Origin of the sequence: Agrobacterium tumefaciens (assembly GCF_005221325.1) — a bacterium.
Lineage (GTDB): Bacteria > Pseudomonadota > Alphaproteobacteria > Rhizobiales > Rhizobiaceae > Agrobacterium.
In genome coordinates, this window is the sequence record NZ_CP039888.1 from 1,173,701 (window position 1) to 1,285,898 (window position 112,198).

The following is a 112,198-nucleotide window of genomic DNA, read 5'->3' on the forward strand; positions in this document are numbered from 1 at the left end:
CCTTCGGGCTGGATGCGCCCTTCCTGAAGGTCATGGGTTACGGCATGGCGCTTGTCATCGAGGTTGCGCAGGAGGTGGCGTCCTGGGGCGGCAGCGCTGCGACCGGGCGGCCGCATGACTGGTTCATAGGCATCGCCTCGGCCGGCTTTCTGTTGCTGACATTGCTGCGCAGCCGGCTGGCGCTTCTTGGAATTCCGCCTCTGCTCCTCGCCTTCGGCCTCTCTGGAGCCGTCGCCCAACGCAGTCTGCCTGATCTGCTTATCCATGAGGAAGGCAAGCTGGTGGCGCTTCTGGACGATGGCAAGGTCTACACCACCAAAACGCGGCCGCAGGGCTTCATTTATGAGCAATGGCAGAGGGCGCTGCTGTTGCCTGAGAAACCGCTTCCACCGGTCCTTCTCAAGACGGCGGCTCCTACAACCACAGTTGCTCTCAGCACAAAATCGAAGCTCGCGCCCGAGGATATGAAGGCCGTGGCGCGGGAGATGATAGCTGCGCTGAGGGATGCTGCGCCTGGAGTCTTCACCTGCAGGACAGGAATCTGGTGTGTGGCGCGGGCGAGAAGTGGCGAATTTATCATAGTGCTGGAAGACGGCCGGTTCGCAGGGAAAGCCTGTGATATTGCCGATATCGTCATCGTTTCCCGCAGAACCTCGTTTGCGCAATGCCGCTCGGGCGCGTTGCTGCTCAATCGCGACACATTAAGGCGCATCGGCTCGGTGGAGATAAATTTCGCCGGCAGCGATCAAGCGGGGGTCGTCGGACAGATGCGCGCGGCAACTGGCGGCACCGACAGGCCGTGGAGCGAACATCGCTATTTCGACTGGAAGAGTGGCCGTTTTGACCGTGAGGTGCCTGAAGCCGTCACCCGGTTGCTGACGGCATCGCAATGAGTGCCGCCAGCGTGGTTCGTCAGGCCTTTACCCGCAGGTCCGCGATCAATTCGCCAATACCGCCGATCTCCTCTTCGTGTGGCAGATCGCGCCAGATTTCCTTCACTCCGGCCTCGTACCATTCGCGCATGGCAGGCAGGGCAAGCAGCCGGTCGCAATAGGCCTTCGCCGCCTGCGAAAGATCGGCGCCATAGGTCTGGAAACGGAACGCCACCGGGCAGAAGAAAGCATCGACCGCCGTGAATTTCTGACCGGCGAGAAAAGGTCCGCCGAATTTTGTGAGGCCTTCGCTCCAAAGCGCATCGATGCGCTTTATGTCGGCCGTTAGCCCAACGTCGCCGCCCTTCGGCTTTACCCGGACGCCGACCGACATGGGGTAGAGATTGCGCAGCGAAAAGAAGCCCGCATGCATTTCACTCGCCGCCGAGCGTGACCAGGCCCGTGCCTGCTTGTCGCTTGCCCAGACGCCCTGATGTCTCTCAGCCAGATATTCGGCGATCGACAGCGTCTCCCAGACCGTCACGCCCTCATCGACAAGGCAGGGCACCTTGCCGGTCGGCGAAAAGCTGGAGAAGGAAACGCCTTGGCCGAAGGGAACGAGTTTTTCATCAAAGGCGATGCCGAGCGTGCGCATCAAAACCCAGGGCCGCAGCGACCATGAGGAATAGTTCTTGTTGGCAATATAAAGATCATACATGGCGTTTTCCCCCGATAGGACGCGCATTTCTATACCAGCGAAGGGGCGTTGGAATATCGCAAAGAATCCATGACTCCCATAACGCCAATTGATGGATGGGACGTCGTCAACGACGGTATTTCGCAGCGACTAGCGGGTTTGCCATTTCAAAAAGAAAAGGCGCATCAATTCAACAGAATGACACGCCCTTCATCTTGCAGGCCAGATATGCCGCTCTTCAACCGATTCGGTTTTATCCAAACCGTCGGCAGCATCAATGATATCTGCGGATCAGCCCCACCAGCTTGCCCTGTATCTTCACCCGATCCGGTCCGAAAATGCGGGTCTCATAGGCCGGGTTCGCCGCCTCCAGCGCTATGGAAGCGCCCTTCCGGCGGAAGCGCTTCAGCGTGGCTTCTTCATCATCCACCAGCGCCACGACGATATCGCCCGGATTGGCCGTGTTGCCGTTGCGGATAATGACGGTATCGCCGTCAAAAATGCCGGCCTCGATCATCGAATCGCCTTTGACCTCGAGCGCGTAATGCTCGCCTGAACCCAGCATATCCACCGGCACGGCCACATCATGGGTATTGTTCTGGATGGCGGAAATCGGCACACCGGCAGCGATACGACCCATGACGGGAACGGTGGCGGCTCCGGCGAAATCATTGGCGGGCGCCTTCGCGGCAGGGGCCTGTTCCGGCTCCTTCGGTTTTCCAAGGCTGCCTTCGATAACGCTCGGCGAAAAGCCGCGCTGTGGCCTTGCGCCCGGCGTGTAAGCCTCGGGTAGCTTGATGACTTCCAGCGCTCGCGCCCTGTTAGGTAGCCGGCGAATGAACCCGCGCTCTTCAAGCGCGGTGATCAGCCGGTGGATGCCGGATTTGGAAGCAAGATCGAGTGCGTCCTTCATTTCATCGAAGGAGGGCGGCACGCCGGACTCTTTCATTCTTTCATGAATGAAGAGAAGCAATTCCTGCTGTTTGCGCGTGAGCATGAGGAAAACACCCTTGAGAATCGTCGTTGAAGTCGCGAAACAAATACAGAACGAACACTATATGTTCCATATGTGTTCCGCAATCCCCTAAAATTTCGTGAAGGATGCATCTCAGATCGTGATTCAATCTTCGAAACCGGAAGGAGAACAGGCAGATGACACCAGCGGCGTCGTGAATAGACGCCGGTGGCGGATTCCCATCGATGAAATTGTCGACCGCAGAGCCGGAAACGGTGCGCGCCGCAGGTTCGGAGACTGCATTCGCTCACCGGCTCTCTGAACGAACAACTGGCTATTTCACGCCATTGGAGAGAAAGGCCTGCAGCTCGGGCGTTTGCGGTTGCTCGAACAGCTGTTTCGAAGCGCCCATTTCCCAGATCTTGCCCTGATGCATGAAGACGGTCACATTTGCGACACTGCGGGCAAAGCTCATTTCATGGGTCACCAGCAACATCGTCATGCCTTCCCGCGCCAGCTGTTCCATGACGAGAAGCACTTCTCCCGTCAGTTCGGGATCGAGAGCGGATGTCACCTCATCGAACAGCATGACTTTCGGCCGCATCGCCAGCGATCGGGCAATGGCCACGCGCTGCTGTTGCCCGCCTGACAACATGTCGGGATAGGCGTCGAATTTTTCCGCCAGCCCCACCTGTGCCAGCACCTTGCGCGCCAGGGCATCGGCATTCGCCTTTGCGACATCCTGCGTTATCTTCGGAGACAGCATGATGTTTTCGCCGACGGTCAGATGTGGGAAGAGATTATAGCTCTGGAAGACGATGCCGACGTCCTTGCGCAGCTGTCTGAGCTTGGTCTGGTCCTGCTCCACCCTGTGTCCCGCGGCGGTGATACTGCCGGACTGAAACTCTTCGAGACCATTGATGCAGCGCAGCATCGTGCTCTTGCCGGAGCCGCTGCGCCCGATGATGGCAACGACCTGTCCCGCCTCGACGGTCAGCGATACACCCTTCAGAACTTCAAGGGCGCCATAACGCTTGTGCACCTGATCAATTGTTACGACCGACATGAAGAACCCTTTCGAGATGGCGGCTGAGGCGCGATAGCGGGAAGCAGATCGCGAAATAAAGAAGGGCGACGATGAAGAACACCTGGAAGGGTCTGAACGTCGCATTGTTGACGAGCTGGCCTGCCCGTGAAAGTTCCACGAAGCCCACCACGGATACGATGGAGGTGTTCTTGACGAGTTGGACAAGGAAACCCACCGTCGGAGGCAGGGAAAGCCGCAGCGCCTGCGGCAGGATGACGTAGCGATACTGCTGGAAACGCGTGAGCGCCAGCGAGGCCGAGGCCTCCCATTGCTGCTGAGGCACCGCCTGAATGGAGCCGCGCCAGATTTCCGCCAGATAGGCCGAGACATAGACCGACAGGGACACCGATGCGGCCAGTAGTGGCGGTATCTCGAACCCGAACAGCGTCAGCCCGTAATAGGACATGAACAGGATCATCAGCACCGGTATCGACTGGATGATGGTGATGTAACCTGCCGCGACGCTGCGGACCGATCCGTATTGAGAAAGCCGCATGATGGCGAAGAAGCCGCCAGCCAGCGAGCCGATGCTGAAGGCGATGGCCGTCAGGACGATGGACCAGCCGGCCGCACGAAGCAGGAAAAGAAATTCAGGCCAACCGAATGTGGACATCAGGCAATTCCTTCCTTGACGGTCATCGCGGACAGGACCGTGACGCGGCGGCGGAATAGCCAGTGACCGAGCCATGCGAGGATGATTTTCAGCGCCAGCGCCAGAAGCAGGTAGATGACGGTCACGACGATGTAGGTCTCAAAGCTGCGAAACGTCCGTTGCTCGATGATCGAAGCCGCACCGGATAGCTCTGGCACCGAGATGAAGGAGCAGATGCTAGATGCGAGAAGCATCAGCACGAACTGGCTGGACAGCGCCGGCCATATTTTTGCAAAGGCCGGTTTCATCACCACGTAACGAAACACCTGAAGGCGGCTGAGCGAGAGCGACAGGCCCGCCTCGACCTGGGAGCGGTGTATGGACTCCACCCCGGCGCGAATGATCTCCGTCGCATAGGCCGAAAGGTTGAGCGTCATGGCAAAGAGCGCCGCCTGTGTTCCGGACATGCGAAAGCCCACGAGCGGCAGCCCGAAGAAGACCATGAACAGCTGGACGAGAAACGGTGTGTTCCTGAGCAATTCGACATAGGAATCGACGCCGAAGCGGATGGCTCCATTTCCGAGACTGCGCATGGCGACCAGCGCCACGGCGATCATTGTGCCGAGGACGATAGCGGTTGCCGACAGGCCTATCGTCAACATGATGCCGCGCCAGATCATATCCGATTCAGCAAACACGGCCTCGAAGTGAAGTGAAAAATTCATGCTGGCTCCTCCCGAATAAGCGGTTCCGGCGCGCCTGTGGAAGGGCGCGCCGGAGTTTTGCCGTCCGATCAGAACGTCGGGAGAACGGGCAGGGGCGTGCCGACCCATTTGCGGGCAATCGCGTCCAGCTCTCCATTCTGCTTGATGTAATAGATCGTATTGTTCAGCCACTGATGCAGGTCCGCGGCGTCCTTGCGAACGGTCATCGAGTTCGGCTGCATGGAGAAGAAGAATTTCACCTCCGTCGTCGTATCGCCGCGCAGCTTGATGGCCGCGTTGGCCTGCGCATCCGGGCCGGCGATCGCTTGCACCTGACCCGAGAAAAGAGCCTGCATGGTCGTCGCGTCATCATCAAAGCGCAGGATCGTCAGGCCCAGTTCCTTCTCGCGGTTGACGAATTCGCGCTCGACGCTCGATCCGCGATTGACCCCGACAGTCATGCCCTTCAGGTCTTCCCATTTTTCAATCTTGGTATCCTTGTGGGAATAGATCCCCACCTGGAAGGCGCTGTAGGGATTGGTGAACATCACCGCCTTGGCGCGCTCCGGCGTCGGCGCCAGCGTCGCGACGAGGAAGTCCACCTTACCGGATTCCAGGGCCGGAATGCGCGACGGTGGCGTCAACTGGACCATCGTGACCGGTACGCCGAGATATTTGCCGATAAGCGTTGCGACATCGGCATCATACCCGACCGGATTTCCCTGCGCATCCACCGAGCCGAAGGGCGGCGCACCGACCAGCACGCCGATCTTCACCGAGCCGCGCTTGACGATGTCATCGACGCTCTGTGCATTTGCCGAAAAACCGGCGAAGATACCGGCACAAACCCCGATCGCGGCAGCAACGGATTTAAAAGACTGAAAGATGCTCATCACTCTCTCCCTGGTTGATTGAGCTTTGGTTTACGGCCGGCTCCTCCCGGCCATGCGGTGATCTGCTATTCAGACGCTGTGCGGACGATGTTGATGCAGTCTTGCCCCTTCAGTCGCCGATTGACGTTTTCCGCGATCGTCTGCTGACGCCGCCGCACCGTTCCGCTGGTCCAGCCGGACATGTGCGGCGTCATGATGATGTTATCGAGTTCATTGAATGGCAGTGCGGACGGTTGTTTCGTCGGCGCGTCTGGCGACGGATAGGCGTACCAGGTATCGATGACCGCACCGCCGATCATTCCGCCCTTCAGCGCGTCGTAAAGCGCCTCTTCGTCTATGGTCGGGCCGCGCCCGACATTGATGATGACGGCATCGGATTTCATCGCTGCGAAAGCCTTCGCATCGACGATCCCGCGCGTCGTGTCCGTTAATGGCACGGACACGACGATGAAATCTGCGGTCAGCCAGAATTCGTTCAACTGATCCAGTGTGAAGGAGCGGTCAACCAGATCCGACGGTTCCACGCGGCTGCGATTGGCGACGCTGACCTGCATTCCGAACGCCTTCGCGCGAATGGCGATGGCTTTCCCGATATGGCCGAATCCGAGAAGGCCGATAGTCTTTCCGGAAATTTCATCATGCAGGCGCTCGGACGAACCCGACCAGTAGGCCCATTGGCCGGCGCGCAATTTGTCGTCGGCATCCCGCAGCGGAACATGGCGGTTGAGAATGGCTGAAAACACATATTCAGCGATCGCAGGATCATGGCCAAAGCAGTTGCATACGACAGCACTTTTCGGCAACAGAGCGAGATTGACGGCGTCATAACCGGCGCCCGGCACATGAAACAGCGTCAGTCTCTCAGGCGTTGGCAGCGATGCATCAAATTTGACGCCGACGATGATATCGGCGTTGCGGTAGGCGTCGCGGTCCTTGTCGGTGACGAGCAGATCCGGCAGCAGGGCGATTTCCGCGCCGCCATCGACCAAGCTTTTGAAGTCATCGCTGAAACAGGCGGCGTTTTCGCCGTGAAAAACGATCCGTTTTAACATGTCTATTCTCCCAACTGCGGATATTTCTGGAGATTGAAAAAAGGTTGCGCGAGTACGGATCCGCCACGATCACGATCGGATCCGCTCGCCGGTCACCGTCGAAAACAGGATTGCCTGACTGGGATCGATCGTCAGCGAAACCTCCTGCCGCAGTGAAAGCGTGCAATATCCGGGAACGGTCACCATCACCGCATCCATATCGCCATCCTCGTCATGCGCCGTGCGGCCGTCCAGGAGGCGAACGGCGATGATCGAATCTGCGCCGATATGTTCGACCATCACGACCTCACCTCGCAGCGAGGCCTCAGTCGGCTCCGTTGTCAGGGAGAGGGCGTTTGGCCGGACGCCCAGGAGCACGGTCGAAGCCGTCTCCGACTGTGGCGCATCCACCCGGATGGGGGTGGAGCCGACGAAGAGGCCATCCGGCTTTTTATCAGTGACGATCAGGTTCATCGGCGGCGTGCCGATGAAGCGGGCGACATAGGTATTGGCCGGATCGGTATAGATTTCGCGCGCCGTTCCGAATTGCTGGATGATGCCATCACGCATCAGGGCGATTTTCGTGCCCATGGTCATGGCTTCGACTTGGTCATGCGTGACGTAGACGAAGGTTCCGCCGATCTCCTGGTGCAGCCGCGAAATCTCCGAACGCATGGAGGTTCGAAGCTTGGCGTCCAGATTGGAGAGCGGTTCGTCCATCAGGAACACTTCCGGCTCCCGCACCATGGCCCGCCCGAGGGCGACGCGCTGGCGCTGTCCGCCGGAGAGCGTGCGCGGGAAACGGTCGAGCATCTCCGTCAGCCCGAGGATTTTTGCGATCCTGGCGACTTTTTCGACGACGGTCGATGATTTCTCGATCCGGCGTTTCGCCAGGCCGCCGATGATCGGAAGGTGGTGCCACCAGCGAAACTGCTGCATCAACAGCGGGAAGGACATGTTCCGGCGCACGGAAAGATGCGGGTAAAGTGCGTAGGATTGAAACACGAAGGCGATATCGCGCTCGCCGGGCGGCAATTGATCGACCCGCCTGCCGCCGATTTGGATTTCCCCGCCGGAAATGCTTTCAAGGCCCGCCAGCATGCGCAGAAGCGTGGATTTGCCGCAGCCGGAAGGACCGAGAAGGACGAGGAAATCTCCCTCTTCGATCGAGACATTGATGTCGCGAATGACTTCCTTCGCGCCGAATTTCTTCGAGATATTATTGAGTTCAATAGCGGGCATCTGGTTTTCCTGTCAGCCTTTGACACTGCCGGCGGTCATTCCGGCGACCACGTAGCGTTGGGCAAAGAGGTAAAAGACGATGGCGGGCAGGGTGTAGATCACCCCAACTGCCATGACGGAATGGATGGGCGTGGAGAGTTCGCCCACGAAACTGGCGAGCCCGACGGAAGCCGTCCTGAGGTTTTCACTGCTGATCAGGGTCTGCGCGAAGACATATTCGTTCCAGCCGTGGAAGAAAGAGATGACGGCAGCGGCAGCGAGCGTCGGCGCAATCAGCGGAATGATGATGCCGAGCACAATATCGAGACGCGAGCAGCCATCGACCCTTGCAGCCTCTTCGATCTCGATTGGAATGCCATCGATCGCACCCTTGATGATCCAGGTGATGACAGGCACCACGAAGGCGGTGTTTGCCAGCACCAGACCGGGGATCGTATTGAGCAGGTTGAGGTCGCCGAATATCGAATAGAGCGGCACGACCAGCATGGCTTCCGGCAGCATCTGCGTCGCAAACAATGCAAAGCCCAGTATCGCAAGTCCTGCAAACCGGAAGCGCGAGAGGGCGTAAGCCGGAAGGACGGCAAGCAGAATGCTGAGAACGGTGGTGCCTGTGGCGACCAGAAAGCTGTTCTTCAGCCATGTCGTCACAGGAATGGTATCGAAGACCTCGAGATAGATTCCAAGCTGCGACCAATCAGGCACGAGCCGCGGAAAGGGCGCGAAGAGTTCCGATGATGGCGTCATCGACGTGACGAACATCCAGTAGATCGGAAAAGCCGCAAAGCCGAGCATGAAGAGGACGGCGAGGATGCGAACAAAGTGGGCGTTGCCTGTGGTGTTCATCAACGCTTCCCCTGTGCCTGTTCAGTCATCCGGGTGACCTTGAAATAGATGACGGTGACAAGAAGCGCGATCGACAGGCCGATCATGCCGATGGAGGCCGCCGATCCGAGATCGCGATAGACGAAACCCTGGCGATAGAGCTCGATGACGAGCGTATTGGTCGCGCCGATCGGGCCTCCCTGCGTCATCAGCCAGATGAGGTCGAAGCGGCGCAGCGACCAGATGGTGACGAACAGCGTCAGCATCAGCACGGTCGGCTGGATGGTCGGCCATGTGGCGGTCTTGAAGATGTTGAGCCGGTCCGCGCCATCAATGACGGCAGCCTCCTTGAGCTCATGCGGCACGCCCTGCAGAGCCGCAAGAATCACGACGGAAGAGAAGGGAAATATCTGCCAGACGGTGGTGAGAAGGATAGCCGGTAGGGCAAGGTTTGGATCGTCCAGCCAGTTCTCGCCGCCGAAAGGAAGGCCGAGGCCGGTGAGAACCCGGTTGAAAATGCCGTATTGCGAATTGAATATCCAGGTGAACACCAGCGCGACGGCAACGGATGGTGCGGCCCATGGAACGGTGATGAGCGCCCGGGCAATACCCCGGCCGAAGAAGGGTGAATCGAGCAGCATTGCCGAACCGAGGCCGGTGCCGATCGCAAAGATCACGCAGGCGACGGTATAGATCGCCGTGATCCAAAGGACCTTCCACAGTTCGCCGTCTTCGATCAGGAACGAATAATTCTCAATACCGACGAACGGGTTGACGTTGGGCGTCAGCAGGTCGGTGGCGGTGAAGCTCATGAAGAATTGCTGGACCAGCGGATAGAACTGAAACAGCAGAAGATAGATGCCGACCGGTGCGGCGAAGAGATAAGGAGTCAACGGATGACCGTCGAGCCTTGCTCTTGCGAGCTGGGCACGTTTCATAACTGACCTCGATGGGAAAAAATAGCCGTGGTTGCGGAGGCTGTTCAGACAGCCTCCGCAACGATCTCAGCGAAGGACGCGTCGCTCCACCAGCGACTGGGCGCGATCCATGGCCTCCTTTGGATCGGCATTTTCGAGAAGCACCTTCAACACCTGCTCGAGCACGATCTGCTGGATTTCGGGCGTCTTGCCCTCATGTCCCATCACAAGCTGCGGAAGGGCATTCTGCATCTGGTTTTCGTATACCTTCAGCCATGGCCGCTTCGCCTGCTCTTCAGCAGACATGTCGATCTTGGTGCCGACACCCGTACCCATCGCGGCCTGAAGGCCTTTCTGGTTTTCGGGGGAATAGGCCCATTTGATGAAGGCGCCAGCCGCATCCTTGTGCTTCGTGTTGGCGTTGACCACCAGAGCGGTCATGATGAGGCCCTGTGCCTTGTCCGGGAAAGGCGAGGGTGCTGCGGCGAAATTGAGCTGCGGAGCGTTCTGGTTGAAGATTGCCGCCACGCCGCCATTATCGACGTTCATGGCGATCTTGCCTTCCCAGAACATGCGGCGATAGGTGGCCGCGTCCGCGCCGCGTGGCGTCACAGCCGCATCATAAACCTGCTTGTAGGCAGTGACGCCTTTGATGACATCGGGACTATTGAGTGTGAGCTTGCCGTCCTTGTCGCTCCAGCGACCGCCAAATCCGAAGACGTAGTTGCAGAGATCCTGCCAGAATCCGGCACGCTCCGCCATCGTGGCACGATAGGCATAACCATACACGCCGTCCTTGGTTTTCTCCTTTGCGGCCGACAGGAAGCTTTCGAAATCCTTCGGTGGTTCCGGCAGGATGTCCTTGTTGTACAGCAGTGCATAACCCGTCGTGTCGAACAGCAGACCGTAACGGACGTCCTTCACCTTCATGAAGCGGTCCGGCCCCAGGAATTCGTGATCCTTGTCGGTGATCAGATCGTCGAGCGGCAGCAGGCGCCCGGATGGAATGGCAGCAAAGAAATCGGTCTGGTCGAAGCGCACGAGGTCCGGTCCGCCACCGCCGCCCATCTGGGTGAAGACGGTGTTGGCGAGGCTGGAAAACGGGATTGCGATGGGTTCAACTTCGACCTTGTCCTGGCTTTCGTTGAACTTCTGGATCCAGGCCTTGACCCGGTCGCCACGTCCGGCTTCCGCAAAAACCGCGGCGGCGAAAGTGATCTTGTCCTTTGCCAGCGCAGGCGCTGCCCAGGACGCAAGCGCCGTCGCCATTGTGGCTGCAATTACGGATTTTACGATATTGCTCATCCATGCTCCTCCCTGAGCTTTTTAGTGACGCCTCCCGAGCGCCATAAGTCATTGTAAAATATGTATTTCAGAAATCTTTCTTCATGACGGCCGGATGCTGGGCACCCAATGCCACCGCTGTTTCAAATCTTGAAAATCGGTTCGATGCTGCAATCCAGCAGGCGAGGGTCTATCCCCGTCTCCATTTCATCGAACATGGAATCGACAAAGCCGACCAAGGCATCCGTTGCGGCAAGCGCCGTGTCCAGATGGCGGTTCGCGACGGCATTCAATACCGAAAGATGGCAATCGACCGTCTGCGTCAGGTCGGATTTTCCATGTGTCACCGTGTGGTGAATGAAGCCGATGCGACGGTAGATCGTATGCAGCGGCCGCAGAGTATGTTCGAGGAAAGGCTCGTTCGCCGCCGCCAGCAATATCTGGTCGATCCGACGGTCGAGCAGGTTGAATTCGCTGAGCGTGATCTGCTCCCGCCGTTCACGCAGGGCGCGTTCGATGTGCAGCATCTGATTGCGGTGGGAGAGGCTTGCCCGCTCCACCGCCAGCCGCATGACGAAGCGTTCCATGTCCCGGCGCAGCTGCAGCAAGAGGCGCTCACGCGCGAGATCGATTGGCGCGACCCTGAGGCCATGGCGGGGCAGCACGACCAGCAACGTATCCGCGGCCAGACGGCTGACGGCGTTATGAACCGGCGTGCGGCCGAACCCCGTCACGTCCTGCAACTCCTGCAATGTCAATTGCCGGCCGGGCTTGAGCTCGCAATTGATCAGCAGTTCCTCAATGCGCTCATAGGCTAGGTCGAAGAAGTTGACGCGGTTCGCGCGCTTCGGCTTTTCGCCATCTTTTACCAATTCTGGCTTTGTCTGCTTGCGCGCCATCTCCGGTCTCCTCCCGTCGCGGTCAACAAACTCAGTACATAAATCGCTATAAAACATGTTGTGAAATTTTACAAGCAACATTATTGTCCGGATCGAGACTGGCTGGGAGGCTGGTCAGTCAATCGGGAGATGCGACCGAGGTGGGCGCGCGGAGGAGCTAATGAAGATTACGTCTGTCGAAACTTTGCGGACCGAAGAGTTCTCAAATGTGCTTTGGGTGCGCATCCACACCGATACCGGGGTGATCGGGCTGGGTGAAACCTTCTATGGCGCAGGCGCGGTCGAGGCTCATATCCACGATGTTCTGGCCGGCCGCCTGCTTGGCCGCGACCCGATGCGGATCGAGGCGCATTCCCGCGAATTGGTAAATCTGCCGATGGCGCAGGCCTCGACCGGTGCCGAATATCGTGCGGCTTCGGCGATCGATCTGGCGCTGTGGGATATTTTCGGCAAGGTCTGCGATCAGCCGGTCCACCAGATGCTGGGTGGTCTCTGCCACGATCGTATTCCCGTCTACAATACCTGTGCCGGTTACGGTTACGTGCGGTCCAACAAGATCAAGCCGGTCGATACCTGGAATTTTCGCGACGATGCCGAAGGCCCCTATGAAGATCTCAGGGCTTTCATGACGGATGCCGGCGCGCTCGCCGAAAATCTGCTGGAGCAGGGCATTTCGGCCATGAAGATCTGGCCGTTCGATCCTGCGGCGATCGAAAACGACGGGCGTTACATCACGAGCGACCAGCTGCGCGCAGCCCTGCTGCCGTTCGAGCAGATACGCAAACGTGTGGGTGACCGCATGCAGATCATGGTGGAGTTTCACAGCCTCTGGAACCTGCCGACGATCAAGAGGATCGCCCGCGAACTCGAAGCCTTCGATCCGACATGGTACGAGGATCCGATACGGATGAATTCGGTATCCGCCCTTTCGGAACTGGCCGCCTCCACCAGCGTGCCGATCTGTGCCTCGGAAACCCTCGGTTCCCGTTTCCCCTACAAGGACATGCTGGAAGCCGGCGCGATCGGCATCGTCATGACTGACCTCGTCTGGACCGGCGGTCTGACCGAAGGCCGCAAGATCGCCGCACTGGCCGACACCTATCATCGCCCCTACGCGCCGCATGATTGCACCGGGCCTGTCGCCTATGCCGCAGCCGTTCATTCCTCTTTTTCACAGACCAACACCATGATCCAGGAGTCCGTGCGCGCTTTTTATACCGGCTGGTACAGCGAGCTTGTGACAAATCTGCCCGTCATCGAAAACGGCTTCGTCTTGCCGATGGAAGGCCCCGGCCTCGGGACCGAATTGCTGCCCAAGGTCTTCGACCGGCCGGACCTGACGGTCCGCGTCAGCACGCTGTGAGGAGGACGTCATGACCAATCAGACCATCTTCGATCTCTCCGGCCGCACGGCGCTTGTTACCGGCTCTTCACGCGGTCTCGGCCGCGCAATGGCGGAAGGGCTTGCCGTCGCGGGGGCGCGCATCCTCATTAACGGCACCGATCCGTCGCGTGTCGCGCAAACGGTTCAGGAGTTTCGCAGCGCCGGTCATGACGCTGAGGCGGTTGCCTTTGACGTCACCTCCGAAAGCGCAATCATTGAGGCTTTCGCCATGCTTGATGAGCAGGGGATAGAGGTCGACATCCTCGTCAACAATGCCGGCATCCAGTTCCGCAAGCCGATGGTCGAACTTGAGACGGCGGACTGGCAGCGGGTGATCGACACCAACCTCACAAGCGCCTTCATGATTGGCCGCGAGGCGGCAAAACGGATGATCCCGCGCAGATATGGCAAGATCGTCAATATCGGCTCGCTGACCAGTGAACTCGCCCGCGCGACGGTGGCGCCCTATACCGTGGCCAAAGGCGGTATCAAGATGCTGACCCGCGCCATGGCGGCGGAATGGGCGCAATATGGCATACAGGCCAACGCCATCGGCCCCGGCTACATGCTGACCGACATGAATCAGGCACTGATCGACAATCCGGAATTCGACGCCTGGGTGAAGGCACGCACGCCGGCGAAACGCTGGGGCAAACCGCAGGAACTCGTCGGAACCGCCGTGTTCCTCTCTGCCTCGGCCTCCGACTACGTCAATGGCCAGATAATCTATGTCGACGGTGGAATGCTGTCGGTTCTCTAGAACCGCCGCCATCCTTGATGCCAACAGAAATTGACGGGAGGAGACGCGCATGCGCGGAGTCGTCATTCATGCAGCAAAAGACCTGCGGGTAGAAGACGTTGCCGGCCAACCACTTGCCGCGGACGAGGTGCGGGTGGCTGTTGCCGTCGGCGGAATTTGCGGGTCGGATCTGCATTATTATAACCACGGCGGCTTCGGCACGGTGCGCGTGCGCGAGCCCATGGCGCTCGGTCATGAGTTTGCCGGTACGGTGGCTGAAGTGGGCAGTTCCGTCTCTCATCTCGTGCCCGGCATGCGCGTGGCGGTCAATCCGAGCCTGCCCTGCGGCACCTGCCGTTATTGCGCTCAGGGCATGCAGAACCAGTGCCTGGACATGCGCTTCATGGGCAGCGCCATGCGCTCCCCCCATGTTCAGGGCGGTTTCCGTGAAATCGTGACCGTTCATTCGACGCAACCCGTACCAATTGCCGAAGGGCTTTCGATGGGCGAAGCAGCCATGGCTGAGCCTTTGGCCGTGTGCCTCCATGCCGCGCGTCAGGCCGGATCGCTTCTCGGCAAGACGGTGCTGATAACCGGTGCCGGACCGATAGGCATGCTGAGCCTGCTCGTTGCCCGTCTTGCCGGCGCGGCGCATATCGTCGTTACCGATGTCGCCGACGCGCCGCTCGATCTGGCGCGACGCATCGGCGCGGATGAGGCCGTCAACATCATGCGCGATGCCGGCCTGCTTGAAAAATACCGGTTTGAAAAAGGCGCCTTCGACGTCTTGTTCGAAGCCTCCGGCAATCAGGCGGCACTTGTCCCGGCGCTGGATGTGCTCCGGCCGGGCGGCGTGATCGTCCAGCTCGGTCTTGGCGGTGAGTTCACCATCCCGATGAACCTCATCGTTGCCAAAGAGCTGCAACTGCGCGGAACGTTCCGCTTCCACGAGGAATTTGCCCAGGCGGTGAACATGATGGGACGCGGCCTGATCGACGTTAAGCCCTTGATCAGCGCCACATTGCCGTTCGATCAGGCCCGTGAGGCTTTCGATCTTGCCGGTGACCGCGCAAGAAGCATGAAAGTGCAGCTTGCCTTCAGCGGTGCAGCCTGATGAAGCCCGTTGTCGCCAGGCCGCTGACAGCGGAAGCCTTCGCGCCATTCGGCTCTGTCGCCGATATATCTTCACTCGATCAGTTGGTGTCGCTAACGCACGCTTATGAGGGAACCGGCGACGCAAAAGCGCCGGTGCTTCAACTCGTACAGGCAAAGGCAATGTCTGGCGCTCCGGTCATCTCGCAAATGGAAATACATCCATTCTCCAGCCAGACTTTCCTGCCGCTCGACCAGTCGCCATCTCTGGTCGTGGTCTGCGAGGCCGGTGGGGACGGGATGCCGGATGAATCCACCATCCGGGCCTTTCTGGCAGGCCCCATGCAGATCGTCACCTATCGTTACGGTGTGATGCACCATAGGCTGACACCGCTTGCGCCTTCCGGCAGGTTTGCCATGACGATGTGGCAGACGGGAAATGGTGGAGACACTGTCCTTTACCCGCTGCACACGCCTGTATCGGTGGATATGTCCAACATCGCTCCGTGAGCGTTAGCCCCGGAATGCGCGAAATATCCGCGATTGCCGATTTGCATTCCTGGCGTCGTTCGTGCTTTTGTCTGCCACAACAGCCCGGTCCAGCGCCGGATGCAGGCCGAAGGGGCGGAAATCATGGATGACAAGCAAAGCGTCGATCATCTCGTGCTGCCCGTGCGGGATATCGGTATCGCGGCTCGCCGACTTGAGGCTCTCGGCTTCACGGTCGCGCCGCCGGCTCTCCATCCATTCGGCACGCAAAACGCCTGCGTTTTCTTTCAGGATGGCACCTATATCGAGCCGCTGGCGATTGCTGACCCAGCTAAATATATTGCCTCGATAGAGAAGGGTGACGTCTTTACCGGCAGGGATCAGGCGTTCAGACAACATCACGGCCAGGAAGGTTTCTCGGCTCTCGTCGCCAAAACAGGCGACGCTATTGGCAATCACGAACGGTTCGTCGCAGCGGGCCTCTCCGTCGGTGATCTTTTTGAGTTTTCGCGACCGGTTCAGATGCCGGACGGCTCCCGCAGCGAAGCGGCATTTCGGCTGGCTTTTGCGGCAAGCGGGGCGGCGACGGATTTTTTCCTGTTCGCCTGCCAGCGGCTGAAGGCCTTGCCGGGCGACCGAACGGAGCTGGAGCGGCATGCCAATGCCGTCACGGGTCTCCGCGAAATCGTCCTGCTTCCCGGCGGAGATGCAAGAGCGGCTCACCTGATCGAAACGGTCTTCGACTGTGAGGCGATGATGTCTCCGAGTGGAGATATGATTTTCGCAACCGGCAATGCCCAAATCAGATTGACCGAAAAGCCGGTCTTCGCCGGCATCGACCTGAATGCTTCAAATCGGGGTGATGGAGGGCTGCGAGGTGCTGGCATCGTTTTCTCCGTCAACGATCTTGCCGTGACAGCGGCGGTGCTTGCTGCTAATGGCGTCTCCAGCATGGAAGCGGGCGGCCGTCTGGTGGTGCCCGCAGTACCCGGTCAGGGCGTTGCCTTCGCCTTCGAGGAAAAATGATGAGCGTTACGAACAATCTCAAAGTCACCGCCGGCGATGGCGCCAGCAAGGTTTCCTTCTCCAATACCGAGCGTTTTTCGCTGATTGCCGGCCCCTGCCAGATGGAAAGCCGCGAACATGCCTTCACGATCGCGGGTGTGCTCAAAGAACTGTGCGATAAGCTGGGCATCGGCCTTGTCTATAAGTCCTCCTTCGACAAGGCGAACCGCACCTCGCTTTCCGGCAAGCGCGGCATCGGCCTTGACAGCGCGATGGAGATTTTCGCCGATCTCAAGAAGGAATTCGGCTTTCCTGTTCTGACGGATATTCACACCGAGGAACAATGCGCCATCGTGTCCGAAGTGGTGGATGTGCTGCAGATCCCGGCCTTCCTCAGCCGACAGACCGATCTTCTTGTCGCCGCCGCAAAGACCGGCTGCGTCATCAATGTCAAGAAAGGCCAGTTCCTGGCTCCCTGGGACATGAAGAACGTGCTGGCCAAGCTGAATGAAAGCGGCAACCCGAATGTGCTGCTCTGCGAACGCGGCGCCTCCTTCGGTTACAATACGCTCGTCTCCGACATGCGTTCGCTGCCGATCATGGCTTCTCTCGGCGCGCCTGTCGTCTTCGATGCCACCCATTCGGTGCAGCAGCCGGGCGGGCAGGGCGGTTCCACCGGCGGCCAGCGTGAATTCGTCGAGACGCTTTCGCGTGCGGCGGTCGCGGTCGGTGTCGCCGGTCTCTTCATCGAGACCCATGAAGACCCGGACAATGCGCCCTCTGACGGTCCCAATATGGTGCATCTGAAGGACATGCCCAAGCTGCTGGAAAAGCTACTGGCCTTCGACGCCATCACCAAAGCCTGAGGGGCCGGCGCGGTTTGTGCCAATCGATTTTAAATGGCGGGCGGACCGTTTCTGCCGTCCGCCGTCATTGTAATTTCTTCGTCATCGTCTAAGACAGGCGACGGAAAATATCTGTTCCATTCCCAAGGGAGAGACCATGACTGCCATTACCGATATCATCGCGCGCGAAATCCTCGACAGCCGCGGCAACCCGACCGTTGAAGTCGATGTTTACCTCGAAGACGGCTCCATGGGCCGTGCGGCCGTTCCGTCCGGCGCCTCCACCGGCGCGCATGAAGCGGTTGAGCTGCGCGATGGCGGCAAGCGTTATCTCGGCAAGGGCGTGGAAAAGGCGGTTGAAGCCGTCAATACCGAAATCTTCGACGCCATCGGCGGTTTCGACGCTGAAAACCAGATTCAGATCGACCAGATGATGATCGCGCTTGACGGCACGCCGAACAAGTCGCGCATCGGCGCCAACGCCATCCTCGGCGTCTCGCTCGCCGTCGCCAAGGCTGCGGCCGAAGCCTCGGGCCTGCCGCTTTACCGTTATGTCGGTGGTCCGAACGCACATCTGTTGCCGGTTCCGATGATGAACATCATCAACGGCGGCGCCCATGCCGACAACCCTATCGACTTCCAGGAATTCATGATCCTGCCGGTTGGCGCAGAAAACATCCGCGAAGCCGTGCGCATGGGCTCGGAAGTCTTCCATACGCTGAAAAAAGAACTGTCCGCGCAGGGCCACAATACCAATGTCGGTGACGAGGGCGGTTTCGCACCAGGTCTCGAAAGCGCGCCTGCTGCTCTCGATTTCATCATGAAGTCGATCGAAAAAGCGGGTTACCGTCCGGGCGACGACATGTTCATCGGTCTCGACTGTGCCGCGACCGAATTCTTCAAGAACGGCAATTACGTTTATGAAGGCGAAGGCAAGACCCGTTCGCCGATCGAGCAGGCCGAATATCTGGCCGATCTCGTCGCGAAATATCCGATCATCTCGGTCGAAGACGGCATGGCTGAAGACGACTGGGATGGCTGGAAGGCGCTGACCGATCTCATCGGCAACAAGTGCCAGCTGGTCGGCGACGACCTCTTCGTCACCAACTCGGCGCGTCTTCGCGATGGCATCAAGATGGGTGTCGCCAACTCCATCCTCGTCAAGGTCAACCAGATCGGTTCGCTCTCCGAGACGCTGGATGCGGTCGAAACGGCGCATAAGGCCGGTTACACCGCCGTCATGTCGCACCGTTCGGGCGAGACGGAAGATTCCACCATCGCCGACCTCGCGGTTGCCACGAACTGCGGTCAGATCAAGACCGGTTCGCTTGCCCGTTCCGACCGGCTCGCAAAGTACAACCAGCTGATCCGTATCGAAGAAATGCTCGGCCCGCAGGCTGCTTACGCCGGCCGTTCGATCCTGCGCGGGTAATTCGCCCGGATTTTTTGCGGGGGCGCTTTGCTGTCCTAGATGGGATTGGTATCAGGCCTCGCAACGCATTCGACATCATCCTCGGCCTTGTGCCGAGGATCTGCAACGTCTCCTCAATTCGACACGTTGCAGATGCTCGGGACAGGCCCGAGCATGACGAACCGGAGCTTCGGCATCACCGCCATTCTCAGCCTGCCTCCGGCGGGCTTTTTCATGCCCATTCGCCATTCGCAATTTAAGGTCAACGGATAGTTAAACAATCCGGCTTAGTCTCAGAATCACGTTGTGCGTTTTAAGGCTTCTCTCCGGCATGTGGACCAGACATCATAAAAAGAGACGATTCGGCCGTTTGATCGTTCCGGCCATCACGATCGCTTTTCTTTCCTATTTCGGTTATCATTCCATCCATGGCGACTTCGGCCTTCAGGCGACGGAGCGGCTGGAGCGGCAGCGTATTACTCGCACGGCGGAGCTTCAAAAGCTCACGCAGGCGCGTGTGGCGCTGGAGCGGCAGGTGGAATTGTTGAGCGATGGCTCGTTGGAGCGGGACATGATCGATGAAATTTCCCGTTACCAGCTGAATATGTCCCGCACGGACGAAATCGTCATCATGAACACATATTTCTAATTAACCGAAATCAGGTTAATTTAACATTTGTGATTTATTCACAGCATCTTAGCGTGAATATGTGCCATGCGTTTAAAGCATTGCTGCATGGCATTTTCTTGCATATGGTGCGCGCCACTCTATCCATTCAAATGGCAACTCAGGGAGGGATGAATGGCGCCGCGAAAACCAGCGACCGTATCCGGCCGCAAGACCACGGCAAAGGCTGCAACCGAATTCACCGGCAAGAACAGTCCCGACTTCTCCAAGGAAGACGAACTTCACGCCTACCGTGAAATGCTGCTCATCCGCCGTTTCGAAGAAAAGGCCGGCCAGCTCTACGGCATGGGCTTCATCGGTGGTTTCTGTCACCTCTATATCGGTCAGGAAGCCGTTGTTGTCGGCATGCAGATGTCGCAGAAGGAAGGCGATCAGGTCATCACCGCTTACCGCGACCACGGCCACATGCTTGCACTCGGCATGAGCGCGCGTGGCGTAATGGCCGAGTTGACCGGCCGCAAGGGCGGCCTGTCGAAAGGCAAGGGCGGCTCCATGCACATGTTCTCCAAGGAGAAACATTTCTATGGCGGTCACGGCATCGTCGGCGCGCAGGTTTCGCTTGGAACCGGTCTCGCTTTCGCCAACCGCTATCGCGGCAACGACAATGTTTCCGTGACCTATTTCGGTGACGGCGCCGCCAACCAGGGCCAGGTCTACGAGAGCTTCAACATGGCCGCTCTCTGGAAACTGCCGATCATCTATATCGTCGAGAACAACCGTTACGCCATGGGCACCTCGACCGCCCGCGCCACCGCCCAGTCGAACTATTCGCTGCGCGGCCAGTCGTTCGGTATCCCCGGCGTTCAGGTGGATGGCATGGATGTGCGCGCCGTCAAGGCCGCCGCCGATCAGGCGCTGGAACATTGCCGTTCCGGCAAGGGTCCGATCATTCTGGAAATGCTGACCTACCGTTACCGAGGTCACTCCATGTCCGACCCGGCGAAATACCGTTCCAAGGATGAAGTGCAGAAGATGCGCTCCGAACATGACCCGATCGAGCAGGTCAAGGCACGGCTTCTGGAGCAGGGCTGGGCAAGCGAAGACGAACTCAAGGCCATCGACAAGGATGTCCGTGATATCGTCGCCGACAGCGCCGACTTCGCCCAGAACGACCCAGAGCCGGATGTATCCGAGCTTTACACCGACATTCTGCTCTGATCGGGAAAGGGAAACCAATGCCTGTAGAAATTCTTATGCCCGCCCTTTCCCCGACCATGGAGGAAGGCACGCTTTCCAAGTGGCTTAAAAAGGAAGGCGACAAGGTCACCTCCGGCGACGTGATTGCCGAAATCGAGACCGACAAGGCGACCATGGAAGTGGAAGCCGTGGATGAAGGCGTGATCGGCAAGCTCTTGATCGATGCCGGCACCGAAGGTGTGAAGGTCAACACGGCAATCGCCGTTCTCCTTCAGGATGGTGAAAGCGCCGACGACATCTCTTCCTCCGCCAAGAAGGAAGAGCCAAAGGCTGAAGCTGCAAATTCCGGTTCTGATGCCGCCGGCGGCAAGACCCGTGAAGCTGCCGAAGAGCCGAGCGCTGCCAAGGAAGCCGCCAAGGTTCCGGCAGCACCTAAGATCGACGTTGCGGCCGATCCGGATGTTCCTGCCGGTACGGAAATGGTGATGACGACAGTGCGTGAAGCGCTGCGCGACGCCATGGCCGAAGAAATGCGCGCCGACGAAAAAGTTTTCGTCATGGGTGAAGAAGTCGCCGAATATCAGGGCGCCTACAAGATCACCCAAGGGTTGTTGCAGGAATTCGGCGAGCGCCGTGTTATCGATACCCCGATCACCGAGCATGGTTTTGCCGGTATCGGCGTCGGCGCTGCGATGACGGGCCTCAAGCCCATCGTCGAATTCATGACCTTCAACTTCGCCATGCAGGCGATCGACCAGATTGTCAACTCGGCGGCTAAGACGCTTTACATGTCGGGCGGTCAGATGGGTGCACCGATGGTGTTCCGTGGTCCGTCCGGTGCTGCTGCCCGCGTTGGCGCACAGCATTCGCAATGTTACGCCGCATGGTACAGCCATATTCCGGGCCTCAAAGTTGTCATGCCCTACACGGCAGCCGACGCCAAGGGCCTGCTCAAGGCGGCTATCCGCGATCCGAACCCGGTCATCTTCCTTGAGAACGAAATTCTCTACGGCCAAAGCTTCGAAGTGCCGAAGCTCGATGATTTCGTTCTGCCGATCGGCAAGGCGCGCATTCACCGCAAGGGCAAGGATGCGACCATCGTTTCCTTCGGTATCGGCATGACCTATGCGATCAAGGCGGTTGCGGAACTCGAAAAGCTTGGCATCGATGTCGAACTGATCGACCTGCGCACCATCCGTCCGATGGATCTGCCCACCGTCATCGAATCGGTCAAGAAGACCGGTCGTCTGGTCACGGTCGAGGAAGGCTTCCCGCAGTCATCGGTCGGTGACTTCATTGCCAACCAGGTCATGCGCGCCGCTTTCGACTATCTCGATGCGCCGATCCTGACGATTGCCGGCAAGGACGTTCCGATGCCTTACGCGGCGAACCTCGAAAAGCTGGCTTTGCCCAACGTCGATGAAGTCGTCCAGGCCGTCAAAACCGTCTGCTACAAGTAAGGGGAGGCGTTTCGATGCCGATAAACATCACCATGCCTGCCCTTTCTCCAACGATGGAAGAGGGCAATCTGGCCAAGTGGCTGGTCAAGGAAGGCGACAAGGTCGCACCCGGTGACGTGATCGCCGAGATCGAGACCGACAAGGCGACCATGGAAGTGGAAGCCGTCGATGAAGGCACGGTTGCCAAGCTCGTCGTTGCCGCCGGCACCGAAGCGGTCAAGGTCAATGCCCTGATCGCCATCCTCGCTGCAGAAGGCGAAGATGTGGCCGAGGCGGCGAAGGGCGGCGATGCCGCACCGGCCAAGGCGGAAGCCCCGAAGCAGGAAGCTGCAAAGGCCGAAGCGACGAAGGAAGAAGCTGCGCCAGTCAAGGCTGAAAAGCCGGCGGCCGATCAGGCAGCGGCACCTTCCACGCCGGCCCCGGTTGCGAAGTCCGGCGAGCGCATTTTCGCATCGCCCCTTGCCCGCCGTCTGGCCAAGGAAGCCGGTCTCGACCTTTCGGCCGTCTCCGGTTCCGGCCCGCATGGCCGCATCATCAAGACCGACGTGGAAAAGGCTGCCGCTTCCGGCGGTGCGAAGGCTGCATCTGCTGCCGCAGCATCCGCAGGCGCACCGGCTCCGGCGCTCGCCAAGGGTCAGTCGGACGAAGCCGTTCTCAAGCTGTTCGAACCCGGCTCCTACGAGCTTGTGCCGCATGACGGCATGCGCAAGGTCATCGCCAAGCGCCTGGTCGAATCCAAGCAGACGGTTCCGCATTTCTACGTCTCCGTGGATTGCGAACTGGATACGCTTCTGGCGTTGCGCGCCCAGCTCAACGCCGCTGCTCCTGAAAAGGACGGCAAGCCGGCCTACAAGCTGTCGGTCAACGACATGGTCATCAAGGCGCTTGCTCTTGCGCTGCGTGATGTGCCTGACGCCAACGTCTCCTGGACGGAAAGCAACATGGTCAAGCACAAGCATTCGGATGTCGGCGTTGCCGTTTCCATTCCGGGTGGCCTGATCACGCCGATCATCCGCAAGGCGGAAGAAAAGTCGCTCTCCACCATCTCCAACGAGATGAAGGACTACGGCAAGCGCGCGAAAGAGCGCAAGCTGAAGCCCGAGGAATATCAGGGCGGCACGACGGCCGTGTCCAACATGGGCATGATGGGCGTCAAGAGCTTCTCCGCCGTTATCAACCCGCCGCATGCCACCATCCTGGCTGTCGGCGCGGGCGAACAGCGCGCTGTCGTTAAGAACGGCGAGATCAAGGTCGCCAATGTCATGACGGTCACGCTCTCCACCGACCACCGCTGCGTCGATGGCGCGCTCGGAGCCGAACTGATCGGCGCCTTCAAGCGCTACATCGAAAACCCGATGGGCATGCTGGTTTGATCGGAGAATAATATGGCGAAGTCGGTCCTCTGCTTTGGCGATTCCCTCACATGGGGATCAAATGCGGAAACGGGTGGCCGGCACAGCCATGACGATCTATGGCCGAGCGTCTTGCAAAAGGCGCTCGGGCCTGAGGCGCATGTGATCCACGAGGGGCTGGGTGGCCGCACCACCGCCTATGACGACCACACCGCCGATTGCGACCGTAATGGCGCGAGGTTGCTGCCGACGCTTCTGCACAGCCATGCGCCGCTTGATCTCGTCATCATCATGCTCGGCACCAACGACATGAAACCGGCGATCCACGGCTCGGCCATTGTCGCCATGAAGGGTGTCGAGCGATTGGTGAAACTGGTTCGCAACCACGTCTGGCAGGTGCCGGACTGGGAAGCGCCTGACGTTCTGATCGTCGCGCCGCCGCAATTATGCGAAACGGCCAATCCGTTCATGGGCGCGATCTTTCGTGATGCTATCGATGAATCGGCGATGCTGGCTTCCGTCTACAGGGACCTTGCCGACGAACTCGATTGCGGCTTTTTCGATGCCGGGTCGGTTGCCCGCACGACGCCGGTGGATGGCGTTCATCTCGATGCTGAAAACACACGAGCCATCGGCCGCGGGCTGGAGCCCGTCGTTCGCATGATGCTCGGACTTTGACAATTATTCTCGTTTCGGGACGGCATGCCGTCATCCGAACAAGACAAGGCAGGATTTCCAATGGCTCAATCTTATGACGTCATCATCATCGGTTCGGGACCGGGCGGTTATATTGCCGCAATCCGTGCCGCCCAGCTCGGCATGAAGGTCGCCGTTGTCGAGCGCGAGCACCTTGCCGGCATCTGCTCCAACTGGGGCTGCATTCCCACCAAGGCCCTGCTGCGCACCGCTGATGTCATGCACACCGCCACCCACGCCAAGGATTACGGCCTGACGCTGGAAGGCTCGATCAAGCCTGACGTGAAGGCAATCGTGGCCCGCTCGCGCGGCATTGCTGCGCGCATGAATAATGGCGTCGGTTTCCTGTTCAAGAAGAACAAGGTCGATATCATCTGGGGTGAAGCCAAGATCACTAAGCCGGGCGAAATCGTCGTTGGCAAATCCACGAAGCCGGTCGTTCAGCCGCAGGGTCCCGTGCCGAAGAACACGCTGGGCGAAGGCACTTACACTGCCAAGCACATCATCGTCGCCACCGGCGCCCGTCCGCGCGCGCTGCCCGGCATCGAGCCGGATGGCAAGCTGATCTGGACCTATTTCGAGGCAATGAAGCCGGAAGAGCTGCCGAAGTCGCTGCTCGTCATGGGTTCGGGCGCCATCGGCATCGAATTCGCCAGCTTCTACCGCACCATGGGCGTTGACGTCACCGTCGTCGAAATCATGAGCCAGGTCATGCCGGTCGAAGATGCGGAAATCTCCGCCTTCGCCAAGAAGCAGCTGGAAAAGCAGGGCATCAAGATTCATCTGGAAACCAAGGTTTCCAAGGTCGAGAAGGCTGCAAACTCCGTCACTGCGACGCTGGAGAAGAAGGACGGTTCTTCCGAGAAGATCACTGCCGACCGGATGATTTCCGCCGTCGGCGTCGTCGCCAATATCGAAGGCATCGGCCTTGAGGCTGTGGGCGTGAAGACCGATCGCGGCTTCATCGTCATCGACGGTTACGGCAAGACCAATGTGCCCGGCGTCTATGCTATCGGTGATGTTGCCGGCCCGCCGCTGCTCGCCCACAAGGCCGAGCATGAGGCCGTGATCTGCGTCGAAAAGATCGCCGGTCTGCCGAATGTCCACCCGATGGACAAGCTCAAAATCCCCGGCTGCACCTATTGCAACCCGCAGGTCGCCTCGGTCGGTCTCACCGAAGCCAAGGCGAAGGAGCAGGGCCGAGACATCCGCGTCGGCCGCTTCTCGTTTGCGGCGAACGGCAAGGCGGTTGCGCTCGGTGAAGACCAGGGCATGGTCAAGACCATCTTCGACAAGAAGACGGGTGAGCTGCTCGGCGCGCACATGGTCGGCGCGGAAGTGACAGAGCTTATTCAGGGCTTCGTCGTCGCCATGAATCTCGAGACGACCGAAGAAGATTTGATGCACACGATCTTCCCGCATCCGACCATTTCGGAATCGATGAAGGAAAGCGTGCTCGACGCCTACGGACGTGTTCTGAACGCATAAGTGCCGCGTGATGCCCGGCATTGTCTAACCTTGCCGGGTGTCCCATATGTCTCAACGCCGGTTCCTCAAGGGAACTGTTCTTTCAGGGAGCGTGGGAATGGAAAGTGTAGGCTGGATTGCAGCAATCATCATCGGCGGTCTCGCCGGCTGGCTTGCGGGCAAGCTCATGGACATGCGCTTCGGCATTTTCATGAACATCATTCTGGGCATTGTCGGTTCGGTTGTCGCCGTCGCCGTCCTTGGCACCCTTGATGTTTTCGTGCAGGATAGCAGGCTCGGTTACTTCGTGACGTCTTTCCTTGGCGCCAGCCTGTTGCTGTTTGTAGCAAAGCTGGTGCGGCGCTAACGGGCTGCATGACCGGAAAGGGCTTACGCTTTTTCTGGAATTGTTCTAAAGCATCCGGCCAACAGGTGTTTAGATCGCTACAGGCGATGGAAGCAGGTTTTTAATGGTCACTATTCTCGACAGGACGTCGTCCGACGAAAAGCGCATTCGCCACCCGGAAAAGGCGCATCGGCCCGATACCGAGGTCATGCGCAAGCCGGAATGGATCCGCGTCAAGGCGCCGACCTCCAAGGGCTATCACGAGACGCGCGAGCTGGTGCGCAGCCACAAGCTCGTCACGGTGTGCGAGGAAGCCGGCTGTCCGAATATCGGCGAGTGCTGGGACAAGAAACACGCGACCTTCATGATCATGGGTGAAATCTGCACCCGCGCCTGCGCTTTCTGCAACGTCGCGACCGGCAAGCCCAACGCGCTTGACATGAACGAGCCTGAAAACGTCGCCAAGGCTGTCAAACAGATGGGCCTTTCCCACGTCGTCATCACCTCGGTCGACCGCGACGATCTTGCCGATGGCGGTGCTGAACATTTCGAGAAGGTCATCTGGGCAATCCGTGCGGCATCTCCCAATACGACCATCGAAATCCTGACCCCCGACTTCCTGAAGAAGCCCGGCGCGCTGGAACGTGTCGTGGCCGCCAAGCCTGACGTTTTCAACCACAACATGGAAACCGTTCCGGGCAATTATCTCACGGTCCGCCCCGGCGCGCGTTATTTCCACTCCGTGCGCCTGTTGCAGCGGGTGAAGGAACTCGATCCTACCATGTTCACCAAATCCGGCATCATGGTCGGCCTTGGTGAAGAGCGTAATGAAGTGCTGCAGCTGATGGACGATCTGCGCAGCGCCGACGTGGATTTCCTGACTATCGGCCAATATCTGCAGCCAACCCGCAAGCACCACAAGGTCGAGGCTTACGTCACGCCGGAGGAATTCAAGTCCTACGAGACGGTTGCCTATACCAAGGGCTTCCTGATGGTCTCCTCCAGCCCGCTGACACGTTCTTCCCACCATGCCGGCGACGATTTTGAGCGCCTGCGTGCGGCCCGCGAAAAGAAGCTGTTGGCTGCTGCTGAGTAAGGGACAAAAGTTCCGCGACATAGGTTGCTGGATCGGGCGATATGAGCTCTCTCCACCGTCATGCTCGGGCTTGTCCCGAGCATCTGCGACCTATCGGTTGTACGATACGTGATGGGATCCTCGGGACAGGCCAGAGGATGACGTGAGTGGGAGGCGAGGCTTGTGAAATGGTTCAGCCGCCTGTTGCAGGCCTTCAACCCAATCACACCACGACCTTCGCCGGCCGATGCGCCCGCATGCACAAGATCACGCTCAGCACCACCGAACAGATCGCCATGATCTCGACAATGGTCGGCCCGCGACCTTCCCACAGAAACCCGTAAAGCAACGCAAACAGCGTTTCGAACAGGATCATCTGCCCGACCATTGTGAGCGGTAGCATGCGGCTCATTCTGTTCCAGAGGGCATTACCGAGAATGGAGGCGGTGAAACCGAGGCCGGCGGCAATGGTCGCGAAGTGAAGCCAGTCCCCTGAACTGTGGCTTTCCCCGCCGAAGGCAAAGGCCGGAATGGCCAGCACCAGCGCAAGCCCGCCTGTCACAACGCCCGTCATCATGTTCCAGTCATCGGCGCTGACGTCGTGAAGGCGGGACAGCCAGCGGGCATTGCCGACTGCGAAAGCTGTCCATGACGCGAGCGCTCCCAGCGCACAGGCAAGCCCTATGACGCGGGACATATCCAGTCCCGTATCGTTTTCCGTCAGCGACTGCCAGGAAATGCCGACAATGCCGATCGCCCCGAAAGCGAGCGACGGCCACAACTGCTTGAGCGACACCGCACCATGGTCGCGACTGCCGATGATGGTGACGGCAACCGGCAGGAAACCGATGATGATGGAGGTGAAGGCGACACCGCTCAGCTTCACCGCTGTCGAGATGAAGACGTAATAGGCGATGTTGCCAATCATGCTCAGCCAGCCGAGCGCGATCCATTCGCGCGCACCGAAATGGGCCGATACGCGTTTGAGGCGCGGTCCAATAATGATGAGGGAAATCAGCCCGTAGGTGAGATAACGCGCCGTCGAGAGTTGCAGCGCGGAAAAATCCGGCACGAGTTTCGGAGCGAGAAAGATGCCGCCCCAGAGCGCACCCGCCAGCATGCCGTAAAAAACACCGAGACCTGTCCTGTTCATGTCCGTCACATCCGCATTCATATGTGCCCGCGATGTGCCACAGGCCTTTGCGGCTGTCTTGACAAAAACTCCTGATGAATTGCCAGCGGTTCTAGTGGATGCCGCGGTTCCGGCGATAGGCGGCCGGTGTTTCGCCCACGATATTGCGCATGGCGCGCGTCAACGCCGTCTGGTCGGAAAAACCGGACCTGAGCGCGATTTCGGCGATCGGCAGGCTGGAATCGTCGAGCAGGGCGCAGACCTTGTCCATGCGAAGCCCCACCAGCCAGCGGTGAGGCGAGAGACCGAATTCCTCGACAAACAGCGCATGAAGGCGGCTTTCGCTGATCGACGCGCAGGCCGCCAGCATGTCGATGGTCCAGGGGAAGAAAGGTTCCGCCCTAACGACCGCGCCAAGCCAGCGAAGGCGCTCCCGGATATCGGCTCTTTCATCGGCAAGGCTGTCGACAAGAAGCGGCGCCCACAGGCCGGCGACATCGTCGCGGCGTCCATCCGTTCCGATGAGGCCGCGCATATAGGCGATCAATTGCCGTGTGTCCGGGGCAATATCGAGAAAGGGTGTGCGGGAAAATTTTTCGAGCGTTCGTTCCGAAACGGCACTTTCATCGAGATCGACCACCAGCGAGTGATTGACGCCAGTCGCTTCCTGCGTGTGCGGCGCATCGCGATGGATGAAGACGCCGCGCCCGGTGGAGAGCTCATCTTGCCGTCCGGCCACATCGATCCGCAGGCGGCCGGAGACGGGAAGAACGATCTGCACGAAGCTATGCCGCTCCTTCGGTCTTTCCTGCCTGTAGGTTCTGATATCGGCGGATGCGGACGTCATGACGCTGTCGTTTCCAGTGTGCAAAGAAATGGCCGCCTCGAAAAAGCGGCCGGTTTCATTGCATGATTATGGCATCGTCTTGAAGATTGGACCAGCCGGCTTTATCGCTCGGCTGCGGGAGACGGCAATTAACAGTCTTCCTTGACGGTCGATTCGCCGCGTTTGCGCTTTCGCAAAACCGGCTTGTTCTCTCTCGCCTCGCATTTCGCGACGTCGATGAGATAGGCAAGCATCGGCATTTCGTTCATCGATGCGAGTTGCTTGGCGGATTCGAGAAGGTTGATGATGTTGGAAAAATCGTCCATCGGCTCACTCAGTGGCTCAAAGCGGTTATGTATCGGGTGTGAACCCAAGGATGAATAAGCGCGGTGAAAATGGGAGGTTCCAGCGCCGTTGCATCCCATGGGTGTAATATTAGTCGCAAATAAATAGCAATCCCTGCGAGGGGGTTGCAATAGTTAAATTTCCGTAACGTCGGGCGCTCGCGTCCTGCCGTTGCAGAATATTGCCCGCTTTATTGGACAATGCACGGCGACGAGAATGAGGTTTATTCGATGCCGAACTATCTTGAAAACGTCAAGGACGCAGCTGACATCATCGCGTCGGCACGCCGCATCATGGTCGTCGGCTGCTCCGGCGGGGGGAAATCGACACTGTCGCAAAAGCTCGCGGCTGCCTTCCGGCTTCGCTATATCTCCATGGACCGCGATATTTTCTGGTTGCCCGGCTGGCAGTTGCGCCCGCGCGAAGAGCAGCGGCAGAGGATCGCGGCCATCGTCACCGAAGACCGATGGCTGATGGATGGCAGCAATCCGTCATCCTTCGACTTGCGTCTGCCAAGAACGGATATCGTGCTATGGGTCCGCATGCCGCGTTGGCTTTGCCTGTGGGGTGCGATCAGCCGGATCGTGAAGGGTTATGGCAAGGCCCGGCCCGAAATGGCGGTGGGTTGCCCGGAAAGAATAGACCTCGATTTCCTGCGCTATATCTGGAATTTCGAACGCCGCCATACTCCGGTCTTCGAGGAGAATTTTGCGCTTCATGGCCCCAACGTGCCGATATTCCAGCTGAAAAGCCGAAAACAGATCCGCCGCCTTCTTGATCTTCTTGTTATCGAGGATTAACTGCCGCTCATGCCACAGTTCGAAACGCATCGCCTTGTCAAACACTCGCCCGACCGCATGTACGACCTCGTCGCCGATGTGGAGAAATATCCGCAGTTTCTGCCGCTTTGCGAAGGGCTCACCGTTCGCTCGCGCAAGGAGCGGGATGGCAAGGTGCTGCTGGTGGCGGATATGACCGTGGGCTACAAGGCCATTCGCGAGACCTTCACCACGCAGGTGTTGTTGAACCCCGCAGAGCGCGCCATCGACGTGAAATATATCGACGGCCCGTTCAAATATCTCGACAATCGCTGGCGTTTCGAAGCGGCCGAAAATGGCGGCGCAGCTATTCATTTCTTCATCGATTATGAATTCAAGAACCGCCTGCTCGGCGCGGTCATGGGCTCGATGTTCGATCGGGCGTTCCGCATGTTCGCGGAAGCCTTCGAGACCCGCGCCGACAAGATTTACACCGATCCGGCCTGATTGAGCGCAATCAGCATCTCAAACGCGGTTCTGACAGTCGCAAGCCGGATTTCGGTTCGGCCGATATCTCCGTAACGCATCTCGTGATGCAGGAAGTGGCCGTTGCGCGCCTTGGCGGCCAGATGCACCAGCCCCACCGGTTTTTCGGCTGAGCCGCCGCCCGGACCGGCAATTCCTGTCACCGCCACGGCGAAATCCGCGCGCGAGCGGAAGAGGGCGCCATGCGCCATTTGCAGCGCGGTCTGCCGGGAGACCGCACCGAATGTTGCCAGCGTCTCTATGCCGACCCCCAGCATGTCTCGCTTGGCGTCATTGGTATAGGTGACGAAACCACGGTCGACGACGGCCGAGGAGCCGGCAATCTCGGTCAGCGCGCCGGCGATCAGCCCTCCGGTGCAGCTTTCCGCTGTCGAGACCATCAAGCCACGGGCGGTGAAATCAATGATGATCCGCCGCGCCAGTTCTTCGATGTCTCCGGGGAAAAGGCTCATAGCGGCCTGCCTTGGTAGACAACGGTGGCGGTGGCGATGGCGGCGATGCCTTCCCGGCGGCCGACGAAACCGATTGTCTCATTGGTCGTCGCCTTCACCGAGCAGCGCTCCAGCGCAATGCCGAGCATGTCCGAAAGCGCCTCCCGCATGGCCTGGCGATGCGGGCCGATGCGCGGCGCTTCGGCAATCAGCGAGACATCGGCATTCATGATCGTGCCGCCATTGTCGCGCACGACCTTCGCCGCATGTTCAAGGAAGATGCGCGAGGCCGCGCCCTTCCATTGCGGATCGGACGGCGGGAAATGATCGCCGATATCGCCCGCACCGCAGGTGGCCAGCAGCGCATCCGTCAGCGCATGCAGCGCCACATCGGCATCCGAATGGCCTTTCAGCCTCTGGTCATGTTCGATGAAGATGCCGCAGAGCGTCACGCCGTCGCCGGCCTCCAGCTGGTGCACGTCGTAACCATTGCCGGTTCGCACGTCGGGCAATGCGTGGGAGAGCTTTTCATCGGCCATGGCGATATCCCGCTTGAGAGTGAGTTTCACATTATCGACCGAACCTTCGGTCAGCGTCACCGTTAATCCCGCCCATTCGGCAATCGATGCATCATCGGTGAAATCCGTTTTGCCTGAAGCCCCAGCGGCACGATGCGCGGCGAGAATGTCGCTGTAGCTGAAACTCTGCGGTGTCTGCGCCGCGTAAAGCCCCTGCCGGGAAACCGTTTCCTCTACGCGATCGCCCGCACCGCGCTTCAGCGTATCGGTGACGGGCAGGGCAGGCAGAACGCCCGATGCGCCACCCAGATGCAGCGCGACGATGCGCTCCAGCATGTCCGCGGCGACGAAAGGCCGCACGGCATCATGGATCATCACATGGGTAAGGTCGTGCGAGGAGAACGCCTCCAACCCGGCCAGAACCGATTGCTGGCGCGTTGCGCCGCCCGTTACCGTGGTGATCCGCTCGCCAGCATCAAGCCGCCCAAGGATAGGCGACAGCAGTGCCGCATCGTCGGCATGGCTGACGACCACGATCGGGCAGGCATCGTTCCAGCCGAGGAAGGTCGTCAATGTATGCTCGATCACGGCCCTGCCGCCGATCGGGCGATATTGCTTTGGCCCTTCCTCGGGGGAGCCTGCCCTTTCGCCGCGTCCGGCGGCGACGATGACGATGCCGAATTTCATAGTACTTTCCTGCATTGGTCATATGCTTTGTGCGCAACCCTTAGCGGTTGACAGTCCTGCTCTAGCGTTTCAAAACCCGGATGGCCAGCCCGATAAGACGTGCATTTACCCCTGCATGTCGCAGGATCGATCGTCATCGCACCTTTAAACCTGCACAAATTGCTGCCGATAGCAAAACAGGCAGGCAGCCGCCCAGCAAATAAAAGATGCAGCCCGCTAAAAGTGCTTGGCAACCGCGCAAACACTGTCTAAAAATAATGCAAATAACCCTTCTGCATGAAAGATCATCATTTGTCCCTTCCGGAGTTGTCAGAACCGTTTAGCATCGGCTCAGTCACGATCCGTAATCGTGCGGTGCTGGCGCCCATGTCGGGCGTGACGGATTTGCCGTTCCGGCAGCTGGCCTGGCGTTTTGGCGCGGGTTTGGTCGTGACGGAAATGGTGGCAAGCCGCGAACTCGTCGCTAACAGGGGAGAATCCTGGGCCCGGCTGAAGAATGCTGGCATGGTCCCGCATATGGTGCAGCTTGCCGGGCGCGAGGCGCGTTTCATGGCCGAGGCGGCGAAGATTGCCGCCGATAACGGCGCTGGAATCATCGATATCAATATGGGTTGCCCGGCCAAGAAGGTGACGGGCGTTTACTCCGGCTCGGCGCTGATGCGCGATCCCGATCACGCCCTGTCGTTGATCGAGGCGACGGTTGGCGCTGTCGATGTACCGGTGACGCTGAAGATGCGGCTCGGCTGGGACGAAAACACCATCAATGCGCCGGAGATCGCCCGCCGCGCCGAAGCGGCAGGCGTGCAGCTCATCACCATTCACGGCCGCACCCGCATGCAGTTTTATGAGGGACGGGCGGATTGGGACGCCATCCGCGCCGTGCGCGAGGTGATTTCCCTGCCTCTGATCGCCAATGGCGATGTGGAAACCTCCGAGGATGCACGCGAAATCCTGCGCCGTTCCGGTGCGGATGCCGTCATGGTCGGTCGCGGCGCACAGGGGCAGCCCTGGCTGCCGGCTGTGCTCGCCGGATATCCAGCGCCGCACCGTGACGATATTCCCGCCATCGCCATCGAACATTACGAGATGATGCTGGAATTTTACGGAAGGGAACCCGGTCTGCGGCATGCCCGCAAACATCTGGGCTGGTATCTCGACCGTTCCGCTCCTGACATCGCCACGCCCGAAAAGGCTAAAATCATGACATCGCGTGACACGGGGGAGGTGGCGGATCTGCTGCGCTCCGCCCTTAGCGAAAATGCGGGCGAAGAAGCCGCAAGGAAGGCCGCATGAGCGCTGATAAACACAGCCCGGCAGATGCAAACCCGCTCGCCATGGCGGTTCTGAATGCGGTGCAGAACCCGGTTATTCTAGTGGATGGCGAGGGTTTCATCGCGTTCGCCAATTGGGAGGCGGAAGCCTTTTTCGGGGCGAGCGCTTCCCACCTTGCCCGCTACCGCGTTTCCACCTTCATTCCCTTCGGAAGCCCGCTTCTGGCGCTGATCGATCAGGTGCGGGAGCGCCGCGCGCCGGTCAACGAATATCGCGTCGATCTGAGTTCGCCCCGGCTCGGCCAGGACAAGCTCGTCGATCTTTATGTCGCGCCTGTCGTCAGCGAGCCGGGTTCGGTTGTCGTCGTCTTCCAGGAGCGGTCGATGGCCGACAAGATCGACCGGCAATTGACCCACCGCGCCGCCGCCCGCTCAGTCACAGGCCTTGCCTCAATGCTGGCGCATGAGATCAAGAACCCTCTGTCAGGCATTCGCGGCGCTGCCCAGCTGCTGGAGTCCTCCGTTCCCGATGAGGACCGGGCGCTGACGCGGCTTATCTGTGACGAGACCGACCGTATCGTCTCGCTGGTCGACCGCATGGAAGTCTTTTCCGACGAGCGTCCGGTGGACCGCGTGCCGGTCAATATCCATTCCGTGCTCGATCATGTGAAGGCCATCGCCAAGGCGGGTTTTGCCCGCAACATCAAGATATCAGAGAATTACGACCCGTCGCTGCCGCCGGTCTATGCCAATCGCGATCAACTGGTGCAGGTCTTCCTCAATCTGGTGAAGAATGCGGCCGAGGCCGTGGGCAACCAGTCTGACGGCGAGATTCTGCTGACGACGGCCTATCGCCCCGGCATGCGTATGTCGGTCGCCGGCAGCCGCGAGCGCATCTCGTTGCCGCTTGAGTTCTGCGTGCATGATAATGGCCCGGGTGTTCCGGCCGATCTTCTGCCGCATCTCTTCGATCCCTTCATCACCACCAAGACGAATGGTTCGGGCCTCGGGCTGGCACTTGTCGCCAAGCTGATCGGCGCCCATGGCGGCATTGTCGAATGCGACAGCCAGAACCACCGCACGACTTTCCGCGTATTGATGCCCGTCTCGCCGGAAGTGGCGCTTGACGACAGCTCTTTGCCGAACACGACAGGAAATGACAGATGACAGCTACGATCCTCGTCGCCGATGATGATGCCGCAATCCGCACGGTGTTGAACCAGGCGCTCAGCCGCGCCGGTTACGACGTGCGCATCACCTCCAATGCCGCAACGCTCTGGCGCTGGGTGTCGGCGGGTGAGGGCGATCTTGTCGTGACCGATGTCGTGATGCCGGATGAAAACGCCTTCGATCTTCTGCCGCGCATCAAGAAGGCCCGTCCGGACCTGCCGGTTCTCGTCATGAGCGCGCAGAACACCTTCATGACGGCCATCAAGGCCTCCGAGAAGGGGGCTTACGATTATCTGCCCAAGCCCTTCGACCTGACGGAGCTGATCGCCATCATCGGCCGCGCCCTGTCGGAGCCGAAGCGCAAGCCGGCCAAGCTGGATGACGACATGCAGGACGGCATGCCGCTCGTCGGCCGCTCCGCGGCGATGCAGGAAATCTACCGCGTTCTCGCCCGTCTGATGCAGACCGACCTGACGCTGATGATCACGGGTGAATCCGGTACGGGTAAGGAGCTGGTGGCGCGCGCGCTGCATGATTACGGCAAGCGCCGCAACGGTCCTTTCGTTGCCATCAATATGGCAGCCATCCCGCGCGACCTGATCGAATCGGAACTGTTCGGCCATGAGAAGGGCGCCTTCACCGGCGCGCAGAACCGCTCGACCGGCCGTTTCGAGCAGGCCGAGGGCGGCACGCTGTTCCTCGATGAAATTGGCGATATGCCGATGGATGCCCAGACACGCCTGCTGCGCGTCCTGCAGCAGGGCGAATATACGACGGTGGGCGGCCGCACGCCGATCCGTACCGATGTCCGTATCGTTGCCGCCACCAACAAGGACCTGAAGCAGTCGATCAATCAGGGTCTCTTCCGTGAGGACCTTTATTATCGCCTCAACGTCGTACCGCTGCGCCTGCCGCCGCTGCGCGATCGCGCCGAGGATATTCCTGATCTCGTCCGCCATTTCATCCAGACGGGTGAGAAAGAAGGGCTGGAAGGCAAGCGTTTCGAGACCGAGGCGCTGGAGGTGATGAAGGCCTATGCCTGGCCGGGCAACGTGCGCGAGCTGGAAAACCTGATCCGCCGCCTGATGGCGCTTTATCCTCAGGAAGTCATCACCCGCGAGATCATCGAGCAGGAATTGCAGTCGGATGTTCCCGATAGCCCGCTGGACAAGATGGCGGTCCGCACCGGTTCGCTCACCATTTCGCAGGCGGTCGAGGAAAACATGCGGGATTATTTCGCCAGCTTCGGCGATGGCCTGCCGCCGCCCGGCCTTTATGACCGCGTGCTCCGCGAACTCGAATATCCGCTGATTCTCGCCGCCTTGACGGCAACCCGCGGCAACCAGATCAAGGCCGCCGATCTTCTTGGTCTCAACCGCAATACGCTGCGCAAGAAAATCCGCGAGCTCGGTGTTTCCGTCTATCGTAGTTCCCGCCCCAGCTGAGAATGTTGACAAGGCCGCAGTTGTCGTTGCATTTTCGCCACATTGTGTTGCTTGGAAAACACTAGGAAGGACAGAGATTCGCCAGAGGGAGGCGAGTCCTGCCTGACTTCAGGACTGTGGTGCTGGCTGGCCAGCAATTGGGAGTAGTGCATGCGGAAACCCGCCGCCGAACACGACGTTGCCGAAGAGGCAGCGGGAATGGTGGTTGCCGATCGCAGGATGTCTTTCGCCCTGCCAGGGCTGGTGCTCGCCGGCGTTGCCCTTGTCTGTGCCATCATTACCCTCTTCGTGCTTATGGGCGTGACGCCGATTGCACCGACGACCAATGTCGTCATTGCCTCGGTGGTGATCAATTCGATCTTCGTGATCGGCCTGATCTTCCTCATCGGCCGCGAAATCAACCGGCTGCTGAAGGCGCGCAAAAAGGGCAGGGCGGCGGCGCGGCTGCACGTCCGCATTGTCGTGCTTTTCTCCATCGTGGCGATAACGCCGGCCGTTCTCGTGGCGATCTTCGCCAGCCTGACGTTGAATGTTGGCCTCGACCGCTGGTTTTCGATCCGGACCCAGTCGATCGTCGAGTCATCAGGCAATATCGCCCAGGCCTATATGATGGAAAATGCCGGCTATCTGCAGGGCCAGACCCTGTCGATGGCTACCGACCTCGACCGCAACCGCGCACTTTTTTATCTCGATCGTACCGGCTTCGTCGATTTGATGACGCGTCAGGCCAAGGGCCGCGGCCTGCTCGGCGCGTTTCTGGTGCAGGAGGACGGCGACGCGGTTGCGCAGGCCGATATCAAAACGGAAAAACCGCTTCCGGCTATTCCGCACGACGCGCTCGAAAAAGCCGCCGCCGGTCAACCGACCCTTATTCCGCCGGGTATTACTAACCTCGTTGGCGCCATTATTAAGCTAGAGGGCATCAGCGGCACGTTCCTCTACACCGTACGCGCGGTCGATCCCAAGGTGATGACCGCAATGCGGCTGATGGAGGAGAACCGCGCGGAATACAAGAATATGGAGGCGGGCCGAGCGCCGCTGCAGATCGCCTTTGCGATCCTTTATCTTGGTTTTGCGCTGATCGTGCTTCTGGTCGCCATCTGGACGGCAATCGCGGTCGCCGACCGGATCGTGCGGCCGATCCGTCTTCTCATCAGCGCCGCCGACAGTGTCGCCACCGGCAACATGCATGTGCTGGTTCCCGTTCGCGCCGTCGATGGCGACGTCGGGCGCCTGTCGCGCACCTTCAACAAGATGGTCTCAGAACTGCGCAGCCAGCAGGAGCAGATCATCGAGGCGAAGGACGATATTGACGACCGCCGCCGCTTCATCGAAGCCGTGCTGTCGGGTGTGACCGCCGCTGTCATTGGCATTGATGAGAACCGCAGGATCACCATCGTCAACCCGTCCGGCGAGGAATTCCTGGCGCTGAATTTCGACCAGTTGATGGGCGCGCAGCTTTCCGAGATCGCGCCTGAGATCGACCAGGTCGTGACCGAGGCGAACACCTGGGCGCGCGGCAACTTCCGCAAGCAGATCAATATCATGCGGCGCGGCAAGGAACGGACGCTGAATGTGCAGGTGACCCGTGAGGACGCCCGCGACGGCCGCGACAGCTACGTCATCACTCTCGACGACATTACCGATCTCGTCATCGCCCAGCGCTCCACCGCATGGTCGGATGTGGCACGACGGATTGCGCATGAAATCAAGAACCCGCTGACGCCGATCCAGCTTTCCGCAGAGCGTATCAAGCGCCGTTTCGGCAAGCAGATCGACGAAAACGACCGCGCCATCTTCGACCAGTGTACGGACACCATCGTCCGGCAGGTCGGTGATATCGGCCGGATGGTGGATGAGTTCTCGGCCTTTGCGCGCATGCCGAAGCCAACGAAGGAAAAGTCGGACCTGCGGGCGATCCTGAAGGATGCGGCGTTCCTTCGGGAAATCAGCGCCGCCGACACGAAGTTTTCAACCGAACTGGGCGACATCCCGCTAGAAGGCATGTTCGATGCCCGCATGCTGGGCCAGGCCTTCGGCAATCTCATCAAGAATGCGACGGAAGCCATCGAGGCGGTGGAAGGCGAAAAGCGGCCGGGTAAAATCCTGGTGCGCGCCTCTTTCGACGAAGCGAATTCGCGTTTCGTGGCTGACATCATCGACAATGGCCGCGGCCTTCCTGTCGAGAACCGTCACCGCATTCTCGAACCCTATATGACGATGCGGGACAAAGGCACGGGCCTTGGGCTGGCCATCGTCAAGAAGATCATTGAGGAACATGGCGGGTATCTGGAACTCCACGATGCCCCTGCCGAATTCGACCATGGCCATGGCGCCATGATCCGAGTGCTGCTGCCCTATATCGAGGCGGTCGGCGGCGAAAATAACAAGGAAGCAGCATATGGCGTCTGATATTTTGGTCGTGGATGACGAGGCGGACATTCGCGAAATCGTAGCGGGCATTCTCTCCGATGAGGGCCACGAGACGCGTATGGCCTTCGACAGCGACAGCGCGCTGGCCGCCATTTCCGAGCGTGTGCCGCGCCTGATCTTCCTCGACATCTGGATGCAGGGCTCGAAGCTCGACGGTCTGGCACTGCTGGACGAGATCAAGAGTCGCCACCCGGAAATTCCCGTCGTCATGATTTCCGGTCACGGCAATATCGAAACCGCCGTCAACGCCATCAAGCGCGGGGCCTTCGATTTCATCGAAAAGCCCTTCAAGGCCGACCGCCTGATCCTGATTGCCGAGCGGGCTCTGGAAAATTCCAAGCTGAAGCGCGAGGTTCAGGAGCTCAAGAAGCGTACGGGTGACGCGGTCGAACTCGTCGGCGCGTCACTTGCGGTGTCGCAGCTTCGCCAGACCATCGACAGGGTTGCGCCCACCAATAGCCGCATCATGATCCTTGGACCCTCCGGTTCCGGCAAGGAACTGGTGGCACGCATGGTCCACAAGAAGTCCTCGCGCGCGAGCGGACCCTTCGTGGCGCTGAACGCCGCGACGATTACGCCTGATCGTATGGAGATCGCGCTTTTCGGGACGGAAGGCCTGCCGGGACAGCCCCGCAAGGTGGGTGCGCTGGAAGAAGCCCATCGCGGCGTACTTTATCTCGATGAAGTCGGTGAAATGCCGCGCGAGACACAGAACAAGATCCTGCGTGTGCTGGTCGATCAGCAATTCGAACGTGTCGGCGGCGGCAAGCGGGTGAAGGTGGATGTGCGCATCATCTCCTCCACCGCCCATCACCTCGAAAGCCTGATCGCCGAAGGTCAGTTCCGCGAGGATCTCTACCACCGGCTCGCCGTCGTGCCGGTCAAGGTGCCGGCGCTTTCCGAACGGCGCGAGGATATTCCTTTCCTCGTCGACATGTTCATGCGGCAGATTTCCGAACAGGCCGGCATCCGCCCGCGCAAGATCGGTGACGACGCCATGGCCGTTCTCCAGACGCATGACTGGCCGGGCAATATCCGCCAGCTGCGCAACAATATCGAGCGGCTGATGATCCTCGCCCGTCCCGAAGGTGGCGAAGCGCCGATCTCGGCTGACATGCTGCCTTCGGATATTGGCGACATGCTGCCGAAGATTTCGGCGCAGGGCGACCAGCACATCATGACGCTACCGCTGCGTGAAGCGCGTGAAATGTTCGAACGGGACTACCTGATGGCCCAGATCAACCGCTTCGGCGGCAATATTTCGCGCACGGCGGAATTTGTCGGCATGGAACGGTCGGCGCTGCATCGCAAACTGAAATCTCTCGGCGTATAAGGGACGAACGCACTTCGTCCGCAACCGATTATTCCGTCAGAGAGACAGCATGAAAGTCATCATTTGCGGCGCAGGGCAGGTGGGTTACGGTATCGCCGAGCAATTGTCGCGGGAGGACAATGAGGTATCGGTGATCGATACGGCCGCGCCGCTCATCACCGCCATTACCGAGACGCTGGATGTGCGCGGTTATGTCGGTCACGGCGCCCATCCGGACATGCTGGCCAAGGCCGGTGCGGATCAGGCGGATATGATCATAGCCGTGACCCTGCACGACGAGATCAATATCGTCGCCTGCGAAGTGGCGCATGCACTCTTCAGCGTGCCGACCAAGATTGCCCGCATTCGCGACCAGAGCTATCTGAAGCCGGAATATGCCGATCTCTTCAGCCGCGAGAACATGTCCATCGATGTCACGATTTCCCCGGAAGTCGAAGTCGGCAAGATGGTGCTGCGGCGCATTGCCTTTCCGGGCGCTACCGACGTGGTGCGCTTTGCCGAAGATACGATCTACATGCTGGCCATCGAATGCATGGAAGATTGCCCTGTCATCAACACGCCGCTACAGCAGCTCTCCAATCTGTTTCCGGACCTCATCGCCACTGTGGTGGGTGTCTATCGTGACGGCATTCTCAAGGTGGCGCATTCCTCCGAGCAGCTGCGGGTAGGCGACCTTGCCTATGTCATCTGCCAGCGCCAGCATGCCCGCCGCACATTGAGCCTCTTCGGTCACGAGGAGCAGGAAGCGCAGCGAATCGTCATTGCAGGCGCGGGCAATATCGGCCATTTCGTCGCGCACAAGATCGAGGAAATGCAGCCGAAAACGCGGGTGAAGATCATCGAGGCCGATCGGGACAAGGCGATTGCCGCGTCCGAACAGCTGCGTAATACCATTGTCATGCATGGCTCGGCCCTCGATCAGAAAATTCTGATGCAGGCCGACATCCAGGATGCCGATCTTATCGTCACGCTCACCAATAACGACCAGACCAACATTCTCGCCGCCGTGATCGCCAAGCAGCTCGGCTGCAAGTCGAATCTGGCGCTGCTGAACAGTACCTCCTTCCATGATGTCGCCCGCTCGCTCGGGCTCGACGCCTATATCAACCCCCGCGCCGTCACGATCTCCCGCGTGCTGCAGCATGTACGCAAAGGCCGCATCCGCTCGGTTTATGCCGTCCAGCGCGGTTCGGCGGAGGTGATCGAGGCGGAAGCGCTTGAAACATCGCCGCTGGTCGGCCAGTCCTTCCGCGACATCGATATGCCCGAAGGCGTACGCATTGGCGCGATCTATCGCGACGGTGTGGTGATCCGCCCGGATGGCAGCACGAAGATCAAGGCGAAGGATCGCGTCGTGCTGTTTGCCTCCGCCGATGCGGTGCGGGACGTGGAACAACTTTTCCGTGTTTCGATACAATATTTTTGACTGTCCCGAATTGAAAATGCGGGTCAATACTCGTACTGCTCAGGCCGTTTTCGCCGTTGCGGAACGGAACATGATTTGATACCAGAGTTTGAGGTCGGCCAAGCGGGGGACAAGACTCGGCCGGCTTATTATTGATTGATTATTTTCCGGTATCCCTGCCGGCAAAAAAGAAAGAAGCGGCGCCATGGAGGAACGTTCTCAAAACCTTCAGGATCTCTTCCTCAATACCGTTCGTAAGCAAAAGATTTCGCTCACGATTTTCCTGATCAACGGCGTCAAGCTGACGGGCGTTGTCACCTCCTTCGACAATTTCTGCGTGCTTCTGCGCCGCGATGGTCACTCGCAGCTGGTCTACAAGCATGCAATCTCCACCATCATGCCCGGCCAGCCGATGCAGATGTTCGAGAGCGAAGAAGGCGCAGCCTGATCAGGCTCCCTGACGGATATTCGACATAGACTGATGCGGATCGGGAACATTTCCCGTTCCCTCAGGTTAACTCCCATGGCCGCCCGCGCGGATGCGGTCGGCCGTAACATTCTTTCTGGATAAGGCCGAACCCATTTCAACACGCGACACCTCGAACGAATCGATCATTCCGGAGCAGGAAAAGCGCCGCGACGACATGCGCGCGGTCGTTCTTGTACCCGTTCTCAAGCAGCCGCGCGAAAGTCGTGACGCGGCGTCAGCCCCGGCAGCTCCCGGTCGATCCGTCGAAGCCAAGCTTGAGGAAGCGAAGGGTCTGGCGCTTGCCATCGATCTCGAGGTGACCCAGGGGCTCGTCGTTTCGGTCAACCAGCCGCGCCCCGCGACCCTGTTCGGAACGGGCAAGATCGAGGAAATCGGTCATCTTCTGGATGAGACCGATTCCGGCCTGGTGATTGTCGACCATCCGCTGACGCCGGTGCAGCAGCGCAATCTCGAAAAGCAGTGGAACGCCAAGGTCATCGACCGCACCGGCCTGATCCTTGAAATCTTCGGCCGGCGTGCTTCTACCAAGGAAGGCACGCTGCAGGTCGATCTTGCGCATCTGAACTACCAGAAGGGCCGCCTCGTCAGAAGCTGGACCCACCTTGAACGCCAGCGCGGTGGTGCGGGCTTTATGGGCGGTCCGGGTGAAACCCAGATCGAGGCCGATAGACGGTTGCTGCAGGATCGCATCGTGAAACTCGAAAAGGAGCTGGAGCAGGTGGTGCGCACCCGCCAGCTTCACCGCGCCAAGCGCCGCAAGGTGCCGCATCCGATCGTTGCGCTGGTTGGCTATACCAACGCCGGCAAATCCACGCTGTTCAACCGCATCACCGGGGCGGGTGTTCTGGCGGAAGACATGCTGTTCGCCACACTCGACCCGACCTTGCGTCGGATGAAATTGCCGCATGGCCGAACCGTCATCCTGTCGGATACGGTCGGTTTCATCTCCGACCTGCCGACACATCTTGTCGCCGCTTTCCGCGCGACGCTGGAAGAGGTGCTGGAAGCCGATCTTGTTCTGCATGTGCGTGACATGTCCGATCCTGATAATGCCGCCCAGTCGGCAGATGTGCTGCGCATTCTGGGTGATCTCGGCATCGACGAGAAGGAAGCCGAAAAGCGCATCATCGAGGTCTGGAACAAGGTCGATCGTCTGGAGCCGGAAGCGCACGATGCCATCATGCAGCGCGCCGAAGGCCGCTCGGATATACGCGCCGTTTCCGCAATCACCGGCGAGGGCGTCGATGCCCTGATGGACGAGATTTCAAAGCGTCTCTCTGGTGTGCTGACGGAAACAACCGTGGTACTTTCCGTCGAGCAATTGCCGCTGATCTCCTGGGTCTACAGCAATTCCATCGTCGATAATCGTGAAGATCATGAAGACGGATCGGTTGCGCTGGATGTGCGCCTGTCGGAAGCACAGGCCGTCGAACTCGAACGGAAGCTCGGAAAGACGACCGTCCGCGAGCGGGAAGACTGGGAGCGCTGAGCGCTTCGATGATGGTAAGTTTCCGTCATATTCGGCGTCATCTTCGGGCTTGTCCCGAGGATCTGCCACGGTATTCAAAATCGATAGGCAGCAGATGCTCGGGACAGGCCCGAGCATGACGAAGGTGAGGTTTTCGCCCTCCATAGATAATCCTCGAAGCGCTTAGCGCTCCTGCTTTTAACGCATATCCCGAGTGGTCAGGACGAAACCGTATCAAGCGATCGCTCGATCCGCTTCGCCGCTTGCCACAAATCTTCCATCCTCTCGAGGCTCGCCTCTTTCAACGTTTCGCCATTGTCGCTGAGCGAAGTCTCGATGTGATTGAAACGCCTGCGGAATTTCGTATTGGTGCCACGCAGGGCATTTTCCGGATCGGCTTTGACGTGGCGGCCGATATTGACCAGCGCAAAGATCAGATCGCCGAGTTCGTCAGAGACTTTCTCCGGCTTTCCCTCCGCCAGCGCCTCCCGCAGTTCAGCGATTTCCTCCTCGATCTTGTCGAGGATGGGAGCCGGGTCCGACCAGTCGAAACCGACACGGGCGGCCTGTTCCTGCAATTTCAAAGCCTCTGTCAGCGCCGGCTGGCTGCGCTGCACGCCGCCCAGAAACCCGGCCTTGAAATCTTCGGTGATGCCCCGACGGGCGCGGCGCTCTGCGCGCTCGCGTTTTTCCTCGGCCTTGATCTGGTCCCACTGCAGCTTGACGCTGTCAGGCGTATCGGCATCGGAGACATCGAAGACATGCGGATGGCGGCGGATCATCTTCGAGGTAACGGCATGCACCACGTCACCAAAGGCGAATTCACCCCGTTCCTCGGCAATGCGGGCATGGAAAACCACCTGCAGGAGAAGATCGCCCAGTTCATCGCAAAGATCGTCCATATCCTTGCGCTCGATGGCGTCGGCAACCTCATAGGCCTCTTCGATCGTATAGGGCTTGATGGTCTCGAAGGTCTGCACGACATCCCAGGGACAGCCGGTTTCCGGCTGACGCAGCGCTTCCATGATCTCGATCAGGCGGGAAATATCCTTCGAGGCTTCCATCGTGTCTAAACCTTCGTTTTAGTTTTACGCATTGTCCGGACGGAAAACCGCTACGCAGTTTTCCTGAAATGCTTTAATTCAGCGGAATATCGTTGTCGCTCTTTGATGATTGGTAGCTGGTGGAAAGATCGTCATAAGCAGCCTTGATGCGGGCCGTCTGCGCCTTCAGCGCGCTTTTCAGCGGATCGTCTTCGCCTTCTACGAGGTCCGCGATGAAGAAAGAATTCCAGAAGGCATTGTTGCGACGATAACCGCCCGGTTCCAGCCCGAAAACTTCCTTGAGGATTTTCAGGTCATGCGGGATCGCGAAAGCGTCGCGCGAATCCTCGTGGCTGAAGAAGGAATAGAAATTATCGAAGCCGGCCCAGGTGATGGCGGACATGCACATGGTGCAGGGTTCGTGGGTGGAGAGGAAAATCAGGTCCTTGGTATTCGGCTTTTCGCCCAGCTCGTAAAATCGCTTCAGCGTATGCACTTCGCCGTGCCAGAGCGGATTTTCCAGCTCATTATTGGTCTCGGCAACGACAAGCGACAGGTCCGATTTGCGCAGGATCGCCGCCCCAAAAACCTTGTTGCCGAGGCTGACGCCGCGGACCGTCAGGGGCAGGATTTCGTGTTCGATGACATCGAGGAGGCGGGCGGCGAGCGGCTGGCTGGTCAAGGGTCTGATCCTTCGTGCCGCTTTAAGGAAAGCGGTTTTCGCATGGAGAAATCGACAGGTGATTGTCGTTCCTTGTTCGGCGTGGATATCCGCTTTGTCAAGGGATTCCGAGGGGATTCTGAGGCCCCGCCAAGGTTCGAAAAATCATTGACGGTTTGTTTTCCTCCAAAACCGGGGTCTTCGAGAAATAAAAATCCAGGTGCCGGAAAGGCTTGAATTTCTGTTTCTTCAATCTTGCGCCGCAATGCGGGATAAATGCCCAATGCACAACGAACATGATTTTTCCGCTGCTGGCGACCGCCTTTCAACCTTCCCCGCTTTCTTCCGGGTCGAGGGCCGGCAGGTTGCGGTTTTCGGAAATGGCGATGAGGCCTTCGCGAAGGTAAGGCTACTCGCCAATACCAATGCGCATATCGTTGCCTATGCCGACCGGCCGGAAGCGGACTATGCACGCTATCTCCGCGAAAACGGCATCGATCACCGGGCTTTGGGTTTCACGCGCCGGCTGATTGACGGTGCGACGCTGGTGTTTGCCGCCACCGGCGACGAGATGCTGGATCGCGAAATCGTCTCCACCTCGCGCGCCTTGAAAATTCCCGCCAATGCCGTGGATCAGCCGGAATTTTGCGATTTCTTCACCCCGGCGCTTGTTGCCCGCGCGCCTGTCGCCATCGCTATCGGCACCGAAGGGGCAGGACCTGTTCTTGCCCAGATGATCCGCGCACGCATCGACCAGATGCTGTCGCCATCGCTCGGCAAGCTCGCACGTCTTGCGGTGCAATATCGTGATGCGGCCGAGGAAAATGTGCCGAAGGGTGCCCTGCGGCGCAATTTCTGGCGGCGTTTCTTCTCCGGCGCGGTTGCGGATGCGGTCGCGGTCGGCGATACGCCGTCCGCCCGTCAGGCGGTTGATCGTCTGCTGCAATCGCCCGAACGTAGCGAAGGCCGCGTCTGGCTGGTCGGCGCAGGCCCCGGTGCGGAGGACCTGCTGACGCTGCGCGCGCAACGCGTGTTGATGGAAGCCGACGTGATCGTTTATGACGCCCTGGTGCCGCAGGCGATTGTCGATATGGGCCGCCGCGATGCCGAAAGGCTCTCCGTCGGCAAGCGCAAGGGCTGCCACAGCAAGTCGCAAAACGATATCAATCGCTTGCTGGTGCGTCTCGGCCAGGAAGGCAAACGTGTCGTGCGCCTCAAATCCGGTGATCCGCTGGTCTATGGCCGCGCCGGTGAGGAGATGGCGGCGCTGCGCGAGGCCGGCATCGCTTATGAAATCGTGCCGGGCATCACCTCCGCCTTTGCTGCGGCTGCGGATTTCGAATTGCCGCTGACGCTGCGCGGGGTCGCTTCGTCGCTGATTTTCACCACCGGTCACGATCTGACCGGCGACGTCCTGCCGGACTGGGCGCGTCTTGCCGTTTCCGGAGCCACCATTTCCGTCTATATGGGCCGCAGCGTTGCCGCTTCGGTGGCCAAGCGGCTGATCGATGCGGGCCTTGGCGTTGAAACCACCGTTGCCGTCATCGAAAATGCCAGCCGCGCGGATCGCCGCCTGCTACATGGCACATTGAACGATCTGCCCGACCTCGAATATCGTGATGAGCTGACCGGTCCGGTCATGGTCATCATCGGTGACGCAGTGGCGGGCGCCAATTTTGACAGATCCGAGGCGCTTGCGCTTGCAGCCAAGCCAGCGGGCCTCAAACGGGAGTATGTGAATGGTTGACAAGGTTTTGACCGCCAATCGCCTGAGCGACGGCATTGCCGTCTGGCTCGACGCCAATGGCGAGTGGACCGAGAATCTGCAGGATGCAATCGTCGCTCGTCATGCGGAGGCGGTGGCCTCGTTCGAAGAAATCGGCAAGCGCGATTTTTCCGCCAACAGGGTCGTTGACGTCAATATCGTCGATGTCGTGGAAGAGAACGGCAAGCTTTGGCCCACGCGGCTTCGCGAGCGCATCCGCGCTGCCGGCCCGACCATGCACTATGCCACCGGCTACAAGCCGGCCGATGCAGCATTTATCGCAGTCTGAGGAAGAATATGTACCGTTACGACGAGTTCGATCACGCATTTGTTGAAGGCCGCGTGGCGCAGTTTCGCGATCAGGTCGAGCGCCGGTTGTCCGGCGAGCTGGCCGAGGAAGCATTCAAGCCGCTGCGCCTGATGAATGGTGTCTACCTTCAGCTGCACGCCTATATGCTGCGCGTCGCCATTCCCTACGGTACGCTGAATTCCAAGCAGATGCGGATGCTGGCCCATATCGCCCGCAAATATGACCGGGGTTATGGCCATTTCACCACCCGCCAGAACATCCAATATAATTGGCCGAAGCTTTCGGATACGCCGGATATCCTATCCGAACTGGCAAGCGTGGAAATGCACGCGCTGCAGACCTCCGGCAACTGCATTCGCAACGTGACCGCTGATCATTTCGCGGGTGCTGCCGCAGACGAAGTCGCAGATCCGCGTCCCTATGCGGAAATCCTGCGTCAATGGTCTTCCGTGCATCCCGAGTTCTCCTTCCTGCCGCGCAAGTTCAAGATCGCGGTGACGGGTGCAGAGCGCGATCGTGCCGCCATTCAGGTTCATGATATCGGCCTGCATCTGAAAAAGAACGACAAGGGCGAGATCGGTTTTGCCGTTTATGTCGGCGGCGGGCAGGGCCGCACGCCGATGATCGCCAAGAAGATTCGTGACTTCCTGCCGGAAGAGGACCTTTTGTCGTACACCACGGCCGTCATGCGCGTTTATAACCTGCACGGCCGCCGCGATAACAAATACAAGGCGCGCATCAAGATCCTCGTGCATGAGACCGGTGCGGAAGAACTGGCCCGCCAAGTTGAGGTGGAATTCGCGGAACTGAAAAACACCGAGTTGAAGCTGCCTGATGCGGATATCGCTGCCATCACCGCCTATTTCGCGCCGCCGGCGCTGACGGATCGCCCCGAAGGCTGGGAAAGTCTGGCGCGGTGGAAGCGGGCCGATGAAGGTTTTGCACGTTTTGTCGAGCAGAACGTCGCGCCGCACAAGCACCCCGATTACGGCATGGTGACGATTTCGCTGAAGCCCATCGGCGGCATTCCGGGCGACGCGACAGACGAGCAGATGGAACTCGTCGCCGATATTGCTGCCGAATATGCCTTTGATGAAATCCGTATCAGCCACGAGCAGAACATCATCCTGCCGCATGTGGCGTTGGCCGATCTCGAGCCGGTCTATCGGGCGCTGGTGGGGGCGGGTCTTGCCACCGCCAATGCCGGGCTGATCACCGATATCATTGCCTGTCCCGGGCTGGACTATTGCGCGCTCGCCAATGCGCGCTCCATTCCGGTGGCGCAGGAGATTTCCACCCGTTTCGGTTCACCGGAGCGTCAGGCGGAAATCGGTGAACTGAAGATCAAGATTTCGGGCTGCATCAATGCCTGCGGCCACCACCATGTCGGCCATATCGGCCTGCTGGGCGTGGAGAAAAAGGGTGCGGAACTCTACCAGATCACGCTTGGCGGATCGGGCGATGAAAACACCTCGATTGGTGAGATCATCGGTCGCGGCTTCGAGCCGGAAAAAGTGACCGACGCGGTGGAAACCATCGTCGATACCTATCTGGGCCTGCGCCTTTCGAAGGAAGAGAACTTCCTTGAAGTCTATCGCCGTGTTGGACCGCAGCCTTTCAAGAATGCGCTCTACGGTTCTGCCGCCGAAGCCGCCTGAGGAGATGGATATGACGAAAATCTGGACCCGCGACGGCTTTGTGGAAAACGATCCCTGGGTGATCGAAACGGAAGAAGTGAAGGCAACGGGCGAGCAAAAGCCCGTGGTGCCGTTCGCCGATTTCCTTGTCCGTGCCGCTGAAAGCAACGATATCGGCCTTGGCGTGTTTATCACGCCGGCCGACGATGTTCTCAAGCTGCAGCCATATCTCGACCGTCTCGACTTTGTCGCCATCAGCTTTCCCGCTTTCAATGACGGCCGTGGTTTCAGCCACGCGTCCTTGCTGCGCAGCCGCCTCGGTTTTACCGGCGAGGTGAGGGCGGTTGGCGATGTGCTGATCGACCAGGTGCCGCTGATGTTGCGCACCGGCTTTACCAGCTTTGCGGTGACGAACGAGACGGCGATCCGCCGCCTGTCCGAAAATCGCCTGCCGGAAATCCCGGTCTATTACCAGCCGACGGCCCGGCCGGCGGTGGGCGGTGAGGCCTATAGCTGGCGCCGGCGTGCGTCGGCGTGACACGTTGCGCGGAAATATGATTTTTTGATACATATTTCCTGAGCACATAGCAGTTGTGACATTCTCATGCCTTCAAACCTCGGTAAAAATGGTATAATTGCCGGGTTGGAGAATGTCGCTTACCGAATGAGAATGGACGGAACCTGAAATGAACGCGCCAGCCAAGACGGAAGATTTTGCGATCAAGATACCTGATGGTGTTTACGCCGAGACGGTTTTGTCGGTGGAGCACTATACGGATCACCTGTTCCGTTTCCGCATGACGCGCCCGGCCGGTTTTCGTTTCCGCTCCGGCGAGTTCGCCATGATCGGGCTGATGGTGGGTGAAAAACCTGTATACCGCGCCTATTCCATCGCCAGCCCGGCCTGGGACGAGGAACTGGAATTCTTCTCGATCAAGGTTCCGGACGGCCCGCTGACCTCGCATCTTCAGGCGATCAAGCCCGGCGATACCGTGCTGATGCGCAAGAAGCCGACGGGTACGCTGGTTCTGGATGCGCTGACACCGGGCAGGCGTCTCTACATGTTCTCGACCGGAACCGGCATCGCCCCTTTCGCGAGCCTCATCCGCGATCCCGAGACCTATGAAAAGTTCGAAGAAGTCATCCTCACCCACACCTGCCGTGACGTGGCCGAGCTGAAATACGGCTTCGATCTGGTCGAGGAAATCCGCAACCATGAATTCCTGAACGAGATCGTCGGCGATAAGCTCAAGCACTATGCGACGGTCACGCGTGAGGATTATCCCTTCAAGGGCCGTATCACCACACTGATCGAAAACGGCAAGCTGTTTGCCGATCTCGGTGTGCCGGCACTCGATCCAGCAATCGATCGCGGCATGATCTGCGGTTCCTCGGCGATGTTGAAGGACACCAAGGAACTGCTTGAAAAGGCTGGCCTTAACGAAGGCGCCAACAATAAGCCCGCCGAGTTCGTGATCGAACGCGCTTTCGTCGGCTGAATGCCTGACAGACGATGAGATTTAAGGAGGCCGTCAGGCCTCCTTTTTGTTTGCGCCTTCAATGCCGCTATTGAGAAACGCCGTCATCATCCTGTTTCGGCGCGATTTCGTTGCGATAGACAAGGAAAAGCCCGATCGCAATCGCCGCGATGCCACCGCCGACAAGATGCGACAGCGAATAACCGCCATTCGTTACCAGCCAGCCTGCAACGACATTGCTGAATGATGCGCCGATGCCCTGGACCATCATGACGCTGGCAAGGCCGACATTAAAACGGCCGGTCCCCTTCAGGATTCTTTCCACCGCGACGGGAGTGACGATGCCGAGCAGGCCTGCGCCAACGCCATCAAGAAACTGCACCGGAAAGATGACCCAGAAATCCGTAAAGGCCGAGGCGAGAAGGCCACGGATGGGCAGGGCGACGAGCGCGACGATAAATACGGTCGAAAGACCGAAACGGCGTATCAGCCATGGCGCCATGGCGGCGACGAAAATCATGGCAAATTGCGCGACACCGGTAATGATCGCGGTGGTGCGGAAAGGTGTCTGCAGTTCGATGGCGAAATCCTGCGCGATCAGCCGGCCCATCGGCGCGTTGCCGAAATGGAAGACCAGCAGAATGATGGCGAGAAAGATCAGCCCGCGCTCGTGCAGCAACACCTTGATGCCGGATGGCCCGGGCTCTCCCTTGTCTTCGGCAAGGCCACGCGCAACCTTGTGGTCTATCCGCGCAGGATCAATGGCCGTCGTGGCAACCAGAGCGCCTGCGGCGGTCAGCAGCATCAGGCCGATGATCCCGTTCATGCCGAAGAAGGTGACGACCACATAAGTCGCGAAAAGCGACGCGAAATTACCGCCGTGGTTCCAGAACTCGTTGCGCGAGATCTGATGCGAAAACAGGCGCTCGCCGACAAGGCCGAGTGTGAGGCCGGCAAGGGCCGGACCGACCACGGCGCCGACCACAGCCGTCATGATCTGGCCGGTCCAGACGATCCACGCGTCCGGAAAGATCAGCGTGATCAGCGCGCCGATGGTCACGAGAATGACGGGGATGGCGATCAGCATCCTCTTCCACGTCGTGCCATCCACCAGCGCACCGCAGAGCGGTGTGGCAAGCAGGCCGACGAGGCCGCCGACCGTGGCGATCATACCCAGCGAGAGCGAAGACCAGCCCTGCGTCGCCAGAAATGCATCCAGAAACGGCCCGAGACCGTCACGGGCATCGGCGAGGAAAAAATTCAGCGCTGCAAGGGCAAAAAGCGTGCGGTCTGAGATGCCGCCGCTACGCGGCAAACCGCCGGAAGGAAGGCCGCCATGCGGTGCAGAAACGCCGATAGTCGTCATGAAATATGCTCCGAAAAATATGCAAGAGGGAATGGGAAATTGATCGAGGCTGGCGAGAAACATCTGTGCCCGCATTTGGTTGCATTGGCACGACACAAAGATAAATCTGGGATGTTTTTGATCGTTGCAGAATAGGCTGGAGGAACGTTTAACGGTACTGGCGAGTTAGTCTTCAAGGAAAAAACGGATACTCGCCATGAAGACCAAGGCTTTTGCACTTCTATTTTCGGCCGGATTGCTCGCCGCACAGCCCGCACATGCGGATGAACGCGCATTCCTTTCCTCGCTGAAAGGCACATGGGCGGGTAAGGGAACGGTGATAACCCGGATCGGCGCGCCACCGATCAATGTGAGTTGCACGCTGAATTCCAACGCAGGGACATCGTCGCTCAACATGTCGGGCACTTGCCGCGGCCTTCTGGTGGTCAGGCGCGCGATCGCCGCCGATCTGTCGGAAAAGGGTGGACGCTATAGTGGCGCCTATACCGGCCCTTCCGGCCGGCCATCAGCGCTTTCCGGCACAAGGCAAGGTAACGCAATCAACCTGACGGTCCGATGGAACCGTGATATCAACGGCGACCGCATTGCCGCCATGACCATTGAAAAGGTTGGAACCAACGGCCTGCGGCTGCGCACCACCGACAAGGACGGCAGGACCGGCAAGACGGTGGTGACGAGCGACATCCGGCTGGTGCGCTGACGAGCCGCCTTAATGTGGCGCTCGGCCCTTCAGCTGAATTCAAGCAGCAATGGGCAATGATCCGAGACCTCAGGCTGTCTCACGACATCGAAGTGACCGACCTTCACAACCGGATTGACCAGCAGGTAATCCGCATATCTGTTTGGTTTGGTATAATGCGAGGTCCGGGTATCGGTGAAACCACGGGTCGTGACGAGTTCGACAAGATTGAGCTCATTCAACACGGCGAAGGTCTTGCTGTCAGGCAGAACGTTGAAATCGCCGCAGACGATGACCCGGTCACCATCCTCTGCAATGTTCTTGACGAGTTGCACAAGGCGTTTTGCCTGCTCCAACCGGGCAGGCATATCATGTTTGCCGTCGAGGTCGCGCAGCCCATGCATATGGGCAATGACGACAGGTTGAGCGGTCGTGAAATCGAAAACCCTGATGGCATGGCCCGTGCGTGATCGCGGATGATCGCCATATCCATCAGCCGAGAAGACGCCGTGCACGAAACCCTGTGCCTGCGCAATGATGGCGATGGATTTGCGAACGAAGGTGGCGAGCCCCCACTGGGAAGGGTATCGCGTCTCGCCGTGCCAGAGGTCACCCTGCGCCGCGGGGCAGAATATCGCCACATGGTCCGGCAAGGCCTCGGCGACCTCGCGAAAGAAGTTCGCCCGCTGCGGTAGTTCGATGCCGTGATCGCGATAGCTCAGCCAGTCCTGTGTGGCGGCAGGCGTGTGCACCACCTCCTGCAGGCATAAAATATCGGGGTCGGATAAGGCAATATAGGGAACGAGTTCGTCATGAAGCTTTCCGCCCCAACCATTCAGGCAAATCAGACGCATACCTGCTCCATCCCCTTAACTGCGTTGCCCTGTTTAGCATGGAACGTGGGCGGATCAATCGTGTGCGGATGGCGACTGCATGGTCGCAAAGCTGACCGCAATAAAAAGGCCCGGATCGCTCCGGGCCTCATTATGGTGTTGCGCAGGTGCCTTATTCGGCCGCTTCGGCGTAAGCTTCCATCGGCGGGCAGGTGCAGATGAGGTTGCGGTCGCCATAGACATTGTCGATGCGGTTGACCGGCGACCAGTATTTGTCGATGCGGAAGGCGCCGGGCGGGAAGCAGCCCTTTTCACGGCTATAGGGGCGATCCCATTCGCCGACCAGGTCTTCCACCGTGTGCGGCGCGTTCTTCAGCGGATTGTTGAGCTTGTCCGCACGACCTTCTTCGATATCGCGGGCTTCCTCGCGGATCGCCAGCATCGCATCACAAAAACGGTCGATTTCCGCCTTGGTCTCGGATTCCGTCGGCTCGATCATCAGCGTGCCGGCAACCGGCCAGCTCATGGTCGGCGCGTGGAAGCCGCAATCGACGAGGCGCTTGGCCACATCGTCCACCGTCACACCGCAGCTGTCCGCGAGCGGTCGGGTATCGATGATGCATTCATGTGCCACGCGACCGGTCTCGGACTTGTAGAGCACGTCATAAGCGCCCTTCAGCCGTTCAGCGATATAGTTGGCGTTGAGGATCGCCACCTTGGTCGCCTGCGTCAGCCCTTCGCCGCCCATCATCAGGCAATAGCTCCAGGAGATCGGCAGGATCGACGGTGAGCCGAAAGGAGCCGCAGACACAGCACCCTCGCGTCCATCCGTCGCCGGATGGCCGGGCAGGTGAGGCGCCAGATGCGCCTTGACGCCGATCGGCCCCATGCCCGGACCGCCGCCGCCATGCGGAATGCAGAAGGTCTTGTGCAGGTTGAGATGCGAAACGTCCGAACCGATATCGCCAGGACGGGCAAGGCCGACCATGGCGTTCATGTTGGCACCGTCGAGATAGACCTGACCACCATGCTTGTGGGTGATCTCGCAAATCTCGCGAACCGTCTCCTCAAACACGCCGTGGGTGGACGGATAGGTGATCATGCAGCACGAGAGGTTTTCCGCATACTGCTCTGCTTTTGCGCGGAAATCATCGATATCGATGTCACCGTTATCCCGCACCTTCACCGGCACCACTTTCATGCCGACCATCTGCGCCGAGGCCGGGTTGGTGCCATGCGCCGAGGTGGGGATGAGGCAGACGTCACGATGTGTGCCGCCATTGGCGAGATGATAGTTGCGGATGGTGAGAAGCCCCGCATATTCCCCTTGCGCGCCGGAATTCGGCTGCATGGAGAAGGCGTCGTAACCGGTAACCGAGCAAAGCTTTTCCGAGAGATCGTCGATCATCTCCTTGTAACCGAGCGCCTGATTGGCCGGTACGAAGGGGTGGATATCGGAAAATTCCGGCCAGGTGATCGGCAGCATTTCCGCCGTGGCATTCAGTTTCATGGTGCACGAACCGAGCGGGATCATCGAGCGGTCGAGTGCCAGATCGCGGTCCGAAAGACGGCGGATGTAACGGGTCATCTCGCTTTCGGCACGGTTCATGTGGAAGATCGGATGCGTCATGTACTGGCTGGTACGCAGCAGTTCCTTCGGCAGGCGATATTCCGGCTCAAAATCCGAGATCGAGAAATTGCCGCCGAAAGCGCGCCAGACGGCTTCCAGCGTTGCCGGGCGCGTGCGCTCGTCGAGGCTCATGCCGATCTTGGTCGCGCCGACCTTGCGCAGGTTCACGCCTTCCGCAACAGCCGAACGCAGGATGACACCCTGCATATGGCCGACTTCGACGGTGATCGTGTCGAAGAAGGTTTCCGGCTCGATGGTGTAGCCGAGCTTTTCCAGACCCTTGGCCATCAGGACAGCCTTCTGGTGGGTCTGCTGGGCAATCGCCTTGATGCCCTGCGGGCCGTGGAAGACGCCATACATGGAGGCCATGACGGCGAGCAGCACCTGCGCCGTGCAGATGTTCGACGTCGCCTTCTCGCGGCGGATATGTTGCTCGCGGGTCTGCAGCGACAGGCGATAGGCGCGGTTGCCGCGCGCATCGACGGAAACGCCGACCAGACGGCCAGGCATGGAGCGCTTATGCGCGTCCTTGACGGCCATATAGGCTGCATGCGGACCGCCGTAACCAACGGGAACACCGAAGCGCTGCGAGGTGCCGATGGCGATATCCGCACCCATTTCGCCCGGAGACTTCAACAGCGTCAGCGCCAGAAGGTCGGCGGCGACGGCCGCAATCGCGCCCGTCTGGTGCAAGCGGGAAATCAGGCCGGAGAAATCGCTGACATGGCCGTGGGTGCCGGGATACTGGAAGATCGCACCGAACACGTCGACGGGATCGAGATCGGTGAACGGATTACCGACAATCACCTTCCAGCCGAGTGGGGCCGCACGGGTCTCGATCAGTGCGATTGTCTGCGGGTGGCAATTGGCGTCCACGAAGAAGGCGGTTGCCTTGGACTTGGCGACGCGCTGGCACATGGCCATGGCTTCGGCAGCTGCGGTCGCTTCATCGAGCAGCGATGCATTGGCGACATCGAGGCCGGTCAGATCGCAAACCATGGTCTGGTAATTCAGCAGCGCTTCAAGACGGCCCTGGCTGATTTCCGGCTGGTAGGGCGTATAGGCCGTGTACCAGGCGGGGTTTTCCAGAATGTTGCGCTGGATGACCGGCGGCGTGATGGTGCCATAATAGCCCTGGCCGATCAGCGAGGTCAGGACCTGGTTCTTGTTCGCCGTCTCGCGAAGACGATCGAGCGCCTCACGTTCGGTCAGCGCCGCACCCCAGGTGAGCGGCACCTTCTGGCGGATCGAGGAAGGAACGGTGGCGTCGATCAGGGCGTCGAGGCTTTTATAGCCGACGACCTTCAGCATCTCCGCCATTTCCGACGGCGACGGCCCAATGTGACGCCGGTTGGCGAAATCATAGGGCTGATAGTCGGTGAAATGGAATTCCGTGGGCGTCGTCATTACGCGATCAGCTCCTTGTAGGCTGCTTCGTCGAGCAGCGTATCGGCATCCGCCACGTTGGAAAGCTTCAGCTTGAAGAACCAGCCGGCACCCTGCGGATCGGAATTGACGAGCGAGGGATCGTCAACGATCGCCTGGTTGATTTCGACCACTTCGCCATCCAGCGGACAATAAACGTCGGAGGCAGCCTTGACGGATTCAACGGTTGCAGCATCGCCATCCTTGGCAAAGGTTGCGCCCACTTCCGGCAATTCGACGAAGACGAGATCGCCGAGCTGTTCAGCGGCGTGGCTGGTAATGCCAACGGTGGCGATATCGCCTTCGAACTTCAGCCATTCGTGTTCTGCGGTAAATTTCAGCATCGTGTTCTCTCCGGAGATGGAATGAGGATTAGCGTTTGTAGGTGGGCTTGATGAAGGGCAGGGCGGCGACGGTGACGGGCAGGTATTTGCCGCGCACTTCCGCGAAGATCGCCGTACCGGGAGCAGCGTGAGAAACGGGCACGTATCCCATGGCAACGGGGCCTTCGACCGAAGGGCCAAAACCGCCCGAGGTGACTTCACCTATTTCCGTCTTGCCTTCTGCATCCGCAAAAAGCTTCGAATGACCGCGCACCGGCGCCTTGCCTTCAGGCTTCAGGCCAACACGGCGGCGCGATGTTCCGTCCTTGAGTTCGCCAAGAATGCGTTCCGCACCCGGAAAACCGCCTTCGCGATCGCCACCGGCGCGGCGCGCCTTCTGGATCGCCCATTCGAGCGAGGCTTCGATGGGGGAGGTCGTGGTGTCGATGTCGTTGCCGTAGAGACAAAGGCCGGCTTCCAGACGCAGGCTGTCGCGTGCGCCAAGCCCGATGGCTTCGCAATCGGGATGTTCGAGCAGGGCCTTGGCGATCTCTTCGGCCTTGTCTGCCGGCACGGAAATTTCAAAGCCGTCCTCGCCGGAATAACCGGAACGGGAAACGATGCAGGGCACGTCATGCAGCGGTACTTCCTGCACGTCCATGAACTTCATCTCGGAAACGCCGGCCCACAGTTCTGCCAGCACCGCTTCGGCGCGCGGTCCCTGCAGCGCGATCAGGGCGCGGTCATCGAGAAGGGTGATCTCGCAGGTATCGGAAAGATGCGCCTTCATATAGGCGACATCGGCGTCCTTGCAGGATGCATTTACGACGACGAAAAGATGGTCGCCGCGATTGGTGATCATCAGATCATCAAGAATGCAGCCGTTTTCGTCGGTAAAGAAACCGTAACGCTGGCGACCTTCCTTGAGACCGAGAATGTCGACCGGCACCAGCTTTTCAAGCGCAAGTGCGGCGTCGTCATTGTTGCCGGACTTCGCCTTCAGGATCACCTGGCCCATGTGAGACACGTCGAACACACCGGCGGAGGTGCGGGTCTGAAGATGTTCCTTCAGCACGCCGGCCGGATATTGCACGGGCATGTCGTAACCGGCAAAGGGCACCATGCGGGCGCCAAGCGAAATGTGCAGGGAATGCAGCGGCGTTGTTTTCAGCGCGGCGGTATCGTCCAAGGACGCCTCCAGGGTTGCGCGAGATATCGCGCGGGCTCAGGTCATGGCGCGAAGCGCCGGTTCAAGAGCCCCCTCTGTCCTTGTCGCCTGAGATTGTTATCCCTTCGGCGAGCCGTCCTTTAGATCAAGGTGGCTTCTCTCCAGAGTTCCGTCGTCACCACTGGTCCTTTTGCCTGAGAGTTTCCGGGGCGGTTGCTCCTTCGGCACCGCAGTGAAGCGGCTTCTCCCAACGATGATGCGACGCTCATTATCTTCGAAGCCCCGCTATTGGCAAGGACCAAATGACGCATCTGAACAGATTCTTGCTCCATCTGCGCCATCATCATCTGAGCCGTCTCGTCTCCAGGTTTCGAGAGGCGTTTCAGCGACCGGAATTCAGCCTGCTTAAAGAGCGTGCTGCTAATCGGATTTTTTCTCCGGCAAGCCCTTGCGTTTCGTCGACGCAAAATCCTCAAGTTCCTTTTCTGTCATGGACTTCTCCATGCTTTTTGAAGCGCCTTGTAAACTCGATTTTTTCACTTCGCCACGTTTGGCGGCGAGTGCCGCACCCGCCGCTTTCTGCTGGGCTTTCGATTTGGCTGGCATGTCGGCCTCCTTTAAAACGATGTTTCCACCGGGAAAATGCCACCTCACGCCGATTGTTCCCTTGCAAGTATCAAGCCTGCGGCAAAATTCCCCTTTGAAATCGACAGGAAAGCGGGATATCGCCTAGGACATGGACGCAAATCGAAAACGACGGCTGACAGGGATGGAGAAGATGCTTCGCATTTTCTGTACGACCCTGATGTTGTCGCTCGGTTTTGCCCACAAGCCCGCGCTTGCCGTAAGCCCGCAGGTCGTTCTCGACGAGAGCTATCGGCTGCCGGATGGCACCTTTGCTGAGATCTGCCTCGGTCACGCGGGCGGGGTGAATGCTTCCCATGCCAAAGACGGCCCGGCCCATTCGGGCGACGCTATCCTCTTCTGCGAGGCCTGCCTGCTGGCATCGTCCATTCTTCTGCCGATGCCCGATACGGAAGGCTGGCTGAAGACCGAATTCGCCTGGCTCGATAATCGCCTGTCCGCCGAATGGAGCTTCCGCTCCGTCCTGACGATCCGGAAACCGACCGCGCGCGGCCCGCCGTCCCTGTCCGCCTGATTTTTCACGTTACGGGATCATCGCCGCCTGCCAGCGGCACGGAGCGGCTGCGGAGCCCCAAGGGGTGCAGTCGCAGGGACAAACAAATGAAAACCACCAAGATCATCACCTGCACTCTCTTCGCTGCATCGGTTTCGACCGCGCCGGCTTTTGCCCATGCCACTTTCGTGGACGGTTCGGCCGAACAGGACAGCACCATCGTTGCCGCCCTTCAGGTGCCGCATGGCTGCGATGGCGGGCTTGCCACCACGGAAGTGCAGATCAAGCTGCCGGAAGGCTTCATTTCCGCCAAGCCGCAGCCCAAGGCCGGCTGGGAACTGGAAATCATCAAGGGCGACTACCAGAAGACCTACAAGAACCACGGCAAGGACATCACCAGCGGCGCTGTCGAAGTCCGCTGGAAGGGCGGCAACCTGCCGGACGAATTCTATGACACCTTCGCCGTGCAGGGTAAAATCTCCGGCATCGAAGTCGGGCAGGACCTGCCTTTCAAGGTGACGCAGCTTTGCGGCGACAAGGGCAAGGTCTCCTGGGATGAGGTCGCAGCCGCCGGCGTCGATCCGCATTCGCTGAAAAGCCCAGCACCGACCATCAAGGTCGCTGCCAAGGCGCATGCGGACGGGCACGACCATTCCGCCATGGCCATGGATATGGATGTCGTGAAGGCCGGTAGTCTCGAAGTGTCCGGCGGCACGACCAAGGCCATGCTTCCGGGCCAGCCGGTAGGCGGCGGTTACGTGACCATCAAGAACACCGGCGACAGCGACGACAAGCTGGTCGGCGTCGAATCCTCTGCCGCCGGCCGTGCTGAAATCCACGAGATGGCCATGGTCAACGACGTCATGAAAATGCGCAAGCTTGATGACGGTATCGTCATTCCCGCCGGCCGGACGGTGGAGCTGAAGCCCGGCGGCCTGCACATGATGTTCTTCAATGTGAAGAAACCCTTTGCCGAAGGCGACAAGGTGCCGGTGACGCTGGTCTTCGAAAAGGCTGGCAAGGTCGAGATCGTGCTCTCCGCAGGCGCAGCCAAGGGCGGCAACGATCATCAGCATAATTGACCGATGAAAAACGGCTACCGGAACGCGTGACAGGTCCGGTAGCCGCAAGATGTCTCATATATTGTATTTGTTTTTCAGCGCCGTGATGGAAAAGGCGATGGCACTTAACCATCACGATTTTCCAGAACTCGGTCGAAAATATCTAGAAAATAAAGCTGACACCAGACTGAACGCGGGGGTCGGCTTTACAAGTATAGAAACTCAGAAAGAAAATTAAAATATCTATCTATCAATTTGATCTAGAAGATCATTTTTGGATTTCTGTGGGGAGTTGTTTTCCTCATAGGCCTCGACGGCCTGCTCCAGCGTCGCCTGCGGTTCCTGGCGCTGACTGGCAACAGTGAGGAAATAGAGTGTCAGGGCCGGTGGCTTGATGACGGTCATCATGCCGCGAAGCTGGAAGTCCTCTCCACGTTCGGCCTGACGCGCCAATTCGTGAATAGCGTCTTCGATTTCGGTTTTGCGCGGAACGCGCTGCGATGGCTTCACCGCTTCCAGCGCATAGGCTGCCGTATTTGCGGAAACAGAAAGAACCTGTGTCATCCAACCCCCGGCCATCTTCGCGACCCTGAAAACCGAATATTAGCACTCTCATCTTGTTGGAAGGCTAAACCGCGACGCTGCAATTTAATCGTATTTTAATGGCTGACAGCGCCGGGCAAGGGGGTTTCGCCCTTGGTTCCCTTGGTCTAGAAATGCTTGGGATTGCCCGGTCCGGCAATTTCCGGAGACACCATCCCCATGATCAATATCGCTCTTGTCGCCACGGGCGGCGCAATCGGTTCCGTATTCCGTTATCTGGTCGGCGTCTGGAGCATGCGGCTGGCGGGGCCGAATTTCCCCTGGGGAACGCTTGCGGTCAATATCGTCGGGTCTTTCCTGATCGGTCTGCTGGTCGAACTTGTGGCGCGGCGGTTGAACGCATCCATGGAAATGCGCCTGTTTCTCGTCACCGGCGTGCTTGGCGGGTTCACCACATTCTCGTCCTTCTCGCTGGATGCGGTGGCGCTTTTCGAGCGGGGTGCACTCGGCCTTTCGGCCGTTTACATCCTTGCAAGCCTTGTGGTTTCCATCGCTGCGGTTTTCGCCGGGCTGGCCTTGGGCCGCAACTTGTTCTAAAGGCTTGAACCAAACGGCGCGCCGACGAACAGAGCGCGCGATCAAGACAGAAAGACTGGAAATTTCATGGCAGGTATCGAGCATATCAAGGTCGAGGCCGACGAGGCCGGTATGCGCCTCGATCGCTGGTTCAAGATTCACTATCCGGGGCTCGGTTTCGGGCAGCTGCAGAAGCTGCTGCGCTCGGGCCAGGTGCGGGTGGATGGTGGTCGGGTAAAAACGGATGCGCGGGTGCAGCCGGGACAGATGGTGCGTGTGCCGCCTGTCGATTCCGATATGAAGACCAAAACCGGTCCGATCGGATCGAGGGATCTCAAACATTCTGATGATGCCGAGCTTCTGGCGCGCATGCTGCTGCATGAGGATGACAAGGTTCTCGTGTTCAACAAGCCCGCTGGCATTGCCGTGCAGGGTGGTTCCGGCGTCAACCGCCACATCGACGGGCTTCTGGAAGCGTGGACCAGCCCGAAGGGCGAAAAGCCGCGTCTGGTGCACCGTCTGGACCGCGACACGTCAGGCGTGCTGGTGGTTGCCCGCACCCGTGGTGCCGCGCAGAAGCTGACGGCCGCTTTCCGCGAGCGCGATACCAAGAAGACCTATTGGGCGCTTGTTCGTGGCGTGCCGCGCAAACATCAGGACAAGATTTCCACCTGGCTGGTCAAGGAACAGACCCCCGACGGCGACCGCATGCGTATCGCCAAACACGGCGAGGAGGGGGCCGACCACGCCATTTCTTATTACCGTGTCATCGACACCGCCGCGCAGAACCTCGCCTGGCTGGAGATGGAACCTTATACCGGCCGTACGCACCAGCTTCGCGTTCACGCGCTGCATATGGGGCATCCGATCATCGGCGATCCGAAATATTATATCGACGATCCCAACTGGGATTTTCCGGGCGGCGTACAGAAGCGCCTGCACCTGCATGCCCGCCATATCGACATACCGCATCCGAACGGCGGCCGGCTTCGCGTCAGCGCACCCTTGCCGCCGCATATGGTGCAGACCTGGAACCTGCTCGGCCTCGACGTGGCAGATGGCGATAGGGAAGACTGATAGCAGATGAAACTCGTCCTTTTCGATTGCGATGGCACGCTGGTGGACAGCGCCGGCCTGATCCATGCCGTCATGTCCGAGACCTTTGCCGATTTTGGAAAGCCGCGGCCTGATATTTCGCAGACTAAGGCGATCATCGGGCTGACACTGGATATCGCCATCGCCCGCATGCTGGGCAGGGCCCACGTAGACGACGAAGCGGCGGCCATGGCGCTGCGTTACAAAGAGAACTACCAGCCCTTGAAGGAGCGTTTCGAGAATGCGACACCACTTTTTGATGGTATCGCTCCGCTGATCGATATGCTTTCGAAGCGGGATGACGTGCTGATCGGCGCCGTCACGGGCAAGGGTCGGCGCGGCCTCACCCAAATTCTCGAAAGCCATGGCTTCGCCGATCACTTCATCGTCTCGCGCACGGCGGATGATTGCCCCTCCAAGCCGCACCCGGCCATGGTGACGGAATGTTGCCACGAAACCGGCATGGTTCCGGCCGATACTGTCGTCATCGGTGACGCGATCTATGACATGCAGATGGCGAAAGCGGCCGGCGCAAAAGCCATCGGCGTCGCCTGGGGGTATGCTTCGATCGAGGACCTCTGGAAGGCGGGCGCCGATGCAGTGGTCAACCACCCGAACGAAATTCCGGCCTATGTTCCGGCAGATATTTCTGAATGACTTTTTCTATCCGACTGACGAGGATGTGCCATGCGTGATCTCCTGAACGACCTTTCGGAGGGCCTCAGCCACCCTGACCCGATCCTGCGCGCGCAGATCCAGATGCAGAAACCTTTGCCGAAGCGATTTTATAAGGATGTCACCGTTGCTGAGGTGGAAGAGGGCGGTTTCACCATCCTCCTCGACGGCAAGCCGCTGCGCACGCCCGCCAAGAAGCCGCTGGTCGCACCCTCGCGGGCGCTGGCCGAACTGCTCCGCGACGAATGGGATGCGCAAAAAGAAGTGGTGAACCCGGTCGTGATGCCCGTGTCGCGGCATGTGAATACCGCCATCGATGGTATCGCCAACGATACACAGGCGGTTTTCGAGGACATTCTCCGTTTTTCCTCGTCCGATCTCCTCTGCTATCGTGCTGGCGATCCGGAAGCGCTGGTTGCACGACAGACGGACCATTGGGATCCGGTTCTGGACTGGGCCGCCAATGTACTCGGCGCGCGCTTCATCCTCGTCGAAGGCGTCATGCATCGTGACCAACCGCGCGAAGCCATTGCGGCTTTCGCTGTGACGCTGAAGAAATACGATACGCCGATTGCGCTTGCCGCGCTGCACACCATGACATCTCTGACCGGCTCGGCCATTCTGGCGCTGGCATTGGCGGAAAGCGAGCTGACGCTGGAAGAAGCCTGGGCGCTCGCTCATCTGGACGAGGACTGGACCGCCGAGCAATGGGGCGAGGACGAAGAAGCGCTGGAACGCCGCGCCGTCAGGCTCATCGACATGCGTGCCGCCCTCAACGTTCTGGAGTCGCTGAAGAGCACCTCTTAACGCTTTTCTAACCCTGATCAACGAACATGCGGTTACCTCACGTAAGGGGAGCCGCTGATCATGACCACCACGCTGAAACGCCTTGGCATTCTAGTGCTGGCGTCTTTCGTGCTCATGTCTTTCAGGCTGGAACCGGAAGCGACAAACACCGACCGGCTGCTTTACGATGTGCGTGGCGCATTTGTCGCCGCACGCCCGGATGTCGCGCCAGCGCTGATGCAGTCCATTCATGCGCAAGTCCAGAATGCGATCAAGATAACGGCGCGGGGCGAGACCAGGCCACGCGTGGTGCTGACCATCCGTCTCGCATCCGTCACACGCGCGCCCTTCCTGTTCGGAGAGCGGGCATCGGCCAAGGTCGTCGTCCGTGCCGCAGCTGTAGCGACGGGCGAGGTGATCGCCGAGGCCAGATTCACCGCCACCGTTGTCAGCTTCGACAATCAGTCTATCGAACAGGAACTCGCCTACGGCGTCGCTGAACGGGTGATCCACGAATTCAGACTGAACCGGCCCGGCCCGACGACGCTTGCAACGGCTCTTTTTCCATAAACAGCAGGGAAGGTGGGAGGCAGCTACTCATCCGCCTCTTGTCTTGGAAATCTCACGCTCCAAAAAATCGCATCTCAATGCAGTGAATTTCACATACATTGCGTATCTGAATTGAAATACGCTGGTTACGTCACTATCTCGCATACGTAACGTATGTCAAATGACGTTCGAAGCTTTGGAAGCAGCGCTTCGCTCGTCCACTGCCACTCAGCCAAAAGAGAGATGCTAAATGACTGAACGCGACGCAATTTTCCCGGCCAACAGGCACGCGCTTTACGAAGAACACGGCTATTCGGCCGCCATTCGATCCGGTGACCTTCTTTTCGTTTCCGGCCAGGTCGGCAGCCGTGCCGATGGAACTCCCGAGCCAGACTTTGAACAGCAGGTCAGGCTGGCTTTCGAAAATCTCAAGGCCACGCTCGAGGCGGCGGGGTGCACCTTTGACGACATCGTTGACGTAACGACGTTCCATACGGACCCGGAAAACCAGTTCGGAACGATCATGGCTGTCAAACAGGAGATTTTCAGCAAATCGCCTTATCCGAACTGGACCGCCATCGGCGTCAACTGGCTCGCCGGCTTCGATTTCGAGATCAAGGTCATCGCCCGCATCCCTTGATGCCGGATCAGGACTGAACGGCGGCGCTTATGGGGCGCCGCCGGCCTGTTTCTCCATCTTTAGCCAAGCCGCTCTGCATGCCACTTCAGATGGTCATCCATGAAAGTGGAAATGAAATAATAGGAGTGGTCGTAACGATCATGCATGCGCAGCGTCAGGCCGATATCCGTGCCCTTGATCGCCTCTTCGAACAGCCAGGGGCGCAGGCCTTTTTCCAGGAAACTATCGGCCTTGCCCTGATCGATCAGGAATTCGGGAAACCGTGCGCCATCCTCGACCAGCGAGCAGGCGTCATATTGGCGCCAAGCGGCCCTGTCAGCACCGAGATATTTTTCCAGCGCCGGTTCCGACCAGTCGGCGGAAGAGGGGGCGACGATCGGTGCAAAGGCCGAGCAGCTCTTGAAGCGCTCGGGGTTCTTCAGCGCAATGGTCATCGCACCGTGACCGCCCATCGAATGGCCGAAAATGGACTGGCGGCTCATATCCGCGCGGAAATGCTGGCCGATCAGGGCAGGCAGCTCTTCCGTCACATAGCTGTACATCTGGTAGTGCTCCGACCACGGCTCCTCGGTGGCATCGAGATAAAAACCGGCGCCTTTGCCCATCTGCCAGTTGGTCAACTCATCCGGCACATCATTGCCGCGCGGGCTGGTATCCGGGCACACGATGATAAGCCCGAGTTCGGACGCCATGCGGCGATATTCGCCCTTTTCCATGACATTGGCGTGGGTGCAGGTGAGGCCGGAGAGATACCACACGACCGGGCAGGGCTCATGGATCGCCTTCGGCGGCACATAGACCGCAAAGGTCATCTCGCTTTTGAGCGTTTCGGATTGGTGCGAAAAAACGCCCTGCATGCCGCCAAAGGCCGTATTCTGCGAAATGATGTTCATGAAGCTATTCCCTTAAGAAAAATTTCCGGTTCAGCCCGCAAGCGAGACCGCGGCATTGACCGCCGCAGCGACCAGAACCGTGTTGAAGAAAAAAGAAACGATGGAGTGCAGCAGCGTCACCTTGCGCATGGCGGTGGTGGTTACCCCGACATCCGAGGTCTGCGCCGTCATGCCGATCACCACGGCGAAATAGAGGAAGTCGTAACCGCAAGGTTCCTTCGTCGCCGGAAAATCCATGCCGCCGCGACGCTGAGGTTTGCCATCCACCATGGCCGGCCGCCAGTAGAGATGGGCGTAATGCAGGGCGGTCATGGTGTGGATCGTCAGCCAGCCGAAGATCACCGAGGCAAAGGCGATGAGCAGCGTCCAGACCGTTTCACCCGTGTGGTTGAGCGCCTGAAACAGCGACACCACGGCAACACCGACCGCAAGCAGCGTCACCGCGATGATGGCGACCGCAGGCAGATCGTCACTGTCGGCATGGGCCTTCAGTTGCTGCGCCGTCAGCTTCGGCAGGCGAAAGGCAACCAGCATCAGATAGGTCAAAAAAAACAGAACTGCGGCTATCTCTATGGCGATTGAAGGCGCGAATGCCAGCGCCAGGCCAAGGCTGACGACCCAGACGAGAAAGGCAATGACGAAAGGCCGATGACGGCGATAGCTATTGCTCTTGGGACTAACGGGGCTCTTGGCTGGGTTTTTCGGACTGGCGGGGGTCATGGACGACACCTTTCTGTTTGCAGCGTCATTTTTTGACACGGCGGCAGAAACGGTCAAGCGTCTCCAGAAAGGCCGAGCGGTCACGCGGTGAAAAGGCCGCGTTATATCCCTTGCTTTCCCCGGTTTCACGCAGATGCGCGCCAAGATCACGCATCGCCGTCGCCATGCCGATATTCGACGGATCGAAAACACGACCCGTCGGTCCCGTCACCAGCGCACCTTTGGCGACGCAGCGGCCGGCGAGAGGCACATCGGCGGTGATGACGATATCGTTTTCGCCGGCATGCTCGGCAATCCAGTCATCGGCCGCATCGAAACCCGCAGATACGATGACGTTTTTCACCATCGGGTCGCGCGAAGGGCGCAGGCCGGAATTGGCGACAAAGGTTACTTCCAGCCCATGCCGCTCCGCCACCTTGAGGATTTCCGGCTTCACGGGGCAGGCGTCGGCATCGACATAGATTTGCGGGTTTTGCGGCATGGACACTCTTTTGGGGTAATTCCTGCGATGCTTTTAAGGGCAAACGCCGTAATTACCAAGCCCGTCAGCGCTGAAATAGTGGCTCGACGGCGCACAGGAGGATGCTTGCGACGATCGCTAAAACCGTCTATGTTCACTTTATGTTCTAAATCGTGGAGAGGGTCAATGCTGGAGGAGTTTATCGTGCAAGCCAAGGCCGCAACATATGTCGGCGGCGGCGATAAATCTTCGACCCCCACGCGTCAGGGGTCGCACGATCTCGGTTATAGAGATGGAGACTGGCACTATATCGACAGCTATTTCGGAGGAACCGATTTCATCGGCCAGGAGGTCGTCTGGCATCAGGGAACGGCGGTGTGGGCGATGAGTTATTACGGCCGTATCCTCAGGCCCGATATGATCGACGGCACGACGGCCGGTATGGTTATTCAGCGGTCGCTATCCACGCTCTATCGGGAAGGCCGCTTTCTCGGCGGCTTTACTCATCCGGTGGAGAATCTGGTCTATGTCGATACGAATGCGGGTGAATTCGAGTCCTTCACCGGCGTCGAGCGCATTTACCGGGGACATGTCGAGACGTACCGGCTTGACTATCATGGCGGCATCATAAAGCCATGAGAAGTGCCATGACGGGGGCGATGATGTTTTCACCGCCCCATCACAGGTCTCAGATCAGCCGGGCTGCTTGGTCTTGCGCAGATAGGGAAGAACCGTGTCATAGGAGCCGAAACGGGCAATCGCATCTTCGTTGGAGACGGCGGCGGTGATGATGACATCCTCTCCCTGCTTCCAGTTGGCGGGGGTCGCCACCTGGTGTTTGGAGGTGAGCTGGATGGAATCGATGGCGCGGAGAATTTCATGGAAATTGCGGCCGGTGGTCATCGGGTAGGTGAGGACCAGCTTGATCTTCTTGTCCGGGCCGATGACGAAGACGGAGCGCACGGTGGCGTTATCGGCGGGCGTGCGGCCTTCGGAACTGTCGCCTGCACCCGCCGGCAGCATGTCATAGAGCTTCGCCACCTTCAGGTCCTTGTCGCCGATCAGCGGATATTCGACATTAAAGCCGGTCGCGGTGCGGATATCGTTCTTCCATTTTTCATGACTTTCAACCGGATCGACAGAAATGCCGATGATCTTGACGCCGCGTTTTTCGAATTCCGGCTGCAGGCCGCCCATGGCGCCAAGTTCCGTCGTGCACACGGGCGTGAAGTTTTTCGGATGGGAAAACAGGACCGCCCAGCCATCGCCGATCCAGTCGTGAAAACGCACCGAACCCTGGGTGGTCTCGGCGGTGAAGTCGGGGGCAATATCGTTGATACGCAGGCTCATAGTGTGCTTTCTCCCTGATGTTTTGAACTGAAAATCTGATGGTTCTCGGCAATTCGTGTCCGACGCAAGAGCTTAGAGTTTTTGCCCGAAATGGCCAGAGCTTTTCACTCCCTGCCGATGACTAAGTAGGCGAGGGCCTGACTGTGCAGACCCTCACGCTGCCCTCAGAGACCCATCATCGCCGGTTTCCAGAACCGCTCCCGATCAAGCCCGTCGTGGCACTCGATCACGATCCGTGTGCCGTTCCTGAGACGCCGCCGCAAAAGACCTGATTGCGCCCGTATCTGCCCGCCTTCATGAAGCTTCTGCAGCATCGAGCGTGAAAGCCCCAGTTCGGAGGCCAGCAGGCGATCGAGGCGTATGCCAGCCGGAAACGGAACCGCGAGATCGATCTCGGCCGCGGCCCAGTAGGGAGGTTCGTTCCGTATCTTTTTCCCGATATCGAACTCCGGAAACTCGTCGACACGCTGCGACTTGCGTCTCAACGCCTCGAGGTTGAAGGTTTCGGCTCTTATCCATTGCGGATCGTTGGACTGTAGTGCCTCCAGAACAGGTGGGCTTATGTCGCGAACATTCTGCCGCTCGAAGATTGGCCGGTTCCAGCTTTTGTCGCAGATCAGGCATCTGTAGATGAGCCAGGCATCGAGTTTACGGCCATTGGCATTGAGTCGGATCTTGCCGCTGGCCTGAAATGCCCTCAGCTCACCGCATCCGTTGCAGGCAAGCCAGGGCTGGGGCGCCGTTCTTGGCGTGATGGTCCATTGGACCCGAAGGAGGTTGCACATTGTGTCTTGGTCTTCCGTCTGGAAGTCCACCAAGATGGTGCAGGAGAAAACCCTTGCGGGTGCGGCGTGGCGATGTCCTGGGTGGGCGAAGAGCGGAGACAGCAGGGCTGTGCAAGGCACATTTTAACAATGCCAGACCGGTCTCTTGCCACCACCCGATGAACATGATCATACGCCGACAGCCCGTGGCTATCCGCAATACGGGTGAAACTGGATTGAGACCGGTATTTACTTAGGCAAAGTCTACCTCGATGCGCCAATGCTCTTCGCGGGCGACGATAACAAATGATGGCCCAGAGAGGGAGTCCTCCCGCATTCTGCGGCTGAAACAAGTTATGCCTGCAGCTTTTGCGCAACTCTTCGAATTGGCAGGCTTTATTGTCCGGAGGAAATTTCGTGATGGCTGGCATTCGAGGTTACCAGAAGGGGAACCATGCGACGAAGGGTCGGATCTCTACGAATGAAATGGTGCCATAGCGCCGCTATCACATGCAGAAGGACGATAACGGCAGCGAGATAGGCGAGGGTGGCGTGAACGTCACTCCAGAAGGCCTCGGCCTGATCTGAAATCTCCATCGGCAATCCCGGAATGACGACGAGATCAAAGACGTAGCTGGGGATTTGCAAGGGAGAGCTCGACGCCACTGCCCAACCGGCGAGGGGAACGGCCAGGGTCAGGAACAGCAACGCCGCATGAGCGATCCGCGCGGCGAAGCTCGAAACCGGACCTTCGCCATCGACAGCCCGCGGCTTTCGGCTGAAAACCGACCAGATGCAACGCGGCACTGCGAGCGCCAGCACCAGAAATCCGATCGACTTGTGGTACTGAAAAAGATCGAACTGGAGCACCGGATCGATGCTGTCGCGGCTCATCAGATATCCCAATGCGAGCTGTGCTACGAAAAGGATCGCGATAGTCCAATGGAACGCGATCGCCACCAGTGCAAAGGAGGAGGGCGTGTTGCGCCAGCTGCGTCCAACAGCCGGGGCACTCTCTGAATTGTCGCCAGAATATTGCATCGGTTAACTCAGCTGTTGGTAGGTGTCTTTGGCGATGGCGTCCATGCGGTCCGTCGGCAGATTGCCGACCAGAGCGCAGCGGATCATTTCGTCATCCCAGGACACTGTCTCCAGCGAACCGACACTGGAGCGCCGCATAGCGGTGTCGCTCGAGTCAGCCGCAGCAACGATGTAAAGCGTGACACGCTGCCCGCCTTTGTCTTCGTACATAAGCTGGGCGGCAGGGCCTTCGGAGCCGGGCAGCACACGGCCACCAACGAGGGAGAGGCCATGACGAGTGAGATCGGGGATATTGATTTTACGGTCCAGCCGCTTCGAGAGCCATTTCGGCAGGTTCTGGGCATCTTCGCTATCGGCGCGGACCTCCACCGGATGAAGAACGTCGCTAGCAAACAGCTTATGTGCCTGCGTTGCATCCGCCACGATGGAAGCAGGTCCGGCAACCTCGGATACAAGCCCACGCCCGAACCAGCCGCCTGTCAGCCCGACGGCAAGAACAATGACGGCTGCCGCCGCCCTGTTGCGCCAGTCGGCCCGCCCCGATCGCATGCGCCGCTCAATGCGGTATACATCGAGACGATCGGGCAAGACATTGGTGTCGAGAGGACCATAGAGAGCCGTCAGCGTCGCATTCTGCTGCTGCCACATCTTGACCTTGCGTGCGTCGGCCGGATTGGAGGTGAGGTGGGCACGAACGGCATCGCGCCTGTCGTCTTCAAGCTGCCCATCGACATAGGAGATGAGATCGGCTTCGGTTATCTGTGGATCGCTGCCGGTCATTTTATCACCTTGAGATTTGGCTGGTCTTCCTGGGTCATGCGGGCAAGCTCCGTTCGGGCCCGCCCCAGCCGGGACATCAGTGTGCCAAGGGGAATTTCAAGAATCTCTGCGGCTTCCGCATAGGTCAGGCCTTCGACAACGACGAGGAGAAGCGCCTCACGGTGTTCGCCGGACAGTTTTTCGATGGCGCGTGCCATTTCCGCAAGGGCGACCCGACCCGTCTGGGCCGCCGGAACAACCAGTTGTTCCGCAGCATCGTCAATCGGGATCTGCCGGGGCCGGCGTTTGCTGCCGCGCAGATTGTTGCGGTAGACATTAACAAGCACCCGATACAACCAAGGACGCAACGGACCCTGCGGTCGCCACAATGCCTTTTTTCGGATCGCTCTTTCCAGGCAGTCCTGGACGAGATCGTCAGCCGTGTCGCGATCATGCGTCAATGCATTCGCATAACGCCGGAGCGCTGGTATGCAACTTGTCATCTCGTCCAGAAAGTCCGGCATTGCCGTTACTCCTTGGCAACGTGCCAAACGCCGCCGACGCCATCGCCTGTGATGTCGCCGGGTTTCTTGTCCATCTGCCAGCGATAAAGCGGCTTTCCGTCATGCGACCACTGCATCGTGCCGTCCTTGCGGGCGATCGGTTTGTAGTCGCCGTCTGCCTTGTTGGTTTTCAGGGCGGTGAGGGGTGGCCATTTTTTCGCGCAGCCATCATAGCAAGCCGATGAGGCGTCACCGTCATTGTCGAATGTATAGAGCGTCATGCCCTTGGTGTCGGTGAGGATAGTGCCCTTGGCCGTTGCCTTTTCAATCACCGCGCCACCGGCATAAGGCTCGGCAAGGGCGGCAGTGGAGGCGAGCGCCAGGGCGCCGGCCAAAACGAATTGATGTGCACGCATGAGATAGTCCTTTGAGGAAACGGATCGGACAAGGCGCCGATACTGGATAAAACACCGGCCGGCGGAATTTATTCCCCGCCTCGCTGACTTTTTGGTGCGTCTGCCGCTTTTTATCTGACGCCCTTCAGATTGATGTCGAACGCCACCATATTCGAATAGAGCGGCACACCGACGCCCATGCCATAGGGCATGCGGGGGATATTGCCAGTGACATGGAAGGTGACCGATCCCTTTTGCTGTTCAATAAATGTCGCGTGAAAGGTCTCGGGTCGGGATACGCCTTTGGCGGTCAATATGCCTTCGACCACCGCGCTGCGCGGTCCATCCTGAATGACCCGGTTGGAGCGAAACACGATCTGCGGATAGGCGGCGACATTAAAAACCGCGCTGGATTTCAGGAAGTTTTCCACCCGCTCTTGCCCCGTCTTCACGCTGGACGGATTCAGGCTGATTTCCACGTAAGACTTCGCCGGCTGGTCCGGATCGATGTCGAACCGGCCGGTTATGTCGAGGATTGCACCCTTGATTCCCGGACCGGCAACCTGGTCGATTGAAAACCCGATATGGGACGCGGGATCGATGCGATACCGTCCGGCAGCAGACGAGAACGGGCTGGCGGAGACCGGAGTGCACGCCAGTGCCGCCATCAGGAAAGTGAGGGAGTAGGTGTATTTCACGGCGGAGGTTCCTTTGTGAGTACGTGGTCGCACTCAGAAGAACACCGCAGGGAAGCATTTAATCCATGTGATTGGCGATAGATCGTCAAATAGGTGCAATCCGATCAGCCACAGAAACGCAATCTATCGTGATACAATAATCGCATAAGATAGATTGTGGAATTTCAGAGGTTTAGTGACAGTGTATATTCATACACTTGAGTAACTCACGTTACATAATCTGTGTGAACTGATTTGGGGTCACTCGTCAAGCATTAGAATGAACTTCCCAACACTTTATTAACACCACGGCACAAAGGATTTTCTACCTCCGCCGCCGCCCTTCGAACGGGCTGCTTTTTTGCTGTCTGGACGCTTTTTGCACACTGGTAGATCGCGCGCCTTTTCAGACGACTTCCTTGCGTCAGGCTCAGGTGTGCTTGGAGCTAAGGACAGCTGTGATACTTGGCGGGGAGGGTGTGCCGTTTTTACGACCGGCTTCCTAACGGGCGCATACTTCGGCTTTGGCTTCGCCGCCTTCGGTCGTGATATCGAGGGAAGAGACGAGACAGGCCGAAGCGATGTTTTCACATCGACATAATTCGTCCTGGGGGAATTGCGCTTCACCGTAACCCGCAGGGCCGGTTCAGCTACCCGCCTCACCTGAAAGGCGAGGGCAGGACCTACAGTTCTATCGGGACTGTAGGAACGTGAGTTTGAAACCCGGCGAGACGCCACAGGCGTTCTGTCTCGTACGGGTTGTGACTTTTTGGCTTTATTTTTACGTGCCATCCGGCATCTCCCTCATGATCGATTGAGAACCACAGCCGGACACCGGCAGTGGCGGTGAAGTAGCAGTTTGCTTTTTCGCAAAACTGCACAATTGCCCCTTCGAATGGCGGGGCGACGGGGACAGGCCCCTTAGAGCGGTGCTCTGAATAAAGGAACTCATCGTACACGGGCGTAGCTCCGGTATCGAGGAAGTCCCAAATGATCTCACTGCGGGGAGGGAGATCACCATGCTTTTCATCCCAAATGTCGATGAAATATTGCAGGAAGTTTTCCGCCGTTTTTCCGGTCATGTGGAACTGAACCGGCTTGGCCGCTTCCCGAAACTGCTTATGCGTTTTGGCGCGAAGTGTCCGGGGGACACGGCGCACATCGGGGAAGCCGTACATGAGCGTCTGCGGGGACAGGCCCGCATCGAGATATTCATGCGCAAGGCGCTTGAAATACTCATGCCCAAGCGGCGGCTTCTTGGAAACCATCGGCCCCCATCCTTGCTGTTCTTCGTCAGCAGCGTCTTTCAGAAGGTACTTGCACGCATAGCGCACCGCCTCCGGCGTGGACTTGTCCCAATAGGACCAGCCATGCGGCCAATGTTTTTCCATGAAGTTTTCTCTCAACTGATGGTCGGGGACAGGCCCCTGCCAGTAGAGAATAATGTGCCAATGCGCGCGGCCCTTCATGGAGCCGTATTCGCCTACGACGAAATACCGAACGGGAAACCCATCGGCGCGGAGATACTTCAGGTATTTTTGCACATCGGAGTAAGTCAGAACCGCAGCACGGATATGATCGATATCGCCCGTTGTGCGATCCTGCCCATAGGTCAGGGTTACGACATGCGAGGCAGTTGCAGTCTTACTTTCGGCAATGTTTCGGCCAACCCAATCGTCAACTTTGGTTTCCCGACATTGCCAGCATTCGCGACAGGCCACGACGCCGACATCGCTAATTTTTACCGGGTTCAAACACATGCGTTTTCGTGTCCTGTCACTAAATGCACCTATTACCAAGGGTGGTGTTTCCGCCGCGCCTCCCTCCCTCCCGTGATCTTGGGATCGAGGGAGGGAGGCACGGCTACGCGCCCGCCGAGTTGACGGCGGGTGCGCTTTTCATTCGCCAAAGAGGCTTGGTTACAGGGAGCGGCCAATATCTCGCCAATTGGCGAGTTCCCAATGGGCTGGATCGTAAAACGACCAGTCACCGCCCCATACGACCTGGACGCCCATCGAGGCCGCGACTTCCTTGCCGATATGTCCGACAAGGTCCCACTGCTTCCGCGTGAGGTCCCACGCTTTCGTGCCGTGCACGATATCAACGGCAAAGCCGTGATTGTGGGCCGACTGCCCCGGTTTCGCTTTGCTCAGGCCCTTAACGTACAATCGTTGCTGCTCCACATCATCGCGATAAACGCAATGTGCGAACATTGGCACGCCAAGTTTTGCGAAACGCTTAATTAGCTTTCGCTCAAATTCGAGCAAAGTAGGATGCCCCCGAGAGCGATCAGCACGATTGTGCTGACCCTTGTGCCGTTCGCTGAGAAGGAATGATCTATCGATCACCCCCCTCAGTTCCGCGGCGTATTTGTCGCCGTCAGGCGGTACCGCCCGCTCCGGCTGATCCCCCTCCGGGGCCGCCCTATTGTTCGCCTCCATTCGGGGCAGGGGCAGTTTCGCCGGGTTCTTCACCGGCTGCGCCTTGTGCTGGTATCTGTTCGCTACCAGCGCCAGCAACCGTTCCCGGAGCGTTGGAGACGACGGTTTCTGCAGGTCTGCCATTTTCTTCCTCCATACGCCGACGCGCGAGCGCGGCTTCGAATTCGTCCGCCTGCTGCGCGAGGCGACGCTCCAAATTCTGGTTCATGCGGAACATCATTTCTTCGAGTTCCGGATTGCGATGCCGCCGGTTTGCGATCTTGGTGAAGACCACCGGATCGACAACCTCAGAGAACGTGGGTTCAAGGTCCGCACTGACATACTGGACCACGCCGGAACCTTTCTCGGCGTACACGCGGAAGGTCCCCGCCGCGTTGAACTCCACCGTTTCCTGCCCTTCGGGGAGGGTGCAGAGAAACCGCTCCTCATCATCCACGCGGATGAAGAATGACGTGACGGCCTCGAGATTAAAATCGATGCGCACACGACGCTCGGCGATGTCCGAGCCGGAGAAGACAATCGCGGTATCGGGCGCAAGCGCCGACCAGCGAGCGAGAGAATTGAGCTTTACGACCATTGATCAAGCCTCCTTTTCAATGCGTCCCTGCGGAGCGACCGCAAGCACCTTTTCGTAATCGTCCGTGGCCTCAACCAGATGGCCGCCGAACACGGTGTTTCCTTCGATGAAAACATCGCCCTGCGTGACGACTTCGAAGGGGTCCTGATTGGTGACGACAAACGGTTTCGTGTGCATGTTCGTGCACAGGTAGAAATCCGTCGAAAGCGTGGGATTGATCGTCTCGACAGCCCAAATGCGCTGCCGGTCTTCATCGAAGCCGGTGTTAACCGTGGGGCGGTAGAACCGCCCACCGACGCGGGGTGTGTCGATGATCCAGCGACCATTGAGCGGCTCATAACCGAACGTGGAGTTCGGCGTGGAATGAGACGTGTCGATGCGGCTGTTTTTCACCACATCGACCTTTTCGGGATCGAGCGTATCACGCAGATACTGCGGCAAATCATCGACCGACAGGCTATTAAGCCATGGATCTTCCTGCCGCTCGAAAAGCTGGTCGGGAGTGATCTCCGCCACGACCATGATGATGCCGCCCGTGTTGATGCGCGGCATCTGGATCGACATATCGAGACCCGTCATGCCGTTGACCACACTTTCCGTCAGGTTGCCGGCATCCGAAGCATAACGCTTGGACATGCCGAAAATCGTCTTGCGATCGGAGAGCAGCATTGGCTGCTTGAACGCCTGATCGGGAATGGAAATGGCATCCATCAGCAAATTGATGATGTAATCATCGTGCTGATTATACTGCTGGCGAAGGCGGGCAAACGCCTGTGTTTTGCGGGCCATCTCGATATTGGAAAGCGACACGGAAATGCCGTTCTCCTCAAGTTCGGCCCAAATGTCCGGGCCAGCGGCAGCAACGGAATGCCGCATAGCGAGCTTCGCAGCACCGGCAAGGAGCGGTTCTTCTGCGCCCTGAACGAGATACGCAGTCGGATATACGGCGTTGCCGCCCGCCTCCTGTATCGTCGCATTTGTGAGCGGTGTGCCGTGCTTGTCGTAATAGCCGATACCCGAAAGCCGCAACTGCTGAGACGCAATGTTGAGCGGCACCTCGCCGTCGATAACAGCCTGATCGAAATCGGGAACGATATGGCTGAAACGCTCATGCGACCAGAAGGCCGGAGCCAGCGTTGCATCAAGACGCGTGCGGAGCGCCAAATCCGGCGAACGGTTCTTCGCACGGAAGTTCCAGATTTGGTTATAGGCCTCGATATACGAGGAATTCACCATCTGGTCCGCACGGCCATGTAGGCCTAGATAGCGGTAAATGTCGTTCGAGCCGTGCGCACCGAACGCCACCTGCTCAATGAAGGCGACAACCATCTCGCCTTCGAGCGGCGGCTTGCCTTCATACGACAGGTTCAGCTGGTCCATCGAACCGTTGAAGCGTTCGAGAGCCAGCATCGGCACAAAATAGGCCATGACGCGCACGTTAATCGCGTTCATGAGCACTTCCGCCGTTTCCATCATCTCGAAGGAAAAACGGAGGCGGCCAGAGCGGACAGCGTCTTCGCGCAAAAGCGGGAAAGCCGCAATCGGCACGCACTTGCCAGCGGGGAGGGACGTGATACCCCTCGCAGAATGCTTGCGCATCGTGCGGGGAGCCACCAAAGGCTCCGTCCGCGTGCGGCTATTTGTGATTGAATTTGGTCCTGCCATTTTGGGTTCCTTTCTTGAACCTTTTGAAAACTTTCTTTACCGTCACCGCCGCACGCCTACAGGTGCGACACCGTTTCTTTGGAGAAGGCATAAAATGACCCCTGTTCAGTCTCAGGCCCTTGATTTACTTGCCAAAATATTCATTTGGACCGTAAAGGGCTTCGCCCTCGCTTTCGGCATAAGTATCGCAGCCGGTATTATCGCCGCTTTCTTCATCTAGCGCGGGATAAACTCGGCACCATTTCTCTGATCTCATCGAAATACTTCTTGCGATACTTCGGGTCGGGCTTCGTTGCTTTCGCACGATGATAACGCCCCGTGCCATAGGCATCATTGGCCGTCTTTGCGTTTCGGTATGCCGAATACGCAGCATCGCCTAGAAACTTAACAGCACCGCCGATAGTCGAGAAAATCTCGTTATCGCCGTAGATAGTTTCCGTAGTTTCAGCATCCGGAAACCACGGGGCATGAAACCAGCCTTTACGGCCATCATTCAGCCCCATGCTAGAAACGGTAGGATCATCCCCACCGACCAACGTACCTTCACCCGGCTTATTGCCGCCGGACTTCGTGAAGGAACTCGACCGAGACGCAAGGCTTGCGCCCGCGCCGGACGGCCGCCGTTCGAAATCGCCCTGGGCGAACGAACCGACACCACGCGCAACACCGGACAAAGCAGACGCGTTGAGCGCTGCAATCTGGCTTTCAACCAGCCGGTATTCCTGTTCGCGCTTGCTATCCGCGAACGGGTCAAAGTTGGACATGAAATCCCCAACAGCGCCGACCGCATCAGCGGCGACCGATCCACCAACCGCCTGCCGAACAGGCGCTTGACGGGCAGGGGATGGAGACGCAGTCAAAGGAGTGGACGACAGCGGAGCAAAGCCCGCCCCGGCGTTATAGTTCGAAGCCGCACCACTGCGAACGAGCGTCAGCGGGTTAAACCCCGCTTTCGTCGCATCCTCGACAAGATTGCCGAGAACGGTGCGGCTGTACGCCCGAGCCTCATCAAGTTGAGCGCGGTCATACGCCCGACTTTCCTCCAACTCGGTCCGGTTGTAAGCCCGTTCTTCCGTCCGGTCCTCCAACTGCCATTCACGCTGCTGCTCGGCAGCAGCCATGTCATTGGCGTATTGCTGGTTGGCCTGTTTTTTTGCGGCCTTATTCTTGAGAGCACTCCCGGCGATACCAGCGATCGCGGGAATGAGGAAATTCAGGAATTAACGAACCTCCTGTGTTTTGGGTTTCGACACGCGCTTGCGCTTGGGCTTAGGAGCCTGCTTTCCCGCGAACACGAAATCCGCGAGAAGGAGCAGACCAGCGACAACCCAAGCCTCGAACTTAGCAGAGAGCGACGGATCGACCGCCATAGCGCCGGACAAGGCCGACGCCGCTAATGCGCCGAAGCGCATCGCAAGCGGCTTAATGAGAACAGACACGAAATTTTTCATGAACGATCCCTTCCAGATGTTCACGAAATTCCCCAATTACATCGCATAAGATAGATTATGGAACTTATTCGTTTATGAAATCCCGGATTTGCGTGACTATCGCTTGTTCAAGCACCCTACGTATCCCGCAACTGACACTTAGATCGATTTCAGCGAAACACGCTTTTCAAGCTCAGCCGCCTGTTCCTTGCGTTCACTGTAACGATCCGTGAGATAGTCGGAAGCGTCACGCGTCAGCAATGTGAATTTCACCAGCTCCTCGCAGACATCCACGACCCGGTCATAATAGGACGAAGGCTTCATCCGGCCATCCGCGTCGAATTCCTGAAACGCCCGGGCCACAGAGGATTGGTTGGGAATGGTGATCATTCGCATCCACCGGCCGAGAATCCGCATCTGGTTCACGGCGTTGAAGGACTGGCTGCCGCCTGAAACTTCCATGACGGCGAGCGTCTTGCCCTGTGTCGGCCGGATCGATCCGGCCGCGAGCGGAATCCAGTCGATCTGCGATTTCATGACTCCGGTCATCGCGCCGTGGCGCTCCGGGCTTACCCAGACCTGGCCTTCCGACCATTGCGCGAGTTCACGCAGTTCCTGCACCTTGGGATGGCTCGCCGGTGCCTCATCGGGCAAAGGCAGGCCTTTCGGGTCGAATATCCGAACCTCCCCACCGAGCCGTTCGAGCAACCGACCCGCTTCGAATGCAAGCAGGCGACTATAAGAAACCTCGCGCAGAGACCCGTAAAGGATCAGGATGCGCGGCTTGTGGGTCGAAAATGCCGGACGCAGAGCTTGCTCGTCAATTTCGTGCAGGTGTTGCGCCTGCAGTGCGGGAAATGTGTCACGCAATGCGCTTTCCTTCATTGTCGAGGACCTGCTCGCCATCCTCTTTAAAGAATGGCCCCTTCAACGTCGCGGGTAGAATATCCAGAACGACCTCCGAGGGGCGGGCAAGCCGGGTGCCCAGCGGTGTGATGACGAAGGGCCGGTTGATAAGGATCGGCGTTTCTATCATCGCATCGAGCAGCTGATCATCGGTTAAGTCCGGATTATCGAGACGGAGCGCGGCATAGGGGGTCCCCTTCTCGCGTATGGCTTCGCGTACTGTCAGACCAGCATCGGCAATCATTTTTGCGAGCTGTTCACGCGTCGGCGGTTCCCGCAGGTACTCTACCACGGTCGGCTCGATTCCTGCTGCCCGGATCAGCGCCAGCGTATTGCGAGACGTTCCACACGACGGATTGTGAAAAATCGTGGCATTCATACTCATTGCCTTTCGGTCATTATCGTTCGGGAAACGGCAGGCGCAGCCTCATACCAGCCCTTAGAGCGGTTCACGATCCAGACGACAGAAAGCATGACCGGGACTTCGATGAGGACGCCGACGACGGTTGCAAGTGCAGCGCCCGACTGAAGGCCGAACAGGCTGATTGCGGCTGCGACCGCAAGTTCGAAAAAGTTACTGGCGCCGATCAGGGCTGAAGGACCGGCAACGCAGTGCCTTTCACCAGCCATCCGATTGAGGAGATAGGCAAGCCCGGAATTCAGATAGACCTGGATCAGGATCGGGATGGCGAGCAGGCCGATGACGGCCGGCTGGGCGATGATCTGCTCGCCCTGAAAGGCGAAAAGAAGAACCAGTGTCGCAAGCAGCGCCATCAGCGAGATCGGCTGGAACGTTGAGAGAAAACGATCCAGCGTTCCTGACGTGCCAGCCGCCACGAGCCTGCTCCTTATTGTCTGCGCGATAATGACGGGCACGACAATATAAAGCGCCACGGAGAGAATGAGCGTGTCCCACGGAACGGTGATGGCCGAAAGGCCGAGCAACAGGCCGACGATCGGGGCAAACGCCACGACCATGATCGCATCGTTGAGTGCGACCTGCGACAGCGTGAACAGCGGCTCACCGCGTGTGAGGTTGCTCCAGACGAAGACCATAGCGGTGCATGGGGCCGCGGCAAGGATGATCAGCCCGGCGATGTAGGAACCGATCTGATCCGCCGAAAGATACGGGCGGAACAACCAGCCGATGAAAAACCAGCCCAACATGGCCATCGAGAACGGCTTGACGGCCCAGTTGATGAACAGGGTCACGCCGATGCCACGCCAGAATGCGCCGACCTGCGAGAGAGAGCGGAAATCGATTTTCAGCAACATCGGAATGATCATCAGCCAGATCAGGACCGCGACCGGAATATTCACCCTGGCGATCTCGGCCGCGGCGATGAGCTGAAAGAGGTCGGGCATCAGATGGCCGAGCGCGACACCAACGACGATGCACAGAAATACCCAGACGGTCAGATAACGTTCGAAGGCAGACATCAGGCGGAGTCTCCTTGCGGCGTCGTCGCGCCCTCCATGACGCCGACATTGCGCAGGCCGATGGCGTTCATGACGCCTCCGCCTGCTGTTCGCAGCAGGGTGTGAGTTCGGCGACCAACGGAGCGCAAAGTTCGCTCGCGCCGCCGCAGCAATCCTTCAGCAGAAACAGGGTCAGCGCGCGCAGTCCCTCGAGATCGGCGCGATAGATGATCGACCGGCTTTGCCGCTCGCTCTTGACCAGCCCTGCCCGCGCAAGCGTGGCGAGATGCGCCGACATCGTGTTCTGGGGAACATCGATGAGACGCGCGAGTTCGCCGGCCGGAATACCCTCCGGCTCGTGTTGCACAAGACGTCGGAAGGTCTCCAGCCGGGTCGATTGAGCGAGAGCGCCAAGCGCTGTTATTGCACTAATACTATCCATATATCCAGAATAATGGATATATTGACGATGTCAACGATTGAACGATGCATCTGTGGAATTTCGGGATAAATCTGAAATACAAACGGAATAACACTTATATATCAATACATAAATTGAAATTCCTAATGTAATTTAGAATTCTCCAGAAGCCTCCCGGCGTCTCAGTTCGAGCTCTTCGCTATAACGCCTCAGCGTATGGCTTTCTGTAAGCAAGCCGACGGGCCGGTTTTCGATTCTGTCGTTGACGACAACCAGCGCTTCGCTTTCCGCCGCGTCGAAGGCCGCCGCTGCCTGCCGTGCATTCATGGTCGGCAGCAATATGTCGTTCTTGTAGTGCAGATAGGTTTCGAGGCTGATCTTGCTGGGGTCGCGGTCCATCGGATCGGCATAGATTTCCGGCACGAGCACGATACCGGCATAACGCCCGTCATCATGGGTCATGATCACCCGCTGCGTCGAGCCGAGTGGGAACTTCTCCTTGAAGGCGGGAAGCCCCATGCTGACATTGGCCTTGCGGATATCGGCGCGCATCATCTTGCCCACCGTCAGATCACGGATCCAGCCGATATCATGGGCGCTGCGAATGCTCTCGCCGCGCAGGTGAAAACGCCAGGTGGCGAAGGAGTAACCGAAGGTGGTGCGCACCACCAGCGAGGTGGTGATGACCGCGGCAAGCACAAGCGCCGTGATCTGGAAATCGCCGGTCAATTCCAGCGCCAGAAACGTCATCGTCAACGGCCCGCCGATAATGGCGGCGGCAAAGGCGCTCATGCCGATCACGGCATAGACGATGGGAGCCGTCGAACCGTAACCGATATAGGGTGCGCAGAGCGCGAAAATCTTGCCGAGCAGCGACCCCATGAACAGCGAGGCGAAAAACAGGCCGCCGCGGAAATTCGAGCCGATGGAAATGGCGCTGGCCGCAGCCTTCAGCAGAAACAGCCCGGCCAGCCCGTAAATCGTCAGTTCGGCATCGATGTTGAGATGCAGCGCGCCATGGCCGCTGGAGAGAACCTGCGGCGAAATCAGCGCCAGCCCACCCACTGCCACACCGCCAATGGTGGGGCGCAGCCAGCCGGGAATGGCGCTTTTGCGGGCTGTTTCCTCGATGAAGGATACCGCCTGCATCAGCACGATGCCGATGGCGGCACAGACGACACCGAGGAAGATGGCCGGCACATAATCCGCCGGCGTTACACGGCTGGCATCGACAATATCTATCGAGAGGCCATGGCCGCCGATAAGCCCGATGACGGTGGTGGCCACCAGCGCAGAGACGATCAGCGGCGCAAGCGTCACCACGGTATAGGTGCCGATGATGAGTTCGATGGCGTAGAACGCTCCGGTTAGAGGTGCGTTGAAGGCCGCTGCAATCGCACCTGCGGCGCCACAGCCGACGAGGATGCGCATGTCCCCTCGCCTCAGCTTCAGCTTGATGCCGATCTTGGAGGCGACGCCGCTGGCGATCTGCGTATAACCGGCCTCAAGCCCGACTGAAGCACCGAAACCATTGGAGACGATGTTCTGCACGCAGACGATGATGCTATCCGTTAGCGACAGCCGGCCACCATGCAGCGCATTCGCCTCGATCGGGTCCACCATGGGCTTCTTGCGGGTCTTCGACAGAATGAAAATGATGAGGCCAAGCAGGACGCCGCCGATAATCGGCCCGAGCAGCACGATCCGCCCGGAAAGGTCGCTGCTGCTCAACCGCTCCACACCGAAGACCAGTATATGCAGCGCCGTGCTCAAGGCTCCGATCAGCGCCACCAGCAGGCCCGCCGCAATGCCGATGAGAACGGCGAGCGCGACAAGACCAAGTTCGCCACGCCGGAACATTGCCCGCAGCCGGCTGGTGCGCAGATTGTCGAAGAAGCTCGCCATACTGGGTGCACGGAAAGGCCTGGTCGACATGCTGTTCCTTTTCAGGCGGCGCCAAAGAGCAACACGCCCTTAATTTGTTGTTTCAAAGCACGTACTGCCCAAAACCGGAATCCGCATTTCGGGATACATGCTCAGGGCGCTTCGATCTCAACCTCGAAACGCATCTGGTCGTAAGCCGGTTCAACATGATCCGGCGTCTCACGCATCACCGTGTCATAATCGAGCGGAATATGCATGTGGGTCAAGATCGCCCGCTTGGGTGCGAATGCCTCGATCCAGCCGAGCGCCTGTTCCAGCGAAAGATGGCTGGGGTGATATCGGTACTGCAAGGCATCGATCACGAGCACGTCGAGTCCGGCAAGCTTGGGCAGGCTTTCCGCCGGAAAATCGCTGACATCGGTGCAATAGGCAACGTCGCCGATGCGAAAACCTAGCGAATGCACGTCGCCATGCTGCTGCATATGCACCTTGAAGGGGATCGGCCCGCCTGCCCCGTCGATGATAACAGGCTCGTTGATATCGGCGATAAGCTGCGGCCTGACAATCGGCGGATAGTTGCTGCCCGGCGGCGTCTCCAGGCAATAGGCAAAGCCGTCGCGGATGCGCGCCATGGTGACGGGATCGGCATAGATCGGAATACGGCTTTTCTGAAGAGCGAAATAGATGCGCAGATCATCGATGCCGTGCAGATGGTCGGCATGGGCGTGGGTGTAAAGCACGGCATCAACGGCTTCCACCTTGGCGGCGATCATCTGCTCGCGAAAATCCGGGCCAGTGTCGATGACGACGGTGGTCTTGCCGCCATCAGGGCCGATCTGCTCCACCATGAAGGCCGCGCGCGTGCGCCTGTTCCTGGGATTTTGAGGATCGCAGGCACCCCAGTCGCCGTTGATGCGCGGAACGCCGGGCGACGACGCGCAACCGAGAACCGTGAAGCGACGACGGTAGATTGCCACACCTACACCCTTGTCATCTTGGAAAAGCAGCGAAAGGCGTTTTCGGTGGTGATTTCGGCCATGCGCTCGAACGAGATGCCATGCACCTCAGCCAGAACCTCGGCCGTGTTGACGACATAGGACGGTTCGTTACGCTTGCCGCGCCAGCGCTTCGGCGCAAGATAGGGCGCATCGGTTTCAACGAGCAGCCTGTCCAGCGGCACGGTAGCGGCGATATCGCGAATATCCTGCGACTTCGGGAATGTCAGGATGCCGGAAAAGGACACGTAACCGCCAAGCTCGACGCCAGTTTTCGCCAGTTCCGGTCCGGCGGAAAAGCAGTGCAGGATGAAGGGAAATGCGCCCTTCCCGCTTTCGGCGCGCAGGATAGCGGCCATGTCGTCATCGGCGCTGCGGCTGTGGATGACGAGCGGGAGCTTCGTTCTTCTTGCCGCCTCGATATGGCGGATGAGACCGGTCTTCTGGTCTTCCGGCTTCTGCGTGTCGTAGAAATAATCCAGACCCGCCTCGCCGATCGCCACGATCTTGTCGTGACTTTCCGCAAGCCGCACCAGGTCGTCGGCGGAAATGTCGAGTTCCTCGTCGGCATTGTTCGGATGTGTACCGACCGAGCAGAAAACGGAGGGATAGTGTTCCGTGATTTTCAAAAGCTCCGGCAGGCGGCGCACCCGGGTCGAAATCGTCACCATCTGGCTCACACCGGAGGCATGGGCGCGGGCGATGATATCGTCGCGCTCCGCCTCGAAATCGGGGAAATCCAGATGGCAATGCGTATCGATCAGCATGGTCACGCCTTCACGCTTCCGGTGCGACGTAACGCGGGAAGACCGGCTTCGGCGCTTCGAGCGGCGTGCCCGGAACCAGACGACCGGCCTCGCCGAGCGCTGTGAAATCTCTGATGTCAGCAGGTGCCGCAACGAGATCGAGCAGCTTCTCGCAGGAATCGGGCATGAAGGGCTGCAGCAGGATGCCGATCTGGCGCACCACTTCGGCCGTTACGTAAAGCACGGTGCCCATACGCTCTGGATCGGTCTTCTTCAGCGCCCACGGTTCCTGCGACGCGAAATAGCGGTCGGTTTCCGAAACGACGGCAATGATGGCGGCAAGCGCGCGGTGAATGAGCTGCTTGCTCATTTCCTCACGGCAGACCGCAAGCAGCCCGTCCGCGGAAGCCAGCATCGCTTTGTCTTCATCGTTGAATTCGCCGGGCGTCGGGATCTGCCCGTCGCAATTCTTGACGATCATTGACAGCGAACGGCTGGCGAGATTGCCGATGCCGTTAGCAAGATCGGCGTTGATGCGGGTGGCGATACCCTCTTCGCTATAGCTGCCATCCTGGCCGAAGGAGACTTCGCGCATGAAGAAATAACGAATAGGATCGAGGCCAAAATGGCTGACCAGATTGGCCGGATCAACGACGTTGCCGAGCGACTTCGACATCTTCTCGCCCTTGTTGAGCAGGAAGCCATGCGCATAGACGCGCTTGGGCAGCGGTAGCTTCGCGCTCATCAGGAAGGCCGGCCAATAGACCGCGTGGAAGCGGATGATGTCCTTGCCGATGATGTGCACGTCGGCAGGCCAATATTTGGCGCGCGGGCCGTTCTTGTCTTCGATGTAGCCGGTCGCGGTGATGTAGTTGGTCAGCGCATCGACCCAGACATACATGACGTGCTTGGGATCGTTAGGAACCTTGATGCCCCAGTCAAAGGTGGTGCGGGAAATCGACAGGTCCTTCAGGCCGGATTTGACGAAGGAGATGATTTCGTTGCGACGCTCGGCCGGACCGATGAAATCAGGGTTCTCCTCATAGAGCTTCAGCAGCTTGTCCTGATATTCGGAGAGCTTGAAGAAATAGCTTTCCTCTTCCACCCACTCCACCGGCGTGCCCTGCGGCCCGTAACGGACACCATCGACGCGCACTTCCGTTTCGTCTTCGCCATAATAGGCCTCGTCGCGCACGGAATACCAGCCGGCATAGCTGTCCTTGTAGATGTCGCCGCTATCGGCCATCAGGTTCCAGATATTGCGCGACGTCTCGTGGTGACGCTCTTCCGTGGTGCGGATGAAGTCGTCATTCGAGGCGTTGAGCAGCTTGCCCATTTCGCGGAACTGGTCGGAGTTGCGCTGCGCCAGCTCTTCCGGCGAAATACCTTCCGCCCGCGCCGTCTGCTGCATCTTCTGGCCGTGTTCGTCCGTGCCAGTCAGGAAGAAAACATCCATTCCGTCCAGGCGCTGAAAGCGTGCCATGGCGTCCGTCGCAATCAACTCATACGCATGGCCGATATGCGGCTTGCCGTTGGGGTAGGAGATTGCGGTGGTGATGTAGAATGGTGTCTTGTCTGTCATGACGGTCTATCGACTTTACAGGCTGTTTTTTGGATAGACCGCTCTTAAACCATTGTTCGCAGCAGCGAAACAACAACTTCCCCATTTTGGGTATGATTCATACCCCTGCGCCTAAACCGAACGAATATCTTCCAGAATGGAAAGCACCATCTGTTTCTTGTCGAGATTATAGGCCTGCGCGACGGTGATACGCTCCGAAAGCGTTGAGGAAAGCCGCGCATGTTTTTCCGCCGCCGCGATATCGCCCGCCATTGCCGCCGCCCGGGCCCGCTCCATCAGTTCTTCCGTCACATGCTCCATAAAGAAGCCGAGAACGATGTCGCCGTCCTTCTGTGCCAGAACCTCGGCAAGCTTGTGCATGCGCTTGCGCGCGGCCGGCCCTTCTGCGGACATGACCTCGGCAAAGGCCTCGACAATATCGGAGCCGCCGTAATTCATCAGCTTCAGCGCCTGCGCGACACTGCCCTTCGAGGCGGCAAGCAGGGCATCGCGCTTTTCGCCTTCAGGGCTGATATCGAGTTGATCAAGCGCTTGCACCATGGCCGCATCGGAAAGCGGCAGGAGCCTAAGCGGCATGCAGCGCGAGCGGATCGTCGGCAGCAATTTTCCCGGCGCATGCGAAAGGACGAGGAACAGCGCCCGCTTCGGCGGCTCTTCCAGTATTTTCAGGATGGCGTTCGCGGCATTGCGGTTGAGATCATCAGCCGGGTCAATGATGACGATGCGCCAGTTGCCTGTGCCCGAGGTCTGCGAAAAGAAGTGCCCTGCCCGCCGCACCTCGTCCACGGTGATCGCGGATTTGACGCGCCCGGTCTTTTCATCCACCGGACGGGTGAGATGCAGGAGATTATGCGAGGCGCCGGCGGTGATCTGCCGGCTGACGAGCGATTGCGGATCGGGTTGGCCAAGAAAATCCGGCGCGGATTCGGGATCGGGATGGGTCAGCACATGATTGGCGAAACGGAAGGCGAGCGTCGCCTTGCCGATCCCCTCCGGTCCTTCGATCAGAATGGCGTGATGGCCTTTGCCCGAGCGATAGGACTGCGCAAGGAACGCCTCGGCCTCCTCATGCCCGAAAAGCTTCGTGTTCTGCTGCGGCGCGATCGCGCCGTCGAGAACGCCCTGAACCTCACTCATTCGCCGCGCCCGCTACGTTTTCCGCACGCTCGAGCAATGGCTCGACGAAAGACATGACGTCTTCCGTGACCTTGTCTTCCTGCTGGTCGGCATTGACGATGCGGCAGCGACGCGGTTCGGCCAGCGCAATATCCAGATAGGCTTCGCGCCGCTTCTCGTGGGTCTCGATTTCTTCTTTTTCGAACCGGTCAGGGGCTACCCCCTCATCCGCGCGTTTTCTGGCACGCGCCAGGCCCTTTTCGGCAGCTATATCGAAGATCAGCGTCAGTTCCGGCACGACGCCGTCGATGGCTATCCGTTGTAGCGTCTCGATGAATTCCGGCTCCAGATTGCCGGTCGTGCCCTGATAGACACGCGAGGAATCAAGGAAGCGGTCGCAAAGCACGATCTCGCCGCGCGCAAGTGCCGGGCGAATGACCTCCTCGACATGGTCGTTACGCGCCGCCGCAAACAGGATCGCCTCCATGCGCACGCCGAAGGATTCCGCCGCACCCGAGAGCAGAACATGCCTGATGGCCTCCGCGCCTGGCGAACCACCCGGCTCACGCGTGACGACCACCTCGAACCCACGGCCACGAAGCGCCTCGGCAAGCGTGCGAATCTGCGTCGACTTGCCGGCGCCCTCGCCGCCCTCGAAGCTGATGAACAATCCGGTCTTTTCGGCCAATGTCACGTCCTGCACGGGTTTCCTGAAATTCGAGATGCCTGTTTACAGCATCGAAGCGAAATGTGTGAAGCGCTTTTCGGAAAAACCAGTGCCTGAACAAAAACATAGGAACAAGGCCGGCGAAAATGGCCGTCACAGCCAGAAGAGCAGCAATTCCTTCAGCGCGCCCGTCGCGTTCTGGGTGAGTGAACCCTTGCCCACAGCCGCCCTTGTATAAAGCGGCACTTCGCGCAGCAGCCGTTCACCCGAAAATATCTTGAGCGTTCCGGCATTCGCGCCGATATCCAGCGGCGCATTGAGCGGCCAGCGATAGACGATGCGGCCGGAAATGCGCTCCGGATTATTCACCGGCACCAGCACGCTGACATCTTCCTTCGGCGAAAGATCGATATGCGAGACATCGCCGCCATAGACGCTGACGGCGCCGACCGCTTCATCCTTGCTGAAAAGATGGCGTTTTTCGAAGGCTGTCAGGCCCCAATCCACCACCCGGCGGGCTTCTTCCTGCCGTGTCTTGTCATCTGCAATGCCTGCGAGCGCCAGATAGACGCGGCGCCCTTCCCGTTCGGCTGAAACGACGGCGGCAAAACCGCTGCCTTCGGCAAAACCGAGCCCCAGACCATCTATGCCGCTACCCGGCATCAACAGCGTGTTCTTGTTGCGCTGGAAAATCCGGTTCCACTCGAAATCGGGCTTGGTGAAAAGCGCGTAACGGTCGGGATAGGTGTCGTGCAGATGCTGGGCCAGACGCACCATATCCCTGGCGGTCGTCTGGTTGCCGGGGTCGGGAAGCCCCGTTGAATTGGCGAATATGCTGCGGTTCATGCCAAGTTCACCCGCCCGCGCCGTCATACGCTTGGCGAAGGCGGCATCCGAACCGGCCATGCCTTCAGCCACGATGATGCAGCCGTCATTGGCGTTCTGCACAATGATGCCGGTCAAGAGATCGTTGATGCCGACGGAGGATTTCAGCGCCGCGAACATGGTGGAAGTGCGCGAGGGAGCGCCGCCCGTGCGCCAGGCATATTCCGAGACCGGATAGGCGGTCTCCGGCGTCACCTGCCCCTTGGACAGCGCATTAAGCACCACCTCCACCGTCATCAGCTTGGCAAGTGACGCGGGCGGAAAGGACTGATCTTCGTTTTGCGAAAGAAGCACCGTGCCGGTCTCGGCATCGATCATATAGGCCTGTTCAGCCTTGGCGATGAAGGGACCCGTCTGCGATTGCGCCGCGCCCGCACTGAAAAATGCAAAAGCGGCCGCCACGATGACCGACCGATAGGAGCGATGAATGGCCTTGCGCATGAAACCGCCCAGTCCTGCGTACTGCAACCGGCTGCACGCAATAAAAGCGAAAGGCAGCCTACTCTCAATCCGTCAGCGCGACTTCGCCTGCTGACGCTTCACATGGGCGAGTATCGATTGCTCGTTGAGCGCACCACGATCGACGAGCACGCTGTCGAAGGCGCGCTCGGTCTTGGAAACCGTAGCTGATTCTTCCGAATAGGCCGCCGAATATTTAGAGGACGGCGTCGGCACGCGCAGATAATTGCCGCCGGGTGCTGCCGGCTCACGCATGAAATTGCCCTCCGGCCGCTCGGCCAGGAATGGGCCGATTTCCGGCAGGATAACAAATTGTTCGAAAGCCGGCTGAACGCCGTTGACGAGTGGCATGGCCTGAAGTGCGGCATTCTTCTTGGAGCCGACCAGCGCCGTCTGCGTGGAGCTACCATAATTCGGGTTGGACGCCGGAGCCGGCACGAAGTTCGGAGAAGCCGAAGCCACCATCACGCCCGTTGCGATCTGCCCTTCCGGAGCGACGCCCGGCGAGCGCGAGCCCTTCGGAATATAGGAGGCCATCAGATAGGGCATGTCGTGACCGTCAAGCGGGGCACGGCCGGCATATTGCACACGCACATTCGCCGTACCCGTCGCCTTCATGTCGAGAAGATCGGCGGTCTTGCTAGAAACGTCGATCAGGCGACCCTCATGGAAGGGACCGCGATCGTTGACGCGTACCAGCACCGACGAGCCATTTTCCATGTTGGTGATGCGCGCATAGCTCGGCAGGGGAAATGTCGGATGTGCGGCGGAAAGGTGTTCTTTATCGTAGACTTCGCCATTCGCCGTCAGGCGGCCGTGGAAGGCGGAACCGTACCAGGAAGCAAGACCGGTCTTGTTATAACCCGGCTCTTCTTTCGGAAAATAACGACGGCCCTTGACCGTATAGGCATTGCCGACCAGCTCTCGCCCGCCGCCCTTGGGAATGCTCTTCCCATCGGCCACACGCGGGCTGGCTTTGACGCCATATTCCGATTCAGAGAAATATTCCTTGCTGCGCTTGGGCTTAGGCTTGGTCTCAGTGGTGGTGGAACACGAAGCCGTCGCGGCGCAAAGCACGGAAATTGCAAGCCACTTCGCACCCGATCTGGTGCTGATGCCGAGTTTCTTGACCGTAGAATTCAAATCGTCTGCCCCACGCTTATTGGCCCACGCTTACTGGCTTGGAGAACCGCACCCTCACTTGCCTCGATAAATTGCCCCTGCCATCGAAGCACCTAACAGTCGCTTAATCTTGTGCATAACGTGGCGAAAATGCGAACGACTTCTGCAAATTCGATAAAATTGTAACGAACGTGGTTAATGATTTCTATGTTTTTGACCCGCCGCTGGGGTGAGTTTTACCCACCTTCGCCGCCCCTCTCCAGCGTATACGCAAGGAACAAACTGGGGACGACGGCGTTTTCTCCCCGCAAACAAACGAGCTTCCGCCGATTCCGGCTGAGGGAGGAAACATGATCAAGCTTATGAAAACCACAGGCCTGGCAATCGGCCTCGCCCTCGCATCCTTCGCCACAACGATACCCGCGGGGGCGCAGGACATGGAACTCAGAATCGGGCCCGACGGCGTTCGCCCCGTAATCCGCGACCGTGACCGTGACATGGACCGCCGCGGCCCGCCCCGTATGCGCGGCTGCAGCGAGCGTGAAGCCCGCGCCGCCGCTCGTGAAGCCGGACTGCGCGATCCCGAAGTCGTGCGCGTCACCCCCCGCCGCGTCGTGGTCGAAGGTTTCACCCGCCGCGGCCAAGATCGCATCACATTCGCAAACGAACGGGGCTGCCCGGAAATCTGATGAGATCAACAACCGCATGGAACCCGCCGGAAGGCGGGTTTCCTGTCATGCCGATTTTTGGCCATTTCAAATCCTGACTACACGTCGGGAGCATTCCCGCTTCGTCGCATCGTCATAGTCGTTTTGGCTGAATGGCAGATGGGGTGTCCGCCGATCCTTGTAACACATTGAAATTACGTATGCATTGCCCTTGTAAATCGGCGTATTATGCGTATTTTCCATCCCTAAGTTATGGCAACGGGATACGGAAATGGCGCGGAACAAACTCACGGAAACGAAGATCAAGAAGCTTTCCAGCGCTGGCATTTATAGCGACGGCGACGGGCTCTATTTACGTGTCCGGGCGGGCGGCTCAAAGCAATGGTTCTTCATCTACAAGCGAGACGGCAAGCGCACCGAGATAGGACTCGGCGGCTACGGGCAAGGAACCGCGCCTGTCTCTCTTGATCTTGCCAGAGAGAAAGCCGAAAGCATCCGGCAGCGTCTGGCGCGTGGCGAGGAACTGGCGGTGCGACCGACCTTCGCCGCGATCATGGAAGACGTAATCCAAAAGAAGATGACCGAGTCCAAGAGCAAGGGCCACAAGGCTGCATGGCGCATGACTCTCGACAAGTACGCCGCGCCGCTGCACAAGAAAGCGGTGGCCGACATCACTCGTGATGACGTGGTTGAGACGCTCAAACCCATTTGGACAGAGAAGCCCGAGACAGCCGACCGGACCCGGATGCGCATTGCAGCCGTGATCGACCATGCCAAGGCGCGCGGCCTTTATACCGGCGACAATCCTGCCGACTGGCGCGGCGGCCTTAAGGAATTGCTCCCTGCCCGGCAAAAGCTGTATCGCGGCCATCATGAGGCAATCGACTATAAGGCCCTACCCGCTGTCATCAAGAAGCTTCGGGCAGCTAAAGGGGTGTCGTCTGTCGCGGCGGAATTCGCTTGTCTGACTGCGGCTCGCTCTGGTGAAGCACGGGGCGCGGTCTGGTCTGAAATCGATTTGGAAAACGCTCTATGGATCATTCCAGCGGAACGGATGAAGGCAGGTAAAGAGCATCGCGTCCCCTTGTCGGCGCGGGCCTTGGAAATTCTTAAAGAGCGGCGGGAAATGGCCACGGGTGAGCTTGTGTTCGAAGGTGAGAGCGAAGGTAAGGCAATATCAGACACGGCCATGGTTAAGGCGTTGCGCGCAGCTACGGGCGGCACAGAGACGCTGCACGGCTTGCGATCCTCGTTCCGAGACTGGGCCGGTGACGAGACACATCATCCACGCGAAGTCATTGAAACAGCGCTTGCTCACACGCTCAAGGACAAGACGGAGGCCGCTTATCGTCGGTCAGATGCGTTGGCGAAGCGTCGTAAGTTGATGCAGGACTGGTCAGATTATTGCCAATCAAAGTCTGTCAATCGGAAATAACAAAGTCTTTTCAACGGAATTCTGAAATTTTTCTGAGGACGTCAAAACGTCAAGCAATAAACGCAAAAATATACATTGGCATATTTTGCAGTTTTTGGTTGCTAGGAGAAAATACTTGGAGTTATAACCGCGTTGTCGCCAGCGAGTGACGGCAATCACAAACAATCAGCGCATTTTCGCACCGGCCAAAGGAGGTCCGGTAACAACGTCGTGCGTCCAGAGAGAGGAGAAAATATGACGAAAGAACTACCGCGACTCATGTCACCAAAAGAGGCAGCCGCCGAAACCACGTTTTCAGCCGTTCAGCTTGGCATTCTGAGTGCAACGGGTCATTTCCCGAAACCTGTCCAGATTTCAACCCGACGCATAGCATACGTGCGGTCAGAGGTAACGGCTTGGCTTGATGAACGCATTGCAGCCCGCACCACCCACTGATGGAAGTAGCAAATGCAGATGACTCTCCCGGTTGGACAGGGAAGGTCAACTTCGAAAAGATTGGACAGAGGCGGGCCGCCCTGAGCGCGCCAGCGCGAAACTCAAAGCCAAAGCCAGAACAGGAAGATGAACCTGAAGAAGTAAGACTGACCGCAAAGCAGTTGATGCGGCGGAGATTTGAGAGGCCGCGCCAGATCGTGGAGGGCTTGTTCCCTGCCGGTTGCCTTCTTCTTGTCGGTCCACCAAAACAGGGAAAATCGTGGCTATCGTTACAGCTGGCCCGTTGCGTGGAGGCCGGAATCCCGTTCATGGGGCATCGAACCGAACAAGGTGACGTTCTGTATCTCGCGCTAGAAGATGGTTTCATCCGTCTTCAGGACCGCTTGGGAAAGCAGGAAATCGAAGGCGCGGAATCATTCACCGATGCGCTGGATTTCCAAATCCAGATACCAACGGCAGAAAAAGGCGGACTGAAGGAGTTGGAGGAGTGGCTGATAGCTCACCCCGACGCATCCTTAGTCATCGTGGACGTTCTCAAAATGTTTCGAGAGCCGCGCAAGGGCAAGGTTGATCCATATGAGCGCGATTATGGTGACGTTCGACCTTTGACGAAACTGGCAAACCAGTATCGGGTTTGCATCGTCATCGTCCACCATACGAACAAGGGCAGTGCAAGCGCAGTCGATCCTTTTGATCGTGTCAGCGGCACGGGCGGCATTTCAGGTGCGGCAGATGGCACGATTTTGCTTGTCCCGAATGAAAACGGCGATTTGGGGCTTTATGGCCGTGGGCGCGACTTTCAGGAGTTTGACTTCAGGGTTCGATTCGACGCCGATTCTTGCGTTTGGGCAATGGATACCGAAAGCGAGGATAGCGACCTGAAGGACTACGGGAGCGTCACCGGCAAGATATTGCAGCAACTTGGGTTCATGAATGGCAATCCTATTGGCCCTAGCGAACTGGCGGCAGTCATCCACGAAAAGCCGCTTGACGTTTCGAAGAGCCTGAAACGGTTGAGTACCAGCCGGAAGGTTACGAGGATCGGGCGCGGCAAATGGGTGCTTCGCGGACTGGAGCCGAAAAGCGCGTGACGACGAAACTACCATACCATGCAGTAGCAACGGTAGTTACGGTAGTTTCATAATTGCTAATATGAGGACTGTTTAGCTAAGTCCTTCTAGCATCACATTAAATAGTATCGGTAGTAAGGGTATTTCGGTTTGTGCAAACTACCGTAACTACCGTTTGTACCAACCATATAGACGAGAGGAGAAACGAATGAACGAAAGGACACACACCGAAAACATGCAGGTCATCAACGCGCTGGTAGGAAAGCCGGTCGCTTGGAGTGGTTTGCCGGAGCCAGACGAAAAGGTTCTTGCCCTCCTACGGAAGCGGTCAATACCGGCAGCGCCTATGATCTTGTCACGGCTGACGGGTTACGGACGTCACGAAGTCAATGAGGTGCTGTTGCGCCTGAAGCGCCATGGTCTGGCTAAAGCCGTTGGACACGGTGAATGGGTGGCAGTGCAATGAGGAAGTACGGTCAGATCAATAGACAGGTGTTTGCACACAACAGCCGCGATGGCCAAAAGTCGAAGCAGCCTATCCCGGTCAAGGTTATCCCTGCCGCTACGCGTCAGGGTGCTGCCCGCCCTGTCACGAAGCCATGAGCAGATGGCCGTATAACACGGCACAGTGGCAACGGCTGCGCATAGCCAAGCTGAGGGAATGCCCGGTCTGTGAGCCATGCAGGGCAAGAGGCGTTATCGAGATTGCGGAAGTCGTAGACCATGACAAGGCGATCAACGCGGGAGGTGACGCGTTCCCTCCCCTGTCCGGCCTTACCAGCATGTGCGCATCCTGTCATAACCGCAAGACGAATGCGAAGGACAGACGCACGGCCAAGACAGGTAGGAGTTCCGGCTTCAGGCGTGCGTGGGCTGGCTTCGACGTGGATGGCAACCCCATCGACCCTGAGGGCTGGAATGACGCTGTGTGACGCGCTGTGACCCTAGGGGGCCTCGAAGGACGAGAGTCAACGTGCTTGGGATCGGCGTGGGGCATTCGCAAAGACTTAGTTTCAAATATTGAACGACGAAAAGGAAATCGTCATGAAAAAATGAACAATGAAAGGAGGAATTAATGGGCCGTCGTGGACCCGGCGCGAAGCCGAAAGCATCCCGTAAGACCGGGGATATCATGAGTGGCGGGCAGCCGAAGCACCGCAAGGTGCTTCCTTGGGAGGTCGAAGGCCTCACAAGACTTGAAGCCGTCGTCGCATTCGTCAATGACATGAAAATTACGCAGGGCAAACTTGCGGGCCAGAACATGCAGTTGCGTGACTGGCAGATAGACGAGTTCCTTGCACCGATCTACGCCACGGACGAACATGGACGCCGCCCTGTGCGAACCGCCGTCCTATCTATGGGCCGCAAGAACGGAAAGACCGGCCTGAGCGCGGCACTTGCGCTTTGCCATCTGGTAGGCCCTGAAGCCGAGCAGCGCGGCGAACTGTATTTCGGTGCAATGGACAAGATTCAGGCCGGTAAGGCCTGGGCGGAATGCAAAGCGATGCTGGAAGCCCACGTCGAGCTTTCGGAGCGGGTGAATATCATCAAGTTTTCGAAAGAGATCGAAGTCGAAGCGGGTTATCCCGGTGAAGGCTCCGTTCTGAAGGCTGTGAGCGCCGATGCCGACAGCAAGCTTGGATTGTCGCCATCGTTCTTCCTTGCTGACGAAGCCGGGTATTGGGTGAAGCGCGACCTCTTCGACGCCATGGATTCCGCTCTTGGTGCGCGTGACGAACCGCTTGTTGTCGTGATCAGCACACAGGCGAAAGACGACACGCATTTCTTTTCGGAGATGATCGATTACGGCCTGAAGGTCAAAAGCGGCGAGATCGAGGACGAGAGCTTTCATCTGGCATTGTTCACGACTGACCCTGAGGAAGATGCATGGTCTTACGAAACGTGGATCAAAGCTAACCCGGCTCTAGGTGACTTCCTTGCACTAGAACAGGTCGAGCGCATGGCAGCGCAGGCGCAGCGGATTCCGTCAAAGGAAGCGGACTTCAGAAACAAGATTCTGAATCAGCGCATTGACGGGACAGTGAGGTTCATCGCCGCACGGGAATGGAACGATTGCGATCTAGGCCCGATTGACGAAGAGGCGTTGCTAGGCCGTGAATGCTATGGCGCTCTTGATTTGTCGGCGGCGCGCGATTTGACGGCCTTCGTTCTGGTGTTTCCGTCTGATGATGGTGGCCCTGCGACTGTATTGCCCCGCTTCTTCCTGCCAGAGTTCGATATCGCCGGGAAGAGTGAGAATGACCGCGTTCCTTACGATGTTTGGGCGCGTCAGGAATCGTCGCGGCTCACCCTCTTGCCGGGCAAGGTCATAGACCCTGCCTTAGTGGCGGAATACATCGCGGATGAGGCTGGGAGGTTCGATATCAAGGAAATCGCATTCGACCGGTGGCGCATTGAAGACCTGAAGCGAGAGCTTGCCAAGGCTTCGATTGAGTTGCCGCTAACGCCGTTCGGGCAAGGATACAAAGACATGTCTCCAGCCGTTGACATGCTGGAAGTAGCGGTCGCGCAACAGAAGGTAAACCACGCAGGAAATCCGCTTATGCGAATGTGCGCGGCCAATGCGGTCATCACAAAAGACCCCTCTGGTGCTCGCAAGCTGGATAAGTCGAAGGCCTCCGGGCGCATTGACGGGCTTGTCGCACTCGCCATGGCGTTGCAAACTGCTGCGCGACATGAGGAAGACGATTCACTTCCTGCGTGTTTTTTGGAAGATGCATAGGAGGAAAGTAATGACGCTACAGGGAAGAGTTTTCTCGATAAGATTGGGCGATTTCGGGTTGGATTCGTTGGGAGGATACAGCCCTGATGCAAAAGCAAACTTTGTTTGCACCTCCGATAACTCAAATGGCTGGCAGTTTGAGCCAATTCACTATGAGTTAGAGGATTTGCCGGAAGGTAGAGTGAAATTCGATGAAGGATTTCATCTCGACCCGACTAGCCCTCTCATTGCCCGCCTCAGCGAGGAATTGGAGCTTCCAGAAAAAATCCGAGACGGTGTTTTGTCAAGCAAACCATGAAGAAATAAATACAGTTGATTTTTGCGATTTACTGTTGATGCAAAAGCAAAACCGAGTATAACTGAAATCACCGGATGCAAGCACAAGACTTGACCCGGCGAGCCTGTCCCGAATGAGGGGCGGGCAGCCCGTGCGAAGCACGGAAAAGGAAGCCGTTTCTTGGAGAGGCGGCACCATAACAACCACGACATTGTTGCGCCTACCCAACCGAGCAATTCCGCATCGGCATGGCTCTTTGCGCGCTTACTAGAAAAGGAGACTATATTTGAACATTCATCATCTTCGCGAAACCCGTTCCACAAAGCTCAACGAACTTAAGGCCCTCGGCGAGAACCCGGACACCGCGAAGTTTACCGCAATCGAAGGCGAGATTCGCGCCCTTGACGGCCAGATCAAAAACGCAGCAACCATCGCAGAATTCGAACGCCACGAAGCCGCACCGCAGGGTGACGCCATGGCCCGCGAACTGCGCTCCTATTCCGTTTCCAAGGCCATCCGCGAAGGTAATGGCGATAGTCTGACCGGCGTTGAACGTGAAGTCCATGACGAACTGTCCAAGGGCCGTGAGGTGCGCGGCGTTATGGTTCCTACGGCTCTTATCTTCGGTGAAGAGAACCGCGCCATGCTCACGACTGGCACCGCTGGCAATACCGTTGCAACCAACATGGGCGGCTTGATTGATCGTCTTCGCCCGGTTCTTGCTGTCCAGTCTCTCGGCGCTACTGTGATTTCCGGTCTGACCGGCAATCTCGACCTGCCGCGCTTGACCTCTGGCCCGCAGGCCTATTGGATCAACGAAGACGAGGCCACCACGGCGAGCGATGCGACCTTTGACAAGGTTTCGCTGTCTCCGAAGACGGTTTCCGGCGAAATGTACCTTTCCCGCCGCCTCCTTCTTCAGAACGGCGTTGCGCTCGAAAACGTGCTTCGTCAGGACTTGGCTTTCGTTCTTGCGCAGGCTCTCGACTCCGCTGCGATCAACGGCACCGCCGCCGCAAAGCAGCCCGTTGGCATCCTGACGCAAATCACGGAAAGCGCGACCACGGCCACGGACCTGACGGACATTGCAGCGGACCTGATCGCAGCACTACAGATTGACGACGTGACCGGCACCACGGGCTTCTTGACCAACCCGGCGCTGATGGGCGTTGCCCGCAAGCTGAAGGACGGTCAGCAGCGCCCGATTTCCACGGCTGACACGTTCCACAATGAGCGCGTTGTTGCCACGAATCAGGTTCCGACCATTAGCGGCGAAAACCCGCTGATCTTCGGCGCATTTGCCAACCTCATGATTGGTTACTGGAGCGGCGTGGACATTCTCGCCAACCCCTACACTGACGCTTCTAAGGGCGGTCTGCGTTTGCATGCGTTCCTTGATGCTGACGTGGCTGTACGCCATCCCGAAGCGTTCGCATGGAAGGCCGTCGCCTAATATGGCGTCTGTCTCTCTCGCAGAGGCAAAGGCTCACCTCCGGGTAGATTACCCGGAGGATGACGCCTACGTCTCGACACTCATCAACGCGGCGGAAGGCTACATTTCAGAAATCGGCGTACCTGCCGACAAGCTGGCCTCACCCCCCGTCAAACATGCGGCGCTTTTGCTAATCGGGCATTGGTTTGCCTTTCGTGAGGCCGCAGCGGAGAAACCACCACAAGCAATCTCATTCGGCGTTGACGCCCTTGTGCAGCCATTCAGGGAGGTGAGCTTCTGATGACTATTGAAAAACGAGCGGCAACGGACGTAACAGCCAAGGGCCGTAAATTGACGGGCTATGTTGCGACGTTTGGCCTCGAAACCCGCATTGGCGATTTCAGCGAAGTGATTCAGGCCGGTGCTTTTGGTGATTCACTTCAATCCAACCCTGACATTCTGGCGCTTGTCGATCATGACCCCGGCAAGGTGTTGGGCCGTAGCGCGTCGGGCAGCTTGATCCTCGAAGAGGATCAAAAGGGACTCCGTTTCGAACTGGAGCTTCCCGATACCCAGTTGGGCCGCGACATCGCTTCGCTTGCTGCCCGCAATGATATCGGCGGCATGTCCTTTGGCTTCAATGTGCCTGAAGGCGGCGACGAATGGCACGGCGAAAAGCGAACCCTGAAGGCCGTGGACCTTCGCGAAATCAGCGTCGTGCAGGCGTTCCCGGCCTATTCCGGCACGTCTCTGGCCGTCCGGTCCCGCAAGCCGATGACGGACGCGGAACGTCGTATTCGAATTCTGGAATTGGAGGGAGGTGCTTATGTGGCCGTTTAAAACGAAAGAGAATCGGGCCGTGGCATCGAGCGACCCTTTCTTGGGAGAATTCCTTGGTGCGCGCTGGCAAGCCCGTGCCGACATTGAGAAGGCAAGCGGCCATGCCGTCGCCCACCGGTGCATCCAGCTTATCGCGGAGCAACTGGCGGGTGTTCCCCTTAAGGTGTACCGGAGAACGGATGACGGTGGCCGGGAAACGGCTTCTGATCACGCGCTGTACCCGGTGCTGAAGGATACGTTCTCGCCGCTCCTGACGGCCTTTGAGGGCCGGGAATGGATGAATGTTTCGGCGTTGATGTATGGCAATGCCTATGCCCGGATTGAACGAAATGGCCGCAGTCAGATTACCGCGCTGCATCCTATCCCGTCGCCATCGGTCACGGTGGAACGCCTGTCAACCGGACGCCTTCGCTACAAGGTGGCATTGCCGAACGGTGGAACACAGACATACACGCAAGATGAGATGTTGCATGTGCGCTACCGGACGAAAGACGGCATTCTAGGTCTGTCGCCTATCCAGATCGCAAGCGCGACTTTCGGCCTTGCCTTGGCTCAACAGGACACAGCAGGCGCGGCGGCAGAAAACAACTTCCGTCCGGCTGGAGCGATGGTGTTTCCTGAAAAGCTCTCCGGCCCCGGCAAGGACGGCGCAATCGCGAAGTTCAAGGAGCGCTTCGTGGGGCAGATGAAAGCCGGTGAGGTCATGATTCTTGACGGCGGCGCGAAATTCGAGACTTTCCAGTTTTCTTCCAAGGACTCCGAATTCCTCGAAAGCCGCAAGCTGTCAAATCTGGATATCTGCCGCGTGTATGGCGTCCCGCCTTCCGCAGTCGGCATTACGGACGATGCGACCTACAGCAACATTGGCGAGGAAAGCCGCGCTCTTGTGACTCGAGTCCTTGCGCCATGGGCCAAGCGAATCGAGAGCGTCTACAACACGACGCTGCTTTCGCCTGAAGCTCGCAAGACTCACTATATCGAGCACGATTTGAGCGGCCTTCTCAGGGGTGACCTTTCGACCCGCTACGCGGCGTACAAGATTGGCCGTGAAGCAGGATTCCTGTCGGTGGATGACATTCGCGCATTCGAGAACATGAGCAAGGTTCCGGGCGGCGACACCTATATGCAGCCCTTGAACATGGCGGCACTTGGCGTGGCACAAAATGCCCAGGCATCGGAGGCGCAGCAATGACGGGGGGCGGCGATCTTCGCGGCGTTTTTGAATTCCGGCGCAAGACAGACGGCAATGACGGTTTCGGGGGCATAATCCCCGGAGCCGGTCCCGTCACCACGATCTTCACCACGTCGGGCCGGATCGAGGTCCGTAGTGGCGATGAAATGGTTTTGAATAACGTCCCGCGAGGCGTTTCAACGGTGGAAATCACTATCCGTCAGCAGCCCGCCACTAAGGCCGTTAACACAACATGGAGCATTCGGGACAAGCGTTCCGGGCGCTCTTACAACGTCAAAATGATGAAGCCGGATAAGAAAGGAGCTTTCATCACGTTCACAGCAGAAGGAGGAACACCGTGAAGGTAAAGACTATCAGCATTGAGCCTATCAGTAAGGGCCATGACCGGGAAACGGGTTTTCGCAAGCTGGCAAAGGTCCAATTCTTCTTGCCCGACATGCAGATGACGATCCGCGATGTAGTCTTGACCCACGACCACGAACACGGGTTCGCTGTGGCGCACGTCAAACCGAAGGAGGGGCAGTCAACGCTCCAGTGGGTGCGAAACTCACCCTTCGCCAAAGCTTTGGCAGAAGCGGCAGCAACGGCCTATAGCAGCATGCTCGCTGAAGACTTGGACGAACTGAAGGCGCTCTACAAGGCAGCCTGACCAAAGCCCTACGGTTGATCCCGTGGGGCTTTTCTTCGTTTGCGCAAAAGAAAACCCGCCGCGCTGGTGAAAGCGAGACGGGCCACAGAAAAGAAGATCGAAATGAGCAAAGAAGATTTCACGCAATTTCGCACAGGATCGGCAAAACCACAATGAACTTTACCGCCAGAGTGGGCGGGCAGCATGCGCGCGAGCGTAAATATCGACTGCGTCAGTACGGAAGCGATTCTGCGCTGTCCTCAGTAATTGTCACACGATAGGGGTTTGTCCGCTCAACCTTACGCATGATATCACCGAATTTGTCATCAGCAGAAACGGACCATGTCCTCCGTCCGTCTACCGACTTCGTGACTTCAGTCCCATCATTTGGGTTTAGTCCGTCTGGCACATGATGCAGAAATTCAGCGGTGATTATGTAGCGAATCGAAGTCATGAGTTTCCTCCAAGTTGCAGAAACGACTGATACACCGATTCATGCAGCTAAAAGAAGAAACTTCGGTCGAAACTGATGACGACACATAAAAAAGTGAGGGTATGGCAACGGGATAAAAACCGCTTCAAGTCATTGATTTCGCTAGTAAATGGCAGATGGGGTGGGATTCGAACCCACGGTACGCTCTCACGCACGCCGGTTTTCAAGACCGGTTCCTTAAACCACTCGGACACCCATCCTTCGGTGGTGAGGCTTTATAGCGGTTTGAAAAGGCCCGTCAATCCCGCCGTTTTACGCCGACGCCTGCCTGCACTGTACCTCTGCGGGCCCGCCCGCAGATCATTGTCCGGGCGTGGCCGCAGGAGGCAGCAGCGAGCCTTCCCCGGAAGGAACATTCGGAACCTGCTGCGCTGAATCAAACAGTGTCAGGCTGAGAACGATTGCGACAAGCACCAGCAAAAGCGCCACGAAGAGGATTCCCGATTTATCCATGCGTCTGCTCATGTCACGTTATGTTAAAGGCGAATATGTGCAATTCGAGGCAATGCAAAGAATAAAGCGAAAGTCTGTCAAGTTGTCTTACAGATTTGCATAACTCATCGTTCAAAAATCTGTAGATTGAGCGAAATTTATGCATAGGCGTACTGTTTGGGACGGAAATGGCCTATCGCGTCAACACTGTTGTCACTTATATCAAGCCATCGCTCCCGGGCATTGCCCAACTTTCCCCGAGCGATCAACCTTGCCCCGCCTGTTTGCGGGGCTTTTTTCTTTTATGGACATGCAAGATGAAGTGCTGCCAAAAGGCCTGCGCCTCTCTGTGCCGCCCTGACCTCAAACGCCGATGCCTGGCCCGCCATTGCCGTGCCGGCCACCGCCTCGGATAATATCCTCGAACAGGTTGAGCAGTGCCGGCGGCAAGTTGTCAGAGAATTCCGCAATGATTTCGCTGGCGCGATTATAGGAATAGATGGCCGAAAGTGTCAGCACCAGAAGCACGATCCAGGGCCAGATCGGCTTACGCCTTTGCGGGCTTCCGTTCTCCTGTTGCGGTAAAGTCATGCCGGTCTCTCCCGTTCAGGCCTTAACGCGCGGTTCGCCTCCAGGCGCATAGGCGGTTTTCTGCAGGAAGCGGAATATATTACCGCATTGGCCACAGCGGATCATGAAATCCGTCGGATCGCCCGAGGCACGTTCCGTGCGAAATCCCCTCGGCATGTCATCAATGCGAAAATCGACGTCCCGACGGCTCTTGTCATCCGATTCCGATGCTTCGGCAAAACCCTGATGACCACATTTGGAACATTCGAGCTTTCGGGAATATCTGTCGCGCGCTGCCATCTGCCGTCCTTTGCTTGGTTGGTATCAGGTAGCAGCGGCAAAACGTCATTTCAATGCCGGTCGCCTCAGGTTAAAGCTTTGTATGGCTATTTTCCGTCTGGAAAATCATCCGGCGGCCGGAACGAATATGGAAGCCCATGCACGACCAAAGACCCCTGCTTTCATCGTCTCTCGTACGCCGCGCAGCCATCCTTGCCGGAATTCTTCTCATCCTCCTCGCCGGCCTCAATGTCGGCATCAAATGGTATGGCGAACGGATCCTCAAGGCGGGACATGTGACCGATACCGACGAGGTGGAGATCACCATCGGCAACGATCGGCTGAAACTCGCCAAGAACACGCTGCGAACGCCTTTAGAGAGACAGGGCGGCGAAAGCGAACGGGTCGATCTCTACCTCACTTGGCCTGACCTCAAAGGATATGAGGAGGCGAATCGCGCGATCTTCGACGATCCGACCCAGGCGGCGGGGCTGATCTTCGTCCAGCTCTCGCAAAGCACCATGTCCGAAGATATGTCCGGCCGTTTCGGGCCGATCTATTCACGGCTGACCGAAGGAGAGCCGGTGCCGCTGAAACACGGCCTCCTGCTGCATCGTCTGCGCGCCGATTCCGGCTATGGCAAGGAAGTCATCGTGACCGGCGAACGTGAAAACAGCGATACCTTCGTGGCGCGCTGCCTCCTGCCGCAGGCACCGCAGGACGCAACGGGCAGTGACTGCCAGAGGGATATTCATATCGGCCAGGACCTCAGCCTGTTCTATCGATTCTCCGCCAATCTGCTGCCGCAATGGCAAAAGCTTGATGCGGATGTGAAAACCTATGTTGCGCACCGCCTCGTAAAAGACGGAAATCCGTGACACGGCACGGCACAGATTGCGCGCGAAAAGTCGCATTTTATGGAAGGCGGATACCTTTCATAAACCACTTGGTAACGCCATCCCGATAAAGTTTCTTCCCGGAGCATCGGGCGGGGCGTGTCCGAGCGGAACAGAAATATGCGATTGAAGAGTTCAGCAGTGTTGAAAAGTCTATCTGGAGCACATTCGCGCAAAGCGGGTGCAACGTCTTTCGTGAGGTTTATTGCGTTAACCCTTGCTGCGGCGTTCATAACCGCAACATCCGTTCAGACCGCAAAGGCCGACCCGAAATATGCGGGTATCGTCATCGACGCAAAGTCCGGCAAGGTCCTCTATGGCGAGGATCCTGATGGCCTGCGTTATCCGGCATCGCTGACGAAGATGATGACGCTTTATCTGACATTCGAGGCGCTCAACAGCGGACGAATCTCCCTTGATTCCAAGGTGCCCGTTTCGGCCAATGCCGCCAAGGAGCCGCCTTCCAAGCTCGGCGTGCGCGCCGGCGGAAGCGTTACGGTTGAGCAGGCGATCCTTGCCCTCGTTACCCGGTCCGCAAACGATATGGCGACCGCACTCGGCGAACATCTCGGCGGCTCGGAAGACCGTTTTGCCCGGATGATGACGGCGAAAGCCCGCGCGCTCGGCATGACGCGCACGACCTATCGTAACGCCAACGGCCTGCCCAACACGGCGCAGATGACGACGGCACGCGACCAGGCTCGTCTTGGCATCGCGCTCCGCCAGCATTTCCCGCAATATTACGGCTATTTCTCCACCCGGACCTTCAATTTCGGCAAGCAGGTGATCGGCAACCACAATCGCCTCGTCGGAACCGTGAAGGGCGTGGATGGCATCAAGACCGGTTACACCCGCGCAGCCGGCAGCAATCTCGCGACATCCGCCCAGCTCGATGGCCGCTCCATCGTTGCCGTCGTTCTCGGCGGACGCTCGAGCGCTGCCCGTGACGCCACCATGCGGAAGCTCGTCGCAACCTACCTGCCCCAGGCATCGCGCGGCGGCAACAGCAACCTGATCGCACAGACGCGTTCTGCCCCGGTCGAAGAACCCGTTACCGTGGCGGCAGCCGTTCCTTCTCCGTCCGTGGCCGTCGCAGCAACCGATGCCGGCCTGCCCAACGCCGGACCGGTGCCGCAGGCCCGTTACGAAGAAGCGCCGGTCACAGCCTTTGCTGGCTCCTCTTCCAATGCCGCCGTCAAGGCCATGGAAGCCGCCACCTGGCAGAAGGGCAAGGATCCGATTGTGCGCGCACCGGTCGCTCCCGATCGCAATCTGATCACCAACTCGACCAAGGTGGACAACATCGTTACGGCATCCACGGCAGCGTCCGCATCCGCCGCCCCTTCCGTCTCCGCCAGGGCAGAGGCGCCGCAGGGTGGCTGGGTAATCCAGATCGGCGCATCGCCGGACGAAAACTCTGCCCGCGGCTTGCTGCAGAACGCGCAGGAAAAAGGCGGCGTGGCACTGCGCTCTGCAAAACCCTTCACGGTCGCCTTCAGTAAGGACGGCTCCCAGATCTACCGTGCCCGTTTCGGCGGCTTTGACGGCCAGAACGCTGCGGTAAATGCATGCAACGCATTGAAAAAGAAAGGCGTCAGCTGCTGGGCGTCACTCCAGTAACTGATGTTTCCGCAGGCGGTGCTTCATTGTCGAAACATCGCCTGTCTCCTCGAATTGTGTAATGAGTAGCGAGGCTTTCCAAGATGGCAGTCAACGAGAATTATTCGGACATTGCGTCTGGCAACGGGCAAGGCAGCCTGTCGGTTCTGCATCCCATTCACGAGGCGGCGATGCGTATCGCCGATCTCGGTCTCAATCGTTCCAAGGCAAAGACGCGTGATCTCGTGGCGCTGCTTCTGTCGCACGGCGCGCGTGCCTGGCGCGCCAATCAGCCGGAAGCCCGCGTCCACCTTCATGTCGCCCGCCGCTCGGGCCGTGCACCGATCCATATCCGCATCCGGTAACGAAACGCACGCAGTAAGAAAGACCCAAAGAAAAACCCCGCGGAGCCTGAACGCCGCGGGGTTTTCCGTTGATAGACGAAGCAGAAACGAGGCGGCTTACGCCTCGCTCTCCGGTGTTCCAGGTGCATCCGGCAGATTATCATCTGCCTCTTCGCCATTACCGTTTTCCGCCTCATCGTCGCCTTCAGGCTCGTTGATGCGCTCCACGGAAACCACTTTCTCGTCCTTGGCGGTAGAGAAGATCGTGACGCCCTTGGTGGCACGGCTGGCGATGCGGATGCCGTTGACCGGCACGCGGATAAGCTGGCCGCCATCGGAAACCAGCATGATCTGGTCGCCTTCGTCCACGGGGAAGGCAGCGACGAGTTCGCCGATTTCGTTGGTCTTTGAGGTATCGGTGGCGCGAATGCCCTTGCCGCCACGGCCCGAGGTGCGGAAGTCGTAAGAGGACGAACGCTTGCCGTAGCCCTTCACGGAAACCGTCAGCACGAATTCTTCGCGTGCCTTCAGCTCCTGATAACGCTCTTCGCTGAGTTCACCCTCTTCCGTCACTTCCTCACCGACGAGTGCGATATCGTCTTCATCGACGCCTGCGGCGCGGCGCTCGGTGGCCGAGCGCTTGAGGTAAGCTGCACGCTCCCATGGTTCAGCTTCCACATGGCCGACAATGGTCATGGAGATGATGCGGTCGCCTTCGGCCATGTTGATGCCGCGCACACCGACGGAGTTACGGCCGGCAAAGACACGTACATCATCCACGGGGAAGCGGATGCACTGGCCAAGCGCGGTCGTCAGCAACACGTCGTCACGATCGGTACAGGTTTCGACGGAGAGGATTTCATCGCCCTCCTCGTCCAGCTTCATGGCGATCTTGCCATTGCGGTTGACCTGAACAAAATCGCCGAGCTTGTTGCGGCGAACTGTGCCGCGCGTCGTCGAGAACATCACATCGAGCGTTTCCCAGGTCGTCTCGTCCTCGGGCAACGGCATGATGGTGGTGATGCGCTCGCCGGGCTCAAGCGGCAGCATGTTGATGAGGGCCTTGCCCTTGGATTGCGGCGTACCGATCGGCAGGCGCCAGACCTTTTCCTTGTAGACGATGCCGCGCGAGGAGAAGAACAGCACAGGCGTATGGGTATTGGCAACGAAGAGACGATTGACGAAATCCTCGTCGCGCGTCGCCATGCCGGAACGGCCCTTGCCGCCGCGGCGCTGTGCCCGATAGGTGGTCAGCGGCACGCGCTTGATGTAACCGAGATGCGAAACGGTGACGACCATGTCCTCGCGGGCGATGAGGTCTTCATCGTCCATGTCAGGACCGCCCTCGACGATCTGCGACCGGCGCGGCGTGCCGAACTCGTCACGGACCGCGATAAGCTCGTCCTTGACGATCTGCTGGATGCGCAGGCGCGACGACAGGATTTCGAGATACTCGCTGATCTCGGCGCCGATCTTGTTCAGCTCGTCGCCGATTTCATCGCGGCCAAGCGCGGTCAGACGGGCAAGGCGCAATTCTAGAATGGCGCGCGCCTGCTCTTCGGAAAGATTGTAGGTGCCGTCTTCGTTGATGCGGTGGCGCGGATCGTCGATGAGACGGATCAGGCTTTCCACATCCTGCGCCGGCCAGCGCCGCGTCATCAGCTCCTCGCGGGCCGAAGCCGGATCGGGCGCATGACGGATGACCCGAATGACCTCGTCAATGTTCGCGACCGAAATCGCCAGACCGACCAACACATGCGCGCGGTCGCGTGCCTTGCGCAGCAGGTACTTGGTGCGGCGGCTGACGACTTCCTCGCGGAAGGAGACGAAAGCGCGCAGCATGTCCAGCAGCACCATCTGCTCCGGCTTGCCGCCGTTCAGCGCCACCATGTTGCAGCCGAAGGAGGTCTGCAGCGGCGTGTAGCGATAAAGCTGGTTCAGGATGACTTCGGCATTGGCATCGCGCTTCAGCTCGACGACGACGCGGTAACCTTGACGGTCGGATTCGTCGCGCAGGTCGGAAATGCCCTCGATGCGCTTTTCCTTGACCAGCTCGGCCATCTTCTCGATCATCGAGGCCTTGTTCACCTGATAGGGAACTTCGGTGATAATGATCTGCTCGCGGTCTCCGCGCATCGGCTCGATGGTTGCGACGCCGCGCATGATCACAGATCCACGGCCGGTCTCATAAGCCGAGCGGATACCCGAACGGCCCATGATGAGCGCGCCCGTCGGAAAATCCGGTCCGGGAATGATCTGCATCATTTCAGGCAGTTCGATCGCGGGATTCTCGATCAGCGCGATACAGCCGTCGATGACCTCGGACAGATTGTGCGGCGGAATATTGGTGGCCATGCCGACCGCAATGCCACCTGCCCCGTTTACCAGCAGGTTCGGGAACTTGGCCGGAATGACGACTGGCTCCTGTAGCGTGCCGTCATAGTTGTCGCGAAAATCGACGGTTTCCTTGTCGAGATCGTCGAGCAGCGAATGGGCTGCCTTCTCAAGACGGCATTCGGTATAGCGTTCGGCCGCCGGCGGATCGCCGTCGATGGAGCCGAAATTGCCCTGCCCGTCGATCAGCGGCAGGCGCAGCGACCAGTCCTGCGCCATACGCGCCAGCGCATCATAGATCGCCGCATTGCCGTGCGGATGGAATTTACCCATCACATCACCGGTAACGCGGGCGCATTTGACGTATTTCTTGTTCCAGTCGATACCGAGTTCGGACATGCCGTAGAGGATACGGCGATGAACCGGCTTTAGGCCGTCTCGCACATCGGGAAGCGCGCGGGACACGATGACGCTCATGGCGTAATCGAGATACGACCGCTGCATTTCCTCCATGATGGAGATCGGTTCAATGCCTGGCGGAAGTTTTCCGCCGCCGGGGGGGCTCTGGTCAGTCAAAACGGATCACATTCTCTGTTAAGAATCGGATGGATTTTTATAGCGGAAACAGCAACGTTAAGCCAATTTCCCGGCGAGTTTTGAACAGGCTTTTGCGTCATTTGCAAGACGAACGCCGCTTTTCACGCTTTAGCCCGGCAAAAGCGGGTCTGCTCCCTTTCAAAGCAGCCACGACTTGCGTAGGCTCATCCGCAAAAAGGCAATAAGCGGGGAAAGAATGGCCAGCAGCGAAACCCTCATCAACGCGCTCACCACACTTCTGGTCACGCTCGATCCGCCGGGTCTCGCGCCCGTTTTCCTGGCGCTCACCGTCGGCATGACGCGCGACCAGCGCAGCCAGGTGGCATTGCGCGGCTCCATCATCGCCTTCGGCATTCTCGCCGTCTTCGCGCTGTTCGGCCTTGCCATTCTCAACCTGCTCGGCATTTCGCTCGGTGCCTTCCGCATCGCCGGCGGCCTTCTGCTCTTCTGGATTTCCTTCGAGATGATTTTCGAGAAACGCCAGGAGCGTAAGGAAAAGACCTCGGAAATAGCCATCACCAAGGACCACCTGCACAATCTGGCGGTCTTTCCGCTGGCTCTGCCGCTGATCGCCGGACCGGGCGCCATTTCCGCGACAGTGCTCCTTGCCGGCTCGATGAAAACCACCGTCGAGATGGTGGTGCTCATCCTCATCCTCGCTTTCGCCATGGCTCTCGTCTACGCCGCACTGATCGTCTCGGAACGCATGGACCGTTTTCTCGGCAATACCGGCCGTGCGATCCTTACCCGGTTGCTCGGCGTGCTGCTGGCAGCACTCTCGGTGCAATTCGTGGTCGATGGCATAAAGTCGGCCTTCGATTTCTGATCTCGGCGTGATCGCATATCTGCGCAACAAAATCCCGCATCCGGCTATAAGTCAGGAAAATCCATCCTTTAAATCCGGCGGCTGTTTCGGCTAAAAGACGCGCATCTTTTCCGGATTCGAAAGTTTTCTTCATGCGTTCCATGCTGCGCCGCCTCATCCCGGATGCCGCCCCTGTCAGCAACAGGGAAAGGCTGCGCTCCGCAACCGGTGCCTTTGTCGGCATTCTGCTGACCGGCCTTCTGGGCAGTCTGGCTCTGCGTTTCGACCCCACCCTGCCCGCCATGATCGCGCCGATGGGCGCTTCGGCCGTGCTTTTATTTGCCGTGCCCTCCAGCCCGCTGGCGCAACCGTGGTCGATCCTGTGTGGCAATCTTGTATCGGCTTTCGTGGGGGTAACCGTGGCGCTGCTGGTGCCGGACCCATTCCTCGCCAGCGCGCTCGCCATCGGCCTTGCCATAGCCGCCATGATGGCGCTGCGCTGCCTGCATCCGCCAAGCGGTGCTGTTGCGCTGACGGCCGTTCTCGGCGGTCCCGCCGTCCACAGTCTCGGTTATGGCTTTCTGCTCTGGCCGGTCGCCGGAAACTCGCTGATCCTTCTCGCTTTGGCCCTCGTCTATAACAATGCCACCGGCCGCGCTTATCCCCATGGCCTGAAGCTTGGAAAGGCCGCCCACGGCACGACCGATCCCACCCCCATTCAGAAAATTGGCTTCTCCTCGACCGATCTCGATGAGGTGCTGAAGGAATATGACGAGGTCCTCGATATCGACCGGGACGAGCTCGAAACCATCCTGCGCAAGACCGAATTGCGTTCCTACCGGCGCCGCGCGCTGCATCTCGATTGCGGGAGCGTCATGTCACGGGATGTGGTCGGTGTCGCCCCGGATGACAGCCTGCGCCATGCGCATGCGCTGATGCACAGCCATCATTTCAAGGCGTTGCCCGTCACCAACGACAAGGCCGAAATCGTCGGCATCGTCACCCAGACGGATTTTCTGGAAAAGGCAAGCTGGAGAAACGGGCGCCCCTCCATCGGCTTCCTGCAGCGGCTGCGCCTCATTCTGTCAGGTGCAAGCGCCCCCAACGATACCGTCAAGGACATCATGACCTCGCCGGTGAAAACCGTGCAGCCGGAAACCCCGATCGAGGAAGCCATCATCCGTTTCGCGGAGGAAGGTCTGCATTACCTGCCGGTCATCGACGCCAGGGGCAAGCTGGTGGGCATCGTGTCGCAATCCGATGTCATGGTCGCGATGCTGGCGGACAAGGTCGCGGCCTGAGCCGCTGAAACATTAAAGGCGGGCAGCAGCTACGCTACGCCCGCCTTTCATCATTTGCGAGCTTCCGCTCAGAACGGAATATCGTCGTCCATATCGTTGGAGAAGCCGCCTGAAGGCTGGCCGCCGCCACGGGAAGAGCCGCCGCGCGGCGAGGATTGCTGGTCATAACCGCCGCCGTAACCGGAGCCGCCGCCGCTACCATAATCATTGCCACCGCCGAAATCGCCGCCGCCGCTGCGGCCACCACCGCCACCTTCACCACGACCATCGAGCATCGTCAGCGTGGAGTTGAAGCCCTGCAGCACGATTTCGGTGGAGTAGCGGTCGTTGCCGGTCTGGTCCTGCCATTTGCGCGTCTGCAGCTGGCCCTCAATATAGAGCTTGGCGCCCTTTTTGACATATTGCTCCACGACCTTGCACAGGCCCTCGTTGAAAACCACGACGGTGTGCCATTCGGTCTTTTCCTTGCGCTCGCCGCTGTTGCGGTCGCGCCAGGTCTCCGAGGTGGCGATACGCAGGTTGGCGATGGGGCGGCCATCCTGCGTCCGGCGGATTTCGGGATCTGCGCCGACGTTTCCGATCAGAATTACCTTGTTTACGCTACCAGCCATCTCGTCATCCTGTCCGCCAGCCTTCATGACCGGCAATTGCATTTCAAAAAATCCCGCACACAATAACCGCCGCCGCCGGCAAAGGGCACCGCAGGCAGGGAACTATCCACAAAGAATAATCTTAAGCTGTGGGAGCAGACATTCGCGCTTGCAATTCGTTCCTTTTTTGTTCTATTAAATCGCAGATTTCGAGTCAAGCATTCCGAAAAGCTGCGACCGATAGGAAATAGACCTCGACACCTTCGGCTGCGTCACTACATAAGGACGCGCTGTCATCAAGTGTGTTATTTTTGTCCGAGCCTTGTCATGAGTGAACTGAAGACGATTTCCATCCGTGGCGCCCGCGAGCACAATCTCAAGGGCATCGATCTGGATCTGCCGCGCAACAAGCTGATCGTCATGACCGGGCTTTCCGGCTCGGGCAAGTCGTCGCTTGCCTTCGACACGATCTATGCCGAGGGACAGCGCCGTTATGTCGAAAGCCTGTCGGCCTATGCGCGCCAGTTCCTGGAAATGATGC

General features: G+C 58.7%; 120 protein-coding genes, 1 tRNA gene and 1 riboswitch (2 of these 122 cut by a window edge). Of the genes, 61 read left to right on the forward strand and 60 right to left on the reverse strand.

The genetic code is table 11. The features are described 5' to 3' along the window. Positions 1-893 carry the final stretch of a ComEC/Rec2 family competence protein gene (locus CFBP5499_RS06140; protein WP_137066255.1) on the forward strand. 1,537 nt of this gene lie to the left of the window's left edge, so 893 of the gene's 2,430 nt are visible here — the last part of the coding sequence; its start codon lies off the left edge, out of view; its stop codon occupies positions 891-893. A gap of 19 nt (positions 894-912) precedes the next feature. Here the strand turns inward: CFBP5499_RS06140 and CFBP5499_RS06145 are convergent, their stop codons facing one another. The 12 genes from CFBP5499_RS06145 to CFBP5499_RS06200 all read right to left on the reverse strand — a co-directional run bounded on the left by CFBP5499_RS06145 (position 913) and on the right by CFBP5499_RS06200 (position 11,995). After that, complete coding sequence (locus CFBP5499_RS06145) at positions 913-1,590, reverse strand: glutathione S-transferase family protein (RefSeq protein WP_080825190.1); 678 nt, start codon at positions 1,588-1,590, stop codon at positions 913-915. A gap of 253 nt (positions 1,591-1,843) precedes the next feature. Next, positions 1,844-2,566 (reverse strand): transcriptional repressor LexA, encoded by a 723-nt coding sequence (gene lexA / locus CFBP5499_RS06150; RefSeq protein WP_080825189.1) that lies wholly within the window; start codon positions 2,564-2,566, stop codon positions 1,844-1,846. Between the two features lie 292 nt (positions 2,567-2,858). After that, positions 2,859-3,590 (reverse strand): amino acid ABC transporter ATP-binding protein, encoded by a 732-nt coding sequence (locus CFBP5499_RS06155; RefSeq protein ID WP_080825188.1) that lies wholly within the window; start codon positions 3,588-3,590, stop codon positions 2,859-2,861. Continuing rightward, entirely contained in the window at positions 3,571-4,224 is a 654-nt protein-coding gene (locus CFBP5499_RS06160) for an amino acid ABC transporter permease (RefSeq protein ID WP_080827350.1), read from the reverse strand. The genes CFBP5499_RS06155 and CFBP5499_RS06160 overlap by 20 nt, the downstream gene beginning before the upstream one ends. Further along, positions 4,224-4,928, reverse strand: coding sequence for an amino acid ABC transporter permease (locus CFBP5499_RS06165; RefSeq protein WP_080825187.1), 705 nt, complete (start codon positions 4,926-4,928; stop codon positions 4,224-4,226). Before CFBP5499_RS06165 ends, CFBP5499_RS06160 begins: the two co-directional genes overlap by 1 nt. A gap of 68 nt (positions 4,929-4,996) precedes the next feature. Further along, on the reverse strand, positions 4,997-5,800 hold the full coding sequence (locus CFBP5499_RS06170) for a transporter substrate-binding domain-containing protein (RefSeq protein WP_080825186.1): 804 nt from the start codon (positions 5,798-5,800) through the stop codon (positions 4,997-4,999). 65 nt (positions 5,801-5,865) lie between these two features. Beyond that, positions 5,866-6,852, reverse strand: a complete 987-nt coding sequence (locus CFBP5499_RS06175; RefSeq protein WP_080825185.1) for a 2-hydroxyacid dehydrogenase — start codon at positions 6,850-6,852, stop codon at positions 5,866-5,868. Positions 6,853-6,921: 69 nt separating this feature from the next. Beyond that, complete coding sequence (locus CFBP5499_RS06180) at positions 6,922-8,073, reverse strand: ABC transporter ATP-binding protein (protein WP_080825184.1); 1,152 nt, start codon at positions 8,071-8,073, stop codon at positions 6,922-6,924. A gap of 12 nt (positions 8,074-8,085) precedes the next feature. Continuing rightward, a complete protein-coding gene (locus tag CFBP5499_RS06185; protein ID WP_035256603.1) occupies positions 8,086-8,916 on the reverse strand; it encodes a carbohydrate ABC transporter permease in 831 nt (276 codons plus the stop codon). Next, a complete protein-coding gene (locus tag CFBP5499_RS06190; RefSeq protein ID WP_080825183.1) occupies positions 8,916-9,833 on the reverse strand; it encodes a carbohydrate ABC transporter permease in 918 nt (305 codons plus the stop codon). Before CFBP5499_RS06190 ends, CFBP5499_RS06185 begins: the two co-directional genes overlap by 1 nt. A gap of 66 nt (positions 9,834-9,899) precedes the next feature. Then, positions 9,900-11,117, reverse strand: coding sequence for an ABC transporter substrate-binding protein (locus CFBP5499_RS06195; RefSeq protein ID WP_080825182.1), 1,218 nt, complete (start codon positions 11,115-11,117; stop codon positions 9,900-9,902). A 122-nt stretch (positions 11,118-11,239) separates the two neighbouring features. Further along, a complete protein-coding gene (locus CFBP5499_RS06200; RefSeq protein ID WP_080825181.1) occupies positions 11,240-11,995 on the reverse strand; it encodes a GntR family transcriptional regulator in 756 nt (251 codons plus the stop codon). A 160-nt stretch (positions 11,996-12,155) separates the two neighbouring features. On the opposite strand from CFBP5499_RS06200, the gene CFBP5499_RS06205 reads away from it, so the two are divergent. The 15 genes from CFBP5499_RS06205 to lipA all read left to right on the forward strand — a co-directional run bounded on the left by CFBP5499_RS06205 (position 12,156) and on the right by lipA (position 27,202). Then, positions 12,156-13,358 carry a mandelate racemase/muconate lactonizing enzyme family protein gene (locus tag CFBP5499_RS06205; RefSeq protein ID WP_080825180.1) on the forward strand — a complete coding sequence of 401 codons (1,203 nt, stop codon included), beginning with the start codon at positions 12,156-12,158 and terminating at the stop codon, positions 13,356-13,358. Positions 13,359-13,368: 10 nt separating this feature from the next. Continuing rightward, entirely contained in the window at positions 13,369-14,139 is a 771-nt protein-coding gene (locus CFBP5499_RS06210) for an SDR family oxidoreductase (protein ID WP_080825179.1), read from the forward strand. A gap of 49 nt (positions 14,140-14,188) precedes the next feature. After that, positions 14,189-15,232 (forward strand): L-idonate 5-dehydrogenase, encoded by a 1,044-nt coding sequence (locus CFBP5499_RS06215; protein ID WP_080825178.1) that lies wholly within the window; start codon positions 14,189-14,191, stop codon positions 15,230-15,232. Continuing rightward, complete coding sequence (locus tag CFBP5499_RS06220) at positions 15,232-15,720, forward strand: ureidoglycolate lyase (RefSeq protein WP_080825177.1); 489 nt, start codon at positions 15,232-15,234, stop codon at positions 15,718-15,720. Before CFBP5499_RS06215 ends, CFBP5499_RS06220 begins: the two co-directional genes overlap by 1 nt. Positions 15,721-15,843: 123 nt before the next feature. Beyond that, positions 15,844-16,725: a VOC family protein gene (locus CFBP5499_RS06225; protein ID WP_080827349.1), complete on the forward strand. Its 882-nt coding sequence runs from the start codon at positions 15,844-15,846 to the stop codon at positions 16,723-16,725. Next, positions 16,725-17,570 carry a 3-deoxy-8-phosphooctulonate synthase gene (gene kdsA / locus CFBP5499_RS06230; protein ID WP_080825176.1) on the forward strand — a complete coding sequence of 282 codons (846 nt, stop codon included), beginning with the start codon at positions 16,725-16,727 and terminating at the stop codon, positions 17,568-17,570. Before CFBP5499_RS06225 ends, kdsA begins: the two co-directional genes overlap by 1 nt. Before the next feature lie 136 nt (positions 17,571-17,706). Further along, positions 17,707-18,981 carry a phosphopyruvate hydratase gene (eno, locus tag CFBP5499_RS06235; RefSeq protein ID WP_080825175.1) on the forward strand — a complete coding sequence of 425 codons (1,275 nt, stop codon included), beginning with the start codon at positions 17,707-17,709 and terminating at the stop codon, positions 18,979-18,981. 310 nt (positions 18,982-19,291) lie between these two features. Next, a complete protein-coding gene (locus CFBP5499_RS06240) occupies positions 19,292-19,609 on the forward strand; it encodes an FtsB family cell division protein (RefSeq protein ID WP_080825174.1) in 318 nt (105 codons plus the stop codon). 153 nt (positions 19,610-19,762) lie between these two features. Beyond that, positions 19,763-20,806 carry a pyruvate dehydrogenase (acetyl-transferring) E1 component subunit alpha gene (pdhA, locus tag CFBP5499_RS06245; protein ID WP_080825173.1) on the forward strand — a complete coding sequence of 348 codons (1,044 nt, stop codon included), beginning with the start codon at positions 19,763-19,765 and terminating at the stop codon, positions 20,804-20,806. 17 nt (positions 20,807-20,823) lie between these two features. Further along, a complete protein-coding gene (locus tag CFBP5499_RS06250; protein WP_080825172.1) occupies positions 20,824-22,245 on the forward strand; it encodes a pyruvate dehydrogenase complex E1 component subunit beta in 1,422 nt (473 codons plus the stop codon). Positions 22,246-22,259: 14 nt separating this feature from the next. Further along, a complete protein-coding gene (locus CFBP5499_RS06255; RefSeq protein WP_080825171.1) occupies positions 22,260-23,618 on the forward strand; it encodes a pyruvate dehydrogenase complex dihydrolipoamide acetyltransferase in 1,359 nt (452 codons plus the stop codon). A 12-nt stretch (positions 23,619-23,630) separates the two neighbouring features. Then, complete coding sequence (locus CFBP5499_RS06260) at positions 23,631-24,275, forward strand: SGNH/GDSL hydrolase family protein (protein ID WP_080825170.1); 645 nt, start codon at positions 23,631-23,633, stop codon at positions 24,273-24,275. Between the two features lie 60 nt (positions 24,276-24,335). Next, positions 24,336-25,781 carry a dihydrolipoyl dehydrogenase gene (lpdA, locus tag CFBP5499_RS06265; protein WP_080825169.1) on the forward strand — a complete coding sequence of 482 codons (1,446 nt, stop codon included), beginning with the start codon at positions 24,336-24,338 and terminating at the stop codon, positions 25,779-25,781. Between the two features lie 97 nt (positions 25,782-25,878). Next, complete coding sequence (locus tag CFBP5499_RS06270; RefSeq protein WP_080825168.1) at positions 25,879-26,127, forward strand: GlsB/YeaQ/YmgE family stress response membrane protein; 249 nt, start codon at positions 25,879-25,881, stop codon at positions 26,125-26,127. Positions 26,128-26,230: 103 nt separating this feature from the next. Further along, a complete protein-coding gene (lipA, locus tag CFBP5499_RS06275) occupies positions 26,231-27,202 on the forward strand; it encodes a lipoyl synthase (protein WP_080825167.1) in 972 nt (323 codons plus the stop codon). 202 nt (positions 27,203-27,404) lie between these two features. On the opposite strand, the gene CFBP5499_RS06280 is transcribed toward lipA, so the two are convergent. The 3 genes from CFBP5499_RS06280 to CFBP5499_RS29945 all read right to left on the reverse strand — a co-directional run bounded on the left by CFBP5499_RS06280 (position 27,405) and on the right by CFBP5499_RS29945 (position 29,465). Then, positions 27,405-28,334 (reverse strand): DMT family transporter, encoded by a 930-nt coding sequence (locus tag CFBP5499_RS06280; protein WP_080827348.1) that lies wholly within the window; start codon positions 28,332-28,334, stop codon positions 27,405-27,407. 91 nt (positions 28,335-28,425) lie between these two features. Further along, complete coding sequence (locus CFBP5499_RS06285) at positions 28,426-29,160, reverse strand: helix-turn-helix transcriptional regulator (RefSeq protein ID WP_080825166.1); 735 nt, start codon at positions 29,158-29,160, stop codon at positions 28,426-28,428. Positions 29,161-29,288: 128 nt separating this feature from the next. Continuing rightward, a complete protein-coding gene (locus CFBP5499_RS29945; protein WP_167341581.1) occupies positions 29,289-29,465 on the reverse strand; it encodes a hypothetical protein in 177 nt (58 codons plus the stop codon). A 249-nt stretch (positions 29,466-29,714) separates the two neighbouring features. Here CFBP5499_RS29945 and CFBP5499_RS06295 point away from each other — a divergent pair, with 249 nt between their 5' ends. After that, positions 29,715-30,284, forward strand: a complete 570-nt coding sequence (locus tag CFBP5499_RS06295; protein ID WP_080827347.1) for an AAA family ATPase — start codon at positions 29,715-29,717, stop codon at positions 30,282-30,284. Positions 30,285-30,293: 9 nt separating this feature from the next. Further along, positions 30,294-30,749: a type II toxin-antitoxin system RatA family toxin gene (locus tag CFBP5499_RS06300; RefSeq protein WP_080825164.1), complete on the forward strand. Its 456-nt coding sequence runs from the start codon at positions 30,294-30,296 to the stop codon at positions 30,747-30,749. On the opposite strand, the gene CFBP5499_RS06305 is transcribed toward CFBP5499_RS06300, so the two are convergent. Then, entirely contained in the window at positions 30,731-31,240 is a 510-nt protein-coding gene (locus tag CFBP5499_RS06305; RefSeq protein WP_080825163.1) for a CinA family protein, read from the reverse strand. The genes CFBP5499_RS06300 and CFBP5499_RS06305 overlap by 19 nt on opposite strands. Then, the gene (locus CFBP5499_RS06310) at positions 31,237-32,424 is read right to left on the reverse strand and encodes a bifunctional 2-C-methyl-D-erythritol 4-phosphate cytidylyltransferase/2-C-methyl-D-erythritol 2,4-cyclodiphosphate synthase (protein ID WP_080825162.1); all 1,188 of its coding nucleotides are present in this window, start codon (positions 32,422-32,424) and stop codon (positions 31,237-31,239) included. The genes CFBP5499_RS06305 and CFBP5499_RS06310 overlap by 4 nt, the downstream gene beginning before the upstream one ends. A gap of 276 nt (positions 32,425-32,700) precedes the next feature. Here CFBP5499_RS06310 and dusB point away from each other — a divergent pair, with 276 nt between their 5' ends. The 8 genes from dusB to hflX all read left to right on the forward strand — a co-directional run bounded on the left by dusB (position 32,701) and on the right by hflX (position 43,460). Continuing rightward, positions 32,701-33,717 (forward strand): tRNA dihydrouridine synthase DusB, encoded by a 1,017-nt coding sequence (gene dusB / locus CFBP5499_RS06315; protein WP_080825161.1) that lies wholly within the window; start codon positions 32,701-32,703, stop codon positions 33,715-33,717. Beyond that, positions 33,714-34,862: a two-component system sensor histidine kinase NtrB gene (locus CFBP5499_RS06320; protein WP_080825160.1), complete on the forward strand. Its 1,149-nt coding sequence runs from the start codon at positions 33,714-33,716 to the stop codon at positions 34,860-34,862. Before dusB ends, CFBP5499_RS06320 begins: the two co-directional genes overlap by 4 nt. Further along, entirely contained in the window at positions 34,859-36,310 is a 1,452-nt protein-coding gene (ntrC, locus tag CFBP5499_RS06325) for a nitrogen regulation protein NR(I) (protein ID WP_004441656.1), read from the forward strand. The genes CFBP5499_RS06320 and ntrC overlap by 4 nt, the downstream gene beginning before the upstream one ends. A gap of 150 nt (positions 36,311-36,460) precedes the next feature. Next, the gene (locus CFBP5499_RS06330; RefSeq protein WP_080825159.1) at positions 36,461-38,722 is read left to right on the forward strand and encodes a sensor histidine kinase NtrY-like; all 2,262 of its coding nucleotides are present in this window, start codon (positions 36,461-36,463) and stop codon (positions 38,720-38,722) included. After that, entirely contained in the window at positions 38,712-40,076 is a 1,365-nt protein-coding gene (locus tag CFBP5499_RS06335; protein ID WP_003521348.1) for a sigma-54-dependent transcriptional regulator, read from the forward strand. Before CFBP5499_RS06330 ends, CFBP5499_RS06335 begins: the two co-directional genes overlap by 11 nt. A 49-nt stretch (positions 40,077-40,125) precedes the next feature. Further along, positions 40,126-41,502, forward strand: coding sequence for a Trk system potassium transporter TrkA (gene trkA, locus CFBP5499_RS06340; RefSeq protein WP_080825158.1), 1,377 nt, complete (start codon positions 40,126-40,128; stop codon positions 41,500-41,502). A 184-nt stretch (positions 41,503-41,686) separates the two neighbouring features. Then, positions 41,687-41,929, forward strand: coding sequence for an RNA chaperone Hfq (hfq, locus tag CFBP5499_RS06345; RefSeq protein WP_080825157.1), 243 nt, complete (start codon positions 41,687-41,689; stop codon positions 41,927-41,929). 91 nt (positions 41,930-42,020) lie between these two features. Further along, positions 42,021-43,460 (forward strand): GTPase HflX, encoded by a 1,440-nt coding sequence (hflX, locus tag CFBP5499_RS06350; protein WP_175416636.1) that lies wholly within the window; start codon positions 42,021-42,023, stop codon positions 43,458-43,460. A gap of 197 nt (positions 43,461-43,657) precedes the next feature. Here the strand turns inward: hflX and mazG are convergent, their stop codons facing one another. Then, a complete protein-coding gene (gene mazG / locus CFBP5499_RS06355; protein ID WP_080825156.1) occupies positions 43,658-44,503 on the reverse strand; it encodes a nucleoside triphosphate pyrophosphohydrolase in 846 nt (281 codons plus the stop codon). Between the two features lie 73 nt (positions 44,504-44,576). Continuing rightward, a complete protein-coding gene (locus CFBP5499_RS06360) occupies positions 44,577-45,164 on the reverse strand; it encodes a deaminase (protein WP_080825155.1) in 588 nt (195 codons plus the stop codon). 262 nt (positions 45,165-45,426) lie between these two features. Here CFBP5499_RS06360 and cysG point away from each other — a divergent pair, with 262 nt between their 5' ends. The 5 genes from cysG to CFBP5499_RS06390 all read left to right on the forward strand — a co-directional run bounded on the left by cysG (position 45,427) and on the right by CFBP5499_RS06390 (position 50,354). Further along, positions 45,427-46,890, forward strand: coding sequence for a siroheme synthase CysG (cysG, locus tag CFBP5499_RS06370; protein WP_080825154.1), 1,464 nt, complete (start codon positions 45,427-45,429; stop codon positions 46,888-46,890). Beyond that, on the forward strand, positions 46,883-47,197 hold the full coding sequence (locus CFBP5499_RS06375) for a DUF2849 domain-containing protein (protein WP_080825153.1): 315 nt from the start codon (positions 46,883-46,885) through the stop codon (positions 47,195-47,197). The genes cysG and CFBP5499_RS06375 overlap by 8 nt, the downstream gene beginning before the upstream one ends. A gap of 8 nt (positions 47,198-47,205) precedes the next feature. Further along, positions 47,206-48,876, forward strand: coding sequence for a nitrite/sulfite reductase (locus tag CFBP5499_RS06380; protein WP_137066257.1), 1,671 nt, complete (start codon positions 47,206-47,208; stop codon positions 48,874-48,876). A 10-nt stretch (positions 48,877-48,886) separates the two neighbouring features. Next, on the forward strand, positions 48,887-49,393 hold the full coding sequence (locus tag CFBP5499_RS06385; protein ID WP_080827345.1) for a DUF934 domain-containing protein: 507 nt from the start codon (positions 48,887-48,889) through the stop codon (positions 49,391-49,393). Positions 49,394-49,541: 148 nt separating this feature from the next. After that, the gene (locus tag CFBP5499_RS06390; RefSeq protein WP_080825152.1) at positions 49,542-50,354 is read left to right on the forward strand and encodes a ferredoxin--NADP reductase; all 813 of its coding nucleotides are present in this window, start codon (positions 49,542-49,544) and stop codon (positions 50,352-50,354) included. A 67-nt stretch (positions 50,355-50,421) separates the two neighbouring features. Here CFBP5499_RS06390 and CFBP5499_RS06395 read toward each other — a convergent pair whose 3' ends face one another. Further along, positions 50,422-51,762, reverse strand: coding sequence for an MFS transporter (locus CFBP5499_RS06395; protein WP_175416637.1), 1,341 nt, complete (start codon positions 51,760-51,762; stop codon positions 50,422-50,424). A gap of 133 nt (positions 51,763-51,895) precedes the next feature. On the opposite strand from CFBP5499_RS06395, the gene CFBP5499_RS06400 reads away from it, so the two are divergent. Next, positions 51,896-52,399 (forward strand): hypothetical protein, encoded by a 504-nt coding sequence (locus CFBP5499_RS06400; RefSeq protein ID WP_080825151.1) that lies wholly within the window; start codon positions 51,896-51,898, stop codon positions 52,397-52,399. A 29-nt stretch (positions 52,400-52,428) separates the two neighbouring features. On the opposite strand, the gene CFBP5499_RS06405 is transcribed toward CFBP5499_RS06400, so the two are convergent. The 5 genes from CFBP5499_RS06405 to CFBP5499_RS06425 all read right to left on the reverse strand — a co-directional run bounded on the left by CFBP5499_RS06405 (position 52,429) and on the right by CFBP5499_RS06425 (position 58,363). Beyond that, positions 52,429-53,232, reverse strand: a complete 804-nt coding sequence (locus tag CFBP5499_RS06405; protein ID WP_080825150.1) for an endonuclease/exonuclease/phosphatase family protein — start codon at positions 53,230-53,232, stop codon at positions 52,429-52,431. A 151-nt stretch (positions 53,233-53,383) separates the two neighbouring features. Next, a complete protein-coding gene (gcvP, locus tag CFBP5499_RS06410; RefSeq protein ID WP_080825149.1) occupies positions 53,384-56,248 on the reverse strand; it encodes an aminomethyl-transferring glycine dehydrogenase in 2,865 nt (954 codons plus the stop codon). Next, complete coding sequence (gcvH, locus tag CFBP5499_RS06415) at positions 56,248-56,610, reverse strand: glycine cleavage system protein GcvH (protein WP_006315335.1); 363 nt, start codon at positions 56,608-56,610, stop codon at positions 56,248-56,250. The genes gcvP and gcvH overlap by 1 nt, the downstream gene beginning before the upstream one ends. A 28-nt stretch (positions 56,611-56,638) precedes the next feature. After that, positions 56,639-57,778 carry a glycine cleavage system aminomethyltransferase GcvT gene (gene gcvT / locus CFBP5499_RS06420; RefSeq protein ID WP_080825148.1) on the reverse strand — a complete coding sequence of 380 codons (1,140 nt, stop codon included), beginning with the start codon at positions 57,776-57,778 and terminating at the stop codon, positions 56,639-56,641. 151 nt (positions 57,779-57,929) lie between these two features. Then, a riboswitch (glycine riboswitch) is annotated at positions 57,930-58,017 on the reverse strand. Positions 58,018-58,177: 160 nt separating this feature from the next. After that, positions 58,178-58,363, reverse strand: coding sequence for a DUF3008 family protein (locus CFBP5499_RS06425; protein ID WP_006315333.1), 186 nt, complete (start codon positions 58,361-58,363; stop codon positions 58,178-58,180). Between the two features lie 172 nt (positions 58,364-58,535). Between CFBP5499_RS06425 and CFBP5499_RS06430 the strand changes: the two genes are divergently transcribed. Next, positions 58,536-58,916, forward strand: a complete 381-nt coding sequence (locus CFBP5499_RS06430; protein WP_080827342.1) for a hypothetical protein — start codon at positions 58,536-58,538, stop codon at positions 58,914-58,916. Between the two features lie 86 nt (positions 58,917-59,002). Next, positions 59,003-59,977 (forward strand): copper chaperone PCu(A)C, encoded by a 975-nt coding sequence (locus CFBP5499_RS06435; RefSeq protein WP_080825147.1) that lies wholly within the window; start codon positions 59,003-59,005, stop codon positions 59,975-59,977. Positions 59,978-60,199: 222 nt separating this feature from the next. Here CFBP5499_RS06435 and CFBP5499_RS06440 read toward each other — a convergent pair whose 3' ends face one another. Continuing rightward, positions 60,200-60,520, reverse strand: coding sequence for a hypothetical protein (locus CFBP5499_RS06440; RefSeq protein WP_080827341.1), 321 nt, complete (start codon positions 60,518-60,520; stop codon positions 60,200-60,202). A 198-nt stretch (positions 60,521-60,718) separates the two neighbouring features. Between CFBP5499_RS06440 and crcB the strand changes: the two genes are divergently transcribed. From crcB to CFBP5499_RS06470, 6 genes are all read left to right on the forward strand, one after another. After that, the gene (gene crcB, locus CFBP5499_RS06445) at positions 60,719-61,096 is read left to right on the forward strand and encodes a fluoride efflux transporter CrcB (protein ID WP_080825146.1); all 378 of its coding nucleotides are present in this window, start codon (positions 60,719-60,721) and stop codon (positions 61,094-61,096) included. 66 nt (positions 61,097-61,162) lie between these two features. Then, on the forward strand, positions 61,163-62,152 hold the full coding sequence (locus CFBP5499_RS06450; RefSeq protein ID WP_080825145.1) for an RluA family pseudouridine synthase: 990 nt from the start codon (positions 61,163-61,165) through the stop codon (positions 62,150-62,152). Positions 62,153-62,158: 6 nt separating this feature from the next. Beyond that, the gene (locus CFBP5499_RS06455; protein WP_080825144.1) at positions 62,159-62,827 is read left to right on the forward strand and encodes an HAD family hydrolase; all 669 of its coding nucleotides are present in this window, start codon (positions 62,159-62,161) and stop codon (positions 62,825-62,827) included. A 30-nt stretch (positions 62,828-62,857) separates the two neighbouring features. Beyond that, entirely contained in the window at positions 62,858-63,652 is a 795-nt protein-coding gene (locus CFBP5499_RS06460) for an ATP12 family chaperone protein (RefSeq protein WP_080825143.1), read from the forward strand. Between the two features lie 60 nt (positions 63,653-63,712). After that, positions 63,713-64,201 (forward strand): hypothetical protein, encoded by a 489-nt coding sequence (locus tag CFBP5499_RS06465; RefSeq protein WP_080825142.1) that lies wholly within the window; start codon positions 63,713-63,715, stop codon positions 64,199-64,201. A 229-nt stretch (positions 64,202-64,430) separates the two neighbouring features. Continuing rightward, on the forward strand, positions 64,431-64,820 hold the full coding sequence (locus CFBP5499_RS06470; RefSeq protein ID WP_080825141.1) for a RidA family protein: 390 nt from the start codon (positions 64,431-64,433) through the stop codon (positions 64,818-64,820). Between the two features lie 59 nt (positions 64,821-64,879). Here CFBP5499_RS06470 and fghA read toward each other — a convergent pair whose 3' ends face one another. Genes fghA through CFBP5499_RS06485 form a run of 3 tightly spaced genes read right to left on the reverse strand, consistent with a single transcriptional unit; the run spans position 64,880 to position 66,914 of the window. Then, positions 64,880-65,713, reverse strand: a complete 834-nt coding sequence (gene fghA / locus CFBP5499_RS06475; protein ID WP_080825140.1) for an S-formylglutathione hydrolase — start codon at positions 65,711-65,713, stop codon at positions 64,880-64,882. A 30-nt stretch (positions 65,714-65,743) separates the two neighbouring features. After that, positions 65,744-66,433: a DUF1345 domain-containing protein gene (locus CFBP5499_RS06480; protein WP_080825139.1), complete on the reverse strand. Its 690-nt coding sequence runs from the start codon at positions 66,431-66,433 to the stop codon at positions 65,744-65,746. A 25-nt stretch (positions 66,434-66,458) separates the two neighbouring features. After that, positions 66,459-66,914, reverse strand: coding sequence for a YaiI/YqxD family protein (locus CFBP5499_RS06485; RefSeq protein WP_080825138.1), 456 nt, complete (start codon positions 66,912-66,914; stop codon positions 66,459-66,461). Positions 66,915-67,079: 165 nt separating this feature from the next. On the opposite strand from CFBP5499_RS06485, the gene CFBP5499_RS06490 reads away from it, so the two are divergent. After that, complete coding sequence (locus CFBP5499_RS06490; RefSeq protein ID WP_080825137.1) at positions 67,080-67,532, forward strand: DUF5680 domain-containing protein; 453 nt, start codon at positions 67,080-67,082, stop codon at positions 67,530-67,532. A 54-nt stretch (positions 67,533-67,586) separates the two neighbouring features. Here CFBP5499_RS06490 and CFBP5499_RS06495 read toward each other — a convergent pair whose 3' ends face one another. The 11 genes from CFBP5499_RS06495 to CFBP5499_RS06545 all read right to left on the reverse strand — a co-directional run bounded on the left by CFBP5499_RS06495 (position 67,587) and on the right by CFBP5499_RS06545 (position 76,852). Beyond that, a complete protein-coding gene (locus CFBP5499_RS06495; protein WP_080825136.1) occupies positions 67,587-68,243 on the reverse strand; it encodes a peroxiredoxin in 657 nt (218 codons plus the stop codon). 164 nt (positions 68,244-68,407) lie between these two features. After that, the gene (locus tag CFBP5499_RS06500) at positions 68,408-69,028 is read right to left on the reverse strand and encodes a DUF1062 domain-containing protein (RefSeq protein WP_080825135.1); all 621 of its coding nucleotides are present in this window, start codon (positions 69,026-69,028) and stop codon (positions 68,408-68,410) included. 375 nt (positions 69,029-69,403) lie between these two features. Beyond that, on the reverse strand, positions 69,404-70,048 hold the full coding sequence (locus tag CFBP5499_RS06510; RefSeq protein ID WP_080825134.1) for a cytochrome b: 645 nt from the start codon (positions 70,046-70,048) through the stop codon (positions 69,404-69,406). Between the two features lie 3 nt (positions 70,049-70,051). Further along, complete coding sequence (locus CFBP5499_RS06515; protein WP_080825133.1) at positions 70,052-70,828, reverse strand: anti-sigma factor family protein; 777 nt, start codon at positions 70,826-70,828, stop codon at positions 70,052-70,054. Further along, positions 70,825-71,331, reverse strand: coding sequence for a sigma-70 family RNA polymerase sigma factor (locus tag CFBP5499_RS06520; protein ID WP_080825132.1), 507 nt, complete (start codon positions 71,329-71,331; stop codon positions 70,825-70,827). Before CFBP5499_RS06520 ends, CFBP5499_RS06515 begins: the two co-directional genes overlap by 4 nt. Before the next feature lie 5 nt (positions 71,332-71,336). Further along, complete coding sequence (locus CFBP5499_RS06525) at positions 71,337-71,726, reverse strand: COG4315 family predicted lipoprotein (RefSeq protein WP_080825131.1); 390 nt, start codon at positions 71,724-71,726, stop codon at positions 71,337-71,339. 110 nt (positions 71,727-71,836) lie between these two features. Continuing rightward, entirely contained in the window at positions 71,837-72,403 is a 567-nt protein-coding gene (locus CFBP5499_RS06530) for a YceI family protein (RefSeq protein WP_080825130.1), read from the reverse strand. Between the two features lie 662 nt (positions 72,404-73,065). Continuing rightward, positions 73,066-74,142 (reverse strand): rolling circle replication-associated protein, encoded by a 1,077-nt coding sequence (locus CFBP5499_RS06535; RefSeq protein ID WP_080825129.1) that lies wholly within the window; start codon positions 74,140-74,142, stop codon positions 73,066-73,068. A gap of 159 nt (positions 74,143-74,301) precedes the next feature. Next, on the reverse strand, positions 74,302-74,595 hold the full coding sequence (locus CFBP5499_RS29950) for a M15 family metallopeptidase (protein WP_233284537.1): 294 nt from the start codon (positions 74,593-74,595) through the stop codon (positions 74,302-74,304). 211 nt (positions 74,596-74,806) lie between these two features. After that, entirely contained in the window at positions 74,807-75,400 is a 594-nt protein-coding gene (locus CFBP5499_RS29955; RefSeq protein ID WP_158523266.1) for a hypothetical protein, read from the reverse strand. A 3-nt stretch (positions 75,401-75,403) separates the two neighbouring features. Beyond that, a complete protein-coding gene (locus CFBP5499_RS06545; protein WP_130932440.1) occupies positions 75,404-76,852 on the reverse strand; it encodes a hypothetical protein in 1,449 nt (482 codons plus the stop codon). A gap of 118 nt (positions 76,853-76,970) precedes the next feature. Between CFBP5499_RS06545 and CFBP5499_RS06550 the strand changes: the two genes are divergently transcribed. Beyond that, positions 76,971-77,285 (forward strand): hypothetical protein, encoded by a 315-nt coding sequence (locus tag CFBP5499_RS06550; protein WP_130932439.1) that lies wholly within the window; start codon positions 76,971-76,973, stop codon positions 77,283-77,285. Here the strand turns inward: CFBP5499_RS06550 and CFBP5499_RS06555 are convergent. The 14 genes from CFBP5499_RS06555 to CFBP5499_RS06620 all read right to left on the reverse strand — a co-directional run bounded on the left by CFBP5499_RS06555 (position 77,278) and on the right by CFBP5499_RS06620 (position 90,718). Further along, positions 77,278-78,186: a hypothetical protein gene (locus CFBP5499_RS06555; protein ID WP_080825126.1), complete on the reverse strand. Its 909-nt coding sequence runs from the start codon at positions 78,184-78,186 to the stop codon at positions 77,278-77,280. The genes CFBP5499_RS06550 and CFBP5499_RS06555 overlap by 8 nt on opposite strands. Before the next feature lie 99 nt (positions 78,187-78,285). After that, positions 78,286-78,516, reverse strand: a complete 231-nt coding sequence (locus CFBP5499_RS06560) for a hypothetical protein (protein WP_080825125.1) — start codon at positions 78,514-78,516, stop codon at positions 78,286-78,288. A 138-nt stretch (positions 78,517-78,654) separates the two neighbouring features. Further along, positions 78,655-79,380 (reverse strand): arsenical resistance protein ArsH, encoded by a 726-nt coding sequence (arsH, locus tag CFBP5499_RS06565; protein ID WP_175416640.1) that lies wholly within the window; start codon positions 79,378-79,380, stop codon positions 78,655-78,657. Beyond that, positions 79,358-79,780: an arsenate reductase (glutaredoxin) gene (gene arsC, locus CFBP5499_RS06570; protein ID WP_080825124.1), complete on the reverse strand. Its 423-nt coding sequence runs from the start codon at positions 79,778-79,780 to the stop codon at positions 79,358-79,360. The genes arsH and arsC overlap by 23 nt, the downstream gene beginning before the upstream one ends. Before the next feature lie 2 nt (positions 79,781-79,782). After that, the gene (arsB, locus tag CFBP5499_RS06575) at positions 79,783-80,841 is read right to left on the reverse strand and encodes an ACR3 family arsenite efflux transporter (protein WP_080825123.1); all 1,059 of its coding nucleotides are present in this window, start codon (positions 80,839-80,841) and stop codon (positions 79,783-79,785) included. A gap of 67 nt (positions 80,842-80,908) precedes the next feature. Beyond that, the gene (locus tag CFBP5499_RS06580; RefSeq protein WP_080825122.1) at positions 80,909-81,262 is read right to left on the reverse strand and encodes an ArsR/SmtB family transcription factor; all 354 of its coding nucleotides are present in this window, start codon (positions 81,260-81,262) and stop codon (positions 80,909-80,911) included. 132 nt (positions 81,263-81,394) lie between these two features. After that, a complete protein-coding gene (locus CFBP5499_RS06585; protein WP_080825121.1) occupies positions 81,395-83,176 on the reverse strand; it encodes a chloride channel protein in 1,782 nt (593 codons plus the stop codon). 101 nt (positions 83,177-83,277) lie between these two features. After that, positions 83,278-84,102, reverse strand: coding sequence for an MBL fold metallo-hydrolase (locus CFBP5499_RS06590; protein WP_080825120.1), 825 nt, complete (start codon positions 84,100-84,102; stop codon positions 83,278-83,280). A gap of 2 nt (positions 84,103-84,104) precedes the next feature. Beyond that, a complete protein-coding gene (locus tag CFBP5499_RS06595; protein ID WP_080825119.1) occupies positions 84,105-84,887 on the reverse strand; it encodes a TatD family hydrolase in 783 nt (260 codons plus the stop codon). A gap of 10 nt (positions 84,888-84,897) precedes the next feature. Then, positions 84,898-86,448, reverse strand: a complete 1,551-nt coding sequence (gene metG, locus CFBP5499_RS06600) for a methionine--tRNA ligase (protein WP_080825118.1) — start codon at positions 86,446-86,448, stop codon at positions 84,898-84,900. A gap of 111 nt (positions 86,449-86,559) precedes the next feature. Next, positions 86,560-87,585 (reverse strand): DNA polymerase III subunit delta', encoded by a 1,026-nt coding sequence (locus CFBP5499_RS06605; protein ID WP_080825117.1) that lies wholly within the window; start codon positions 87,583-87,585, stop codon positions 86,560-86,562. Beyond that, positions 87,578-88,252, reverse strand: coding sequence for a dTMP kinase (gene tmk, locus CFBP5499_RS06610; protein WP_080827339.1), 675 nt, complete (start codon positions 88,250-88,252; stop codon positions 87,578-87,580). The genes CFBP5499_RS06605 and tmk overlap by 8 nt, the downstream gene beginning before the upstream one ends. A 132-nt stretch (positions 88,253-88,384) precedes the next feature. Continuing rightward, on the reverse strand, positions 88,385-89,557 hold the full coding sequence (locus CFBP5499_RS06615) for a D-alanyl-D-alanine carboxypeptidase family protein (protein WP_080825116.1): 1,173 nt from the start codon (positions 89,555-89,557) through the stop codon (positions 88,385-88,387). Positions 89,558-89,629: 72 nt separating this feature from the next. Then, complete coding sequence (locus tag CFBP5499_RS06620; RefSeq protein WP_080825115.1) at positions 89,630-90,718, reverse strand: septal ring lytic transglycosylase RlpA family protein; 1,089 nt, start codon at positions 90,716-90,718, stop codon at positions 89,630-89,632. 329 nt (positions 90,719-91,047) lie between these two features. On the opposite strand from CFBP5499_RS06620, the gene CFBP5499_RS06630 reads away from it, so the two are divergent. The 13 genes from CFBP5499_RS06630 (at position 91,048) to CFBP5499_RS06690 (ending at position 101,438) form a co-directional block, all read left to right on the forward strand. After that, entirely contained in the window at positions 91,048-91,386 is a 339-nt protein-coding gene (locus tag CFBP5499_RS06630; RefSeq protein WP_080825114.1) for a hypothetical protein, read from the forward strand. Between the two features lie 250 nt (positions 91,387-91,636). Beyond that, positions 91,637-92,800: a tyrosine-type recombinase/integrase gene (locus CFBP5499_RS06635; RefSeq protein WP_080825113.1), complete on the forward strand. Its 1,164-nt coding sequence runs from the start codon at positions 91,637-91,639 to the stop codon at positions 92,798-92,800. Positions 92,801-93,034: 234 nt separating this feature from the next. Further along, positions 93,035-93,235 carry a helix-turn-helix transcriptional regulator gene (locus CFBP5499_RS06640; RefSeq protein WP_080825112.1) on the forward strand — a complete coding sequence of 67 codons (201 nt, stop codon included), beginning with the start codon at positions 93,035-93,037 and terminating at the stop codon, positions 93,233-93,235. Next, the gene (locus CFBP5499_RS06645; protein ID WP_080825111.1) at positions 93,235-94,326 is read left to right on the forward strand and encodes an AAA family ATPase; all 1,092 of its coding nucleotides are present in this window, start codon (positions 93,235-93,237) and stop codon (positions 94,324-94,326) included. The genes CFBP5499_RS06640 and CFBP5499_RS06645 overlap by 1 nt, the downstream gene beginning before the upstream one ends. Positions 94,327-94,513: 187 nt before the next feature. Continuing rightward, positions 94,514-94,771 carry a hypothetical protein gene (locus CFBP5499_RS06650; protein ID WP_080825110.1) on the forward strand — a complete coding sequence of 86 codons (258 nt, stop codon included), beginning with the start codon at positions 94,514-94,516 and terminating at the stop codon, positions 94,769-94,771. Between the two features lie 666 nt (positions 94,772-95,437). After that, on the forward strand, positions 95,438-97,048 hold the full coding sequence (locus tag CFBP5499_RS06655) for a terminase large subunit (RefSeq protein WP_233284179.1): 1,611 nt from the start codon (positions 95,438-95,440) through the stop codon (positions 97,046-97,048). A gap of 10 nt (positions 97,049-97,058) precedes the next feature. Further along, positions 97,059-97,346, forward strand: coding sequence for a hypothetical protein (locus CFBP5499_RS06660; protein WP_080825107.1), 288 nt, complete (start codon positions 97,059-97,061; stop codon positions 97,344-97,346). 265 nt (positions 97,347-97,611) lie between these two features. Beyond that, entirely contained in the window at positions 97,612-98,778 is a 1,167-nt protein-coding gene (locus CFBP5499_RS06665; protein ID WP_080825106.1) for a phage major capsid protein, read from the forward strand. A 1-nt stretch (position 98,779) separates the two neighbouring features. Further along, positions 98,780-99,058 carry a head-tail connector protein gene (locus tag CFBP5499_RS06670; RefSeq protein WP_158523265.1) on the forward strand — a complete coding sequence of 93 codons (279 nt, stop codon included), beginning with the start codon at positions 98,780-98,782 and terminating at the stop codon, positions 99,056-99,058. Continuing rightward, positions 99,058-99,597: an HK97 family phage prohead protease gene (locus CFBP5499_RS06675; protein WP_080825104.1), complete on the forward strand. Its 540-nt coding sequence runs from the start codon at positions 99,058-99,060 to the stop codon at positions 99,595-99,597. The genes CFBP5499_RS06670 and CFBP5499_RS06675 overlap by 1 nt, the downstream gene beginning before the upstream one ends. A 19-nt stretch (positions 99,598-99,616) precedes the next feature. Then, positions 99,617-100,789, forward strand: coding sequence for a phage portal protein (locus tag CFBP5499_RS06680; protein WP_158523264.1), 1,173 nt, complete (start codon positions 99,617-99,619; stop codon positions 100,787-100,789). After that, a complete protein-coding gene (locus tag CFBP5499_RS06685) occupies positions 100,786-101,130 on the forward strand; it encodes a phage head completion protein (protein ID WP_080825102.1) in 345 nt (114 codons plus the stop codon). The genes CFBP5499_RS06680 and CFBP5499_RS06685 overlap by 4 nt, the downstream gene beginning before the upstream one ends. Continuing rightward, entirely contained in the window at positions 101,127-101,438 is a 312-nt protein-coding gene (locus CFBP5499_RS06690) for a hypothetical protein (RefSeq protein WP_080825101.1), read from the forward strand. Before CFBP5499_RS06685 ends, CFBP5499_RS06690 begins: the two co-directional genes overlap by 4 nt. A 582-nt stretch (positions 101,439-102,020) precedes the next feature. Here the strand turns inward: CFBP5499_RS06690 and CFBP5499_RS06695 are convergent. The 4 genes from CFBP5499_RS06695 to CFBP5499_RS30455 form a co-directional block, all read right to left on the reverse strand. After that, positions 102,021-102,110 (reverse strand) — tRNA-Ser (locus tag CFBP5499_RS06695). Positions 102,111-102,210: 100 nt separating this feature from the next. Then, entirely contained in the window at positions 102,211-102,363 is a 153-nt protein-coding gene (locus CFBP5499_RS06700; RefSeq protein WP_173986916.1) for a hypothetical protein, read from the reverse strand. A 342-nt stretch (positions 102,364-102,705) separates the two neighbouring features. Continuing rightward, a complete protein-coding gene (locus tag CFBP5499_RS06705; RefSeq protein ID WP_080825098.1) occupies positions 102,706-102,933 on the reverse strand; it encodes a hypothetical protein in 228 nt (75 codons plus the stop codon). 15 nt (positions 102,934-102,948) lie between these two features. Further along, a complete protein-coding gene (locus tag CFBP5499_RS30455; RefSeq protein ID WP_080825097.1) occupies positions 102,949-103,212 on the reverse strand; it encodes a hypothetical protein in 264 nt (87 codons plus the stop codon). Positions 103,213-103,349: 137 nt separating this feature from the next. Here CFBP5499_RS30455 and CFBP5499_RS06715 point away from each other — a divergent pair, with 137 nt between their 5' ends. The 3 genes from CFBP5499_RS06715 (at position 103,350) to CFBP5499_RS06725 (ending at position 106,051) form a co-directional block, all read left to right on the forward strand. Continuing rightward, positions 103,350-104,069, forward strand: a complete 720-nt coding sequence (locus CFBP5499_RS06715) for a hypothetical protein (protein WP_080825096.1) — start codon at positions 103,350-103,352, stop codon at positions 104,067-104,069. A gap of 138 nt (positions 104,070-104,207) precedes the next feature. Next, on the forward strand, positions 104,208-105,707 hold the full coding sequence (locus CFBP5499_RS06720; protein ID WP_080825095.1) for a D-alanyl-D-alanine carboxypeptidase: 1,500 nt from the start codon (positions 104,208-104,210) through the stop codon (positions 105,705-105,707). 83 nt (positions 105,708-105,790) lie between these two features. Further along, positions 105,791-106,051 (forward strand): hypothetical protein, encoded by a 261-nt coding sequence (locus CFBP5499_RS06725; RefSeq protein WP_080825094.1) that lies wholly within the window; start codon positions 105,791-105,793, stop codon positions 106,049-106,051. A 96-nt stretch (positions 106,052-106,147) separates the two neighbouring features. On the opposite strand, the gene gyrA is transcribed toward CFBP5499_RS06725, so the two are convergent. Then, complete coding sequence (gyrA, locus tag CFBP5499_RS06730) at positions 106,148-108,940, reverse strand: DNA gyrase subunit A (protein ID WP_080825093.1); 2,793 nt, start codon at positions 108,938-108,940, stop codon at positions 106,148-106,150. A gap of 217 nt (positions 108,941-109,157) precedes the next feature. Here gyrA and CFBP5499_RS06735 point away from each other — a divergent pair, with 217 nt between their 5' ends. After that, positions 109,158-109,787 carry a MarC family protein gene (locus tag CFBP5499_RS06735; RefSeq protein ID WP_006316239.1) on the forward strand — a complete coding sequence of 210 codons (630 nt, stop codon included), beginning with the start codon at positions 109,158-109,160 and terminating at the stop codon, positions 109,785-109,787. A gap of 131 nt (positions 109,788-109,918) precedes the next feature. Continuing rightward, positions 109,919-111,067, forward strand: a complete 1,149-nt coding sequence (locus CFBP5499_RS06740; RefSeq protein ID WP_080825092.1) for a CBS domain-containing protein — start codon at positions 109,919-109,921, stop codon at positions 111,065-111,067. A gap of 68 nt (positions 111,068-111,135) precedes the next feature. Here the strand turns inward: CFBP5499_RS06740 and CFBP5499_RS06745 are convergent, their stop codons facing one another. Continuing rightward, positions 111,136-111,720 (reverse strand): single-stranded DNA-binding protein, encoded by a 585-nt coding sequence (locus CFBP5499_RS06745; RefSeq protein ID WP_173986923.1) that lies wholly within the window; start codon positions 111,718-111,720, stop codon positions 111,136-111,138. Between the two features lie 264 nt (positions 111,721-111,984). On the opposite strand from CFBP5499_RS06745, the gene uvrA reads away from it, so the two are divergent. Further along, on the forward strand, positions 111,985-112,198 hold the 5' portion of the coding sequence (uvrA, locus tag CFBP5499_RS06750; protein WP_080825091.1) for an excinuclease ABC subunit UvrA. It continues 2,708 nt past the right edge of the window; 214 of the gene's 2,922 nt are visible here — the first part of the coding sequence; the start codon lies at positions 111,985-111,987; the stop codon falls past the right edge of the window.

Coding starts and splice junctions, on each gene's coding strand:
- CFBP5499_RS06145 (WP_080825190.1), bottom strand. CDS start 1,590: ATGTATGATCTTTATATTGCCAACAAGAACTATTCCTCATGGTCGCTG.
- lexA (WP_080825189.1), bottom strand. CDS start 2,566: ATGCTCACGCGCAAACAGCAGGAATTGCTTCTCTTCATTCATGAAAGA.
- CFBP5499_RS06155 (WP_080825188.1), bottom strand. CDS start 3,590: ATGTCGGTCGTAACAATTGATCAGGTGCACAAGCGTTATGGCGCCCTT.
- CFBP5499_RS06160 (WP_080827350.1), bottom strand. CDS start 4,224: ATGTCCACATTCGGTTGGCCTGAATTTCTTTTCCTGCTTCGTGCGGCC.
- CFBP5499_RS06165 (WP_080825187.1), bottom strand. CDS start 4,928: ATGAATTTTTCACTTCACTTCGAGGCCGTGTTTGCTGAATCGGATATG.
- CFBP5499_RS06170 (WP_080825186.1), bottom strand. CDS start 5,800: ATGAGCATCTTTCAGTCTTTTAAATCCGTTGCTGCCGCGATCGGGGTT.
- CFBP5499_RS06175 (WP_080825185.1), bottom strand. CDS start 6,852: ATGTTAAAACGGATCGTTTTTCACGGCGAAAACGCCGCCTGTTTCAGC.
- CFBP5499_RS06180 (WP_080825184.1), bottom strand. CDS start 8,073: ATGCCCGCTATTGAACTCAATAATATCTCGAAGAAATTCGGCGCGAAG.
- CFBP5499_RS06185 (WP_035256603.1), bottom strand. CDS start 8,916: ATGAACACCACAGGCAACGCCCACTTTGTTCGCATCCTCGCCGTCCTC.
- CFBP5499_RS06190 (WP_080825183.1), bottom strand. CDS start 9,833: ATGAAACGTGCCCAGCTCGCAAGAGCAAGGCTCGACGGTCATCCGTTG.
- CFBP5499_RS06195 (WP_080825182.1), bottom strand. CDS start 11,117: ATGAGCAATATCGTAAAATCCGTAATTGCAGCCACAATGGCGACGGCG.
- CFBP5499_RS06200 (WP_080825181.1), bottom strand. CDS start 11,995: ATGGCGCGCAAGCAGACAAAGCCAGAATTGGTAAAAGATGGCGAAAAG.
- CFBP5499_RS06205 (WP_080825180.1), top strand. CDS start 12,156: ATGAAGATTACGTCTGTCGAAACTTTGCGGACCGAAGAGTTCTCAAAT.
- CFBP5499_RS06210 (WP_080825179.1), top strand. CDS start 13,369: ATGACCAATCAGACCATCTTCGATCTCTCCGGCCGCACGGCGCTTGTT.
- CFBP5499_RS06215 (WP_080825178.1), top strand. CDS start 14,189: ATGCGCGGAGTCGTCATTCATGCAGCAAAAGACCTGCGGGTAGAAGAC.
- CFBP5499_RS06220 (WP_080825177.1), top strand. CDS start 15,232: ATGAAGCCCGTTGTCGCCAGGCCGCTGACAGCGGAAGCCTTCGCGCCA.
- CFBP5499_RS06225 (WP_080827349.1), top strand. CDS start 15,844: ATGGATGACAAGCAAAGCGTCGATCATCTCGTGCTGCCCGTGCGGGAT.
- kdsA (WP_080825176.1), top strand. CDS start 16,725: ATGAGCGTTACGAACAATCTCAAAGTCACCGCCGGCGATGGCGCCAGC.
- eno (WP_080825175.1), top strand. CDS start 17,707: ATGACTGCCATTACCGATATCATCGCGCGCGAAATCCTCGACAGCCGC.
- CFBP5499_RS06240 (WP_080825174.1), top strand. CDS start 19,292: ATGTGGACCAGACATCATAAAAAGAGACGATTCGGCCGTTTGATCGTT.
- pdhA (WP_080825173.1), top strand. CDS start 19,763: ATGGCGCCGCGAAAACCAGCGACCGTATCCGGCCGCAAGACCACGGCA.
- CFBP5499_RS06250 (WP_080825172.1), top strand. CDS start 20,824: ATGCCTGTAGAAATTCTTATGCCCGCCCTTTCCCCGACCATGGAGGAA.
- CFBP5499_RS06255 (WP_080825171.1), top strand. CDS start 22,260: ATGCCGATAAACATCACCATGCCTGCCCTTTCTCCAACGATGGAAGAG.
- CFBP5499_RS06260 (WP_080825170.1), top strand. CDS start 23,631: ATGGCGAAGTCGGTCCTCTGCTTTGGCGATTCCCTCACATGGGGATCA.
- lpdA (WP_080825169.1), top strand. CDS start 24,336: ATGGCTCAATCTTATGACGTCATCATCATCGGTTCGGGACCGGGCGGT.
- CFBP5499_RS06270 (WP_080825168.1), top strand. CDS start 25,879: ATGGAAAGTGTAGGCTGGATTGCAGCAATCATCATCGGCGGTCTCGCC.
- lipA (WP_080825167.1), top strand. CDS start 26,231: ATGGTCACTATTCTCGACAGGACGTCGTCCGACGAAAAGCGCATTCGC.
- CFBP5499_RS06280 (WP_080827348.1), bottom strand. CDS start 28,334: ATGAACAGGACAGGTCTCGGTGTTTTTTACGGCATGCTGGCGGGTGCG.
- CFBP5499_RS06285 (WP_080825166.1), bottom strand. CDS start 29,160: ATGACGTCCGCATCCGCCGATATCAGAACCTACAGGCAGGAAAGACCG.
- CFBP5499_RS29945 (WP_167341581.1), bottom strand. CDS start 29,465: ATGGACGATTTTTCCAACATCATCAACCTTCTCGAATCCGCCAAGCAA.
- CFBP5499_RS06295 (WP_080827347.1), top strand. CDS start 29,715: ATGCCGAACTATCTTGAAAACGTCAAGGACGCAGCTGACATCATCGCG.
- CFBP5499_RS06300 (WP_080825164.1), top strand. CDS start 30,294: ATGCCACAGTTCGAAACGCATCGCCTTGTCAAACACTCGCCCGACCGC.
- CFBP5499_RS06305 (WP_080825163.1), bottom strand. CDS start 31,240: ATGAGCCTTTTCCCCGGAGACATCGAAGAACTGGCGCGGCGGATCATC.
- CFBP5499_RS06310 (WP_080825162.1), bottom strand. CDS start 32,424: ATGAAATTCGGCATCGTCATCGTCGCCGCCGGACGCGGCGAAAGGGCA.
- dusB (WP_080825161.1), top strand. CDS start 32,701: ATGAAAGATCATCATTTGTCCCTTCCGGAGTTGTCAGAACCGTTTAGC.
- CFBP5499_RS06320 (WP_080825160.1), top strand. CDS start 33,714: ATGAGCGCTGATAAACACAGCCCGGCAGATGCAAACCCGCTCGCCATG.
- ntrC (WP_004441656.1), top strand. CDS start 34,859: ATGACAGCTACGATCCTCGTCGCCGATGATGATGCCGCAATCCGCACG.
- CFBP5499_RS06330 (WP_080825159.1), top strand. CDS start 36,461: ATGCGGAAACCCGCCGCCGAACACGACGTTGCCGAAGAGGCAGCGGGA.
- CFBP5499_RS06335 (WP_003521348.1), top strand. CDS start 38,712: ATGGCGTCTGATATTTTGGTCGTGGATGACGAGGCGGACATTCGCGAA.
- trkA (WP_080825158.1), top strand. CDS start 40,126: ATGAAAGTCATCATTTGCGGCGCAGGGCAGGTGGGTTACGGTATCGCC.
- hfq (WP_080825157.1), top strand. CDS start 41,687: ATGGAGGAACGTTCTCAAAACCTTCAGGATCTCTTCCTCAATACCGTT.
- hflX (WP_175416636.1), top strand. CDS start 42,021: ATGCGGTCGGCCGTAACATTCTTTCTGGATAAGGCCGAACCCATTTCA.
- mazG (WP_080825156.1), bottom strand. CDS start 44,503: ATGGAAGCCTCGAAGGATATTTCCCGCCTGATCGAGATCATGGAAGCG.
- cysG (WP_080825154.1), top strand. CDS start 45,427: ATGCACAACGAACATGATTTTTCCGCTGCTGGCGACCGCCTTTCAACC.
- CFBP5499_RS06375 (WP_080825153.1), top strand. CDS start 46,883: ATGGTTGACAAGGTTTTGACCGCCAATCGCCTGAGCGACGGCATTGCC.
- CFBP5499_RS06380 (WP_137066257.1), top strand. CDS start 47,206: ATGTACCGTTACGACGAGTTCGATCACGCATTTGTTGAAGGCCGCGTG.
- CFBP5499_RS06385 (WP_080827345.1), top strand. CDS start 48,887: ATGACGAAAATCTGGACCCGCGACGGCTTTGTGGAAAACGATCCCTGG.
- CFBP5499_RS06390 (WP_080825152.1), top strand. CDS start 49,542: ATGAACGCGCCAGCCAAGACGGAAGATTTTGCGATCAAGATACCTGAT.
- CFBP5499_RS06395 (WP_175416637.1), bottom strand. CDS start 51,762: ATGTTTCTCGCCAGCCTCGATCAATTTCCCATTCCCTCTTGCATATTT.
- CFBP5499_RS06400 (WP_080825151.1), top strand. CDS start 51,896: ATGAAGACCAAGGCTTTTGCACTTCTATTTTCGGCCGGATTGCTCGCC.
- CFBP5499_RS06405 (WP_080825150.1), bottom strand. CDS start 53,232: ATGCGTCTGATTTGCCTGAATGGTTGGGGCGGAAAGCTTCATGACGAA.
- gcvP (WP_080825149.1), bottom strand. CDS start 56,248: ATGACGACGCCCACGGAATTCCATTTCACCGACTATCAGCCCTATGAT.
- gcvH (WP_006315335.1), bottom strand. CDS start 56,610: ATGCTGAAATTTACCGCAGAACACGAATGGCTGAAGTTCGAAGGCGAT.
- CFBP5499_RS06425 (WP_006315333.1), bottom strand. CDS start 58,363: ATGCCAGCCAAATCGAAAGCCCAGCAGAAAGCGGCGGGTGCGGCACTC.
- CFBP5499_RS06430 (WP_080827342.1), top strand. CDS start 58,536: ATGCTTCGCATTTTCTGTACGACCCTGATGTTGTCGCTCGGTTTTGCC.
- CFBP5499_RS06435 (WP_080825147.1), top strand. CDS start 59,003: ATGAAAACCACCAAGATCATCACCTGCACTCTCTTCGCTGCATCGGTT.
- CFBP5499_RS06440 (WP_080827341.1), bottom strand. CDS start 60,520: ATGACACAGGTTCTTTCTGTTTCCGCAAATACGGCAGCCTATGCGCTG.
- crcB (WP_080825146.1), top strand. CDS start 60,719: ATGATCAATATCGCTCTTGTCGCCACGGGCGGCGCAATCGGTTCCGTA.
- CFBP5499_RS06450 (WP_080825145.1), top strand. CDS start 61,163: ATGGCAGGTATCGAGCATATCAAGGTCGAGGCCGACGAGGCCGGTATG.
- CFBP5499_RS06455 (WP_080825144.1), top strand. CDS start 62,159: ATGAAACTCGTCCTTTTCGATTGCGATGGCACGCTGGTGGACAGCGCC.
- CFBP5499_RS06460 (WP_080825143.1), top strand. CDS start 62,858: ATGCGTGATCTCCTGAACGACCTTTCGGAGGGCCTCAGCCACCCTGAC.
- CFBP5499_RS06465 (WP_080825142.1), top strand. CDS start 63,713: ATGACCACCACGCTGAAACGCCTTGGCATTCTAGTGCTGGCGTCTTTC.
- CFBP5499_RS06470 (WP_080825141.1), top strand. CDS start 64,431: ATGACTGAACGCGACGCAATTTTCCCGGCCAACAGGCACGCGCTTTAC.
- fghA (WP_080825140.1), bottom strand. CDS start 65,713: ATGAACATCATTTCGCAGAATACGGCCTTTGGCGGCATGCAGGGCGTT.
- CFBP5499_RS06480 (WP_080825139.1), bottom strand. CDS start 66,433: ATGACCCCCGCCAGTCCGAAAAACCCAGCCAAGAGCCCCGTTAGTCCC.
- CFBP5499_RS06485 (WP_080825138.1), bottom strand. CDS start 66,914: ATGCCGCAAAACCCGCAAATCTATGTCGATGCCGACGCCTGCCCCGTG.
- CFBP5499_RS06490 (WP_080825137.1), top strand. CDS start 67,080: ATGCTGGAGGAGTTTATCGTGCAAGCCAAGGCCGCAACATATGTCGGC.
- CFBP5499_RS06495 (WP_080825136.1), bottom strand. CDS start 68,243: ATGAGCCTGCGTATCAACGATATTGCCCCCGACTTCACCGCCGAGACC.
- CFBP5499_RS06500 (WP_080825135.1), bottom strand. CDS start 69,028: ATGTGCAACCTCCTTCGGGTCCAATGGACCATCACGCCAAGAACGGCG.
- CFBP5499_RS06510 (WP_080825134.1), bottom strand. CDS start 70,048: ATGCAATATTCTGGCGACAATTCAGAGAGTGCCCCGGCTGTTGGACGC.
- CFBP5499_RS06515 (WP_080825133.1), bottom strand. CDS start 70,828: ATGACCGGCAGCGATCCACAGATAACCGAAGCCGATCTCATCTCCTAT.
- CFBP5499_RS06520 (WP_080825132.1), bottom strand. CDS start 71,331: ATGCCGGACTTTCTGGACGAGATGACAAGTTGCATACCAGCGCTCCGG.
- CFBP5499_RS06525 (WP_080825131.1), bottom strand. CDS start 71,726: ATGCGTGCACATCAATTCGTTTTGGCCGGCGCCCTGGCGCTCGCCTCC.
- CFBP5499_RS06535 (WP_080825129.1), bottom strand. CDS start 74,142: ATGTGTTTGAACCCGGTAAAAATTAGCGATGTCGGCGTCGTGGCCTGT.
- CFBP5499_RS29950 (WP_233284537.1), bottom strand. CDS start 74,595: ATGTTCGCACATTGCGTTTATCGCGATGATGTGGAGCAGCAACGATTG.
- CFBP5499_RS29955 (WP_158523266.1), bottom strand. CDS start 75,400: ATGGTCGTAAAGCTCAATTCTCTCGCTCGCTGGTCGGCGCTTGCGCCC.
- CFBP5499_RS06545 (WP_130932440.1), bottom strand. CDS start 76,852: ATGAACGCGATTAACGTGCGCGTCATGGCCTATTTTGTGCCGATGCTG.
- CFBP5499_RS06555 (WP_080825126.1), bottom strand. CDS start 78,186: ATGGCTGCTGCCGAGCAGCAGCGTGAATGGCAGTTGGAGGACCGGACG.
- CFBP5499_RS06560 (WP_080825125.1), bottom strand. CDS start 78,516: ATGAAAAATTTCGTGTCTGTTCTCATTAAGCCGCTTGCGATGCGCTTC.
- arsH (WP_175416640.1), bottom strand. CDS start 79,380: ATGAAGGAAAGCGCATTGCGTGACACATTTCCCGCACTGCAGGCGCAA.
- arsC (WP_080825124.1), bottom strand. CDS start 79,780: ATGAATGCCACGATTTTTCACAATCCGTCGTGTGGAACGTCTCGCAAT.
- arsB (WP_080825123.1), bottom strand. CDS start 80,841: ATGTCTGCCTTCGAACGTTATCTGACCGTCTGGGTATTTCTGTGCATC.
- CFBP5499_RS06580 (WP_080825122.1), bottom strand. CDS start 81,262: ATGGATAGTATTAGTGCAATAACAGCGCTTGGCGCTCTCGCTCAATCG.
- CFBP5499_RS06585 (WP_080825121.1), bottom strand. CDS start 83,176: ATGTCGACCAGGCCTTTCCGTGCACCCAGTATGGCGAGCTTCTTCGAC.
- CFBP5499_RS06595 (WP_080825119.1), bottom strand. CDS start 84,887: ATGCTGATCGATACGCATTGCCATCTGGATTTCCCCGATTTCGAGGCG.
- metG (WP_080825118.1), bottom strand. CDS start 86,448: ATGACAGACAAGACACCATTCTACATCACCACCGCAATCTCCTACCCC.
- CFBP5499_RS06605 (WP_080825117.1), bottom strand. CDS start 87,585: ATGAGTGAGGTTCAGGGCGTTCTCGACGGCGCGATCGCGCCGCAGCAG.
- CFBP5499_RS06615 (WP_080825116.1), bottom strand. CDS start 89,557: ATGCGCAAGGCCATTCATCGCTCCTATCGGTCGGTCATCGTGGCGGCC.
- CFBP5499_RS06630 (WP_080825114.1), top strand. CDS start 91,048: ATGATCAAGCTTATGAAAACCACAGGCCTGGCAATCGGCCTCGCCCTC.
- CFBP5499_RS06635 (WP_080825113.1), top strand. CDS start 91,637: ATGGCGCGGAACAAACTCACGGAAACGAAGATCAAGAAGCTTTCCAGC.
- CFBP5499_RS06640 (WP_080825112.1), top strand. CDS start 93,035: ATGACGAAAGAACTACCGCGACTCATGTCACCAAAAGAGGCAGCCGCC.
- CFBP5499_RS06645 (WP_080825111.1), top strand. CDS start 93,235: ATGGAAGTAGCAAATGCAGATGACTCTCCCGGTTGGACAGGGAAGGTC.
- CFBP5499_RS06650 (WP_080825110.1), top strand. CDS start 94,514: ATGAACGAAAGGACACACACCGAAAACATGCAGGTCATCAACGCGCTG.
- CFBP5499_RS06655 (WP_233284179.1), top strand. CDS start 95,438: ATGAGTGGCGGGCAGCCGAAGCACCGCAAGGTGCTTCCTTGGGAGGTC.
- CFBP5499_RS06660 (WP_080825107.1), top strand. CDS start 97,059: ATGACGCTACAGGGAAGAGTTTTCTCGATAAGATTGGGCGATTTCGGG.
- CFBP5499_RS06670 (WP_158523265.1), top strand. CDS start 98,780: ATGGCGTCTGTCTCTCTCGCAGAGGCAAAGGCTCACCTCCGGGTAGAT.
- CFBP5499_RS06675 (WP_080825104.1), top strand. CDS start 99,058: ATGACTATTGAAAAACGAGCGGCAACGGACGTAACAGCCAAGGGCCGT.
- CFBP5499_RS06685 (WP_080825102.1), top strand. CDS start 100,786: ATGACGGGGGGCGGCGATCTTCGCGGCGTTTTTGAATTCCGGCGCAAG.
- CFBP5499_RS06700 (WP_173986916.1), bottom strand. CDS start 102,363: ATGGATAAATCGGGAATCCTCTTCGTGGCGCTTTTGCTGGTGCTTGTC.
- CFBP5499_RS06705 (WP_080825098.1), bottom strand. CDS start 102,933: ATGACTTTACCGCAACAGGAGAACGGAAGCCCGCAAAGGCGTAAGCCG.
- CFBP5499_RS30455 (WP_080825097.1), bottom strand. CDS start 103,212: ATGGCAGCGCGCGACAGATATTCCCGAAAGCTCGAATGTTCCAAATGT.
- CFBP5499_RS06715 (WP_080825096.1), top strand. CDS start 103,350: ATGCACGACCAAAGACCCCTGCTTTCATCGTCTCTCGTACGCCGCGCA.
- CFBP5499_RS06720 (WP_080825095.1), top strand. CDS start 104,208: ATGCGATTGAAGAGTTCAGCAGTGTTGAAAAGTCTATCTGGAGCACAT.
- CFBP5499_RS06725 (WP_080825094.1), top strand. CDS start 105,791: ATGGCAGTCAACGAGAATTATTCGGACATTGCGTCTGGCAACGGGCAA.
- CFBP5499_RS06735 (WP_006316239.1), top strand. CDS start 109,158: ATGGCCAGCAGCGAAACCCTCATCAACGCGCTCACCACACTTCTGGTC.
- CFBP5499_RS06740 (WP_080825092.1), top strand. CDS start 109,919: ATGCGTTCCATGCTGCGCCGCCTCATCCCGGATGCCGCCCCTGTCAGC.
- CFBP5499_RS06745 (WP_173986923.1), bottom strand. CDS start 111,720: ATGCAATTGCCGGTCATGAAGGCTGGCGGACAGGATGACGAGATGGCT.